General features: G+C 40.6%; 85 protein-coding genes, 1 tRNA gene and 4 pseudogenes. 52 read left to right on the top strand and 38 right to left on the bottom strand.

What is annotated here, in order from left to right; all coding sequences use genetic code 11:
- Positions 1–94: 94 nt before the first annotated feature.
- A pseudogene (locus tag F8S12_RS42380) lies at positions 95–283 on the bottom strand (IS4/Tn5 family transposase DNA-binding protein).
- An 82-nt stretch (positions 284–365) separates the two neighbouring features.
- Positions 366–548 carry a hypothetical protein gene (locus F8S12_RS18485; RefSeq protein ID WP_196517587.1) on the bottom strand — a complete coding sequence of 61 codons (183 nt, stop codon included), beginning with the start codon at positions 546–548 and terminating at the stop codon, positions 366–368.
- A gap of 291 nt (positions 549–839) precedes the next feature.
- Between F8S12_RS18485 and F8S12_RS18480 the strand changes: the two genes are divergently transcribed.
- A complete protein-coding gene (locus F8S12_RS18480; protein ID WP_196517586.1) occupies positions 840–2,048 on the top strand; it encodes a NupC/NupG family nucleoside CNT transporter in 1,209 nt (402 codons plus the stop codon).
- A 179-nt stretch (positions 2,049–2,227) separates the two neighbouring features.
- Here the strand turns inward: F8S12_RS18480 and ruvC are convergent, their stop codons facing one another.
- Positions 2,228–2,719, bottom strand: a complete 492-nt coding sequence (gene ruvC, locus F8S12_RS18475; RefSeq protein WP_196517585.1) for a crossover junction endodeoxyribonuclease RuvC — start codon at positions 2,717–2,719, stop codon at positions 2,228–2,230.
- 174 nt (positions 2,720–2,893) lie between these two features.
- Between ruvC and F8S12_RS18470 the strand changes: the two genes are divergently transcribed.
- Both F8S12_RS18470 and tsaE read left to right on the top strand, forming a co-directional pair.
- The gene (locus F8S12_RS18470) at positions 2,894–4,264 is read left to right on the top strand and encodes a gluconeogenesis factor YvcK family protein (protein WP_196517584.1); all 1,371 of its coding nucleotides are present in this window, start codon (positions 2,894–2,896) and stop codon (positions 4,262–4,264) included.
- Positions 4,265–4,315: 51 nt separating this feature from the next.
- Positions 4,316–4,759: a tRNA (adenosine(37)-N6)-threonylcarbamoyltransferase complex ATPase subunit type 1 TsaE gene (gene tsaE / locus F8S12_RS18465; protein ID WP_196517583.1), complete on the top strand. Its 444-nt coding sequence runs from the start codon at positions 4,316–4,318 to the stop codon at positions 4,757–4,759.
- 1,071 nt (positions 4,760–5,830) lie between these two features.
- Here tsaE and F8S12_RS18460 read toward each other — a convergent pair.
- Positions 5,831–7,150 (bottom strand): dihydroorotase, encoded by a 1,320-nt coding sequence (locus tag F8S12_RS18460; protein ID WP_196517582.1) that lies wholly within the window; start codon positions 7,148–7,150, stop codon positions 5,831–5,833.
- A gap of 243 nt (positions 7,151–7,393) precedes the next feature.
- Here F8S12_RS18460 and lepB point away from each other — a divergent pair, with 243 nt between their 5' ends.
- The 8 genes from lepB to F8S12_RS18420 all read left to right on the top strand — a co-directional run bounded on the left by lepB (position 7,394) and on the right by F8S12_RS18420 (position 19,515).
- Positions 7,394–8,050, top strand: coding sequence for a signal peptidase I (gene lepB / locus F8S12_RS18455; RefSeq protein WP_196517581.1), 657 nt, complete (start codon positions 7,394–7,396; stop codon positions 8,048–8,050).
- 221 nt (positions 8,051–8,271) lie between these two features.
- Positions 8,272–9,057, top strand: coding sequence for an MOSC domain-containing protein (locus F8S12_RS18450; protein WP_196517592.1), 786 nt, complete (start codon positions 8,272–8,274; stop codon positions 9,055–9,057).
- A gap of 555 nt (positions 9,058–9,612) precedes the next feature.
- Entirely contained in the window at positions 9,613–10,638 is a 1,026-nt protein-coding gene (locus tag F8S12_RS18445) for a hypothetical protein (RefSeq protein ID WP_196517580.1), read from the top strand.
- Between the two features lie 39 nt (positions 10,639–10,677).
- On the top strand, positions 10,678–11,796 hold the full coding sequence (locus F8S12_RS18440; protein WP_196517579.1) for a tetratricopeptide repeat protein: 1,119 nt from the start codon (positions 10,678–10,680) through the stop codon (positions 11,794–11,796).
- A gap of 511 nt (positions 11,797–12,307) precedes the next feature.
- Positions 12,308–13,459: a circadian clock protein LdpA gene (ldpA, locus tag F8S12_RS18435; protein ID WP_196517578.1), complete on the top strand. Its 1,152-nt coding sequence runs from the start codon at positions 12,308–12,310 to the stop codon at positions 13,457–13,459.
- A gap of 95 nt (positions 13,460–13,554) precedes the next feature.
- Positions 13,555–15,288 carry a R3H domain-containing nucleic acid-binding protein gene (locus F8S12_RS18430; RefSeq protein WP_196517591.1) on the top strand — a complete coding sequence of 578 codons (1,734 nt, stop codon included), beginning with the start codon at positions 13,555–13,557 and terminating at the stop codon, positions 15,286–15,288.
- Positions 15,289–15,533: 245 nt separating this feature from the next.
- On the top strand, positions 15,534–16,493 hold the full coding sequence (locus F8S12_RS18425) for a ribonuclease Z (protein ID WP_196517577.1): 960 nt from the start codon (positions 15,534–15,536) through the stop codon (positions 16,491–16,493).
- A gap of 811 nt (positions 16,494–17,304) precedes the next feature.
- Positions 17,305–19,515 carry a GumC family protein gene (locus tag F8S12_RS18420; RefSeq protein ID WP_196517576.1) on the top strand — a complete coding sequence of 737 codons (2,211 nt, stop codon included), beginning with the start codon at positions 17,305–17,307 and terminating at the stop codon, positions 19,513–19,515.
- Positions 19,516–19,610: 95 nt separating this feature from the next.
- Here the strand turns inward: F8S12_RS18420 and F8S12_RS18415 are convergent, their stop codons facing one another.
- From F8S12_RS18415 to psbZ, 6 genes are all read right to left on the bottom strand, one after another.
- A complete protein-coding gene (locus F8S12_RS18415; RefSeq protein ID WP_196517575.1) occupies positions 19,611–20,462 on the bottom strand; it encodes a universal stress protein in 852 nt (283 codons plus the stop codon).
- Positions 20,463–20,960: 498 nt separating this feature from the next.
- Positions 20,961–22,226 (bottom strand): glutamate-5-semialdehyde dehydrogenase, encoded by a 1,266-nt coding sequence (locus F8S12_RS18410; protein WP_196517574.1) that lies wholly within the window; start codon positions 22,224–22,226, stop codon positions 20,961–20,963.
- A gap of 4 nt (positions 22,227–22,230) precedes the next feature.
- Positions 22,231–22,638 carry a hypothetical protein gene (locus F8S12_RS18405; RefSeq protein WP_196517573.1) on the bottom strand — a complete coding sequence of 136 codons (408 nt, stop codon included), beginning with the start codon at positions 22,636–22,638 and terminating at the stop codon, positions 22,231–22,233.
- Positions 22,639–23,304: 666 nt separating this feature from the next.
- Positions 23,305–23,376 (bottom strand) — tRNA-Gly (locus tag F8S12_RS18400).
- Between the two features lie 98 nt (positions 23,377–23,474).
- Entirely contained in the window at positions 23,475–24,053 is a 579-nt protein-coding gene (ribH, locus tag F8S12_RS18395) for a 6,7-dimethyl-8-ribityllumazine synthase (protein ID WP_196517572.1), read from the bottom strand.
- A gap of 187 nt (positions 24,054–24,240) precedes the next feature.
- Positions 24,241–24,429 carry a photosystem II reaction center protein PsbZ gene (gene psbZ / locus F8S12_RS18390; protein ID WP_196517571.1) on the bottom strand — a complete coding sequence of 63 codons (189 nt, stop codon included), beginning with the start codon at positions 24,427–24,429 and terminating at the stop codon, positions 24,241–24,243.
- A gap of 192 nt (positions 24,430–24,621) precedes the next feature.
- On the opposite strand from psbZ, the gene F8S12_RS18385 reads away from it, so the two are divergent.
- Complete coding sequence (locus F8S12_RS18385; protein WP_196517570.1) at positions 24,622–27,354, top strand: CBS domain-containing protein; 2,733 nt, start codon at positions 24,622–24,624, stop codon at positions 27,352–27,354.
- Positions 27,355–27,409: 55 nt separating this feature from the next.
- Here F8S12_RS18385 and F8S12_RS18380 read toward each other — a convergent pair whose 3' ends face one another.
- Positions 27,410–27,634 (bottom strand): type II toxin-antitoxin system HicA family toxin, encoded by a 225-nt coding sequence (locus F8S12_RS18380; RefSeq protein ID WP_196517569.1) that lies wholly within the window; start codon positions 27,632–27,634, stop codon positions 27,410–27,412.
- Positions 27,627–27,851, bottom strand: coding sequence for a type II toxin-antitoxin system HicB family antitoxin (locus F8S12_RS18375; protein WP_196517568.1), 225 nt, complete (start codon positions 27,849–27,851; stop codon positions 27,627–27,629). The genes F8S12_RS18380 and F8S12_RS18375 overlap by 8 nt, the downstream gene beginning before the upstream one ends.
- A gap of 137 nt (positions 27,852–27,988) precedes the next feature.
- Here F8S12_RS18375 and F8S12_RS18370 point away from each other — a divergent pair.
- Positions 27,989–29,318: pseudogene (locus F8S12_RS18370) on the top strand (IS701 family transposase).
- A gap of 326 nt (positions 29,319–29,644) precedes the next feature.
- A complete protein-coding gene (locus tag F8S12_RS18365) occupies positions 29,645–30,517 on the top strand; it encodes an Rpn family recombination-promoting nuclease/putative transposase (protein ID WP_196517567.1) in 873 nt (290 codons plus the stop codon).
- 108 nt (positions 30,518–30,625) lie between these two features.
- On the opposite strand, the gene F8S12_RS18360 is transcribed toward F8S12_RS18365, so the two are convergent.
- The 3 genes from F8S12_RS18360 to ndhC are packed head-to-tail and all read right to left on the bottom strand — an operon-like array spanning position 30,626 to position 32,239.
- Positions 30,626–31,156, bottom strand: coding sequence for an NAD(P)H-quinone oxidoreductase subunit J (locus F8S12_RS18360; RefSeq protein ID WP_196517566.1), 531 nt, complete (start codon positions 31,154–31,156; stop codon positions 30,626–30,628).
- Positions 31,149–31,886: a photosynthetic/respiratory NAD(P)H-quinone oxidoreductase subunit K gene (gene ndhK / locus F8S12_RS18355; protein WP_196517565.1), complete on the bottom strand. Its 738-nt coding sequence runs from the start codon at positions 31,884–31,886 to the stop codon at positions 31,149–31,151. The genes F8S12_RS18360 and ndhK overlap by 8 nt, the downstream gene beginning before the upstream one ends.
- Positions 31,877–32,239, bottom strand: coding sequence for a photosynthetic/respiratory NAD(P)H-quinone oxidoreductase subunit C (gene ndhC / locus F8S12_RS18350; RefSeq protein WP_196517564.1), 363 nt, complete (start codon positions 32,237–32,239; stop codon positions 31,877–31,879). The genes ndhK and ndhC overlap by 10 nt, the downstream gene beginning before the upstream one ends.
- 311 nt (positions 32,240–32,550) lie before the next feature.
- On the opposite strand from ndhC, the gene F8S12_RS18345 reads away from it, so the two are divergent.
- From F8S12_RS18345 to F8S12_RS18320, 6 genes are all read left to right on the top strand, one after another.
- Entirely contained in the window at positions 32,551–32,886 is a 336-nt protein-coding gene (locus F8S12_RS18345) for a rubredoxin (RefSeq protein ID WP_196517563.1), read from the top strand.
- 176 nt (positions 32,887–33,062) lie between these two features.
- Positions 33,063–34,085 carry a photosynthesis system II assembly factor Ycf48 gene (locus F8S12_RS18340; RefSeq protein WP_196517562.1) on the top strand — a complete coding sequence of 341 codons (1,023 nt, stop codon included), beginning with the start codon at positions 33,063–33,065 and terminating at the stop codon, positions 34,083–34,085.
- Positions 34,086–34,312: 227 nt separating this feature from the next.
- A complete protein-coding gene (psbE, locus tag F8S12_RS18335) occupies positions 34,313–34,561 on the top strand; it encodes a cytochrome b559 subunit alpha (protein ID WP_196517561.1) in 249 nt (82 codons plus the stop codon).
- 9 nt (positions 34,562–34,570) lie between these two features.
- Positions 34,571–34,708: a cytochrome b559 subunit beta gene (gene psbF, locus F8S12_RS18330; RefSeq protein ID WP_196517560.1), complete on the top strand. Its 138-nt coding sequence runs from the start codon at positions 34,571–34,573 to the stop codon at positions 34,706–34,708.
- Between the two features lie 8 nt (positions 34,709–34,716).
- The gene (locus F8S12_RS18325) at positions 34,717–34,839 is read left to right on the top strand and encodes a photosystem II reaction center protein L (RefSeq protein WP_012411802.1); all 123 of its coding nucleotides are present in this window, start codon (positions 34,717–34,719) and stop codon (positions 34,837–34,839) included.
- A 69-nt stretch (positions 34,840–34,908) separates the two neighbouring features.
- Positions 34,909–35,028 carry a photosystem II reaction center protein J gene (locus tag F8S12_RS18320; RefSeq protein ID WP_196517559.1) on the top strand — a complete coding sequence of 40 codons (120 nt, stop codon included), beginning with the start codon at positions 34,909–34,911 and terminating at the stop codon, positions 35,026–35,028.
- A 183-nt stretch (positions 35,029–35,211) separates the two neighbouring features.
- Here F8S12_RS18320 and F8S12_RS18315 read toward each other — a convergent pair whose 3' ends face one another.
- Positions 35,212–35,322, bottom strand: a complete 111-nt coding sequence (locus F8S12_RS18315; protein WP_196517558.1) for a photosystem I reaction center subunit VIII — start codon at positions 35,320–35,322, stop codon at positions 35,212–35,214.
- A gap of 201 nt (positions 35,323–35,523) precedes the next feature.
- Complete coding sequence (locus F8S12_RS18310) at positions 35,524–38,112, bottom strand: hypothetical protein (RefSeq protein WP_196517557.1); 2,589 nt, start codon at positions 38,110–38,112, stop codon at positions 35,524–35,526.
- Positions 38,113–38,556: 444 nt separating this feature from the next.
- Between F8S12_RS18310 and F8S12_RS18305 the strand changes: the two genes are divergently transcribed.
- The gene (locus tag F8S12_RS18305) at positions 38,557–38,754 is read left to right on the top strand and encodes a hypothetical protein (protein ID WP_196517556.1); all 198 of its coding nucleotides are present in this window, start codon (positions 38,557–38,559) and stop codon (positions 38,752–38,754) included.
- An 81-nt stretch (positions 38,755–38,835) separates the two neighbouring features.
- Positions 38,836–39,312 (top strand): Tic20 family protein, encoded by a 477-nt coding sequence (locus F8S12_RS18300; RefSeq protein WP_196517555.1) that lies wholly within the window; start codon positions 38,836–38,838, stop codon positions 39,310–39,312.
- Between the two features lie 3 nt (positions 39,313–39,315).
- Here F8S12_RS18300 and F8S12_RS18295 read toward each other — a convergent pair whose 3' ends face one another.
- Both F8S12_RS18295 and F8S12_RS18290 read right to left on the bottom strand, forming a co-directional pair.
- Positions 39,316–40,089 (bottom strand): fumarylacetoacetate hydrolase family protein, encoded by a 774-nt coding sequence (locus F8S12_RS18295; RefSeq protein WP_196517554.1) that lies wholly within the window; start codon positions 40,087–40,089, stop codon positions 39,316–39,318.
- 69 nt (positions 40,090–40,158) lie between these two features.
- Positions 40,159–40,326, bottom strand: a complete 168-nt coding sequence (locus F8S12_RS18290) for a hypothetical protein (protein ID WP_196517553.1) — start codon at positions 40,324–40,326, stop codon at positions 40,159–40,161.
- A 174-nt stretch (positions 40,327–40,500) separates the two neighbouring features.
- Between F8S12_RS18290 and rpsF the strand changes: the two genes are divergently transcribed.
- Together rpsF and F8S12_RS18280 are read left to right on the top strand one after the other, a co-directional pair.
- Positions 40,501–40,854: a 30S ribosomal protein S6 gene (gene rpsF / locus F8S12_RS18285; protein WP_196517552.1), complete on the top strand. Its 354-nt coding sequence runs from the start codon at positions 40,501–40,503 to the stop codon at positions 40,852–40,854.
- 147 nt (positions 40,855–41,001) lie between these two features.
- Positions 41,002–41,562, top strand: a complete 561-nt coding sequence (locus F8S12_RS18280) for an Npun_F5560 family protein (RefSeq protein ID WP_196517551.1) — start codon at positions 41,002–41,004, stop codon at positions 41,560–41,562.
- A 274-nt stretch (positions 41,563–41,836) separates the two neighbouring features.
- Here the strand turns inward: F8S12_RS18280 and F8S12_RS18275 are convergent, their stop codons facing one another.
- Positions 41,837–42,193 carry an STAS domain-containing protein gene (locus F8S12_RS18275; RefSeq protein WP_196517550.1) on the bottom strand — a complete coding sequence of 119 codons (357 nt, stop codon included), beginning with the start codon at positions 42,191–42,193 and terminating at the stop codon, positions 41,837–41,839.
- A 491-nt stretch (positions 42,194–42,684) separates the two neighbouring features.
- Here F8S12_RS18275 and F8S12_RS18270 point away from each other — a divergent pair, with 491 nt between their 5' ends.
- On the top strand, positions 42,685–43,317 hold the full coding sequence (locus F8S12_RS18270) for a DedA family protein (protein ID WP_196517549.1): 633 nt from the start codon (positions 42,685–42,687) through the stop codon (positions 43,315–43,317).
- 43 nt (positions 43,318–43,360) lie between these two features.
- On the opposite strand, the gene F8S12_RS18265 is transcribed toward F8S12_RS18270, so the two are convergent.
- From F8S12_RS18265 to F8S12_RS18245, 5 genes are all read right to left on the bottom strand, one after another.
- Positions 43,361–44,563 (bottom strand): argininosuccinate synthase, encoded by a 1,203-nt coding sequence (locus tag F8S12_RS18265; protein ID WP_196517548.1) that lies wholly within the window; start codon positions 44,561–44,563, stop codon positions 43,361–43,363.
- Between the two features lie 284 nt (positions 44,564–44,847).
- Entirely contained in the window at positions 44,848–45,363 is a 516-nt protein-coding gene (locus F8S12_RS18260) for a PEP-CTERM sorting domain-containing protein (RefSeq protein ID WP_196517547.1), read from the bottom strand.
- Between the two features lie 126 nt (positions 45,364–45,489).
- On the bottom strand, positions 45,490–47,451 hold the full coding sequence (locus tag F8S12_RS18255; RefSeq protein ID WP_196517546.1) for an alkaline phosphatase: 1,962 nt from the start codon (positions 47,449–47,451) through the stop codon (positions 45,490–45,492).
- 39 nt (positions 47,452–47,490) lie between these two features.
- Positions 47,491–47,703, bottom strand: coding sequence for a hypothetical protein (locus tag F8S12_RS18250; protein ID WP_196517545.1), 213 nt, complete (start codon positions 47,701–47,703; stop codon positions 47,491–47,493).
- A 200-nt stretch (positions 47,704–47,903) separates the two neighbouring features.
- Positions 47,904–48,878, bottom strand: coding sequence for a cation diffusion facilitator family transporter (locus F8S12_RS18245; RefSeq protein WP_196517544.1), 975 nt, complete (start codon positions 48,876–48,878; stop codon positions 47,904–47,906).
- An 814-nt stretch (positions 48,879–49,692) separates the two neighbouring features.
- Between F8S12_RS18245 and F8S12_RS18240 the strand changes: the two genes are divergently transcribed.
- Positions 49,693–50,238 (top strand): PEP-CTERM sorting domain-containing protein, encoded by a 546-nt coding sequence (locus F8S12_RS18240; protein ID WP_196517543.1) that lies wholly within the window; start codon positions 49,693–49,695, stop codon positions 50,236–50,238.
- Between the two features lie 215 nt (positions 50,239–50,453).
- Here F8S12_RS18240 and F8S12_RS18235 read toward each other — a convergent pair whose 3' ends face one another.
- Both F8S12_RS18235 and F8S12_RS18230 read right to left on the bottom strand, forming a co-directional pair.
- Positions 50,454–52,802: a PhoX family protein gene (locus F8S12_RS18235; protein WP_196517542.1), complete on the bottom strand. Its 2,349-nt coding sequence runs from the start codon at positions 52,800–52,802 to the stop codon at positions 50,454–50,456.
- A gap of 575 nt (positions 52,803–53,377) precedes the next feature.
- Positions 53,378–55,714, bottom strand: a complete 2,337-nt coding sequence (locus tag F8S12_RS18230; protein ID WP_196517541.1) for a PhoX family protein — start codon at positions 55,712–55,714, stop codon at positions 53,378–53,380.
- Positions 55,715–56,144: 430 nt separating this feature from the next.
- On the opposite strand from F8S12_RS18230, the gene F8S12_RS18225 reads away from it, so the two are divergent.
- The gene (locus F8S12_RS18225; RefSeq protein ID WP_196517540.1) at positions 56,145–57,110 is read left to right on the top strand and encodes a glycosyltransferase family 2 protein; all 966 of its coding nucleotides are present in this window, start codon (positions 56,145–56,147) and stop codon (positions 57,108–57,110) included.
- A gap of 670 nt (positions 57,111–57,780) precedes the next feature.
- Complete coding sequence (locus F8S12_RS18220) at positions 57,781–58,254, top strand: shikimate kinase (RefSeq protein ID WP_196517539.1); 474 nt, start codon at positions 57,781–57,783, stop codon at positions 58,252–58,254.
- 146 nt (positions 58,255–58,400) lie between these two features.
- Here the strand turns inward: F8S12_RS18220 and F8S12_RS18215 are convergent, their stop codons facing one another.
- From F8S12_RS18215 to F8S12_RS18205, 3 genes are all read right to left on the bottom strand, one after another.
- A complete protein-coding gene (locus F8S12_RS18215) occupies positions 58,401–60,170 on the bottom strand; it encodes a WD40 repeat domain-containing protein (RefSeq protein ID WP_196517538.1) in 1,770 nt (589 codons plus the stop codon).
- Positions 60,171–60,579: 409 nt separating this feature from the next.
- On the bottom strand, positions 60,580–60,975 hold the full coding sequence (locus tag F8S12_RS18210; RefSeq protein ID WP_196517537.1) for a hypothetical protein: 396 nt from the start codon (positions 60,973–60,975) through the stop codon (positions 60,580–60,582).
- Between the two features lie 185 nt (positions 60,976–61,160).
- Positions 61,161–61,862, bottom strand: coding sequence for a M23 family metallopeptidase (locus tag F8S12_RS18205; protein WP_196517536.1), 702 nt, complete (start codon positions 61,860–61,862; stop codon positions 61,161–61,163).
- Positions 61,863–62,430: 568 nt separating this feature from the next.
- Here F8S12_RS18205 and F8S12_RS18200 point away from each other — a divergent pair.
- Positions 62,431–62,817, top strand: a complete 387-nt coding sequence (locus tag F8S12_RS18200) for a hypothetical protein (RefSeq protein ID WP_196517535.1) — start codon at positions 62,431–62,433, stop codon at positions 62,815–62,817.
- A 29-nt stretch (positions 62,818–62,846) separates the two neighbouring features.
- On the opposite strand, the gene F8S12_RS18195 is transcribed toward F8S12_RS18200, so the two are convergent.
- Genes F8S12_RS18195 through F8S12_RS18185 form a run of 3 tightly spaced genes read right to left on the bottom strand, consistent with a single transcriptional unit; the run spans position 62,847 to position 65,115 of the window.
- Positions 62,847–63,428, bottom strand: coding sequence for a hypothetical protein (locus F8S12_RS18195; RefSeq protein WP_196517534.1), 582 nt, complete (start codon positions 63,426–63,428; stop codon positions 62,847–62,849).
- A gap of 2 nt (positions 63,429–63,430) precedes the next feature.
- Positions 63,431–63,805, bottom strand: a complete 375-nt coding sequence (locus F8S12_RS18190) for a hypothetical protein (RefSeq protein ID WP_230968088.1) — start codon at positions 63,803–63,805, stop codon at positions 63,431–63,433.
- Positions 63,806–63,831: 26 nt separating this feature from the next.
- The gene (locus F8S12_RS18185) at positions 63,832–65,115 is read right to left on the bottom strand and encodes a lipid-A-disaccharide synthase (protein ID WP_196517533.1); all 1,284 of its coding nucleotides are present in this window, start codon (positions 65,113–65,115) and stop codon (positions 63,832–63,834) included.
- A gap of 10 nt (positions 65,116–65,125) precedes the next feature.
- Between F8S12_RS18185 and F8S12_RS18180 the strand changes: the two are divergent.
- Positions 65,126–65,844, top strand: a pseudogene (locus F8S12_RS18180) (Rpn family recombination-promoting nuclease/putative transposase); the annotation flags it as partial.
- 83 nt (positions 65,845–65,927) lie between these two features.
- Here F8S12_RS18180 and F8S12_RS18175 read toward each other — a convergent pair.
- From F8S12_RS18175 to F8S12_RS18165, 3 genes are all read right to left on the bottom strand, one after another.
- Entirely contained in the window at positions 65,928–66,125 is a 198-nt protein-coding gene (locus F8S12_RS18175; RefSeq protein WP_196517532.1) for a DUF2283 domain-containing protein, read from the bottom strand.
- A 73-nt stretch (positions 66,126–66,198) separates the two neighbouring features.
- Positions 66,199–66,369 (bottom strand): DUF4258 domain-containing protein, encoded by a 171-nt coding sequence (locus F8S12_RS18170; protein ID WP_196517531.1) that lies wholly within the window; start codon positions 66,367–66,369, stop codon positions 66,199–66,201.
- A gap of 52 nt (positions 66,370–66,421) precedes the next feature.
- On the bottom strand, positions 66,422–66,910 hold the full coding sequence (locus F8S12_RS18165; protein ID WP_196517530.1) for a helix-turn-helix transcriptional regulator: 489 nt from the start codon (positions 66,908–66,910) through the stop codon (positions 66,422–66,424).
- Between the two features lie 200 nt (positions 66,911–67,110).
- Between F8S12_RS18165 and F8S12_RS18160 the strand changes: the two genes are divergently transcribed.
- The 8 genes from F8S12_RS18160 to F8S12_RS18125 all read left to right on the top strand — a co-directional run bounded on the left by F8S12_RS18160 (position 67,111) and on the right by F8S12_RS18125 (position 75,984).
- Positions 67,111–67,488, top strand: a complete 378-nt coding sequence (locus F8S12_RS18160; RefSeq protein WP_196517529.1) for a hypothetical protein — start codon at positions 67,111–67,113, stop codon at positions 67,486–67,488.
- A gap of 6 nt (positions 67,489–67,494) precedes the next feature.
- Positions 67,495–67,809 carry a hypothetical protein gene (locus F8S12_RS18155; protein WP_196517528.1) on the top strand — a complete coding sequence of 105 codons (315 nt, stop codon included), beginning with the start codon at positions 67,495–67,497 and terminating at the stop codon, positions 67,807–67,809.
- Positions 67,800–68,948 (top strand): ATP-binding protein, encoded by a 1,149-nt coding sequence (locus F8S12_RS18150; protein ID WP_196517527.1) that lies wholly within the window; start codon positions 67,800–67,802, stop codon positions 68,946–68,948. The genes F8S12_RS18155 and F8S12_RS18150 overlap by 10 nt, the downstream gene beginning before the upstream one ends.
- Before the next feature lie 533 nt (positions 68,949–69,481).
- The gene (locus tag F8S12_RS18145; RefSeq protein ID WP_196517526.1) at positions 69,482–73,468 is read left to right on the top strand and encodes a magnesium chelatase subunit H; all 3,987 of its coding nucleotides are present in this window, start codon (positions 69,482–69,484) and stop codon (positions 73,466–73,468) included.
- Positions 73,469–73,531: 63 nt separating this feature from the next.
- Positions 73,532–73,810, top strand: a complete 279-nt coding sequence (locus F8S12_RS18140) for a type II toxin-antitoxin system RelE/ParE family toxin (protein ID WP_196517525.1) — start codon at positions 73,532–73,534, stop codon at positions 73,808–73,810.
- A 79-nt stretch (positions 73,811–73,889) separates the two neighbouring features.
- Positions 73,890–74,201 carry a HigA family addiction module antitoxin gene (locus F8S12_RS18135; protein WP_196517524.1) on the top strand — a complete coding sequence of 104 codons (312 nt, stop codon included), beginning with the start codon at positions 73,890–73,892 and terminating at the stop codon, positions 74,199–74,201.
- A 245-nt stretch (positions 74,202–74,446) separates the two neighbouring features.
- A complete protein-coding gene (locus F8S12_RS18130; RefSeq protein ID WP_196517523.1) occupies positions 74,447–75,292 on the top strand; it encodes a viperin family antiviral radical SAM protein in 846 nt (281 codons plus the stop codon).
- A 110-nt stretch (positions 75,293–75,402) separates the two neighbouring features.
- Complete coding sequence (locus tag F8S12_RS18125; RefSeq protein WP_196517522.1) at positions 75,403–75,984, top strand: deoxynucleoside kinase; 582 nt, start codon at positions 75,403–75,405, stop codon at positions 75,982–75,984.
- A gap of 112 nt (positions 75,985–76,096) precedes the next feature.
- On the opposite strand, the gene F8S12_RS18120 is transcribed toward F8S12_RS18125, so the two are convergent.
- Complete coding sequence (locus tag F8S12_RS18120) at positions 76,097–76,288, bottom strand: hypothetical protein (RefSeq protein WP_196517521.1); 192 nt, start codon at positions 76,286–76,288, stop codon at positions 76,097–76,099.
- Positions 76,289–76,588: 300 nt separating this feature from the next.
- Here F8S12_RS18120 and F8S12_RS42375 point away from each other — a divergent pair.
- From F8S12_RS42375 to F8S12_RS18065, 11 genes and pseudogenes are all read left to right on the top strand, one after another.
- Positions 76,589–76,801, top strand: a pseudogene (locus F8S12_RS42375) (cobaltochelatase subunit CobN); the annotation flags it as partial.
- Between the two features lie 114 nt (positions 76,802–76,915).
- Positions 76,916–77,335 (top strand): XisH family protein, encoded by a 420-nt coding sequence (locus tag F8S12_RS18110; RefSeq protein WP_196517520.1) that lies wholly within the window; start codon positions 76,916–76,918, stop codon positions 77,333–77,335.
- Positions 77,323–77,658, top strand: a complete 336-nt coding sequence (locus F8S12_RS18105) for a XisI protein (protein ID WP_196517519.1) — start codon at positions 77,323–77,325, stop codon at positions 77,656–77,658. Before F8S12_RS18110 ends, F8S12_RS18105 begins: the two co-directional genes overlap by 13 nt.
- Before the next feature lie 129 nt (positions 77,659–77,787).
- The gene (locus F8S12_RS18100) at positions 77,788–78,099 is read left to right on the top strand and encodes a HigA family addiction module antitoxin (protein WP_196517518.1); all 312 of its coding nucleotides are present in this window, start codon (positions 77,788–77,790) and stop codon (positions 78,097–78,099) included.
- A gap of 319 nt (positions 78,100–78,418) precedes the next feature.
- A complete protein-coding gene (locus F8S12_RS18095) occupies positions 78,419–78,847 on the top strand; it encodes a hypothetical protein (RefSeq protein WP_196517517.1) in 429 nt (142 codons plus the stop codon).
- Positions 78,835–80,055 carry a hypothetical protein gene (locus tag F8S12_RS18090; RefSeq protein ID WP_196517516.1) on the top strand — a complete coding sequence of 407 codons (1,221 nt, stop codon included), beginning with the start codon at positions 78,835–78,837 and terminating at the stop codon, positions 80,053–80,055. The genes F8S12_RS18095 and F8S12_RS18090 overlap by 13 nt, the downstream gene beginning before the upstream one ends.
- Positions 80,056–80,097: 42 nt before the next feature.
- Positions 80,098–80,268: a hypothetical protein gene (locus F8S12_RS18085; RefSeq protein WP_196517515.1), complete on the top strand. Its 171-nt coding sequence runs from the start codon at positions 80,098–80,100 to the stop codon at positions 80,266–80,268.
- Positions 80,255–80,473: a hypothetical protein gene (locus F8S12_RS18080; RefSeq protein WP_230968087.1), complete on the top strand. Its 219-nt coding sequence runs from the start codon at positions 80,255–80,257 to the stop codon at positions 80,471–80,473. The genes F8S12_RS18085 and F8S12_RS18080 overlap by 14 nt, the downstream gene beginning before the upstream one ends.
- Positions 80,457–80,789, top strand: a complete 333-nt coding sequence (locus F8S12_RS18075; RefSeq protein ID WP_196517514.1) for a type II toxin-antitoxin system PemK/MazF family toxin — start codon at positions 80,457–80,459, stop codon at positions 80,787–80,789. Before F8S12_RS18080 ends, F8S12_RS18075 begins: the two co-directional genes overlap by 17 nt.
- Positions 80,790–80,849: 60 nt before the next feature.
- Positions 80,850–81,191, top strand: coding sequence for a XisI protein (locus F8S12_RS18070; RefSeq protein ID WP_196517513.1), 342 nt, complete (start codon positions 80,850–80,852; stop codon positions 81,189–81,191).
- A 146-nt stretch (positions 81,192–81,337) separates the two neighbouring features.
- A complete protein-coding gene (locus F8S12_RS18065; protein WP_196517512.1) occupies positions 81,338–81,913 on the top strand; it encodes a Uma2 family endonuclease in 576 nt (191 codons plus the stop codon).
- Positions 81,914–82,076: 163 nt separating this feature from the next.
- On the opposite strand, the gene F8S12_RS18060 is transcribed toward F8S12_RS18065, so the two are convergent.
- Positions 82,077–83,261, bottom strand: a complete 1,185-nt coding sequence (locus tag F8S12_RS18060; RefSeq protein WP_196517511.1) for an NAD(P)H-quinone oxidoreductase subunit H — start codon at positions 83,259–83,261, stop codon at positions 82,077–82,079.
- Between the two features lie 234 nt (positions 83,262–83,495).
- On the opposite strand from F8S12_RS18060, the gene rsmH reads away from it, so the two are divergent.
- The 3 genes from rsmH (at position 83,496) to F8S12_RS18045 (ending at position 86,956) form a co-directional block, all read left to right on the top strand.
- Entirely contained in the window at positions 83,496–84,374 is an 879-nt protein-coding gene (rsmH, locus tag F8S12_RS18055) for a 16S rRNA (cytosine(1402)-N(4))-methyltransferase RsmH (RefSeq protein ID WP_196517510.1), read from the top strand.
- 215 nt (positions 84,375–84,589) lie between these two features.
- Complete coding sequence (locus F8S12_RS18050; protein WP_196517509.1) at positions 84,590–85,585, top strand: endonuclease/exonuclease/phosphatase family protein; 996 nt, start codon at positions 84,590–84,592, stop codon at positions 85,583–85,585.
- A gap of 141 nt (positions 85,586–85,726) precedes the next feature.
- The gene (locus tag F8S12_RS18045; RefSeq protein WP_196517508.1) at positions 85,727–86,956 is read left to right on the top strand and encodes a tetratricopeptide repeat protein; all 1,230 of its coding nucleotides are present in this window, start codon (positions 85,727–85,729) and stop codon (positions 86,954–86,956) included.
- The last annotated feature ends 59 nt before the right edge of the window (positions 86,957–87,015 follow it).

Below are 87,015 nucleotides of genomic sequence, written 5' to 3'. Positions count from 1 at the left end.
CCATAATCAAGAAAAGTGGTGTCTCCAACACACAGCACTACATCGTATTCTGCAACAGTTTCCGCCGTCATTTGACAGTGCGGTTCGATTAGTCTTAAAAATTCCACTTTGGGGTTTGCAAAAACTCATAAGCCCTTTTGAGTACAGTTCCTCCGTTGAAGATTTCTGACAGCCCTTTGCCAAATCCTTGACTTCAAGCAAAACCAATTGACATTGCACGTTCATTCAATCGGCGATCGCCTAACTCACAAGTCGCAAAATTTTTCTCCCACCAGTCCAACATGATTTGTCGCCTCTGATACCACGCTTGGCTTATTTTACTGCAAACCTTCTAATTTGCCCTAAATCCTTTGTGAGCAAGCTTTTCAAGACTTAACGGGAAAAGTCAGATTGCGGAACCGCATGAGTTCGTAAAATGTGGGATACTCACGCCGCAACACTTTGATTACTACTGGCATTTTGTCTAATTCTCTAATGGCACGATGCACTAGGGTTTTAGAGTCGGAATAAATTAGCTCATTTATTTGATAACCAGTTAGTAGCACCATAGTTTTTTCCGCACAAGGTTAATTTTTATTACTTACACTAATTGTTCCCATTAATATAAGTGTGTGAACATTTTGGAGGAAAATTTTACAACATATGTACATGCAAAGCTCCAACAACTGAAACGTCCCGCCATTTCTATGTCGTTGGTCTAGTTTCTGGTGGCGATCGCTTGTGACAGTTGCGTAAGTCCTGTGCTGTATTAGTAATTGACTAAAAAATCATAAAAAAAGACGTATTTTTGTGTATGCTTTGTGACCAAGTGCCTTAGCAATACCTTTTTGGGAGCAAATATGGAACGCGCCATTTCTGCATTGGGAATCTTAGTTTTTCTGAGCATATCCTACGCCTTCTCTGTAAATCGTCGTGCAGTGCGTTGGCGAATAGTGGCGTGGGGTTTGGGATTAGAATTTGCATTTGCACTAATGATTCTTAAAACTCCTTGGGGTTTAAATGTGTTTAAATCTCTGGGAGATATTGTCAGCCAATTTTTAGGATTTTCTGATGTAGGTGCCAAATTTGTCTTTGGAGAAAATTTTAAGGATCATTTCTTTGCGTTCCAAGTGCTGCCCACAATTATCTTTTTCTCTGCCTTTATCAACATCTTATATTACTACGGCATTTTACAGCGAGTGGTAAATGTAATCGCGTGGGTAATGATGAAGACGATGAAAACATCGGGTTCTGAATCTTTATCCTGTGCAGGTAACATCTTTTTGGGACCAACAGAGTCGGCGTTGATGGTTAAACCTTATATAGCGAATATGACGCAATCGGAACTTCATGCCGTGATGACGGGTGGTTTTGCCACAATTGCGGGTGGAGTACTAGGAGCATATCTTTCCTTTGGCATACCAGCAGAACACCTAATTGCTGCTTTCTTTATGACTGCCCCCACATCGTTGGTAGTATCAAAATTGCTGTACCCAGAAACAGAAGTATCAGAGACGGCTGGTAAGGCAAAAACGGATGTAGAAACCAATTATGTAAATGTAATTGATGCCGCTACTACCGGAGCAATTGACGGCGTGAAGCTAGCAGTTAACGTTGGGGTGATGATTATCGCCTTTTTGGGATTATTAGCTGCTCTAAATGCGCTGCTGGGATGGTTGGGGGCATTTGTGGGCTTACAGCAACTATCATTACAATGGATTTTGTCTTTTTTCATGGCTCCCGTAGCGTGGCTAATGGGTGTACCTTGGGCTGATTGTCGGCAAGTGGGTGCTTTATTGGGTACAAAGACAATTTTCAATGAGTTTATTGCTTTTTTAGATTTAAAGGCGCTAATTGAAAGTGGTAAAATTTCCCAACGCGCAGTAATTATCGCGACTTACGCATTATGTAATTTTGCAAATATAGGTTCAATTGGCATTACCATTGGCGGCATTACTGGGATGGCATCTAATCGCCAGCATGATTTAGCTCGCATGGGTGTCAGGGCAATGATTGGCGGATCGTTAGCGGGATTTATTACCGCTTGTATTGCTGGGATGTTGATTTGAAGGAGACAAGAGGAAGATCATATTCTGATTCTTCCTTGTCGAGATAATTAGCGATCGCTGAAGTTCGCTGAGGTCTTTATCGGATAGGGGACATAAATTTTATCATAGATTTGTCGAGTCTTTACAAAGACGGGATATTTGATTTACCTGAAAATAGCTGTAATTGTTTGCATAGACACCTACACCTGAAACCAAGCAGTCAAAGCCACCGCCAAAGCATCCGCAGCATCATCCGGCTTGGGAATCTCATCCAAATCTAACTCCCGTGCCACCGCGTCTTGCACTTCAGACTTATCCGCATTGCCATACCCTGTTAAAGCTTGTTTAATTTGAGCAGGTGTAAACTCTACATAAGGAAGACGACGCTGCCCCAACACTAAAATTAGTACACCCCGCGCCTGTGCAACGAGGATAGTACTTGACATACGATAAAAGAATAGTTTTTCGATCGCTACTAAATCTGGCTGAAATTCCTCCATCAGAGTGTGTAAATCATCAAACAAGGTACATAGGCGCTGTCCCATTTCTACATCTGCTGACGTTTTAATCACTCCAAAATCCAGCATATTTACTGTAGTCTCTTGCACCTTATTGGGAATTTGTGTGCAGTTAATTAACCCGAATCCTAAAATTGCTAGTCCTGGATCTAACCCTAAAATTCGTTTTTCCATTAAATTCACTTTTACCAAGCCAGGGTATTGTTTAAGTAGGAATACTGGCAATCTTGACGACTTGCTCTTAGTCTAATGGAATTGACAAATATAATAGTTTCACGCCTGGTGTTTTAAACCAAGTGGTGTAAATTTTCTGTTAATTATTGTTTGTAGCACTGCTCCGAATTAGGTATGTCAAATGGTTTTCTAAGACAAGCCCTCAAAGCCTTGCAAAAACAGTCGCGCTCTCGTACTTCCTATCGGGTTAACCAGTGGTTCAAATGGTTATCCCCTGGACTATCGGTAAAACGTTGGTTGTTGATTAGTATTGGCGGTGTACTGCTGGCGAGTTTAGGGTTAGCTATTTGGATTAAGCTGACCCCAATTTTTTGGATGATTGAGTTGGTTAGGGGTTTCCTGGGAGTAATCACCAACATCTTACCCAACTATATCAGTGGCCCTTTGGTACTGCTTGGCGGCTTGCTGTTAGTGCTTTGGGGGCAAACTCGCACCGTAGGCTCAATTACTAAGGTACTAAGAGCAGACGGTGGAGAGGAACTTATTGACGTCTTAATGGCGCATCGTCGATTGTACCGAGGGCCGAAAATAGTGGTGATTGGTGGTGGTACGGGACTTTCTACGTTATTGAGAGGGCTAAAAACTTACAGCGCTAATATTACTGCTATTGTCACCGTAGCCGATGATGGTGGCTCTTCTGGGCGGTTGCGCCAAGAATTTGGAGTGCTACCACCAGGGGATATTCGTAATTGTTTGGCAGCACTAGCAGATGAAGAAAAGTTATTAACAGAATTGTTTCAATATCGCTTTCGGGCTGGAGATGGATTGACAGGTCATAGTTTTGGCAATTTGTTTTTAACGGCAATGAGTGATATTACTGGAGATTTAGAACAAGCAGTTGCAGCCAGTTCTAAAGTCTTAGCAGTGCGGGGACAAGTACTACCATCAACTCTCAGTGATGTTCGCCTTTGGGCAGAATTAACCGATGGTCGCCGCATTCATGGAGAGTCTAGTATTCCCAAAGCTGGCGGAAAAATTGTCAAAATTGGCTGCATTCCAGCTAATCCCCCGGCGGTGCCAGCAGCAATTAAAGCGCTTAAAGAAGCTGACTACATTATTATTGGACCAGGTAGCCTTTATACGAGTCTGATTCCGAATTTATTAGTACCAGAAATAACCGATGCGATCGCTCAGTCAAATGCCCCCCGGATCTATATCTGCAATATAATGACTCAACCAGGAGAAACAGAAGGATATAGTGTTGCCGATCACATCAGAGCAATTGATGCTGCTTGTGGGCAAAGACGGCTATTTGATGCTGTGCTGATACACAAAAAATCTCCCTCGGAGCAATCACTCATCCGCTACGCTCAACAAAATTCCCATCCCGTTTTCTTGGATAGAGAAGCCGTAACTCAGCTAGGACGACGGATTGTTCCAGCTAATGTTTTGTATGAAGATGAAACGGGTTTTGTGCGTCACAATCCCCAGAAACTAGCACGAGTGTTATTGCGGTGGTACGGTAAAGGTCATCATGATAAATAAGCATCCTTTGTCATTTGTTTAGACTAATAACTAATGACCAAGGACTAAATTATGAAAATTTTTCTTGCAGATACAGAGGCGACCCTACGCTTAGGTATTACTCTCGGTGAATCCCTGACCCCCAGCAGTGTAATTTTACTAAAAGGTGATTTAGGCGCTGGTAAAACTACTCTAGTTCAAGGCATTGGCAAAGGTTTAGGAATTACTGAACCCATTGTCAGTCCCACTTTCACTTTGATTAATGAGTACACGGAAGGACGGCTCCCCCTTTACCACCTGGATTTATATCGCTTAGAACCACAAGAAGTTGCAGCCCTGAATTTAGAAAGTTACTGGGAAGGTGTTGAAGTCATACCAGGAATTGTGGCTGTTGAATGGGCAGAACGATTGCCCTACAAGCCAGATAGTTATTTAAGCCTGAATTTGACTTATGAGCATGGGGGCACTCGTCAAGTCGAACTTATACCATTCAATTGTGTCATTGCCCCTATTTAAGCTGATCTTCAAAGTAAAATACAAGGAATTTAACTTCTTTGATCACAACACTAGAAAATTTCTGCAAATAGTCGAGGAAGGACTCTACACTCGTTCTATCTGCCACTACCACGCTCACCACTGTCAGTTAGTAACATTGTTATCTCAATCAAAAATAAACGAAAGAATTATTCAACAGCAGATATATTGAAATAAGATTCAGTTAAAGCCAAAAGGTGAGGGGATCTTATCCGAATAGTATTGAACCTACAATGATTCTTAACTGAACGGTATTTATATATTCAAGATTGTCATCTACTAATGTTATTGCTGTAATAATTCAGCTAAAAAACTGATTTGAATGGCGGTTAATCAAGCAAATGTAACCTGTTATTGGGTTAAATGAGAGTTTTTACAGAAGTTAATCAGCTCAGTTAAAGCAGATTAGTTCTTTACTGTCATTCAAAGAAGTAATCTGGATTATTTAGCAGCGAAAGTTAGTAGAGAAAAGTTAAACAACAATCAAGTTCTGTATAAGTCATTTAGCTTTCCTTACACTTAGTATTCCCAAGTTAGGTTCACAATGTCTACATAAAATAAATTAATTTATGTATGCTTTTTGAAATTAATTTAAAAAACTTTAGCTAGCAAGAAATTATTATATTGACATCTGTAATTAGCTCTATTATCAATAGAAATTTAAATAACTATTTTCGTATTTCTACATAAAAATGTCGTAGAAATACGAAATATCACAAAATATATAATTATGATGTCCGCCAAATCACCCATAATAAACAGTTTGTAGTGGGGACTTCAGTCCCTAAAGCCGGGACTTTAGTCCCGACCCAATACGTTTCGGTTAAGGCAAGAGACGCGATAAATCGCCGTCAGGACGAAAGATTGATTATTGTAGAGACGACGATTTATCGCGTCTTACCGACCTAGAATTTTCATCAAAAAACCTTAACCGAACCCTATTGAGTCCCGACCCTTCTGTGGACGGAGACGCAACGCGAAGGGAGAAGATCGCGCTAACTCACTACGAACGAACGTTTTTTATTCGGCTTGCGTAACTTAAAGAAATATTTACTATAAAAAAGTTAAAGCTTGTCCCCGCACTTGCGTATTTACTTGGCCTTTGTCATAAACAATCTCACCACCGACAATGGTGGTTACAGCCCAGCCTGTGAGGTTCCAGCCTTCAAAGGGACTCCAACCGCACTTGGTTAAAAGTTCCTCGCGTCGGACTGGACGGTATGTGTTTAAATCTACAAGCACTAAATCGGCATCGTAGCCAGGTGCGATCGCTCCCTTATTGGGAATACCATAAGCCACAGCTACAGCTTTGGACATCCAATTAACAACTTGGGCTACAGTACAGTGTCCTTGCATCGCCGCAGTTAACATCAAAGCTAGGGAAGTTTCCACCCCAGGCATTCCCGAAGGACTATCGGGGTATTCTTGAGCTTTTTCTTCTAAGGTATGCGGCGCGTGATCTGTAGCGATGAAATCAATCACGCCATCGCGCAAAGCTTGCCAGAGAACTTCGTTATCGTGGGGCGATCGCAAAGGTGGATTCATCTGTGCTAAAGTGCCAATCTGCTCATAAGCACTGGTATTTAACAACAAATGCTGTGGTGTCACCTCTGCTGTTACCCAACTGGGTTTATCCTGACGCAGCAAATCTGCTTCCAGCGCTGTTGACAAATGCAGAATATGCAGACGACGTTGATATTTTTTAGAAAGTTTTAATGCCAGTTGAGTTGCAAGCAAGGCTGCTTGATCATCTTGAATTTGAGAGTGAACGGCTAGCTCATGAATGTTAGCAAATTCTTGGCGGCGTTCGTTGATTCTAGCTTGGTCTTCGGCATGGACGGCAATCAAGCGATCGCCTTTAGCAAATATCGCAGAGAGTGCGGTTTCGCCATCAACCAACAATTGACCATGCATCGACCCCATAAAAATCTTAATTCCTGGTGTTGGCTTTGCCAAAAGCAAATCTGGTAGATTCTCTGCTGTTGCCCCAATAAAAAAGCCATAATTAACCAAGGACTTGTGTGAAGCTCGTTCTAGCTTGTCGTCTAAAGCCTGCTGTGTCGTTGTCAGGGGGCGCGTATTGGGCATTTCCAAAAAGGAAGTGACTCCCCCTTTAGCACAGGCACAACTGGCGGTAAATAAATCTTCCTTGTGTTCTAGTCCTGGTTCCCGGAAATGTACCTGTGGATCAATGACTCCTGGCAACAAAGTTAACCCTTGTGCGTCAACTTCAGTGGCTAGTGTTGTCTGGGAGATTTCTGGCGCAACTTCGACTATTTGGCGATCGCGCGTCAACACATCCCCAATCATCAGTTCACCATTAGGTAGGATAATGCGAGCGTGGCGAATCAGTAAAATTTGTGGAGATGACATAGGGCTAACAAAGTTCAGACAAAAAGCTACGTGTTACAGAAAACTATGCTTTTAGGTTAAACTGAGTCACTCTCTGAGTAACCAATTTTTGTTGCGCGTTAAAAAAAGTTTATTTTAATTTATGAAGAACCCCGCCAAGATAAGAACATGACTAGGAAATTAAGGTTTTCCCGTTAAGATTAACAGATAAAGTCTCACTAGGTGAGTTAATTACCTACATCTTTTTTTCAGTTAAGTAATTTCATGCAAAATCAAGTGCCTGATAACAACTCTAGTCAACAACCCGATAATTCCTGGATTGCAGAACTAGGAAGAACAATTGTATTAAGCATTGTTCTAGCCCTGGGAATTCGCACCTTTGTTGCTGAAGCACGCTGGATTCCTTCTGGTTCGATGGAACCGACTCTGCATGGTACGCCAAATCAGTGGGAAGCAGATAAAATCATTGTCGATAAATTGAAGTATAAATTTGCTAATCCGCAACGAGGAGATATTGTAGTATTTTCACCTACAGAAGAACTACAAAAAGAACAATACCAGGATGCTTTTATTAAACGTGTAATTGGCTTACCTGGAGAAAAAATCCAACTTAGGGATGGCAAAGTCTATATCGACAACAAACCCCTCCCAGAAACTAATTATCTTGGCTCTCGGCAGAGCACAGTAATTGATGTTTGCCAATCAGGGCCACAGCCACCTTTTTTGGCGAAACTCCAGACTATACCAGCTGATTCATACTTGGTGTTAGGTGATAACCGTAACAGTAGTTACGATGGCCGCTGCTGGGGTGTTGTCCCCCGCGAGAATATTATTGGACGTGCTGTAGTTCGCTTTTGGCCTCCAAATCATATTGGTGTCCTTGATAAGAAGTCGCCACTATATCCACAAACAACTCCATAAAGATGGGTAAACATTCCCACCTTCTCAGTTACAAATCTATAAATTATACTTGAGTGCTGGTAAAGTCTCTTTTTAAGGACAAAAATCAGGGGTCTGATGGATAATTAGGCTGATGCTCTTGCTGAAGAATGATTTAAGATATATTCTTCGCTTGAGCAATCAGCTAACTTTCAGAAAAAACGAAAGAGAGTGTGGTATGCCCAATATCATCAGTAAGTATGATGTCTTACCTAAGCAAGATTTTACTCTATCCGGTTAAATCACTAGATGGTGTTGAAGTTGAGAACGCTAGAGTTCTTGCCACTGGAGCACTACAGCATGACCGCGAATTTGCTATTTTTGACGAACAGGGTAGATTTGTCAACGGCAAGCGTCATGCTAAAATCCATTTACTGCGATCGCAATTTCCACTTTTAAATAGAACTATCTCGTTGCAAATGCCAGGCAGCGACTCACAACAAATTTTTCATCTGGATGAAGAACGGCAAGGGTTAGAAGCAACTTTAAGTGATTTTTTTGGGTTTGCTGTCACATTTAGGCAAAACTCTTTGATGGGCTTTCCTGACGATACAAACTCACTTGGGCCAACGGTAATTAGTACGGCAACATTGGCAGAAGTAGCTTCTTGGTTTCCCGGTTTAAGTGTAGATGAAGTGCGCCGTCGGATGCGTGCCAACATTGAGATTGGTGGTGTACCAGCATTTTGGGAAGATCAGCTATTTAGTGAACAAGGTAATTTAGTCTCCTTTCGAGTGGGAGATGTACACTTTTTTGGAGTTAATCCATGTCAGCGTTGTATAGTCCCAACACGCGATTCTTACTTAGGGGAAGCTTACCCAAACTTTCAAAAAATCTTTGCAGCCCAGAGACAAGCAACTTTGCCAAATTGGGTTGCTTCATCACCTTTTAATCACTTTTACAGATTGAGTGTTAATACTCAATTACAGCCATCGTCAGCTGGAAAAACTTTACAAATCGGCGATCAGGTTGACATACTTACACAATAAAATTAACATTTATTTAGACATAAAAAGCCTAAAGTAAATTTACTTTAGGTTTTTTGTTTTTAGTGTGTATTTGCGTGAGAATTTTAAAATTGTTGTAGTTAAATATAATGTGAGTTCTACTGAATCATATATAGGACTCCGAGTTGATTTTTGAAAACATACTGAGACTGAAAAGCCTGTTTTATCAGGGTTTCATTTGAAATCTTGTTCAGAAATCAGACAGGAGTCCTATAGTATCCGCCTAATAAGCTCAATTAAAAAACCACTAAAAGATTTTACTACGCAAAATCGTCCGTCTTCAACTCGAAGAGAGACGACAGACTTGAACTTTAGTTCAAGGCAGGGAGAGGTTCGTCAAACTCACATCAAATATAAGTTTTTGTACAAGTCCAGAGGTTTTTAGACTGGAAAATAAAGAAATCAGCAATTAAAAATTATTAACAACTAACACATCGGTAAATCCAGCTAATAACCGTGAAAACACTTAGAATAAATTGTAGCTTCTTCAGAAGAGGACGATAATGATTAAAAATAAGCACTATTTGAATAAATGAAATGCTAAGAAAAATAAATTTGGTATCCATTGTCATTGCAATCGCTGTATTCAGTAATTTCACACTCTACGGTTGTCAAAGGATATTCAAAAGGGAGATACCTAAACAAGGTGCAAAAGAAATTATTGAGGAAACAGTCGAAATAGGAATTAAAAAAACTGCCAAAGAAGGAGTTGAGGAAACAATAGAATCAGGGGCAAAAGTTCGTACATTAACTCCTTATAGGTCGCTAAATAAAACAATTGCAAAAAAAAAGGTTGTCAAAAAATATAAAATTAATTTTTCAGTGCAATCTCAACCAGTATTTTTAGAACAAGAAGAATTCATAGAGTTTGTAGCTAGAGAGAAGAAATTTCAGGATGTAACTGGTAAATCTTATATCAAATATAAGCAAGAACTTACAGAGAAGATAATTACACAAAGTGAAGTAATACCTGATGAATCTAAAGCTGCGTATAAATATTTAACCGAAAAAATTTATAGAGATTTACCTCAAAAGATAAAATTTGAAGATGATATAAAACTAAATAAAAAACTATATGATGAATTTGAAAAATATTATTTTTCTAAATTATCCACCAAGATTTATCAAGAACTTAACGATACACTATCTAAAAGAATTGGCAATGAAGTACCTAAAACTCTAATGAATGCTTCTTTAAAGTTAGCAGCCGATGAAGTTGCACATGAATTCTTAATTGCTAGTTTTATTTCAAATAGCTTAGATATAAGAATTAGAAAATTAATCAATGAAAACGATAGTTTACCAAGTCAAGATATTTTTTTCTTAAAGGATGAAAGGAAAGCGGTAAATAAATCTTTTTCTTCATTTATTAATAAAGAAATTACTGGAGACTTAGCTAAATATCTTAACAAGGAACTAATTAAAAAAGGAGATTTGTGGTCAAGTAGAGGATATAAAGTTAGGCGAGTGATTTTAATCGGAGCGGGTACAGCAGTGTCCATTAAAGTTATAGACTATCTTATTCATGATTCTAGAAAAGATGATTCAAGCCTTAATGAATAATTAGTTTGACTTTGATGATAAAAATTCATTGTATATATTATGAACAAAGCAGAAAATGTAATTGAAGAATATCGTACCCAAGTTGAGCAATTAGTATATAAATATTATGAAATTTTAGATGGTAATCTAACCGATAATGCTCGTCATCAACTAACAGAATATCAAAAACTGCTTGGTATATCTTTAGAACAAGCAACGCTGATTGAGTTTCAAATTCTTAAACATTGTCAAAATTATGATCAAAAGATACAGAGCTACAAGCAGTTACTAAATAAAAACATTCAAGTACATGGCCATATTAGTTTTAAAGGTCATAACTTTTTGAACAAGTTCCAGCAGAGATTAGAACTTGATAATGATGGGGTTGCGGTAGCCTATGCTAGTTTGGGAAATGATTTAAAAAATGAAGGTGAATTTGAAGCTGCTCTCATACTTTTTCAAGAAGCAATTAATTTAGACTACAATTGTGCAGTAGCTTATACAGGACAAGGATATATTTTTTATGAACAAGGTAAACACAATAAAGCAATAAAAAGTTTTCTAAAAGCTAGGGAATTATTTGACAGCCAAGATATGCTTCAAGAAGTTGAACAAATCCAAATAATTTTATCCTATCTTCAGAATAATCATGGTTTATGGAATAATATTTTATTAATTATAAAAAATTTATGTTTACCCAAACGGAAAAAGCGTATTTCAGCATCAACTACCCAAGATATCTCAAATAATGATGTCTATAAAGGACAAAAGTTTTTTATTCAAAGTTTAACTATAGAGGACAAATCTGTGTCGGAAACATTTAATAATGACATGAGTAAAGCTAAAATTGCTAATTTTGCTAACAAGATTCAGGATAATGGTCGTCAGCAAGCTAATCAATATATATACGAGTTAGAACAAAAGCAAATTCTTGCTGAAGCAGCAGCAGATATTCAGAAACTCCTGAAGCAACTGGAAGCAACTAACCCCAATATAAGTGAGGTGGAAAAACTGACAGTTGTAGCTAAAGCATCTGAGGAAATTAAAAATAATCCAACACTGAAAGCACGGGTTATTAATGCGCTTAAAGCAGGAGGAACCGAGGCATTTAAAGAAGCAGTTGACCATCTACTGATTAACATTTTGGTGGCAACTATTGAGGGTTGGCAGGAAGTATAGAGATGTGAATTGAGGGTATTTTTATTAGTTTCAATAGTAAAGGAGCTTGCTTTTTACCACAAAAACTGTGGGCAAAGGTAGCGGATTGATTAGTCTTTTTGTGATGTAGGTGATTTGGACAGCCATTGTAATCTGCACCGGATCACAATCACAATACCTTTGCCAAAAAGAGAAGTAGGTCTATATTTTGCGGAAATAGCCTAAAACAAGTGTGCGATTGACTTTTAGACAAAATTAGAACCACTGCACAATGGCACTCGAATTCTGGAAATTTCCCGCATTTTTCCAAGGTCGTGAGGTCAATAATCACTTATCTGTTTTTTATAGGTTTATTCAGTAGAGGTGTAAAATATGAGGCATCCTTGTCCCCCTCATCCCCTACTTTTTCCCAGTACCCAGTACCTAATCCCTAACCCCCCAGTCCGATCGCTCAAAACCCTGAATGATGAAATCCGGACTTTTTCTTGATTACAGGCTACTATTTTTAGTCGCATAAACGCATAATAGAAATGTGACTGATTTGTTCGCCCCTTTACAATCTCTCAAACAAGGTCACTGGTTTAAGCTGATCTGCGGAGCCAGTTTCCAGCATTTGCCGGCAGTCAGAAGTTTAACGTTAGCCTATACTTTGGCGGGCGCTGACTGCATAGATGTTGCAGCTGATCCAGCAGTGATTGCAGCAGCCCAAGCAGCGCTACTTGTAGCCAAAACTCTGGCTAGAGATGCCCAAAAGCGAGGCTTTGGTTACAAAGGCAACTCACCGTTTTTAATGGTCAGCCTGAACGATGGAGAAGACCCCCATTTTCGGAAAGCGGAATTTAATCCTACTGAGTGTCCTACAGACTGCCCTAGACCCTGTGAACAAATTTGTCCGGCACAAGCAATTGTGTTTAACGGTATAAAAGATGACTTTTCAGGAGTAGTATCTCAAAAATGCTATGGCTGCGGACGTTGTATACCAATTTGTCCATCTGGTATAATTTATACAGCGTCGTATATGTCAACGCCGGGAGCGATCGCGCCATTGGTAATGTCAACGGGAGTAGATGCCGTAGAAATCCATACAAAAGTTGGGCGGTTGGCAGAATTTAAGCAATTATGGCAAGCAATTTCACCGTGGGTTGATCAACTAAAGCTAGTAGCCATTAGCTGTACCGATGGCGAGGGGATTACTGACTATCTGAAAGCACTATATGAGATTATTGCCCCATTCAAGGGTGCCTTAATCTGGCAAACTGATGGTCGCCCCATGAGTGGTGATATTGGCGATGGCACTACAATAGCCGCAGTCAAATTAGGGCAAAAAGTTTTGGCAGCTAAGTTACCGGGATATGTGCAGTTAGCAGGCGGCACAAATAGTTATACCGTTGCTAAGTTAAAGGCAATGGGACTCCTCAACGATTTTGGATTGCCGATTTTAGATTTTGGATTAGAAGACCCCAATCCAAAATCCAAAATCCAAAATCCAAAATCCAAAATTGCCGGGGTAGCTTACGGTAGCTATGCCCGTGTACTGCTGTCACCGATTCTCGATCAGTTAGAGAATAAGGAGGTAAGTAACACTAATGTTAAGGCGACTGTTCGCCTAGAAGAAGATGATGTATTACTTTGGCGAGCTGTAGAGCTTGCCCATTCTCTCGTTTCCCAGATCAAGTCACAGTAGAAGCGTTAATTACTCGTTCAGGACAATTACCCGAAGCGCGGGTTCTCCTGCACGCAAATGTCCTCGCTATCTCTAAAAACGTCACCATAGAAAGCATGACGATTACAGACGATCTCCAAAAGTTACTAGACATTTTGCCCCAAGACCTGCGACAAGTACTAGAGAGTCATCCTAAACGAGATAGTTTAGTAGAAGTGGTCTTGGATTTGGGTCGTCGCCCAGAGGCTCGTTTTCCTAATCAAGCTGAGTACCTGAGCGAAGTACCCGTTACTCAAGAACAGATAGATGATTGCGTTCAACGAGTTGGAATCTTTGGCGGAGATAATCGGGCAGGAATTGAGCAAACTTTGCATCGGATCAGCGCCATCCGCAACCGCACTGGCAAGATTATTGGCTTGACCTGTCGCGTCGGTCGGGCGGTATTCGGAACCATTGGCATGATCCGCGATTTGGTAGAAACTGGTAAATCGATTCTCATGCTGGGGCGTCCAGGCGTGGGCAAAACTACTGCCTTACGAGAAATTGCCCGTGTTTTAGCGGATGATCTGCATAAACGAGTGGTGATTATTGACACTTCAAACGAAATCGCTGGAGATGGTGATGTTGCTCACCCTGCCATTGGTCGCGCTAGGCGGATGCAAGTGGCTCATCCAGACCAACAGCATCAAGTGATGATTGAAGCAGTGGAAAACCACATGCCAGAAGTGATCATCATTGATGAAATTGGCACAGAATTGGAAGCTTTAGCGGCTCGTACCATTGCGGAACGGGGTGTACAGTTGGTAGGTACTGCCCACGGTAATCAGATCGAAAATCTCATTAAAAACCCCACTCTGGCTGATTTAGTTGGAGGTATCCAAGCTGTGACACTGGGAGATGACGAAGCTAGACGCAGAGGTTCTCAAAAGACTGTTTTGGAGCGTAAAGCCCCTCCTACATTTGAAATTGCGGTGGAAATGCTGGAACGCCAGCGTTGGACAGTACACGAAAGCGTTGCTGATACAGTAGATAATCTGTTGCGAGGTCGTCAGGCTAGCCCACAAACGAGAACCGTTGATGAGCAAGGCAAAATTGCAGTTACAAGGCAGTTAGCTGTTGTCAACGGTCGTGGTGGACATTTAGCCACAGCAGACGAATCTTTCGCACCGGCGCGACCCTCTAATGGTTGGCGTTCATCTGGACAAATGGTAGCACTGCCGCAATTGCCTGTAGAGCGGGTGACTGGGCGGAGTGAGTTCGATCGCTTGCTGGATGAATCCTTCAATTATTCTGAGAGCATCGATTTGGGTGCTGCTACCAGACAGCCAGGGCCTAATGGTGAAGATTTGCCACTGCACGTTTATCCCTATGGCGTTAGCCGCCACCAACTAGAACAGGTAATCAGCGTGCTAACTTTACCCGTGGTATTGACAAAAGATATAGATAGTGCTGATGCAATTTTAGCCCTGCGATCGCACGTCAAAAACCACGCCAAATTACGCCAAATGGCAAAAGCTCGTCATGTACCCATCCATGTGATTAAGTCCAGCACCATTCCGCAAATTACCCGTGGCTTGCGGCGGTTACTGAATATCGATGACCCAGAATTAGCTGATGACAAAGAACTGGAACTGTTTTTGCACAATGGTAGTGATGATGAGATGGACGCCCTTGAAGAAGCCAGACTTGCCGTTGAGCAAATTGTGATTCCCAAAGGACAGCCAGTGGAGTTATTGCCGCGTTCTTCCCAAGTCCGTAAAATGCAACATGAGTTGGTAGAACACTATCGCCTCAAATCGCACAGTTTTGGTGAAGAACCAAATCGGCGTTTGCGGATTTATCCAGCATAACCTCACACCCCACCCCTCTCCGCCGCGGAGAGGGGAGTAAAAAAAGAGAAATCAATCCTTTGCCAGTAATTGAATATGTTGCTGTTCTTTCAACCGAAGGCCAAGACTTTCGACTAGAACTGCAACCAAGTTGAGTGTTGGCACAGCATAAAAGGCGACATATTCTCAAAAGCATTTTGCTCATCAACCGTGCCACTATAGAAAATAGAGCTGCAAATTGAGCAATAGGAAGGCTAAAGAACGCTGTGCAGATAACATTCTTAGGGACGAGTTCCGGTGTACCCACGCGATCGCGCAATGTTTCCAGCGTCGCCCTGAGATTACCCCAGAGGGCAGAACTGTGGTTATTCGACTGTGGCGAAGGTACTCAGCATCAAATTTTGCGGAGTGAACTGAAAATCAGCCAACTCTCCCGAATTTTTATCACCCATATGCACGGCGACCACATTTTTGGCTTGATGGGACTTCTTGCCACTTGCGGCTTGGCTGGCAATGTACAACGAGTTGATATATACGGCCCACCCGGATTAAATGATTACATCCAAGCGGCCTCACGTTACTCTTACACACATTTTTCCTACCCCATCAAAGTTCACGCCATCCGTCCAGGGGTAATTTATGAAGACGAGGACTTCACCGTTAGCTGCGGTAATTTACATCATCGGATTACAGCTTTCGGCTACCGCGTAGCCGAAAAAGACCGATCAGGACGCTTTGATATCGAAAAAGCTAAGGCATTGCAAATTCCTTCTGGCCGGATTTACGGTCAACTCAAACGCGGTGAAACTGTTACCCTTGACGATGGACGGGTGATTGATGGCACGCAATTGTGCGGCCCTACAGAAATTGGTCGAAAATTTGCTTATTGTACAGACACGATTTATTGTGATGGTGCAGTGGAATTAGCTCATGATGCAGATGTATTAATTCACGAAGCGACCTTTGCCCATCAAGATGCAGATATGGCTTTTCAGCGCTTGCATTCCACAAGCACAATGGCAGCACAAACAGCTTTAGCTGCTGGGGCACATCGACTGATTATGAGTCATTTTAGCCCTCGCTATGCTCCCGGAAATACCTTGGAGTTGAAGGATCTCCTTCAGGAAGCCCGTGCTATTTTTCCCCGTACTGACATGGCTTATGATTTTATGATTCATGAAATACCCAGGCGGCGGGAAGTAGAGTTAACCAAGATAAGCGTTTAAATTTTAGGCGTTGCATAATTGCGGGATGATTTTTCTCACGCAGAGGAGCCAGTGCGTTGGGGAGGCAGCGCGGTGGACGGGTTCCCCGGCATAAAGCGACTGCCGTCGGCTTCGCCGACTTGTACCCCTGCGGGGAAGCAAGCTACGCGCAGCGTCTCCGGTAAGGAGAAGCACCTGGCGTCGTGCAGAGGCGCAGAGAGGATAAGGAGTTTTACATTTCAATACATAAAATTTTATCCCTTGATTCAGCAACGCCAAATTTTAGATTTTAGATTGAACCCCTTTAATCTAAAATTTAAAGTTAACTAGACTCTATCTTTAGGTTTATTAGTACAACTCATACCGTCCAGCAAATAGCAGCAGTTTAGTTTTAAAAGTAAGTTAACTAATTAACTGATAATTTACGGTTAACTAAGTGTATCAAGAATCTAGAAATAGTATGGTTTAAAGATTTTTTTCAATGTGTTTTTTATATTACAAGTTACAAAAACCAACCTTAATATATAGTTATGTCGTTAATCATAATAGTTTCTACCTAAATACTTGAGGAAAATAATTAATTTTTAGCCAAGATTTTTCTTCTTAAAAGAAAATATTTATTGAAAATTTATTCTTCCAATACTGATTGAAAATTTATATGCATGAATTGATGAACATGAAAGCACTAGTTGACATAATATTGTGCCAAGTAAGCTGATCATTGTTGGCAGAATAATTAAGTATGCTGTTGTGGCTATTAGGTATAAACAGTTCATCTCACATTTTTCCTAATCTTCCAAATATAGTGTTTCGATATTAGAGGAGTTTGATAGTGGTTAAAACTAGTCTGAATCAAGAGCAACAAATTACTACTTCAGCACAAGGCGCGGTTGACATCAGACAACTATCTACTATTCTGCTTCGCCGACGCTTTCTGGTCTTGGGAGTTTCCTGTGTAGTCATGTCAGTTGCTAGCCTTCTGGCTGTTATTGCCAAACCTACTTACCAGAGCGACATGCAGATATTGGTGAGTTCCAATTCATCTCAAGGGGCACAGTCAAATAATATCCCAGCAGGGGTAGACACCGAGGTTACTGACCCCAATTCTCAAGTTGTTGATTACACTACTCAGATGAAACTCATGCTGAGTTCAAAGCTGCTTCAGAAAGCCGTAGATTTACTTCATTCTGATTATCCTAATATTACCTTAGAGGATATCAATGGTCAACCAGAAAAAAGTAAAAAAGCACCTCTGAAAGTGACTCAAGAGGAAGGGATAAAAGCTAATAAGGTTTTTAATAAAGTATTTGAAGTTTCTTACAGTAATGACGATCCAGTTAAAGCACAAAGAGTACTGCAAGCTCTACAAAAAGTCTACCAAAACTACAACACAGAGCAGCAAAAAGAGCGTCTGAATCAAGGGCTGGCTTTTGTAAACGCCCGCCTACCAGAAATAAAAAAAGAGGTGAGTAAAGCTGATAAAAATTTGGAACAGTTTCGCAAGAAACATAATTTACTCGACCCCGAGGCACAAAGTAAAATCCTGCTAGAATCTCTAGCCGATATTCAAAAACAGCTACAAACCACTCGTGCCCACCTTCAAGATGTAAACGCTCGCTACGAAAACCTAGAACAAAAAATAGCGTCTTCGTCCCAGCAAAATGCTTTAATTTCCTCTCGCTTAAATCAGTCAAGCCGTTACCAAACACTATTGGTTGAAATTCAAAAGACTGAACTAGCACTGGCTAAAGAGCGGCTGCGCTACACAGACGATTATCCATCGGTAGAAAAACTCAAACAGCAACGCCAAAGTCAACTGTCGCTGTTACGACAAGAGGTGAAAGCGATTACTACTAGCAGTAAGGGAGAACCAATCTTAAAAGGGGAAATAGTAGGGGTTCAACCAAAGCTAGTAGACGAGTTAATTTTGGTGCAGACAACTGTTTTAGGACTGATTGCTAATGAAAAGAGTTTAGCGCAGTCAGAACAGCGACTCCGCTCTGAGCTAAACAAATACCCAAGTTTAATAGCAGAGTATAACCGTCTGCTGCCAAGGGTCGAAAGTAGTCGCAAAACCCTTGAACAACTGCTCCAGGCACAACAGTCCTTAGGACTAAAAATTGCTCAGGAAGGATATAACTGGCAAGTTTTGAAAGAACCTGCTCTGGGAACCTATGTGGGAAGCAACAGATTGTTACTTTTGCTTGGGGGAGCGGTAATTGGGCTGATTTTAGGTATCTTAGCAGCGCTGATTTTGGAAAAGTTTAATGACGCTATCTATTGTGCGGGAGATTTAAAGAAACTGACGAACCTACGTGTATTGGGGTCAGTACCAAAACTACCGTCGCATGGTGTCAAAAAGCGGCGGCTGGGACTATCTTGGAATGGGCGGCGAACCTTAGATTCTTCTGTAGTAGAAGCTAACGCTAGATTGCCTGTCCATGAAACCCTGGACATGATCTACCAAAATATTCAAATATTAAAATATCCCTTCCCCCTCAAGTCGCTGATGTTGACTTCAGCATTACCAGGGGAAGGAAAGACAACTTTAGTATTAGGGCTTGTGGCTAGTGCTACCCGGATGCATCGGCGGGTATTAGTAATTGATGCTAACCTACATAATCCTAGCCTGCACAAAATCCTGGAACTATCCAATGATTGGGGACTATCTCTGTTATTAGTTGATGAGACAACTACTCATTTTCAAGATTACATCCAACCGATCCACCCCTCCATTGATATTTTGACTGCTGGGCCTATACCAGAAGATACAGTGAAGTTGCTCAGTTCTCGACGCATGAAAGAACTGATTGAGTTGTTTGAGCAAAGTTATGACTTAGTACTGATAGATGCTCCGCCAATTTTAGGCACTGTCGATGCCAGGATTGTGGCATCTTTTTGCAATGGTATTGTGATGGTAGAGCGCATGGGTAAAGTAACTCGAACTGAATTGACTCAAGCTACAGAAATTTTGAGTAAGTTGAATTTAATTGGAATTATCGCTAATGAAGTGAGCAATTCTCAAAAGGTTTTGGCATCCTAGATTCAAAAAGCAGGGGGATAAGGGGGAATCAAAAAAGACTGCTCCTCTGCCTCTTTTCCCTATACTGGTTCTTGACAAAACCTAAAATTTTAACTTTAAGCGATCGTCCGCGCCAACAATACCGGACAAGTGGCATTGACTCGAACATAGTCAGACAAAGAAGAGCCAATGAGTCGGTCTATATCAACAAAACTCTTAGCGATGGATGGACGACGATCTGGAGAACCGAGCAATAATAAGTCTATATTCAACTCTTCTGCCAATCGACAAATTTCTTCACCGGGTTTACCACTGCTAACATAAGAACGAGATTGGATACCTTGTTTTTTTGCTTCTGCAACTGCGGCTGCTAAAACTGGATTTTTGTCTGAATTAACCTCGGTTATTTCCGATATTTTACCGCCCAAATTTGTAGTAACATTTGCCAAAATTAATTGGCCGCCCTGAATATCTCGCAGTAAAAAAAGTGCCAATTTCAAGCAGTTTTTTGCTGAATCAGAGTTGTCTATTGCCACCATAATACGCTTAATTTTTTTGACATAAATATCATCTTTTACCAGCAACATGGGGCGAGAAGATAGTTGGAAAACATACTGACTGACTGAGTTCGATAAAATCGATTGCAGCCGCTTCAGTCCGCGTGAACCCATAATAATCAAATCAGCGTCGATTTCATCGGCTACTTGGCAAACTGCATCTTTGGGGTCTCCTTGGCGCAAAATTGAAGAAACCTGGCTAGGATATAGGTTCAAAGTTTGAATGGCATTAGCCAGAATTTTCCCACCATCTTCCCATTTAGCTGTCATGGTAGCAGCAGTACTTTGTGCAGGAACAACATGCAAAACTGTAACTTTTGCAGATTGGATTGAAGGGATTTCTTTGAGGGTTTTGAGCATTTCTTCCGCGTGCCCCAATCCCGATACAGCCAGCAAAATTTTGCTTATCATTTTACGTAATTGTTGTTAAGTTTACTTTAGTTTTTGCTGTTATTACTTGGCTCAGGTCGGATTTTCACCGCCTTACTCGATAACCTATTTTAGTAGGTTGGCACAAATAAACTTGGTTTTTTAGTATTTAACACTCAAACAAATAACAAAATACAAAAGAGTAAACAAATGTTTAAGTTTATTTGCACTTAGTTACTTAAATTGTTAACTAGACTTCAATGATTAACCGTACTCTTAATTTAGCCTGAGAAACTTAATATTTTATAATCAGGACTTACGCAAACAATAGCCGAAACCTTGATTTTCAGGTAGGGGCAATTCATGAATTGCCCCTACAGCGTGTAGTTTTGCGTAAGTCCTAATAATGTTATAGCGGTTCCCAGGTAGATGAAGTACATGCTAATTACGGGATACTTTTTTTATATATAAACTTATTTAAAGTTTTTGGTTAACAAACTTTTTTCTAAAAAGCTGTAGGCGATTGGATATATGATTAATTTAAAACCTACCATTTCCCTGCACAATGTGCTTGACGGTGGTTAAGGTTTCCAGGCTGATAAATCCCCGGCGATGACCTTTTTGGTTAGACATGCCGAGAAATACTGAATCTCCCCGCGAGGGGTTGCGGGAAAAACGCGGGGAAGTGTTGATGTAGGTAGAAGCACTGTTAATTCCTAAGGCAAACTGCCGACTTTCCTGGTAAGATTCAGTAACGATGCAGTCAGCATGACCACTGCTGTACTGATTAATCCAGGCGATCGCACCCTCTAAGCTATCCACCAGTTTAAAAGCTACTGTTCTAGTTAAATAAGGGTTTCTCCATTCGCCTTCCTTCACCAGCTGCAACTGGGGAAAGGCTTCTACTAGTTGTGCATCTCCTTTAATTTCAAAGCCTTTTTCCATCAAGCTGTTCCACAGAACTGCTAAAGAAGATGGTAAGGCTTGGCGGTGAATCAGTACCTTTTCAATGGCATTGACTGGATCTGGTTCGCTCTGATGGCTATCAAGAATCATCCAGCGCACCATTTCTAAGCTGGCATTTATTGACCAGTAGAGGTAACAGTTACCCATAGCTGATTTTAAAACTGGGCAAGTTGATTGTCGTACTACCTGCTGTACCAAGCTAGAACGTCCGTAGGGAATCACTAGATTCACATACTGGTCTTGGGTGACTAAATCCCGAATCGAAGCACCATGTTCTGCTGTGATCAGTTCTACACAGCCTGGTGGTAGACCAACTTCTGCGATCGCAGTTTGCAGTACCTCAGCGATCGCCGCGTTGGAATTGCTAGTTTCACTACTGCCTTTGAGAATAATACTATTACCAGTTTTAATACAAAGACCTGCTGCGATCGCTCCTAAATCCGGGAACGCCTCATAAATAAATCCAATCACTCCCAAGGGCATTAACTGGGTGTAACTCTGGGAATCTTCCAGTTGATAATCAGCGTTCCTGACGCGCCGCAGGGGATCTGATAGTTCCCCCAACCGTTGTAGAATGTCCACTGTAATTTCTAGCCTTGTGGGAGTCAGCTTCAGCCAGTCCAATATCAACTCTGGCACTGCCATTTCCCGACTAGCTTCTAAATCCAAGGTGTTAGCTTCTAGAATGTCGTCAAATGAGCGCTCAAGTGCCTGTGCCATCGCCAATACTGCACGACTTCGGTCTGCTCCCTTTGTCAGTCCCAACTTTAGGGAAGCTTGATAGGCTCGTTGGGCACTAGTAATCGGTTCGGGGTGATCATCTAAAACTTCAACAGTCATTGAGTTAACGTCTGTAGGTAAGCCAGACCATTAGTGCTGGCAAGACAGCCAATAGCACCGCTACCATTGCCCAAGCAATAATACTGGAACTATTTGCCAATCGCAGTGCTAATGGCAGCCATATAATCACTAGCACGAAAATAATGCCAAGTGCTATAGGCAGATAGCTTTCTCCCAACCGGGGATGGATAACATGCCAACTATTTCCCATCCAACGCCAAGCTCGCTTGTACGGATAGGTGCTAGAAAGCTGTTCTAGGACATGACCATTATCTTCCACTACAAAGATTTGCTGACAGCGATCGCAACCAAATGCTTCTGTCAGCGTAATCGGAATTAACTGACCCCGGCGACGACAGGGACAGGGGTATTCGGCATTGAAATCTATTTTTTCGGGTTTTTGAGATTGCACAAGCGTTCTAATAACTTGAGCGTGTTTTTGACAAACTGCGGGAATATGATCCCTTGGTAAATGCCTTGAGGGCTTTTCTATTTATATAGATAGCCAGGCGAGGCAAATCCTAAAACAAATCATTTGGGAAGGCTACGCTTATAAACAACAGATACCAGCCAACTGAAGGTTTTACTTTGGGTCACTATATATTACTACCCAATTATCAAGGCTAGAGCAGGATTACTCCCAATATCTATTCCTTGAAGTTCACAAGCGTTTCAAGAATGGGAGTTGCCAAAACTATCAGTCAGTGTCTGTGACTCTTTCCCAAAATAGATTGTGGCTAACTTCACTGCTAAAAGACGCTTTGCACCTGACAATACTACTATCTAACCAGCTACCTTTAGTTGAGCGTAATACACTCTACACAAAACGAATTGATTACACCTATCAAGATTGTAACCAACCTAATGCACATCTAGACTAGTCTAAAGCTGGGTTTTATATTTGTTAGCAAGTGGGTAAGGCGATTTGAGTGGGCGATATTCAAATTAGATTTTTTTGCTCCAACTGTCCACATTGGGAGCGGTTTATAGAAATGTGGCGCGAATCTACAAACACTTAAACGCACCTTAAAAATGCAAAACCTCTTGAAATTTTTAACTCCAAGAGGTTTTAGTTGGAAGCGGGCAACGCGATTCGAACGCGCGACATTCACCTTGGCAAGGTGACGCTCTACCACTGAGCCATGCCCGCATTTATCATCTAAATACCAATATCCCAGATTTTACCCTAATTGTCAACCCTTAATTTAGTCCTTTGTTATTCACTTATGACAAAGGACAAAGGACGTACTAGCCTAATTCTTCTGACTCCGCAGTTAAATTGCCTACACCAGCACTTTGAAATGAGGCTGGCAAAGACTGGGTGTTACGAGAGTATGGCTCCGCCAGGTTAGAACGCAGTTGCCGCATGAGGCTTGCCATTTCTAGGGCATTCATGGCGTAGTCCCAGCCATGATTACCTTTGATGCCTGCGCGTTCTAAGGCTTGCTGCATGGTGTCTACTGTCAAAATGCCAAAAATTACTGGCACCCCAGTTTGAAAGCTAGCGGCGGCAATACCTTTAGAAACTTCTGAGGATACGTAATCAAAATGAGGTGTTTGCCCTCGAATGACAGCACCTAGACAAATTACAGCATCATAACGATGGGAAAGTGCCAACTGGCGAGCTACTAAAGGCACTTCAAAACTTCCTGGTACCCAAACATAGTCTACTTGATTACCGTGGGGGTCGGGGTCTACACCGTGGCGTTTCAAGCAATCTTGACATCCCTCTAGCAGCTTTCCTGTAACAAGGTCATTGAATCGACCAATCACCACTGCAAAACGCAAAGGTTCCGTTTGAGTAAAAGTTCCTTCAAAAACTGCCATGACTGCCTCTTAATCAACTATACTTCTGGTCAATATACATTTCTTAATTTAAATGTAGAGGAGCAGGAAAGCCCGGTCAGGAAAAAGGAAACAGGAAAATAAAACATCTCTCCTTTTTTCCTTAACCTTGGCTCTTCTGCTCCTCTAGTTCTTATATTATGTGCTTGCGCCAGAGCGAAGCCGTCGCCTATACAACAAAAAAGTTTAACAAACCAACTAAAAATACCAAAGCAATCCAGACACCAGAACCAAGCCAGAGCAGCTTTTTAGACTCAACCCAATTTTGGGGAGTGGCGTAAGCGACGGGAACGCCCACAACCAGGACAAAAGATAATAGGACTAGTCCTATCAGAGCAAATTGGAATATTATGGTCATTTTTGCTTCTCCTAAGCTAATGAAATAGTAAAGACAGAATATCCTAAAGGGCGACACTGACAGTTTTTCCTTATTTTTAAGCTAGCAGAAATTGTTACATTTTAGTCATTAGTCTTTTGTCCTCTGTCCTTTGTCTAAGTACCAATGACCAATGACCAATGACCAATGACTCTTGACCAATGACTCTTGACTATGGATTTAATTCTTTGCCACACAACAGCTGATTTTGACGCACTAGGAGCGGCGGTAGGGCTAACGCGCCTACTACCGGGAAGCAAAATTGTGCTAACTGGCGGCTCTCATCCTCCTGTACGGGATTTTTTAGCATTGCATCGGGATGAGTATCCGTTGATTGAAAGGCGTTCGGTTAATTCTGAAAAGATTCGTTCTTTGACTGTGGTGGATACGCAGCAGCGCGATCGCTTGGGTAAAGCTGCTGAGTGGTTAGATTTGCCCAATCTAATAGAGATTATAGTTTATGACCATCACTTAGGACAAAAATCAGATATTCCTGCCACGCGATCGCATATTTCTTCAGTAGGAGCTACTACAACTTTAATCGTCGAGCAATTGCAACAACAGGAAATTTCCCTCACTTCTGTTGAAGCAAGTGTGATGGCTTTAGGTATCCACGTTGACACTGGCTCTTTGACTTTTGACCAGTCTACACCACGGGATGCCTTGGCTTTGGCTTGGTTGATGCAACAAGGTGCCAGTTTATCAGTAATTTCTACCTACCGTGACCCTGGCTTGTCTTTGCAATTACAGCAGCTATTAACTGAGGCGCTGGAAAATTTAGAATATCTTTGTCTACATGGATATACGGTTGCTTGGGTAACACTAAAAACAGAGTGCTTTGTACCAGGGTTATCAAGTTTAGCCTCTCAACTCGTCGAATTAACTGAAATTGATGCCATACTGTTGGCTAATGAGTATCATTTGGGTAAAGGGGATTCAGGCTTAACTATAATAGGGCGATCGCAAATTCCCAAGACAAATCTCAACTCATTATTTCAACTACTAGGTGGTGGCGGTCATTCGCAAGCTGCATCGCTGAATCTACACAAAGTAAATTCACAGGCAATATTAAAACAACTCCTTGACGGGGTAAAAGCGCAAATTCCCCATCCCCCCACTGCTAGGGATTTGATGTCTTCTCCTGTCCGCACTATTCTGCCTGAAACCACAATTGCCGAAGCACAGCGCATTTTATTACGCTATGGACATTCTGGTTTATCTGTAGTCGATGCCCAAGGGCAGATGGTAGGTATTATTTCGCGGCGGGATATTGATATCGCCTTGCGCCACGGATTTAGTCATGCGCCAGTCAAAGGCTACATGACCACGAATCTTAAAACGATTACACCAGATACAACACTGCCACAAATTGAGGCGCTGATGGTCACATACGATATCGGGCGCTTACCCGTATTGGAGAATGGGCAGTTAGTTGGTATTGTCAGCCGTACTGATGTATTGAGAGAATTACATCAAAACAGTGCTGTTAGCGGTAGCGGGGCGTTTAGCCCGTTCCCAGTACTGAGTCCTGAGTCTCAATCATCATTCAGAAATCAGCACTTGGGACTCAGCTTTGAGTTGCAAAATAAACTTGCTCCCCAACTGTGGCAATTGCTCACCAAAGCATCAGCAGAGGCAGAAAAACGGGGTTGGCATCTTTATCTAGTGGGGGGTGCAGTGCGGGACTTGCTATTAGCCCAAGCAGCAGATACCTTAATGATTAAAGATATTGACCTCGTAGTTGATGGCTTTCACAAATCAGCAGATGTTGGTGCTGGTGTGGAACTAGCAAAGGCACTCCAGCAACTTTACCCTGCGGCTCGCTTAGAAATCCACGGAGCGTTTCAAACTGCTGCCTTGTTGTGGCATAAAGACCCAGAGTTAGATTGTCTATGGGTGGATATTGCCACCGCTAGAACGGAATTTTATCCTTACCCAGCAGCGAATCCAGAAGTTGAGGCGAGTTCCATTCGTCAAGATTTGTATCGCCGAGATTTTACCATCAACGCCCTCGCCTTGCGGCTTACTTCCCCGCGTGCTGGCGAGTTACTCGATTTCTTTGGCGGTTTACTCGATTTACAAGCCGAGCAAATTCGAGTTTTACACGCCAATAGCTTTATCGAAGACCCCACGCGGATTTATCGTGGCGTGCGCTTTGCCGTGCGTTTCGGATTTCAGATTGAACCACAAACTGAAGAGTTTATCCGCTATGCCATCAACAGTGGTGTTTACGATCGCACCGCTCAAGAGAATACCAGAACTCCAGCCCTACAAACTCGACTCAAAACAGAATTAAAGCACATCCTAGAAGCGCCCTACTGGAAATCAGCTTTACAGTTACTCGATAACTTAGGGGCCTTGCAGTGCATCCATCCTACCCTCAAGCTAGATGGGTCACTTCTGCGACGATTACGTTTGCTGGAACGCTGTTTGCGGCGATTTGATGCCGAACAAACCCTGATTCACTGGCAAACGCTCTTAGAAGCGTTAATCGCCCATCTCGCACCACAATATCGGGCGAAAGTAGCACAAAATCTCCAATTACAGGAAGATAGCATCGCTAGGTTGAAGAACTTAGCCCAAAGCTTTAGTCAGGTGATGGAATACTTACCTACTTTCCAACATCCTAGTCAAGTGGTGCAGTTATTGCGACAGTACGATTTACCAATGCTGATTTTAATTGCCTTGCAAAGTCCGCGAGCGATTAGACATCAAATTTGGAAATATTTAACTGTTTGGGCTAATGTGCAGCCACTTTTAAATGGCAATGATTTAAAGAAACTTGGTTACAAACCAGGGCCACAGTATCGGCAAATCTTAGATGATGTAATTGTTGCTACCTTGGATGGAGTGATTAAAGATAGGACTGAAGCTGAGGAGTTTTTAGCACAACACTATCCTAAATGAATTAGTGAAGCGATCGCTTATATATTTGTGGAGTGTTGAGCAATAGATTATAAATTCAAGTTTCATCATCAGGCGGATCATTTTCATCAGGTTTGATAGCTTGTATAACATGTTGAACTATCTTTGGGTGTAATACTTTTCCCGAGTGAAAAGGAATGACAACCCTGATATTTTCTAGGCGATAGACTCTGTGACTGCCTTTACTTCTAATCTGGATAAAGCCAGCATCCAATAATAGTTTTTCCGCTTCCTTGGCATTTAGTCGCGGTAGTTTAGGCAACCTGAACCTCCAAAGTCATAGTCAGGATTTCCTTCTTTAAAAGTTCCTGTTTCTCTGAATCTGATAAAGTTTCTAGGTAAACTTCAACAGCTTCTTTGATATTTGAACTTACTTCTTCCAAAGAATCACCTTGACTTTGACAGCCTGGAAGTTCTGGAGAATAAGCGTAATAGCCATCTTCATCTTTTTCGATAATAATGTTTACTTTGTAAAACATAAAATAATCTAACTATTATGATGAGAAGTCAATCTTAACATTCTTCTTAAAATATAAGTTGTATCCCTCTTCTGTCACTTTCCGGGTATTCTGAATAAAAGAATAAAAAAATAAAACCCTGAAAGGTAAATAGGGCAATGGATGTAGAATTACAAATCTTGAAACATTTGGCAAGAGATGCTCACCCAACAGTTGCTACCATAGATGAATATTGTGCAGAGTATAAAGACCTGTTTAAAGAAGTAAGAAATTATGAATGCTTCAAATATTTACATTTGGGAATAATGTCACAAATTAAAAGAAAAACATTGCCAGAGATAGCGAAAGTTGTAAGTATAAACTCCGCACAATCATTACATCATTTTCTAGCCAATTCAGATTGGTCATTAAATAAATTAAAACAACGAAGATTAAATAAACTCAAAAAAGTACTAGATGGAAATGCGATTACAGTAGTAATAGATGAAACAGGAGATAGAAAAAAAGGTAAAAAGACCGATTATGTGGCAAGACAATATCTAGGAAGTGTGGGAAAAGTGGATAATGGGATAGTTTCAGTCAATGCCTATGGAGTTTACTCGAATATAACATTTCCTTTAACTGTAAAAGTATTCAAACCGAAAGGGACACTAAAAGCAGAGGATAAATATAAAACTAAAATAGAGTTGGCATCAGAAATTATTACTGAATTAATTGAATCAGGCTTTAATATTAAGTTAGTACTAGCAGATAGTTTATATGGTGAAAGTAGCCAATTTATTAGAAAAATAGCTGAATGTAAATTAGATTATGTCGTAGCAATAAGAAGTAATCACGGAGTCTGGCTTCCAGCAGGGCAGAGCGTTAGAGCAAATAAGTGGTGTAAATTTAACAGAACATTTAGCAATGAAAAATCAGAAACTAGATACATTAGAGAAATAATTTATGGTAAAAAAAGAGCCATAACTTACTGGGAAATAACTACTGACCCAGAAACCATGCCAGAGAATTCTACTTCTTTTGTGATGACAAATCTTCAAGGTAATCTCAAGAAAATTTTAGGAGATTTATATGGATTAAGAACCTGGGTAGAATATGGTTTCCGACAGTGTAAACAGGAACTAGGTTGGACAGATTATCGTTTCACCAATTTTCAACATATTGAGAGATGGTGGGAAATCATTTTTTGTGTTTACACTGCGGATTAGTTTAAATTCTCCAGCCTTGTTAGGCTTAAATAAATCTCGTCAAATTGAAACTGAGGTACAAGAAAATAGTGATGTTGATTTTTCTAATCATCAACAATGGAACCATGAATGCGGATGGAAGAATACTTTAAATAATCCGCGTCTCATTGCCCAACCACTCTTACTATTTTGGTTGATTTATCCCTGGATACATATTTTCCCCAATTCTAATTTATTGCTGGGATTCAATCAATTAATTAGTGAAATGAATCAATTTAAACCTTGTTATGCTTCTGGATAATTTCACTTAGTTACTACTTGCTAACGCCGGAGAGTGACAGAAGAGGGATAGATAAAACAGTAGAGATAGCGATTCCGATTACTAGGAAATCTCACTAAGCATCTTAGACATCTCCTTTGCGAACCTCTGCGCTTCCCTTTGCGAACCTCTGCGTTAAAAATAGGAAACCCATCGTAGACATCGCACTCAAATTATCTTAGATTAGGTACGATGTCTACGACGGGCTTTGCCTACGCTTTCCATAAGTAGTCCGATCAAAAATCTGAATATCCGTAATCCAGTCTTAAGTAGAATTATTTTATAACTTTCAGTGCCTTTACAACCCCATGATAAAACCCGCCGATGTCAGCACCAAACGCTTAATTAGCCTTGCACCTGATAACTGGGTAAAATGGGTAACGCAAATTCCTGATATTGTTGCTGGTGAAATTCTCAACTCAGAATTTCAGTGGATAAGTCGAGAAAGTGATGTTTTAATCCGTGTCGAAAGTCCCCAGCATGGAAAATTTCTCGTTCTTAACGAATTACAACTCCGCTATAAACCAGAAATGCCGCGCAGAATGCGTGCCTATGCAGCACTTGCAGAAGAAAAATATCATTTGCCAACGTATCCAGTACTAATTAATATCCTCAAGGCAAGTGATGCTGAAATACCGACAAGTTATGCATTAAATATTGCTGGTTTACGTGCTATTCAAGATTACCGTGTCATTAACCTGTGGGAAGTTGATGTAAACATTGCCTTTGCACAACCATTACCATCACTACTTCCATTTGTACCCATCCTCAAAGGAGGTGATAACGAGTCTACAATTCGAGATGCATTGCGAATCTTACGTGCAGATGAACAATTGAATCAACTAGAAACAGTATTAGGATTTTTTGCTACGTTTGTATTAGATAGTGCAATAGTTCAGCAAATTTTGAGGTGGGATATGGCACTTTTAGAGCAGTCGCCTTGGTATCAAGAAATTTTTAGCAAAGGAGAAGCACGCGGAGAACTGCGAGGAAGAAAAGAGGAATTATATTCAGGGATTGAATTAGCATTAGAAATTAAGTTTGGCAATCAAGGTTTAGAATTGATGCCGATAATCTCTCAAATTACGGATTTGCAGAACTTAAAAGCAATTCAGCAGGCAATTAAAACTGTAAATACAGTAAATGAATTACAGCAAATTTTGTCAACCAACTTTACATGAAACGTCAAAAACATAACCCCTCTCCGCCACCGGAAAGGGGTTAATCACTACTGAAACTCAGCACTATATTGTACAGACGCGATGAATCGCGTCTCTATTCAGCAATCTCTAATAAGCGTCTTGCAACTCGTAGAAATCAGGCGAGATATAATCCTTCCGCAAAGGCCAACCCACCCAATCTTCCGGCATCAAAATCCGCTTGAGATTTGGATGTCCTTCATAGACAATGCCCAACATATCGTAAGACTCGCGCTCTTGCCAATCTGCGGTCTTCCAAATCCAGTACACAGAAGGCACTACAGGATTTTCCCGTGGTAAGAACACCTTAACTCGAACTTCTTCAGGGCGATCGCTATTATCACCCACTTTAATCAAGTGATACACACTCACCAATTCTTGTCCCGGCCCAAGGTCAACACCAGCTTGAAACTGGAGATAATTAAATCCGTAAGCATACAACGCTGTAGCGGTGGGGAGCAAGAAACCTGGCTCCACCTTAATTATTTCTACCCCGTTCTTGTCTGGTGCTAAAAACTCATGGTCAAAGCCATTTTCCGTTAACCACTGGGAAACTTTACCGGCTTGTACCAATGACTCTTCTGGGGCTGCTACTACTGGTTTAGATTCTTCTTCAGCCACGGCTTTGTTCCTCCTTTTGTGCCTTTGCTGTCAGCAGTGCAGGTGGTATTGGCATACCGATTGCTTCTGTTAATTCCTTCGGTGGTGCAAAGCGTGTTTCTGACTGTAAATACTTACCAGTTAAGATTTCCTCTACTGGCTTCAAATTATGAGTCGTGCTGTAGTAGCGGTGGGTTTGCTTAATCTTGTCCCGCTCTCGCATCGATTCATTAGAGATTTTCTTCCGCAGCTTAATAATCGCGTCGATAATTGCTTCTGGACGAGGAGGACAACCAGGCAAGTACACATCCACAGGAATCAGTTTATCAACTCCGCGCACTGCCGTAGGGGAATCAACGCTGAACATCCCGCCCGTAATTGTGCAAGCACCCATCGCAATTACATACTTCGGCTCCGGCATTTGTTCATAAAGACGCACCAGTTGGGGAGCCATCTTCATCGTAATTGTCCCTGCCGTAATAATTAAATCGGCTTGGCGGGGGCTAGAACGGGGAATTAGACCAAAACGGTCAAAGTCAAATCGAGAGCCAATTAAAGCTGCAAACTCAATAAAGCAGCAAGCAGTACCAAACAGCAACGGCCACAAACTAGAAAGCCGCGCCCAGTCGTAGAGGTCATCAACCGTCGTCAAAATGACGTTTTCTGAAAGGTCTTGAGTGATTGTGGAACGCTCAATGGGGTTGATGATTCGCTCTTTATCCTGAGCTGTTAAGTTAGAATTCAAGACCATTCCAAAGCTCCTTTACGCCATGCGTAAACTAACGCGACTACAAGAATTGCAATAAAGACTAGCGCTTCAATAAATGCCAATAGCCCCAAACGGTGGAAAACTACCGCCCAAGGATACAAGAATACAGTCTCCACATCAAAGACAACGAAGACCAGAGCAAACATGTAGTACCGGATGTTGAACTGAATCCAGGCTCCCCCAATGGGTTCCATGCCAGATTCATAGGTGGTGTGCCGTTCTGGGCTGTAACCACTCGGTCGTAGGAGCTTGGACGCTGAGAGCGCTAAGGCAGGTACTAGGCTACAGACTATGAAGAAGCCTAGAAGGTACTCGTAACCGCTGAGGACAAACACAATGAGTATCTACCGCTATGGAGTATTTTAAGTGGGGAGTGGGGAGTAATAATTTTAGATTTTGGATTTTGGATTTTAGATTAAAGAATTGAAATTTAATCCAAAATCGTCAATCCGAAATCCAAAATTGAATTACCCAACCCCTTAATTACGTTACTTTCTTTTACATTATATCTGTTTGGTTTTTCTGAAATCTAAGAAACAGACGCACTTCACGTATTTGATTCGTTTTTGCTAGTGATAGAAAAGTCTAACGTTATGTCATAATTTTTAACGTATATTTAAGATTTATCCTCTGCGAGATTTTAGCCATGAACGAACCAGCTGTTGAGACTCCTATGTTAGACCGCTATGAGTGTCTGGCCTGCGGTTATGTTTACGAACCCGAAAAAGGAGACGACAAGCATGATATTTCTTCAGGGATATCCTTTGCAGAACTGCCGATAAATTGGCGCTGTCCAGTTTGTAGTGCTAAGAAAACTGCTTTTGCCAACATCGGCCCTGCGGGTACTGCATCCGGCTTCCAAGAAAATCTCGGTTATGGTTTTGGTGTCAATAACCTAACACCAACCCAAAAGAGTATCCTAATTTTTGGTGCTTTGGGTCTTGGCTTCTTGTTTTTTATCAGTCTCTACGGCTTACAATGACAGCCGTTATCTCGAAGATAGGTAACAGGGAGTAGGGAAAGAGATTTTCATGATTGTTTGTGTGACTAAAATCACATAGATATATTGTTTTGCCCGTTCCTTAGAGTGGACATAGCCCTTAAGGGAAAGCTTTTAGATAACCGTTACAAAAATTTAGAAACAAATAAGAAATAGTGATGCATTCAATTGTAAAAAGTTGGCAACGAATAGCTGCCTTGTTGATAGTAGTCGTCATGTGCATAGGTTGTAGCAAAATTCCCTCTGTGAGCTACAACCCGTGGAAAATCATTTCTGTACCAACAGACTCGAATTTACTAGATATTGCTTTTACTAATAACCCTCAGCATGGCTACTTAGTAGGTAGCAATGCCACTCTATTGGAAACCAATGACGGTGGTGATACCTGGAAACCAATAACACTAGAGCTTGAGGAGCAAAAGTATCGCTTTGACTCGATAAGTTTTGTTAATAAAGAAGGCTGGATTGCCGGGGAACCGGGATTGTTACTGCACACTACCGATGAAGGTAGTTCTTGGTCACGTATTCCCTTAAACGAAAAGCTACCTGGTAACCCGATCGCAATTAAGGCACTGGCAAATAACACAGCTGAGATGGCTACTGATGTCGGAGCCATATATAAAACCACAGATGGCGGCAAAAACTGGAAAGCACAGGTGGAATCAGCAGTGGGTGTGGTACGTAACTTAGAACGTTCTGCTGACGGTAAATATGTTGCAGTTTCCGCTAAGGGTAGTTTCTACTCAACTTGGGAACCAGGGCAAGATGCTTGGGTACCCCATAACCGCAATAGTTCGCGGCGGGTAGAAAACATGGGCTTTGCTGCCAATGGGCAATTGTGGTTGCTAGCTAGGGGAGGTCAAATTCAGTTTAGTGACCCAACAAAACCTGAAGAATGGCAAAAGGCACAATATCCAGAGTTATCCACCAGTTGGGGTTTACTGGATTTGGCATACCGCACACCCAATGAAATTTGGATCGGTGGCGGTAGCGGTAATTTGCTACGAAGTGCCGATGGTGGCAAAACTTGGGAAAAAGACCGTCTGGTGGAAGAAGTGGCTGCTAATTTATACAAGATTATTTTCTTAGAGCCAGATCGGGGATTTGTTATTGGCGATCGCGGCGCTTTGCTAAAATACATCCCAAACCCTGAAGCAACTTCTCCAGCAGAGGCAGCTTAGTGAGTAAGAGTAGGGAGTGCTGAGTCCTGAGTCCTGAGTACCGAGTTGGGAATCTCATTTCTTTACTCAGCACTCATTACTGGGAACGGGCTAAACGCCCCGCTACCGCTAACGGAACTGTTTTGCCCAATACCCAATTTCTGAGAATAACGTTGCAAGTTGTAACTGTTTCTAAACTTTGTAGGATAATAAACTCAATAACACTCTGTGTAAAGGTAGAGATTTAAATGTCAGGTACCACTGGAGAGCGTCCGTTTTCGGACATAATTACCAGCGTTCGTTACTGGGTGATTCACAGCATCACCATCCCAGCATTGTTTATTGCAGGTTGGCTATTTGTGCAAACTGGGCTGGCTTATGATGCTTTTGGCACACCTCGTCCCAATGAGTATTTCACACAAGCACGTCAAGAAGTGCCAATTGTGAAGAACCGTTTTGAAGCTAAAAAACAAGTTGACCAATTTATCGGAAAGTAATTTGAGATCATGACTAGCGGCAATAACATCAATCAACCAGTTACCTATCCAATTTTTACTGTTAGATGGCTGGCAGTTCATACTTTAGGTGTACCAACTGTATTCTTTTTAGGCGCGATCGCCGCAATGCAATTTACTCATCGTTAGGAGCAATTATGGTAGAAAGATCGCCTAATCCCAATAATCAGCCGGTTGAACTAAACCGGACTTCCCTATACCTGGGACTACTACTAGTTTTCGTTCTAGGGATTCTGTTTTCCAGTTACTTCTTTAACTAACTGGAACTACAATTGTTAATTTTTGTTTATTGAACGTATGTTCATTTGTTATTAAGGGAGGAAAAACCTGTGTCTGGAAGTGGGAGAATTCCCCTGTGGGTCGTCGCTACGATCGTAGGTTTAGGTATTATTACAGTCTTGGGCATTTTCTTTTATGGTGCCTATGCCGGAATCGGTTCTTCGATTTAACACTAACTTGAACCGAACACTATAAGTTAGAATTTTTCAGCATTTGTTGAGAAATCAACGTTAAAAAACCGCCTGTCTCTATGAGATAGGCGGTATTAATTTTGGTCAATAGTCTATGAAAGTATCCAAGGAAATTGATAACTTTCGCTTGTCCGAAAACTTGACCAATGATTAATGACTACATCAGTTGATATTGTCGCTTTCAATGTATAAAAATAGAAACGCGAAGGTCACAGCTGGTACAACCAAACCAACGATGGGAACGAGGATAGAAGGCAAAAAGGAAGCTGCCATAGTAAAAATTCCTGTTAGATAACACTACAATTCAAAATGAGCTTACTGCAAATCCTGCTTGATTTTTGAAATTCTTTCATATTTTTAACACAGCCGATATTGGGAGATGGGGACAAGGAGAATAACTATGCCCAATGCCTATTGCCTCTTGCCTCTTGCCTCTTGCCTCTTGCCTATTGCCTCTTGCCCCTAATATCTGAGTTACATACCCAGTAGTTCATCTAGCTCCAAATTTGGTAAGTCTGGAGGAATCACAGTCCGCACTATTGTGATTTTGTGACTCTCCTGTTGAGTTGTCGGCTCAAATGCGATCGCCTCCAAGCGAATTTCCAAACAGCCAAAGGGAATGTTTAATTGCGCCATCACTTCCAATCCTCCCAAGGCGTTAGGTAGCAAATTTCTCAGTAAATGGGGGCCATCTAGTAACCAGCGAGTTTGATAATCTTCAACCCATAACTTAACAACAACTTGCGGAGGTACTTCAGGTAGTACTACACGGACTAGGACAGACTTACCAGCGATTAGTTCGCCGTCTGGAACATGCAGTTGTGGAGTTGGCAAAGGCTCAATGGCTGCCGCAATTATCGGTAGGGAAGGAGATATATCTAACAGTGCTTGCTTTTCTGCTTCAAAAAGGTAACTCCTCGTTGCATCGGTTTCCAGTTCGCTATATGGATCATCGACAACGATTTCTTGGGCTAACCAAGCTGATGCCATATTTATTTTTATCGGAGGAGGGGGGGGCGGTAGCTGTGATAACGGAGGCGGTGAGAGTGTTGCTTCTGATACTTTTTCTATTTCCAAATCCGCTTTCTTTGCTGTGTCTGCGTCTGGCAGTATTTCCGTGTTGGCATCTAGGCTTAAGGGCAAGTTGACATCAACATTGGGAGTTTCTGCACTAAGAGAAAGTGGCATCTGCGGCGCTGGAACATAGCTATCGTAGTCTTGAGGTTGCAGCTCATTGAGGGATTCAGGTTCATAGTGTCCTTGGCTCTGCATCCACTTCCTGAGCAGAGGAGATGAGTAAAGGTTACTCATTGTAATTAATTGTGCATTAGGCTGGGCTACTACTTCAACAACAGATTCTTCCTGAGATTGTGCATTAGGCTGGGCTACTACTTCAGCAACAGATTCTTCCTGAGATTGTGCATCACCTATTACTAATTCAGGTGTATTTTCATGTTCAACTACAATTGTGTTCAACTGCGCGAAGTCTTCAGCCGCTTGAACTGCAAATGTATTTGAACCATTGTTTTTTACTTCTTCTTCTGTGTCATCTGGCACAGCTTGTAGCCTTCTCAAGTATGGAAAAGCAGTGTCGAGCATTGGGATTCGACGTTGCCTGATGACCAACTGCTCTAAATTAATGGCAGCTATAGTAGCATCCTTTTCTAGAAGTTCCTCTTGTGTAGGGGGTTCTGCAACAACATCTGTGGGAGTATTGACATTGGTTTGGACAGGAGGCAGTTTTGGTAATTGAGGCAAAGTAACTGAATTCTTGAGCTTAGATGTCCGCAGGGTGGCTTCTCGCAGAACTTGCAGGTTAATTTGTGGTGGTAAAAGTGTGTTTGGGGATGAATTGAGTATCTGAGACTCGTCTGTTTTGGGAATTTTGACTAGATTAAATAGTTTCAAATCGAGCTTAACAGTTGTCTCTGGCTCTGTGAAACCAAGAGACGAGTCCAATGGTGCAGTAGAGTCATTCAAAGATGTATTAGTTTTTGCTGCTGCTGTGATTGCCAGTAATTCTGTTACATCTGCTGTAATTATGAAGGACTGGCTGGCTAACTGGATGACTTCACCAACAGCAGCGAATCTACCATATAAACTGATATCTGCCAAAATTAACTTAGATTCGCAGTCAGCAGGAATATCAATTGAGGGATTGATAGTGAAAGGCAATTCCCGGTCTGGTAGGGGTTGCCGTACCTGGGTCAAGATTTTTGACTCTAGGGGCGATCGCAGTTCAATTAAGAGTGCGATCGCACTGAGGCTTTGTGAGGAAAATGTTTCAACCAGATAATTTGTCTTTTCCTTAAGTTCTATGTACCCATTAATTGTAAGAGCTTGTCCCCAACGAGCAATGTAGGTATCCTGATCTAAAGTTAGCGATAATAGGGGCAGTGGTTGTGTTGCTAAAGAATCTGTAACCTGTTCATCTTTGGACAGAAGTTCAGAGGTGGGTGCAGCTAATTCTATTAAATTTTGTAAAATCTGTTCTGCCGTCTCACCTTTGAGCCACACAGGACTGACAGGCTGATCAATAACATCTTCTTCAGCTTCATTTGCCACAACAGTAGTAGGGTTACTGTCTGTAGCAATTACCTGTTCTGCCAAGACAGCGATCGCCTGATCTAATCTTTCTACGTAGACGGACGTAGCCTGGCTTTTGGCAGGAAGCTCAAAGCCTTTTTTCTCTCCCCCTGCTCCCCCTGCCTCCCTCTGTGACAGTACTTGAATTTGGACGCTGTATTGCCAAGATTTACCGAGCATATCCGACATCAAATCACTGGAACAGCGCAATTCCCAAACTCCAGCTCCAAAGTAAGTAAAGGGAATTACCGCCATTAAGCCTTCTGAGTTAATGCGACGCGATCGCTTGAAAATTCGCGGCTTTGGTTGAGCTTGGTGGGTTGAAGAGTGAGTTACCCGTACTTCCACATCTATATTGGAAAGGTTAGAACGAGCCAAAACTCTATACTGTGCTTCCAAAATCTCTAAATTTGGCGATTCTAGGATATGCCACGAGCGATCGCCTTGTTTCTGTATCAGAAATTGCCAATGTTCCATTGTGAGTGATGCCCAGACCGACGAGCCGCCCAGTAATATTGTGTATTATCTTGCTTGCAAGTTTACCTCAGTAATTTGTAATTGCATTACCTAAATCGCCATCAAATTAACTCATTTTTACTTACTTAACTTCTCGCACTTTACAAACTCAGCACTCGGAACTCAGCACTCTTCATTAGAATGTCCAATTTGCAATAGACACAACATACAATAAATTAAGATTCACTTGACAACTTTGATTGAATTGCGATCGCCCCCATTTTTGCTACAAAGAGGTAGATGTGGCTCTTAAGTGTCCTGTGCGATCGCCTATGGCGGGCGCAAAGCGCCATCACAAATCACAACACTTAATCCCGCAGCACGCGCCCAACCTACCTAAAGCGGCTCTTAGAACCCCTAAACGCGTGTCTTCGCCTGAGTGAAATGATTTACAGGAGGGATTCGATGTTAGTCATTTTAATGGACGAGCAAATCCTTGCCCCTGAGCAAGTTTGCCAGTCTTGTTTACTCGCTGACCGAAGCGGTCAACCTCGTTGGCATCGGGGTAAACTGCGCTGTGGTCAAGCCATTCGGAAACTTACTCAACAGCAGCCAGACCAGTATGAGTGTATGATGGGCTTTCGCATCGCCCATATAGAATAGTTGAATTTGCCAGCAAGACCAAGCAACTGCGTTATCCTAAGCTCAAGTGACTATTGAAATTTCACCATAGGAGAACGCATAATGTCTTTGCGCGGGTCTACAACAGTTTCAGATCGGATTTTTGCTTGTTTGCCTTATTTGCTACCGATGGTCGAGGTAGTAACTTTCGGCTTTTTTTTGTTAGACCAGTTTCCTCCCCTGGCACTCGTTTTCGCACCGATTCTGATTTTATGGTCATTTTACAGACGTGTGCGCTTTGCAGGACTGATTGTTTTCTTTGCCTTATTCCTATTGGTGGTAAGAAACGAAAAAATCAGTCACTTCATTCGTTTCAACACCATGCAGGCGATCCTTCTGGACATTGTTATCTTTTTGTTTAGTATTCTGATGGATATTGTTGGACTGGTTCCCACTGGTGGTTTTGCAATCCAAACCTTATCCACAACCATTTTTCTAGGCATAGTGGGAGCAGTTGCATATTCAGTTATCCAGTCTGTGAGCGGACGTTATGCGGAAATTCCGGCGATTTCCGAGGCAGTGTACATGCAAGTGCGCTAGTAGTTAACGGGCTGCCACGGTGTTTTCCAAGCGCCCAATACCTTCAATTTCCACACGGACGCGATCGCCTCGGTGCAATGGGCCTACACCCTCTGGCGTACCTGTAAGCACCACATCACCGGGTAGTAGCGTCATAATCTGACTAATATAGGATACTAGTACATCAGGGGGAAAGACCATCTGATCGATACAGGTAGATTGTACTGGCTTGGCGTAGTCATTCACAAAAGTCTGCAATCTCGCTCCTGGATTCAATTCCCGCACAATCCAAGGCCCCAAGGGACAGAAAGTATCAAAACCTTTGGCTCGCGTCCATTGACCATCCCGTTTTTGGAAATCTCGTGCTGTTATGTCATTGGCGATAGTGTAGCCCCAAATTTTAGTTTGGGCTACCTCTGGTGTACAGTCAAAGGCGCGATCGCCAATCACTAGTGCTAACTCTCCTTCGTAATCAACTCGTTGTGACTGGGGAGGATACTTAATTTCCGTTTCAGACGGAATGATCGACGTGGGAGGCTTGAGAAAAATTAGTGGCTCAGAAGGCACTGAAGTTCCCATTTCTGCCGCATGTTCTGCATAATTCTTGCCCACCGCCACAATTTTTGAGGGAGCGCAGGGAGCCAAAATTTGGTAATTTTCTGGTGTCAAAGTTAAATCAGTGGCTTGCCCTTGTAACCAGGGTGGAGCATCTAGCACCTGGACATTGAAGGATGGTTGTAGTAAACCGTAGTAAATTTGTCCTTCTTGATTTTGAATTCGCACATAGCGCTGCGCCATAACCTTAATGAATATCCTTTTATCTGCTTTTTTGTTACTGTGAGCGGGTAGCAATCCTCAGTTAGCTATTTAGCGAACCAATTCAGCCTTGAGTCTGAAAGCGATCGCTATAGATACCCTTAAGAAAACATACCCGATGACTAGGCTGATAGCTTGATCAATTTGCTGGCGAGCGCCAAAAGCCGGATTCTTACTTGCTAAATAAATCTGGGGGTTATCTCCCGACCTAATTCTCATTAGAGATGCAAAAAAATCCAAACTTCGGCAGATTGGGCTAATGATTCAAATTTAAAACTGGTAAGATTATAGTTCCTTGTTGCTTCAGATGTTGATTAATACTAGTATTTTGAATAAAAATCTAGTATAAATTGATATAAGCAGCCATTTTTGCCCATAAGGAAACTGAAAAATATGACTACAAATTACGAGACAATGTACATCCTACGTCCTGACCTGGGAGAAGAACAGGTAGAGCAAGCAGTTACTAAATATCAGAATTTGCTTCGTGAACAAGGCGCTGAGGATATCCAAATTCAAAATCGTGGTAAGCGTCGTCTCGCTTATGAAATAAAAAAGCACCGGGACGGCATCTACATCCAGTTAAACTACGCTGCACCTGCAACTGCGATCGCTCCCTATGAACGCGCCATGCGTTTGAGTGAAGAAGTGATTCGCTATCTGACAATTAAGCAGGAACTCGAAGAGGAAAAACCCCCTAAAGTGACTGCAGCTGTAACAATCAAAGGGGCTGCGGAAGAAAGTTAATGCTCAACGCCCTTCAATAAAATTTTGTCTTTTTCTTTCTTAGTGACTTGTTTGGGAATGCTAAATTAACAAATACTTGCCAAAGGTAGTACTCCCGCAGTTATACCTAAGAGTGGACAAGATTCTGAATGGGAGCTTTAAGCTACTGTGAGCCAATCTGATACACCTAATATTCAAGTTCTATCTACGGAAGTATCGCAGCTACGCCAAGAGTTGCAACTTCGCGACCAGTTAGTGCAACAGCTATCTCAAGAACTATTCCGGCTGGTAAAGGGTAATACTAACTTTATGCCTCAGCAGCCGGAACTTGAGCGCGACCTGACTCAATTACAGGCTTTGCACGAACAACTCCAGGCTGTGGAACAACAGGTGACGTTCTACCAAGAGCAAATTACAACTCGTGACTCCGAAATGTACCAATTGCGCCAGTCAGTCCAAGAACTAACTGATCGCAATCGGATGTTAGAGCAAGTAGTACAAGAGTTGCCTCAAATTTACCGTCGTAAATTTGAGGAGAGGATAACTCCAGTCAGAGAAAAGGTAGCAATGCTACAACGGGAAAATCGCCAACTACAGGCAGAACTGCAAAGCGTGAGTTATCGATTAGCACTCAAAACCCGCAATGCCACTCATAGCGGCATTGATTTGCCAAATTTTCCCCGCCCAGCATCCGAACAAAGTAACATTTCGACTCCTCAGAATGCCTAAACTTGCCATTATGGTGGAATCGAAGAGGTAAGAAATTGCAGCTAAGTATCTTGGAGAAATCCAACTAGTACATCAAGCTCAAAATAACTATGCAGTTAGAAATAACGCATAGGCTGATGTTCTATCCTTTCTTACCTCCTACTTCTTTGTACTAGTTGCGTGGGACACAAAGCAATTAGCTTAGAGTAATTTGAAAAGCCCGCCTTTAAAAGGCTGGAAAGTGTGAAAAATGCAAATATTGTTTGACTCCACCTTCCTTGTACACGCAGAGCTATTAGTCAGCCTGTAACACCAGATTGTTATCTTTGACGGGGGTAAAAATGTCTTCGTAAGTGTGAAAAATTTCAAACACTGAATCTAGTTGGGTGAGTTCCAAAATTAACCGTACAGGAACTTGCACGTTGCATAAAACCAAGCGGCAACCACTCTGACGTGCGGCTTTCAATCCTTTTACTAAAGGGACTAGCCCAGAACTGTCCATGAAATTCACTTCTGCAAGGTCGATAATCCAGAGTTGATCTGCTTGGGGAACGACTCCAGCCATCTGTTTGCTCAAAGCCATACCGCCTTCCAAATCTATGCTTGCTTGGGGTTTGAACAAAATTACTTGAAGTTCTTGTGTGAGAGTCATGAATTTAAGAGGGTAGTTTGAACACTTGACAAAAATCGCAAAATGACATCAATACCTATTCTTTTTCAACGACAAAATAACTGTTTTACCTATATATTATATTTGGGCAATTGCAGCCGTGCAGTTGAGAGACTTTGTTTCAGTATTGATGCCGTATAATTTATCATAACTTTCACTAATATATGCATAAGCGCCTAATAATTTCGGTATTAATCGTATCTTTTACAAGATTTTCATAATTTAACTGGAGTTTATAAATTTTATAAACTTTTTCTTATTTATTTTCAATAAATAAGATTTTGTGATAAAAAATTCTAAAAATTGTGTAGTTAATAGTCAAAATACAATAGTTACCATAGACTAGAGGCTATGGAATATTCAGAATTAAAGTAATGACTTAATGACTCCACGTAAGCGGTTTGATTGACACCCCGCCCAAAAACAAGCAAAGATATAGTAAAAGTAAAAATTTGTAAAGATGGCGGTGCGGGATGTCTTTAGAGCTGATTTCACTAGAAAACATCCAGGAAGTCGCCCACAGGTATGGCTATTGGGCAGTTTTTTTGGGAATTTTATTAGAAAATTTAGGTCTTCCGATTCCTGGTGAAACCGTGACCTTAGTGGGTGGGTTTCTATCTGGTAGCAATGAACTGAATTTCTGGCTGGTTCTCAGTGATGCAATTATGGGTGCTGTAATTGGCGGCACTTGTGGCTATTGGATTGGTAGGGTTAGCGGTTGGCCTTTTCTGGTAAAAGTTGGTAGTATATTTCGGATTTCTGAAATCCGACTGCTGAACATTAAAGAAAAATTTAGTCAAAATGCTGCTAAAACGGTATTTTTTGGGCGTTTTCTGGCATTGTTCCGAGTTTTTGCCGCACCGCTAGCTGGTATAGTCGAAATGCCCTTCGGAAAATTCTTTTTATACAACTTGTTGGGAGCAATTGCTTGGGCTAGTTTGATGGTGACATTAGCTTTCTTTGCTGGCAAAATTATCTCTCTAGAACAATTGGTTGCTTGGGTGGGTAAATTTGCGATCGCAGCGTTGCTGATCATGACTGGCTTAATTGTTGTACCCCTGTGGTTGGAGTCTCGCCAAATCAAGGAAACGAGTGGTGAGGAGTAGAGACGCGATTAATCGCGTCTGTTTGTATTTTGCTTTCTAACTCCTAACCTTTGGTTAACTGCGACCAAATGCGAGTTGGTAATCCCCAAACGTAGATAAAGCCTTCAGCAGCTTTGTGGTCAAATTTGTCTTCGGCTCCGTAGGTTGCCAAATCGGGAGTGTAGAGGGAATTATCGCTCCAACGCCCAACTGTCGTAGAGTTGCCCTTGAACAACTTGACTCGCACAGTTCCAGAGACTCGCTCTTGCGTCTTTTGAATAAAGGCATCAAGTGCAACTTTGAGTGGGCTGTACCACAAACCGTTGTAAACGATTTGGCTGTAAGTTTCTTCAATGCCACGTTTGTAATGGGTGACATCTGCCGTTAAAGTCAAGCTTTCTAAATCCCTATGTGCCTGAATTAGAACTAGCATCGCGGGTGATTCGTATATCTCCCGCGATTTGATACCCACCAGACGATTTTCGATCATGTCGATCCGTCCAATGCCGTGATTTCCTACCACTTGATTGAGTTGTTCAATTAGCTCAACTGGCTTTTTGGCGATACCGTTGAGAGTTGTGGGAACACCACCGTAGAAACCAATTTCGATGTACTCTGGCTCGTTGGGAGTGTCAGCGATCGCTTTGATCATCTCATAAATTTCTTCTGGTGGCTCGAATGACGGATCTTCGAGTAAACCAGCTTCAATGCTACGACCAAGCAAATTCTTGTCAATGCTGTAGGGAGAGGATTTTTTTACTGGTGAGGGGATACCAAAGTCTTCCCCATAGGCGATGGTTTCCTCTCGGCTCATCCCCCATTCTCTGGCTGGTGCGAGGATCTTCAGGTTGGGGTTTAGGGCGGTAACAGAGACATCAAAGCGAACCTGATCGTTACCCTTACCAGTGCAACCGTGAGCGATCGCATCAGCACCATATTTTTCAGCTGTTTCTACTAATACCTTGGCAATAAGTGGACGAGCAAGGGCAGTTCCGAGAGGATAACGATTTTCATAGAGGGCGTTGGCTTGAATCGCTCCAAAGGCGTAATCTTTAACGAAACTGTCTTTGACATCTGCCACAAGGGATTCACTTGCACCCGATTTTAAAGCTTTTTCTCGAATTGGCTCTAATTCATCTCCCTGACCTAAATCTGCTGCTAAAGTAATCACCTCTTCTACACCCCACTCCTGCTTGAGGTAGGGGATGCAAACTGAGGTATCTACTCCGCCAGAATATGCCAGGACAACCTTTTTGGCGCGACCCATTAATTTCTCCAGTTAGGAAAACAAAGAATGAGTCATTATTATATCTAAACTAATCCATGTATATTTTATTCATACAACAACCTATAGGTTAATTAACTGCAAACCCAGACATTACAGTTAAGTCTCGTCTCAATACAGTTCGGTTAACGTGTTTATTCCTCGAAGATCCCCCCAACCCCCCTTAAAAAGCCTTGCTCATATCTCTTTTACCCCCTTTCTAAGGGGGTCGCCACAGGCGGGGGGATCAAGTCTTATCCGAACCCTGTTATTCTTGATAAGTTGGCTTAAGCTTTTGTGCTTGATAGTCTAGAAGATGCTATCTTTTTACTCAAGAACAAACTCAACCCGACCACAGACAATCCAAGCATCAAACTTGGCTCTGGAACACTTCTGTAAGTGTAAGTGACGGTCTGAACACCAGCATCAGTGGAATCATTCAGATCGATAAAATTTTCTCCGTAGACATTAAAACTACCGGGTGTAAAAGATAAACCCAATCCCGCTTCGTTCAAAATAGTTCCCGAAAAGTCGGTAAAAACTGACGCTAAAGAATCATCTGCTTCAGTGTAGGATTGGCCACCGTAGGTAGCAAAAATCTTTAAACCTTCGGCGATCGTTACTTGTTGATCGTCTGCTGCTGCTGCTTGGTCGAACGAAAAAGTGCCTGTGAGAGTTTTATTTTCGTTGGAGAAATCATAAATCAGGTTTGCAGCTTGGGCAGGAATAGTTTCCCCTAACGAAAAAATCAGAGCAGTTCCTACCGTTACAGCTGCTAACTTCTTGAAGATGGAGTCAGTCATTTTTTTCCTCTAATTAATAACAGGTGCAAAAATACCGCAATAGGTTTATGAGACAGAGACGCGATCGCACACGTCTCTGCAACACAAAGCTTTTCAGTCGGTGTTCAGTGAAGCGGTGGATTCAATTTACGGAGTTGCGATCGCAGTTTTCATAGCTTGGAAGATATGACTTTGGTCAACCACACCCCGAACACCAGGCACACTGTAAGTACCAGAGCTATCTTTAATCTGATAGCCTTGTCCGAAAGATCGGGTCAGAGTTGATGCGTAAGCACCCTGGTAGTAAACAGGTACAACCCGGCGGCTATGGCTACCCCAGAGGTACTTGTAATTTGGATCAGACCCCCAGAAGTGACCAGCATCCGTAGGATTGTGTTTTACGAAAGTGATGTCCTTGGCGTTATATTTCAAGCCTCTAGCTTGATTAGGGTCAGGATTGGGAGTTAACTTTGAGGCAAAGCCATTATTCAAGGTTAGGTAGTGGTCATGGTCAGCAGTAACAAGCACTAGGTTCTTGCTCCAACCACCATGATTGTTGACCCAAGTAGTAACCTCTTGAACTGCCTTATCAAAATCATTCATGGCTCCGATCAGGTTATCCATGTTGTTATCATGAGCAGCCCAGTCGATGTCACCTCCCTCAACCATCAGCCAGAAACCATCTTTGTCTTTACCTAGAACGGTTAGAGCTGCTTTGGTCAAATCTGCTAAAGTTGGATTTTCGTTAATTTCTTTAGCGATAAAGCTGGCATCGGTTTCACCAGGAGCCAAAGGACGGACAGTATCAGGTGCAGGAACATTAGGAGCGATGGGATTACCTGCTGCATCAATGACAGGAACACAATCCCCAATGCTACCAGGAATTATCTTACCTGATGGACAGGTAGCCGGAGTTCCAGCCTTGACAACGGAGCTATAGAGGGAGAAGTTGCTTAAACCTGTCAGACTATAGTCTCCTTTAGAAGAGCTGGTAGGAATGTTGCCATCTTGTCCACGGGCACCATACAGACCAAATAATCTGCCTCCCTTGTTGGGGTCGATTTTAGCAGCCGTGTTTAGCAACGCCTGAGTTGCATTAGGGCCACGTTCTATAAAGGTATAACCGTAACGATTGGATGTCGGGTTATTCTTCAAATGCTTGTAAGTGTCTTCTGTAATATAGGTATATTTGAAGACGCCATCGGCTGTACTTGTACTTTCCCGATTTTCAAAATCTTTGGGATGACCGCCACCCAACAAAACATTAGGCTTAAAGTTCAGCAATGTCTGTTGCAAAATGCTGTCTTGGTTGCTCTTGCTGGGGTCGTAAATACTGTCGTACTTGCTACGACGATTTACGAAAGAAGCAGCAGCTCCAGGTGTTGCGTGACTAACAGGTACGGATGTTACCAAGCCTGTAGACTTATTATTTTCCTTGGCAATTTCCAGGATGGTTTTCAACTTCTTCTCGTAGATGTCTACCCCCATCGCGTTGTTAAAGCTCTTTACTCCTGTATAAAGAGTTGTAGCGGTGTTAGCAGAATCGGGATAACTGTACTTAATGTAATCTTTGTCATAAGTACCAGCATTAGCGGGGGTCAAAGGAATCCAGGGAACAGGGCCACCCTTACTGATGTCATAACCTGCCAGATTACCGTCTGCCAGACTATTACCATCAAATCTGTTGCCGGGATTAAAAGGAGTAGGCTGGAATGAAAAGTTGGGACGAACAGGACTTGCACCTGTGAGTGGATTAGAATTATCTAGAGCAGAGTTACCTGTTAAATGGGGCTGGTTTGTTGGGTTGGCTGGTGTATTTCCCTGAATAGTTGTGCCGTAAGTGGTCACTAATCCATATCCAGTTAGCTTTTGGAAGCTTAGACCTGAGCCTTTACCACTTGTATAAAAAGGAGCGCCTTTGGCAACGGCTGCGGCTCGCGCCATCTCCCAACCCATACCATCGCCAATCATGATAATTACGTTAATCCCATTACCAGCAGCCAGGCTCGGCTTAATAACAGAATTACCAAATACCAGCAGAACGGTACAGATAAAGCCAGCCATAATTAAGGCTAGCGATCGCTTGTACTTCCCCAAAAATGAAATCATTGCAGTGTGCCTTAAAGTTAATTGAGCAAGTTTTAGTGGTTAATTTTGGTAAAAATTTGGTTCTAGATGAGTAGCACCAAAGTCTGAGTATGTAGTAGTCACATTTAGCTGAGTAGAAGCTGGGACATAACTTTGGCTAGAGGCGGTTGCTGGCTGTTGATTTGATGTTCCCAAGAACAACAAAACTGACAGAAGCAGACCAGATATAAACCAAGCCAACGAGCTTTTGTACTGTTTTAGTAATGAAATCATTTTGGATTTTGGGATAAAAGTCATGATCAGAAAAACTCCTAGTAAATAACCGATTACAATCGGTTATAAATATGCTTTGACAATTTATAAATGCCAATAAGCATCATTTGTAAATCTTAATTTAAGTCAACAAAGGAAGTACAATATAATAAAAAATAATTTTTTTCAGTAACATTCTGTATTTAATTATTACTCTGGTTTCAATTCGTTTTATTTGTAGACAACATTAAAGTTAAGTTTTGGTTAAATAATGGATGAATTGGCGGCACTGAAGGTTTTTTACAGTTAGTTAGCTGCAAAGTTATCTCAGCAACATTAAAAGTTTTTTGGATGTGAGTTTGCAATTTATTGAGTAAGCGATCGCGTTCCTGAATAGTTGGACATTCGACAGTCAAATTGGCGCAAAGCATTACTTTATTTGAGCTAATTGTCCAGATATGAAGTTTTTCTACTTGAACAACACCAGGAAAAGATTTGAGAGATATTTCCACTTCAGCAGGATCAATTGATTCTGGTGCATACTCCAAAAAAATCTTTAGGCTTTCTTGGACTAGGGGTAAAGCGCTTAAACCAGTAAAAATTGCAACTACTAAACTAATGGCAACGTCTGCCCACCACCAATCCCAAAGATGGACTGCTAAGGCAGCTATAATTACGCCAACAGAACTAGCAGTATCGGCGATAACATGAAGCAAAGCCCCCCGTAGGTTTAAGTCGTTGTGAGTGTGGGGATGAAGCAAAGTAATGTTGAACAGATTGACGATTAAACCTAACACCGCAACTCCTAACATTGGTAAGCCCAAAATTGTTGCTGGATGTTGCCAACGTTGAATAGCTTCCCATATGATAAAAGTAGCGATCGCTAGCAAAGCTAATCCATTGAACAAAGCTGCTAAAACTTCAATACGCTGATGTCCAAATGTTGCCTTTCTCTTAGCTGGTTGCTGTGCTAAAAAACTGGCAAGTAGCGATATCGCTAGCGCTGTAATATCAGAAAAAATGTGTCCAGCATCCGCCTGCAAAGATAAACTTTGGCTCCATAAACCTACACTCCACTCAGCAATAAAAAAAATAGCAAGTAAACCTACTATCATCCACAAAATTCTTGCTTTTTGCTGATTACTAACTATTTTTACTGAATTATCTGCACATCCACACCATTGAAATGAAAGCATTACTCAAAAAACCTTTTTACAGTATTATAATATTATCTGAAAAAAAATCTCACCAACTCTATTTTTGGCGAGTATGTTGTTAACTGAAAATGTTGTTTATTAAAAACTATTTTTCAACAGCCTATAATTAGAGGCTTTGTTTACCAATGTATTTTTCTAAAATTGCTCACTAATCTCGTTCTTAAGATAGATACGTTATAAATTCAGAAATATTTAAGCAATAGAAAATTAATCTATCTACATAAAAATTATCTTATCCAGGTTAAGAAATGGCAATGTTTTTGTTAAAAATTGTAATCAAGCCAGATTAACACTTGCAATTTACAGCAATCATCCTATTATTAATTTTTGACTAATTGCACAATGATTTGATTTGTAATCAAAACTTGCGTAGGCGTAGCCCGTCGTACCCTTCGGGAAGCAAGCTACGCGTAGCGTCTCGTAGAGAAGACATCGCTCTCTCATTTAACCTGGTAGTATGATAACCATTATCTTTAATATCTACTACTCATACAGGTAATAAACACATTTTTGATGCACAGACATATATCTATGAATAGAGATTCAGAATCTTTTTGACTGATTTATATAACGTGCGAATATTATTTTAAAGTCTGTAAGCTTCTGATTTGCATATTCACTTACTACTAATAGTCTGGGATGAATTCATAAGAAATTTATATATGCCTGACAAGCTTAAAGATTATATGAAAATCGTCTTTGATGTGATATTTCTTAACCTACATAAGGTGGTTAAAAGGGTATTTAAATTAAATTACAGAACTATAGCTTTTTAGCTTTGGAGTATTTTCTAATGAAATTAGCTTCATATTTTGGCATTGCTACTTTTGCTGTTGCCATCTCCATCACTGCTGTTGGTGCTAAACCGACACAAGCCGCTGTGGTTAATTACGATTTCACCGTGAATGCGATATCTGGTGACAATCCTGGTCAGTATTTCGGTTCTTTTCAATATGAAGACTCAACCCTAACTGGCATAGGTGATGAAAATCTAGGGGTTAGCAATGGATTATCCATTTTGTTTAACTATTTAGGTACTCAGTATACAGAGTCCAGTGATTTTGATTACCCATTATCTCCTGTAGTCAGCTTTACAAATGGCAACTTGTTAGGACTAAGCTACTTGGTTGAAGATCAGTTTTTCATTGGGGATAATCCAGGTAATCCAAATATAGGAGGAGCAAAATTTTCTAGCATTCTTAGTGCTGACTTATTATCTGCAATAGAGGTGGGTACAGTAAGTTACTCTACGGGACAGCCTGTACCAGAACCTATGACTCTTGGTGGTACAGTTCTAGCTGGTGTTATGGGGTTATACCTCAAACGCAAGAAGAAATAAAATCTTTTACTAACTCAGGCTCAACCTCGTGGGCTTTCTACGAGCAAGTTGTAACCAGTTTTCAACTAAATGGTTTAACTTGGTGATTATACAAATAATGCACACAGATAAGTTATCTGTGTGCATTTGTAATTCCAAATTATAAAGCAGCGATTTTTGCTAGAACTTCAATGTAAAGATGCTGAATGGCAACATCTTTACACCCGTAGAGGATGCTAAATAAAATTGCCACTGCCACTTGAATTCTTCCGTTGGATACCAATTACAGATGGAAGGGGATTACCTTTAGGTTGACCATTGATGTTACTAGGCCAACTACTACCACGAGGTACAGTGCGAGCCTGATTGAAGGTCGTACCATTTAAATCTAGTAACTCAATGCTGCGACTCAGTATTGTGCCATCGTTAATCGGGCAATCTTCACCAGGATGCTGTATTGCAAGAATCAGCGTATCTCCCACAAAAGTTGGCCCAGTCATTTCACTACGCACCGGGCCTTGGGCAAAGGGTATTACTTTTCCAGCATCAGAACCCTTGGTGGGGATATAAAACAGCCAGTTGTTACCAAAAACTCCTGTGAAACTGGAAACATCACCAGTCGCTGTGTGGTCGATGGGGTTTGGAGTGCCAGCAGCACCAACATTAAAACCATTGTGAGTGCTGGTAGACATATCTGTTACACCCCAAACATTTGCCTGATTGTCGAATACTAAGTTATCTACATTCGCAAAACCAGCACCAGACACCGAACCGTCTTCTCCACCCTGAGCGAATCTCTGCCAACGGAAGGTTAGACCTGTACCATCAGCACTATCTTCAATAATCTTGTATAATCCTCCTGATTGCTGCGTCGCGTTAACATTTGGACTTAACTTAGCAACCTGGAAAATCCGCGAATCTGGATAGCCATCGCCTCCTGGCGCACCATCAGTATAAGCAATGAACACTTCTTTGGTGGTTGGATGGACTTCTATATCTTCTGGGCGAGCTGTAGGAGTTCCTCCAGCTAAGTTTGCTGCTAGGAAGGCATCAGACAGAATTGCGCCTTGGGTAGGATAGAAGTTAGATAGTTTCTTACCTTGATAACCAGGCAAAGCAGCCACTTCGTTGGTGGTGTCGCAGTTGAATAAACCACCGTCTATGGTTTGACCTGCAATGCCGTTGCGTCTTGGTAGGGATAAACGACCATTTCTTTGAGCAGAACCCAAAGCGGCAAACTCTACAGAAGAAATTACCGATGGCGCAAGGGGATTGGTATCAGTAGATAAACGTAACGGTATCCATCGACCTGTGCCGTTTGTATTGTAACGGGCGACATACAATGTACCACTTTCCCACAAACTGCTGTTGGCTTTGCTAGTTGGCGAGGAAATAGTACCTGTACTAACAAATTTCCAAGTGTGTCCCCCACGTCTGTCATCACCCAGGTAAGCAACCAGTTTTCTACCTGCTTCGACACGCATGGCAACGTTTTCATGGCGGAAACGACCTAACCAAGTGTGTTTGCGAGGGCGGAAATTCGGATTAACGGGGTCAATTTCGACCATCCAACCGTATTTTTCCCCAACTAAACCGAAGGTAGTACCAGTAGTGTCAGCGGTGTAACCTGTCTGAGTCCCATTGGGGTTGACTGATTCTGTAACACCAACAAAAAATCCTCCGCCTGCTTGAAAGTTTTCTTCAGCAGTTAAAATAGTTCCCCAAGGAGTTGTACCACCAGAGCAGTTGTAAGCGGTGCCAATAATTTTGTTACCCAATCCATCGGAGGAGAGGTTAAATACTTCAGTTGCAGCTGGGCCAGTTCCGATTAAATAGTTTTGGTCGCCTTTTTGGTGGCTACGACTTCCCCAAGAAGTGATATTTTTATATCCATCACTTCTTTGGCTATTGATTCCCAAGCCAGAAAGACCATGAATACGGCGATTTCTCACATCACCTTTAACAACAGCAAAACGCTTGTCAGCATTACGACGAGAGATGCGGACGATTGATCCGCCTAAGTTATATAAAGCTTCTCCGTCAAATTCAAGACCTCTGACAGCAGGTAAAGCCCATCCAATTACTGATTCAAAGGTGGTGCGCCCTATAGGGATATCACCAGGAGTTCCTGGTGCAATATCAGAAAAAGGATAACTTACGTATTCGTGATTAACCCACAAATATCCTACATCTGTGGTTCTACCAAGGGGAACAAAACCTGTGTAGTCACAGTTGTAGCCAAAATAATCACTGCTGTTAGGAAATACGCGATCGCCCCAACTTACAATTACATAACGTTCGTACTCTGGTGGCACTACCACATCATCAATGACGTTGTAGGCACTTAACTTAACATTATTAGATGCATTTTTGACTTGTCCCTGACCGATTCCTGTTGGCAAGAAATTCTTTTGGTATTTATAAATTTCTAGGGGGTGAGGTAAGCGCAATGGTGTAAAGCTTAGTCGCTTAAATGTTGCTTCGGCAATGTTGGTGATACTATCCAGGATTGTGTCTCCCAACACAGCAGCACCAGCACTGCCTCCAAAAAATATTAAAAGTTGTCTGCGACTTAATTTAGACATTAAACTCTCCTCTCTTGTGACATCAAAAATTCCGTCAAGGCAAATCTTGATTACTGACAGAAAAACCGTCAATTGTTTATGTGAAATGCCATAGATTTTGCATAGCAAGTAACCTGTTATTAAACAAAAGGTTGTTTACTATTTAGGTGACTTAACTAGACAAAATTCTTTTAGTTTTTCATATAATTTAATCACCAAAAATTAACGCCAGGTTATATTTTGATTAATGGAGATTTATTCTTTAACTGACTAAGAGGTTGTTTGAAAAGTGGTTGGTTGTAATTTTAGGCACTTATTGATCCCCCCGAACAAGCCTTAAAAAGCTACTGTGTACACACAAGTCCTAAAAACTAACTTGATAAGGCTTTCCTCGTTCCTGGGCTGCCGCTTGGGAATGCATTCATTGAGTCTCTGGCTCAATTGTCTAACTGGAGGCAGAGCCTCTCGGAATACATTCCCAGTCTGAGACTGGGAACGAGAGAAAATAAGCCCAGAGATAAATCCTCTGGGCAAAAAATTTCACTGAAGGCGATCGCACTATTTTTCAAAGCTTTGCTGAAAAGAAAATATAGTTATTAAATAAACTTGCTGCGAGAATTTTTAGGGCGGATACCAATTACAGATGGTCGAGGAACACCTGTAGATTGCTCTTTACCACCATCAGTTTTTGAGATATTACTCGGCCAACTACTACCACGAGGTAAACTCCGAGTTTGATTAAATGTAGTGCCGTTTAAATCTAGTAGTTCAATGCTGCGGCTTAACATTGTGCCATCGTTAATTGGACAATCTTCACCGGGATGCTGTACTGAAAGAATCAGTGTATCTCCTACGAAACTTGGCCCTGTCATTTCGCAACGCACTGGCCCATAGGCAAAGGGTATTACTCGTCCAGCATTAGCGCCACTGGTCGGAATAAAAAACAGCCAGTTATTACCAAATACTCCTGTAAAATCAGAAACATTACCGCTAACTGTGTGATCGATTTTGGTTTGCTTACCTTCAGCGCCAACATCAAAACCATTGTGAGTGCCGGTAGACATATCTGTGACACCCCAAACATTTGCTTCATCGTCAAACAGTAGATTATCTACATTGGCAAAACCAGCACCAGATAACGATCCAGCTTCGCCACCTTGGGCAAATTTCTGCCACTTGAAGGTTAAACCTGTAGCATCGGCACTATCTTCAATAATCTTGTACAGTCCTCCTGATTGCTGAGTGCCGTTAGCATCTTTACTTAACTTGGCAACTTGGAAAATCCGCGAATCAGGATAACCATCGCTACCTGGGGCACCATCAGTATAGGCAATGAAAACTTCTTTGGTGGTTGGATGTACCTCTATATCTTCTGGACGGGCGGTGGGAGTTCCCCCGACTAAGTTTGCAGCTAAAAAGGCATCACTAAGAACTGCACCTTGGGTAGAGTAGAAGTCAGATAGTTTCTTATTTTGATAATCAGGTAGTGCTTTTGCTTCGTTAGTGCGATCGCATTTAAACATACCACCATCTTCGGTTTGACCTGCAATGCCATTACGTCTTGGCAGTGATAAAAGACCTTCTTTTTGGACTTTCTGCAACGCCGCAAATTCTACAGAAGATAAAATTGTGGGCGTAATTGGATTGGTAGCAGTAGTTAAGAGTAACGGTATCCATTTACCTGTACCGTCTGGATTATAACTGGCAACATACAAAGTCCCTTTTTCCCACAAGTTACTGTTAGTTTTACTGGTTGGGGAAGAGATAGTGCTTGCACTGACAAATTTCCAAGTGTGTCCCCCACGTCTGTCATCACCCAAATAAGCAACTAATTTCTTGCCTTGTTCAACACGCAGGGCAACATTTTCATGGTGATAACGACCTAACCAAGTGTGTTTGCGAGGGCGAAATTCTGGATTGTTCGGGTCAATTTCGACAATCCAGCCGTATTTTTCTCCTACTAAACCAAAAGTCTTGCCGATACTTTTATCTTTGTATTCTGTCTGAGTCCCATTAGCTTTGACTCCTTCGGTGACGCTATTTTGGAAGTTCTCTTCCGCAGATAAGATTGTGCCCCAAGGAGTTTTGCCGCCAGAACAGTTAAAGGCGGTACCAATAATTTTATTACCTAGTTGATCAGAACTGAGATTAAAAACTTCCGTTGCTGCTGGGCCAGTTGCGATTAAATAATTTTGATCACCTTTCTGGTGGTTGCGACTTCCCCAAGCAGTGAGGTTTTTGTAGTTATCATTTCGTTGGCTATTGATTCCCAACCCAGAAAGACCATGAATGCGGCGATTTTTGGCATCTTTGACCACAGCAAAACGTTTACTGGTATTACTGCGAGAGATGCGGATAATTGATCCGCCTTGATTATATAAAGATTCCCCTTCAACTTCAATATTTCGGCTAGTGGGTAAAGCCCAGCCGATGACGTTTTCAAATGCATCGGGCAGTCCTTTAAGATCAGAGGAATCTTCTAGTAATAAGGTAGAAAATGGAAAACTAACGTATTCATGATTGACCCATAAATACCCGACATCATTAGTTTGATCAAGGGGAATAAAAGCAGTGAAATCGTTATTATAACCGAAATAATCATCTTTGTTAGGAAAGACGCGATCGCCCCAACTGGCAATTACATAACGTTCATACTCTGGTGGTACTACCACATCATCAATAATGTTGTAGCTACTTAACTTTACATCCGCAGATACATTAACTACTTCTCCCTCACCAATTTTTGTTGGCAAGAAATTTGTCTGCTGTTGATAAATTGGTAGGGGATGTGGTAAACGTACAGGTGTAAAGCCCAATGACGCAGTTTTGACTTCTTGAGTGCTGACACAACCTTTCAAAAGTGTGCTTCCCAAAGCAGCACCAGCACCGCCAGCAAAAAATATTAAAATTTGTCTGCGACTCAATTTAGACATTAAACTTTCCTCTGGTGTGACAGCAAAAACTTACTAGAAAAGAATTCTACTTAATTAACATCAGAAACTCTTAAGTTTATGAAATTCGGCACGTTTTAAATAACTAATAATCTATTCTTATTAAGAAATTAAAGATTAATTGCCTGGTTTATAGCGATTCTCATTTAAATGAAGCATGGGCTAGTGTAGCACATCTATAATCTAGGCAGTTGCAAACCGTTATATAGCAATCCTATTTGATTTGTAACACCGAGAGGCGTCAGATCCCCGACTTCTTAAAGAAGTCGGGATCTTTTTTTTATTAAAAATAGTTTACAAAAGTTAAGTTGAGGTTATATGTTAATTAACTAAGAATTATTAAACCTTGAGTTCTACGTAAGCAGAATCAGGTAAGGAACAGCGTCAGCGCCCCATCTGTCCTATCCTGGAGATGGGTAGTGTTGTGGGTGAAACTGTGTTTTTCAGCGTTGTAATACCGACTTATAATCGCCAACCGATTTTGGAAAAGTGCCTCCGTGCCTTGGAAATGCAGGAGTTGAGTCAGCCAAGTTCAGTTATTGGTTACGAGATTGTCTTGGTGGATGATGGTTCTACTGATGGCACATTGGATTGGTTAGCAGAACACAAAGAAGAGTTTCCCCATGTCCGATGGTTTCAGCAAAACCATGCTGGCGCGGCTGCGGCTCGAAATTTGGGGGTAGAACAGGCGCTAGGAGACACAATTATCTTTATTGATAGTGATTTAGTGGTGCTGGAAAAGTTCTTGCAAGCTCATGGTAACGCATTAGTGCAAGGAAAAGAGAAATTGGGAAGCGATCGCTTTTTTACTTACGGTGCAGTTATCAATACTTGCAATTTTGATCACCCAACTGCTGAACCCTACAAAGTAACAGATTTTTCCGCAGCTTTTTTTGCTACGGGAAATGTCGCAATTCCCAAACATTGGTTAGAAAAAGCTGGACTTTTTGATACTAAGTTTCAACTCTATGGCTGGGAAGATTTAGAGCTAGGTGTACGGCTAAAAAAACTAGATTTGAAACTAATTAAATGTCCAGAAGCCGTCGGGTATCACTGGCATCCAGCATTTAAATTAGAGCAAATCCCTCGATTGATTGACCAAGAAATTCAACGTGGACGTATGGGAGTTTTATTTTATCAAAAGCATCCCACATGGGAAGTGCGAATGATGATTCAAATGACTTGGCTACATCGGTTACTTTGGGGCATTTTGTCACTCAATGGCGCACTGAATGAACGGACAATGGCACCTTTTTTGCAATGGTTAATTAACTTAGGCAAACCTCAATTGGCTTTAGAAATTGCTCGGATTTTCCTCAACTGGTACAACGTGAAGGGCGTTTATGAAGCCTATGCTAAAATGCAGGAAATATTGTGATTCAAAAATAAACTTAACGTTAAATCGGCGGTTATAAACTGCACGCCAGTCGCCTTTCTCTTTATGAAAACTACGGTGTACACACAAGTCGAAAAAAGCTCGATTTTCCCATTGTTCTCTCGTTCCTATGCAGAGCATGGGAATGGCTGATTAGGGGCTGCTGCTTTTAGTCAGACATTGAGTCAGAGTCTCAATGAATGCATTCCCATGCAGAGCATGGGAACGAGGAAACGAGGAAAATGGGGATAGTTGTCACTAGTGTGTGAATTACTTTAATGAGTATGTGATTTACTGAAATGAGTAAGTCAAATAAGCTTTCGAGTAAGTCAAATAAGCTTTTGCTTGCGGAAAACACCGAAATGAGTAAGCAAACTAGGGTTTGAGTAAGTCAAATAAGCTTTCGAGTAAGTCAAATAAGCTTTTGCTTGCAGAAAACACCAAAATGAGTAAGCAAACTAGGGTTTGAGTAAGTCAAATAAGCTTTTGCTTGCGGAAAACACCAAAATGAGTAAGCAAACTGGAGTTTGAGTAAGTCAAATAAGCTTTTACTTATTAAATTTGACTTTATCTAAGTAAGTTGGCGCTAATATTTCAAGTTATGTTAAGGAATTTAAATGTAGTGTGTGTTATCCCGTAGACTAACGCACCGTACTTAATTACATTCACCACAATGCATCGAATTTTAATATTTGGCAATTCCGGTTCGGGAAAAAGTACTCTTGCAAATAGACTTGGTAAAGACTTGAGGATTCCAATTCTTGATCTCGATACTATAGTCTGGGAACCAAATCAAGTTGCTATACGGCGTCCTCAAAAAGATTCAGCAAAGGATCTACGAGACTTCATAGAAAATAATATTTCTTGGGTAATTGAAGGCTGCTACAGTACACTAATCAAAGCTGCTATCGAATTCTCGACTGAAATCTATTTCCTAAATCCCGGCATTAATAAGTGTCTTGAAAATAACCGCAATCGTCCTTGGGAACCGCACAAATTTAAATCAACCGAGGAGCAAGCACAAACATTTGAGTTTCTACAGAATTGGATTCAACAATATGAAGAACGAGATGATGAATTTGGTTATTCATCCCATCGCTCAATATTTAATCAATATAATGGCAGAAAACATGAAATTATTACATAAGCCAATCACGCCACAAATAATCCTGGTTTGAAAAAGTCTTGATTGCAGGTTTGGATACCCAGAATTATTTAATAGTTAGGAATATAAATCTCAAAGACTCATTATCATTAAATGGAGTTGAAAGACTCATCAATTACGAATTAGTTTTAATTTCGTTGCCAAATTTTAATTGTTTTATCTAAACTGCCGCTAACCAACATTTCACCGGAGACTGTAAAAGCTAATGCTGTAACTGTGTTAGTATGACCAGTAAAAGTACCCAGCAATTCTCCTGTTTGTAGATGCCACAATTTGATTGTTTTATCGGCACTACCACTGGCAATAATTTGTCCATTGGGACTTAAAGCGATCGCATATACTCTATCCTTATGTCCTTTAAGAGTATGAAGTAATTCCCCAGTCTCCAAATGCCAAATTTTAATCGTTTGATCCCAACTGCCACTTACCAGCAGTTTAGCATCTGCACTGATTGCTAAGGAACGAACGATATGAGAATGACCCATGAGGGTATGCAGTGGTTGCGCGTCCTTTAAACTTTTTATCCCAGTCTTGGGTAAGGTGCGCCAGACTTTGATTTTGCGATAGCTGCCTGTAACCACAGTTTGCCCATCTCGGCTTAAAACCAGCGAATGAGCAGCTGTATCATCTAAAGAGAGTGCGATCGCAACCTGACGTTGCATCAAATCCCAAAACAGAATTTTTCTGTCATCTCCGCCAGTGGCTAACATTCTACCATCGGGGGTGAAAGCAGCGCACCGCACTACTCCATTATGTTTGTGTAAAATATCTATCAAGTCTAAAGCGCCTACGTGCCAAATTTTAATTGTGGAATCTGCACCGCAACTCACTAAAGTTTGTCCATCTGAACTAAAGGCTAGGGAATTCACTTCATCCACCAGCCCAGACATCACCCAAGGATACTCTGACAATGTATCTATTAATTCACCCCTAGTTAGATCCCATAGCTTTGTTTCTCCACGACTACCACTTGCCAATATGGGTAAAGTTTTGCCATTCTTACATCCTGAACTAAAAGCTAGGCAATTAATTCCTCTGGTGTGTCCTTTCAAAGTTTGCCAGCATTCCCAATCACCTACTATACCCTTAAGGCAATGTTCTGATGGTAGAGTTTGTATTGTCTCTGCGATCGTTCTCTCATTAATTACTGGTGACGCGTCTTTTTTCCCAAGAAGTGATTCTAAATACCAACTCAACCCCCCCGCATACAACAAGTTACTCGGACTAATGTAGAGTTTTGGTTCAGTAAATTCAATTTGATTTGTAGGTAAAAAACCTGTAATTATGCTTTGTTTTTCGTATCCTAAACTACCTGTATATGGATAAAACAAACACAGAAAAATTAATACTTGGTGATTTTTTAAATCTTCTTGAGTAACCGACCACCTAATTTTGTCTTTTTTAATCCCATTAAAACTTTCTCCATCAGCAACATAAACTTGAACACTTAGCTGAGGATTATCTTTTAGTACATAAGAAAATTTGCTTTCGCCACACAAATTTCCTTCATCATCTAAAATCATGTTTTGCAACGTATCTTGTGACACCTTTTTTACCAACTTGCCCAAGCGTTCAGTAATCACGCAATCAACGATTTGCTCCCGCAAAAGATAATCTTGGGCTTGTTGCTGGAAATATTTGGGAAAAGGCATCGTCCAGTCAAGAGGCTCAGGATATTCAGGCGGAGTAGGCGGCGGATTTTTGGCGAGAACTTCTGCTTGTTGGCGAGAAAGCTCTTGGAGTTTTGCCAAAGGCTCGCCCCAAAAGGCCATAATTTCAGTGTGACAACCTTTAACTTGACTTTCCAGCAAAGATAAGTCATAAGTTTTGGGTTTTTTCACACGTTGAAGGAAGTCAGCTTGTTGAGCTTTGAGTAAGCTAATCCAATCCATCTGCATTCCTGCGGCACACTATTTTATACTTACCGTAAGCTATACCAATGTAATTACTCAAGTTTATAACCTTTAGTTCATTAAAAATTCACTAATGTTAGGAGTCTAATAAAACACAGCTATTAACATATATTTGCGGGTAAAGATAGAGATGTGTAGCATTTAGACATTTGATTAGCTAATGCAGCTGAGGTATAGAGAATTTAGATGATGTTAGTCGATTTTAACGGAGATGAAGAACGAGATACTGTTTCCCTAAAAACATTTCTAGCTGCAAAGGAAGGTTTACTGTTAGAGGGATTTCAAAGGTTGTGGCAACCTTAAGCCAACAAATACCTACACAAAAGTAGTCTCCTGTGGCTGATTTTAGGAGAGATCATCTGAAATTAGCATAAATGGTGAAGATTAGCTAATTTTAACCTTTGCGTTTTGGTTGTCTGGGTGTAGTACTTACATCAGAGGAGTCGCCAAAAGTATCTCTTGCCTCAATCTGTTTAATTTTCATTTGCAAGCTCAAGTCATCACTGCTAACAATTGTTTCTAAATTCGCTAATCTCTGCTCTAATAATTCTATTTGCTGCTGTTGCAAATAGTTAGTTTTTGATTTCCGCTCATCAGAACGCCAAACAGCAACTGTACCAACAGCTGCGCCACCAATTGCAACTAAAGGAAGAATAGCACCGCTTCTAGTAACCTCTGCAAGCGGGACGCAAACTCCGAGAATGGCTACTGTAATTCCCCAAATTCTTGTCGTGGCAGCTAATCTGACATCTTGATATTGTTCTAGATTTGTTTGAGATTTTTTAGGCATAAGTAAATCTAAAGAAAAGTTATTTACTAAATTGATACAATTGCTTACCAAAATACTTCCTACAATGGAATTAAGTATAATTGAGGAGATGAGTATAATATAGCTTAATTTATTCTTGCCAATTACTTACTAAGTGGAGCCGCAAACGCTCCACTTTTGAATAGTGAATTCTTCTTCAACCCTGACTAATAACCAGAATTACGAATAAATTTTGACTTTTGAATTATGACTTGTGACTGTTGAGGAGGTACTTTTGAAGCCTTTCCTCTGGCAACTTTTTGCTGGGAAAACATTTCTCGCAAAACAAGTGCAGGGTCTACATAGTTATTACTATATTTTAATCCCCAATGGAGGTGTGGCCCAGTAGTACGTCCAGTCATCCCTACCCTACCAATTCTGGCTCCAGTTGGTATTTGCTGACCTTCCCAGATTTGAATTCCACCTGCGCGGTCAATCAAATAACGACGACCAGATGCAGTTTCCACGTTTCCTTCCATGTGGCAATAAGTATGTTCCCATTCTCCTGATTTAATTACTATATGGGAGCCGCAAGCGTTGCCATCGCCAACCTTAATTACAGTACCTACCCACCAATTACGAATGTAACTACCTTGTGGAGCCGCTATGTCTAAGCCTCCATGAAATTCCCAATTAGAACCACCAGTAGCGGCAAGGCGATAACCAAATGGTGATGTGTAGGCTTGAAAGTTTTCTATTGGGAAAGAAGCTGCTAGCCAACTCGTAGCTCTGGGTGCTTTCTTTGGCTTAACTTGTCTAGCTGTGACTATTTCTGGCTTAGGCAATAGAGTAATTGAACTTATAATACCCAATGCTAATATCAATAATGTGGCTCCAGAAAGTACAACTTTTTGTTGCCTCTTACGCATTTTTCAATTCCTCAATTTAATATAAAGTATTCGGATATTTTTTTCTAGTTTTCATAAAATGCAAATTTAAATCCTGATCAAGGATGAAAATTTTGCCCTACGAAAGCTAGCGGATTATTTATATTTTTTGTAGTACTTTTCTTTTAGGATATAGAAGTTTAAGTAATTCAACTAAATAATATCAGATTTTGGACTGTTAAATTTGTAATCTCATCTGTTTAAATTAGAAAGTAAAAAATCAGACTACAGGAGAAATGATTAATACATTTAAATACGTAGGTATAATTTTTATCGACACGTTTATTTGGTAGTGATTACCAGAATTAAATAGTTATGGTTGTTTTATGGCTTTGCATAGTAACGTAAATAAATGCATTGGTAGCTGCCAAAAAATTTTACCCAATAAAACTCTGCACTCAGCTAGCAAGTTAGATAGAGTCGGCTTAGGAGCGAAAGAGTTGCCAAACAGTTGAAATCTTGTTGACGTTTATGCTTAAAATTGCTGAAGAGGTTTATTTAGCATCTACTAAAAGCTAAAATTCACCCTTTGCAGGATTCCCCCCAAGCCATGCTGACTGAAATTTTGCCTTTCCGCTTTGAGTTAGATACGATCGCGATCGCTGGAGCGAGTTTGTGGTCATTAGCATTATATCTAGGTTTTTCCAGAGTAGGTGAATGGGTAATCGAGCAACTCAATCGCTGGTTTAACTTCGCCGAGCGATCGCTTTACACCAGCAAAACAGAATTTGAAAAGACTCGTAAAGCCAGAGAATCCCAAAACGCTTTCTACGCCTCATTATTTAGCATCGCGCCTTTTTTGGTAGTTGGTGCTTTATGTAACTGGGGTCTAGAAATCAGTTTAGGTGAGAGTTGGGGAATTAGTACAGGTATATTAGCTTGTGTAGGCACCGGCATTTATGAACTAGGGCGCAGGGATGGAGAATCTTCAGATTAAACTCATCTAATTGCCAATCAATCTGCAATTTACCAAGATTGTTCGAGAACCTTTCTCAAAGGAGACTTGGTATCATCAGATTGTGCCTTGTCTCTAACCATTACTTCAATGACTGCATAAGCTATATCTCGAAAAAAAGCTCTCGAAGAGCCTATTTCACCAAAAGCACCCGATCTAAAAGAAATGTCGCCAGAGCCGAATATATTGCTAATACCAGTTTCTTGAAGTTTCAATTTTGCCCCATCAGCAACACTAGAAGCGTACTCTTCATTTATGCCAACTCTCACTAAATCTAACGATGATGCAAGAGAAGTGTTAAGTTGGCGCTCCAATTCAGTAGAGATACTAACCTTCAATATCAACTTACCAGAATTGTTTGGCTCAAAAATAGCACCTAAGCAGCCATACAAAAATCTAGCTCCTAAAGGTGCTAATATCTCCATCATGACTTCTCTTAGAAAAAGTGAACCAGGTTTTGTGTTATCAAGTATTGTTTCTATTTTTTCATCCACTATAGGATAAAGAACAGGTCGATAGTCACCAGGAAAACACAATGGTTCATCCTGCCAAATACGAGCTTTTCCTGTTAAGCCTAAATCAAGTGCTTTCATAGTTACTCAATTCCCCAAGCTTTTCTCCAATTTTTATTGAAATCTTCTGGATAAGCCTTAATTACTTCAGGATGATACAAGCTATACGGTGACACACCATAATTTGCGATCGCCATAGGATGGGCTGTATACCAATCATATCCTTGTTCCATGAGTGCCGCTTCTTTGAGTTCATGAAAGTAGAAACTAGCATCAGCCCCAGAAATTTTTTGTCCCAAATCTAAAGCTTGGTGAAGTCTCTCAATCATTTTTTGGGTAGGTAAAAATTGATCAAATTGATTAATATGCTTTTTAATAATATCCAGCTTTTCAAGCTCAACATCACACTCTTGATTAATTAAGGTTCCAAAAAAATTTGGATAGGAATTTACAGACAAAAGATTGACTCACTACTATGCAAAATTCAAAAACTTTCTATTTCTTCTTTAACTAAAGTAGCTATCTTCTCTGCTGCACCGCTTTGTCCTCTCGCACTTCGCAACTTGGCTCTAATATTTTCTAATTTTTCTGGATGAGCCAAAAAGTCTAAAACCATTTCTCCAATTTCTTGCGGTTGAAGTTCACCCATAAGTTCTGGCACGATCTCTTCTTGTGCCCAAATATTTGGCCATGCTAATAAACCTTTGCGTCTCACAAATTTCAGGAATAACCAATTAATCACGTTGGTAAAAGGCGTACCTACTACTGGCAGATTTGCCAATAATCCAGGTAAACCATCCCAAGAACGCATGGCATCAAGTTGCTGCGTTGGCAGCAAAACAATCATTGGCACTCCTAAAGCACCGAGTTCGGCAGTGTTTGCCCCCACCGTAGTTAAGCAGATACAGCACTGAGATAATAAGTGATAGGCAGGGTTTTCTTGCCACAGTTCCACAGTTAAGCCCGATGCTGTTTTGAGGAATGCTTTACCTCTAGCCTCCTCAGAGACAATTAAGGAAGCACCACCAAAGCCAAAAATTTCAGCAATAGAATTCTTTTGAGGATCAGCAAAAGTACTTAAAGTTTGTAAATCTAAAGTTGGGGCTACAGGAATCACAAATCTGGTTTGGGGCCTTTTTGCGTGAACGTATTCAGCAATGCCTAAAGTTAATGGTACTCCTTGGGCTAATTTTGCCGCTTTTGATCCAGGCAGTAAACCAATTAATTCAGTTTTGAGTAATGGAGTGATAGAGAGAGGGAAATTTGAATCTAGATTCTCCCCTGCTGCTTCTGCCATCAAATCGCCCACGACGGTAAATTTATGGGCATATTTTTGGGAGACACGAGCAGCAACTTCGGGTTTCATGATTCCAAAACGGTCAATCCAGTTATGCCACCTGGCTCCCCATTCGGCGTAAACAACTGTGCGATATCCTAGTTTTCTGCCGATGATCACGGGGAAAATTTGATCTCCACCGAGGAAGACAACTACACCGTGACTTCTCCAGTCCCAATTCTCAAATGTTTTGCCCCAAAGCAAAAATTGCCAAAAATGCTCTGCTCCCTGAACTCTGTCTACTTCTGGGTAAGAAAGAGCGATCGCTGCTTCTTTACCACTGGCATTTGGGCAAGGCGATAATACCACAGAAATCCTCGCCTCAGAATGGTCATCCCCTAATTCTTGCCGCAACGCCTTCACCACTGGACGCACCCAGGTTGTTACCTCTCCAGGGCCATTTGATAGGATGAGAATATCTACTTTAGTCATTAGTTAATGGTCACTCACCGAACTGAGTCCTTCTGAATTATCCCTCGAACCCATCCGCGCCGATGCACTAATTTTGTTGCAGTCGGATGAACTTGTCCTCCATCTTGAATTTCAAACCACACCTAAAGCCGATATTCCCTTTCGGATGAATGATTATCGCTTACGGGCATATCGAAAATTTCCCCATAAGCGAATGCGTCAGGTGGTAATTTATCTAAAACCAACTGATTCTGAGTTAGTTTACCAAACAGAATTTGTTCTAGAAAACAGCCTGCACAGATTTGAAGTCATCCGACTTTGGGAACAGCCAACCGAAGTATTTTTCAATTCTCCGGGTTTGCTACCGTTTGCAGCTTTAAGTCAAACCAACGATCAAACGCGAACTTTAGAAGAAGTCGCCCAAGTTATTGAGGCAATCAACGATACCCGAATCCGCAGTAATGTTGCTGCATCAACAGCAGTAAAAGCTTAGGGTTAGTATTAAATAAAGACGTAATTAAAAGAATTTTGCGGAGTGATATGATGCGCGAATCTGTAATTTATCAAGATATTCTGCAAGAAGGGCTGGAACAAGGTTTAGAACAAGGTTTAGAACAAAAAGCTCAGGAAATTGCAACAAATATGCTCAATGAAGGAGTTGCGATCGCATTAATTGTCCGCGTTACTGGTTTAACTGTCGGGCAAGTTCAACAATTAGAGGCTCAAACGAACCATAATCAAGCTGAGTGACATAAAGTGCGGGGAACCCCACCCCTACAAATGCATCTGTCGCATTCTTTTTTGAAATTTGTATAATCCATCTCCAGCGTCTATTATGTAGAAATCGAATACTCTAGGGAACGTGGATTATCGATTCTTTTGGAAGCGTCTAATATTTCTAGCCCGATAATATTTCCATCTTCATCGTAATCTAAAATTACCCCTGGCTTTTCTTCATCACTATCTTCTATGGGTACATCACTCAATATAATTCTTAATATATCTACTTCTGCGTCATAGGTAATTTTCATATTTCTCTCCAGTATTTTTCAATCTTACTAGTTTTATATACGGTTATTACAACTGCTGGGTCAATATCATCTACTACGATAACGCGCAGTCAGAATGTTTTCCCACGACCAAAGTCAATTTTTGACTGGTAGACTTTTCTAAGACTAATTGCCCAGGAGCATTAAGAACAGATTCAACTAAAGATTGAGATATATTTCTTCGCTCCATCTCTGTCTGTGCATGACGAGAAATTTTATACTTCATTTTTATTCTGTTTGCTCATCAAGTATGGTCTGATTTAGGCAGAAGATAAATACTAATTATTTTTATAATTATCTAAATTATTTAATTCATCTTCCAAAGAATCTGGATTTTCCGAAGTAGGAATGCAAACTTTAATACCAATAACTAATTGATTCTTATCAATATTTATATTAGTTACATTAACAATTGTTTTATCGGGCGATAAATCTAAACCTGGAACCTTTATCGACTGATTTTTATACCCTGCATCATCAAGCCATTCAGAAATATTTCGCCAATTTTCTAACTTTTCATCAGACTTATCCAGCAGACTTTTTACATACCTATATATAGTTGCACAGAGGTCAGTTTCTACACCCTTCCCATTTTTACCCAGTTTCTCAGCGATTTCAGCCGGACTGAAGCCACAAAGCAAACCCCGCAAGTGTCGCTTTTCCACTGGTGTCAAACGCTTACCTTTCACTGATGACAAATCGGAGTAAAGGGTTTCCAAGTCCCAGCTATTCGCTGCTTGCATAAAGGGTTCATTGCTGGATGCCATAATCAAATTTTGAATATTGCCTTACATTTCCTGATGTAATCTTACCATTATCCCTGATGGTAGCTAGTGGATAATTAGCTTTTAGTTAAAACATACTGATATATGAGCAATAAAACATACACATCGCTCAGTAATTAATTAATCAAGTTAAACCTGACGGATCATTAAATTTTGCATGAGAACATGAGAGGAATTAACTGATGTTACCGGATTGGTTATCTAAAGAGTTACCTAAACAGAAAAGCGTTGATGATTTTGTTCCATCCATAATCTTTAATCTCAATAAATGGTTACAAGACTTGTGTAAGGTGCGGGAAGTCGTGTCTGTCATGACCTATGAAAATGCAGTCAAGTATTTTGTGACAGAGCGACCATCCGACCCAGAAGTTAAAAAGGGAGCAATTCTAAAGCAACATCACCAACAAGGTTATTATTTAGCTCAAGTTTTTCTTGATAGTTATAATAATGTTCTTTGTCAAACTAATGGAAAACCCTATGGTCGTCAATTAGTTGCTAGAGAACTTGATGAAGAATTGCGAGATATTTTTGGTAATAAAGATTTAATTATTGTGGAGTAAAAAAGTATGTTTGACCCAATTTCACTTTTGATTGGTGGTGTAATATGTGCAATGGCGGTTTGTGAAATTGTGTATTGTGCTTACCTTACCTGGGGAATAGTTGTTGATTGGTTTCAAGACTATGAAGATATTGCTACTCAACCTAATAATGTAGCTGCAACTATCAAAACGAAACTAGATAGTGGAGAAAATGCTGTTATTCAGGGTATTTTTAATAGGAAAACTGGTGATGCTGTAGAAACACGTACTGTTAAGTATGATAAACTCGATTCAGATATTAGGGATGCTCACCGAGGAAGTGAAGTTGTTATTTGGCAATAGAATCAGACACAAGTTTTAAAAAAATTGGTATTTGTCAAATGAAAGTATCTCAAAATGTCGTAATCCAGGGTATCCCCAATAATGTCCCTGAAGATATTGCTGCTCTTTTTCGTTCTCGAATTTTGAATGCTGTAAATAAATTAGTTGATGAAACAAGTTTAGAGAAAATCAATATCATTCTTACGACGGCTTCGGAAGCAAGAAATATAGGTGAAGAAAATTCTACGAAAAAAACCGAAGCTAATAATCAAAAGTCAAATAATAATGATTTGTCAGTTGAAGAACGTGCTGGTAAATATAAAGCGGTACAACCACTATTTGATTTTGAACAGTTAGTCATCACCGAAGAAGTGAAAGATGACCTTTTGCTAGCAGTTGACTTAATTGAGTTAGAGGCTAAGGTTTTTGATGATTGGGGTTTGAGACAAATAGAACCTTTTCCCCGGACTGCATTAAATTTTTACGGTTCACCAGGTACGGGAAAAACTTTATCTGCACATGCAATAGCTTCTAAAATCAAACGACCAATTTTAGCTGCTAGCTATGCTCAAATTGAGAGTATGTATCACGGTGAAAGACCGAAGAATCTGGAGGCAATTTTTCTCGCAGCAGAACGAGATAATGCTTTGCTATTTATTGATGAAGCTGATTCTTTACTTTCCAAGCGACTTACAAATGTAACGCAAGGTTCAGAACAAGCTATCAATTCAATGCGTAGTCAATTATTAATTTGTCTGGAACGATTTAGTGGAGTTGTAATTTTTTGTACGAATCTAGTTGAAAACTATGATAAAGCGTTTGAAACACGGGTGCGTCATGTACATTTTTTAATGCCAGATTTCGCGTGTAGAATAGAAATTTGGAAAAGGCATTTTCCCGCAAAAATGCCACTAGCAGCAGATGTTTCTCCTGAAAGACTGGCTAAAGTTGAAGATGTTTGCGGAAGAGACATCAAAAATGCCATTATCGATGCTGCAATGAGAGTAGCAAGAAAAGACAAGCTTTCTGTTGAGCTAAGTGATTTACTTAACTCAATTAATAGAATTAAATCAGCGAGAATTAATATTTTGCAATCAGATGATTTATCTCCACAGACAAGAGAAAAAATTAGCCAGCAGTTAAAAGAAGCTCTATCTTAAAAAAAGTTAGAAAGTAAGTAATCTGTTAGCTCATTCTCCTCAAAAAAATCGGGGTTTTACTTTATAGTGTTGAGATTCTCTAAATTTAATCTGAAATAAATCCGGTTTCTCTAGCCAATGCTTTGTGCTATGCGTAGCTTGCTTCCTCGGAGGATACGCCAAAGTTCCCTTACCCTAGAAGATTAAGGCTAGACTCACAAAAGCTGCGATCGCACTGTAAAAAATACTTAATCAACCCGCTTGTGCGGGTTTTGTTTTGTAAATAGTATCTTTAAATAACTATTTAACTATTAAAAATAATATTACAAAAAATTTACATTAGTGTGAGTAATTACTTTTATACACAGTAAATAATTACAAAGAAATATTTCGTTTTTTATATCGATTTGTGTCAGATAGACGATAAAATGCCCAGTGGGTAAGTGTTTTCTGATAGAAAACACATATTGCCTAAAGATTTAGAAGTAACCTTTGGCGGCTGATGCCGCCAATAACTTCCAGTAGAGAACACGCATCAAAGGAGCCGAAGAAGCATGTTCACACACGTCAAGTCCACCATTAGACACATTGCGCCTGATGACTTACGCGGACGTAATTTAATCAAGGTGGTCTATGTCGTGCTAGAGTCTCAGTACCAGAGTGCATTGTCGCAAGCTGTTCGCACGATTAACGCGAACAATCCTAACTTGGCGATTGAAATTAGTGGGTACTTGATTGAGGAACTCCGCGACCCAGAGAACTATGAGGAGTTCAAACGAGAAATTGAGAGTGCGAATATCTTCATCGCTTCCCTCATTTTCATCGAAGACTTAGCACAGAAAGTAGTAGCAGCAGTAGAACCACACCGCGAGCATCTAGACGTTTCCGTTGTCTTTCCCTCCATGCCAGAAGTCATGCGCCTAAGTAAAATGGGCAGCTTTTCTCTAGCACAGTTGGGTCAGTCAAAAAGTGCGATCGCGCAATTCATGCGGAAACGTAAAGAAAAATCAGGTGCGGGATTCCAAGATGGGATGCTAAAGCTTTTGCGAACACTACCGCAAGTGCTGAAGTTCCTACCAATGGAAAAAGCACAGGATGCCCGAAATTTCATGCTCAGTTTTCAGTATTGGCTAGGTGGTTCTCCAGAAAACCTGGAAAACTTCTTGTTGATGCTAGCTGATAAATACGTATTTAAAGGTTTAGAGAAACAAAATTTTGCACCTTCTACATATCAACAGCCGGTGGTTTATCCCGATTTAGGGATTTGGCATCCTTTGGCTCCCAATATGTTTGAGGATGTTAGAGAGTACCTCAATTGGTATACATCTCGCAAGGATATTTCTAATGATCTCAAAGATCCCTTAGCTCCTTGTGTTGGATTAGTATTGCAACGCACTCACCTAGTGACAGGGGATGATGCCCATTATGTAGCAATGGTGCAAGAGTTGGAAGCACTAGGCGCACGGGTATTACCTGTTTTTGCCGGTGGTTTGGATTTCTCCAAACCTGTGGATGCCTACTTCTACGAACCAAATACCAACACACAGTTAGTAGATGCAGTGATCTCGCTGACTGGTTTTGCTTTAGTAGGTGGCCCAGCCAGACAAGATCATCCCAAAGCAATTGAGGCGCTCAAACGGTTAAACCGTCCTTACATGGTGGCATTACCCTTAGTTTTCCAAACCACAGAAGAGTGGATGGATAGCGATTTAGGGTTACATCCAATTCAAGTAGCTTTGCAAATTGCAATTCCCGAATTGGATGGGGCAATTGAGCCGATTGTATTATCAGGTAGGGATGGGATAACAGGGAAAGCGATCGCACTGCGCGATCGGGTTGAAACTGTGGCCGAACGCGCCTTAAAATGGGCTAACCTCCGCCGCAAGCCGAAGCTGGATAAAAAAGTTGCCATCACCGTTTTCAGCTTCCCGCCAGATAAAGGCAACGTCGGAACCGCCGCTTACTTGGATGTATTCGGCTCCATCTACGAGGTGATGAGAGCAATGAAAAATAACGGTTACGACTTGCCAGAATTGCCAGAATCTGCCGAAGCGCTGCTGCAAGAAGTCATCCACGACGCCCAAGCGCAGTACAACAGCCCTGAACTCAACGTTGCTTATAAAATGTCGGTTCCTGAGTATGAGGCACTGACCCCTTACTCTCAACGTTTAGAAGAAAACTGGGGCCCACCTCCCGGACATCTCAACAGCGACGGGCAAAACCTGCTGATTTATGGTAAGCAATTTGGTAACGTCTTCATCGGTGTACAGCCCACATTTGGTTATGAAGGCGATCCGATGCGGCTGTTATTCTCCCGTTCAGCGAGTCCTCACCACGGTTTTGCTGCCTACTACACTTACCTAGAGCAAGTTTGGAAAGCTGATGCAGTGCTGCACTTTGGTACACATGGTTCCTTGGAATTCATGCCAGGTAAACAGATGGGGATGTCTGGTGATTGTTATCCAGATAACTTAATTGGCTCAATTCCCAACTTGTATTACTACGCAGCGAATAATCCGAGTGAGGCGACAATTGCCAAACGTCGGAGTTATGCCGAAACAATTTCTTACTTGACACCGCCGGCAGAAAATGCAGGTTTGTATAAAGGTTTGAAGGAACTCAGCGAGTTGATTGCTTCCTACCAAACCTTAAAAGATAGTGGACGCGGTGTTTCCATTGTCAACAGCATCATGGATAAATGCCGGATCGTGAATCTGGATAAGGATATTAACCTGCCAGAAACCGATGCCAGAGACATGAGTGCCGACGATCGCGATAATATTGTTGGCAACGTCTACCGCAAGTTGATGGAAATTGAGTCGCGGTTATTGCCTTGTGGGTTGCACGTCATTGGTAAACCGCCAAGTGCAGAAGAAGCGATCGCAACTCTGGTGAACATTGCTAGTCTAGATCGTCAGGAAGAAGGACTTCAAGGCTTGCCGGGAATTATCGCTAACAGCATTGGGCGTAACATTGACGATATTTACCAAACTAGCGATCGAGGCATTTTAGAAGATGTCCAGTTATTGCAAGATATCACCTTGGCAACCCGTGCAGCAGTTAGCGCCCTTGTCCAAGAGCAAATCGACGCAGAAGGGCGAGTTTCTCTAGTTTCCCGGTTGAATTTCTTCAACATGGGGAAAAAAGAGCCTTGGGTAGAATCATTGCATAAAGCAGGTTATCCCAAAGTTGACACAGCCACACTCAAACCCCTATTTGAGTATTTGGAATTCTGCCTCCAGCAAGTTTGTGCCGACAACGAACTAGGAGCATTACTCAAAGGCTTAGAAGGCCAGTACATCCTACCTGGCCCTGGTGGTGATCCCATCCGCAACCCTGATGTATTGCCCACGGGTAAGAATATCCATGCTTTAGATCCGCAATCCATCCCAACAACAGCAGCAATCCAATCAGCCAAAATCGTCGTAGACAGGCTTTTAATCCGCAATAAGTCAGAAAACGAAGGTAAATGGCCAGAAACCATCGCCTGTGTCCTCTGGGGAACCGATAACATCAAAACTTACGGCGAATCCCTAGCACAAATTATGTGGATGGTGGGCGTGCGTCCGGTTCCCGATGCCTTGGGACGGGTGAACAAATTGGAATTGATCTCTCTAGAAGAGTTGGGACGACCCAGAATTGATGTAGTAATCAACTGTTCCGGTGTCTTCCGCGACTTGTTCATCAATCAAATGAACCTGCTAGACCAAGGGGTGAAAATGGCAGCTGAGGCGGATGAACCCTTAGATATGAACTTTGTTCGCAAACACGCTTTGCAACAAGCTGAAGAAATGGGGATTAATCTGCGTCAAGCAGCGACACGCGTCTTTTCCAATGCTTCTGGTTCCTACTCGTCAAATATCAACTTGGCGGTAGAAAACAGCACTTGGGATAGCGAAGCCGAGTTGCAGGAAATGTATCTCAACCGAAAATCCTTCTCTTTCAATTCCGATAACCCCGGAATCATGGACGAATCCCGGCAGATTTTTGAAAGTACATTGAAAACTGCTGATGCAACTTTCCAAAATCTCGATTCTTCCGAGATTAGCTTAACGGACGTTTCCCACTATTTTGATTCAGATCCTACTAAGCTTGTGGCAAGTCTACGCGGTGATGGTAAAAAACCAGCATCTTATATTGCAGATACAACCACAGCTAACGCCCAAGTGCGGACATTATCAGAAACCGTGCGTTTGGATGCGCGTACTAAGTTGTTAAATCCCAAATGGTACGAGGGGATGCTATCTCACGGTTACGAAGGTGTGCGCGAACTCTCCAAGCGGTTGGTGAATACAACAGGTTGGAGTGCGACTGCTGGCGCTGTGGATAACTGGATTTATGAGGATACTAACGAAACCTTCATCAAAGATGAAGAAATGCAGAAGCGGTTGCTGAATCTCAACCCCCATTCTTTCCGCAAGATTGTATCAACTTTGTTGGAAATGAATGGACGCGGTTATTGGGAGACTAGCGAGGATAATTTAGATCGTCTGCGCGAGTTGTACCAAGAGGTTGAAGACCGGATTGAAGGGATAGAATAGGAATACATAGGCAGGCATAAAGCCTGCCTTAACAACGAGATAAGGTTAAAAAATGAAATATAAATGATTCAAACATTTCAAAAGAAAGCATTAGAAAATTTATTTAGAGAAAATTTTAATAAAGGAGTTCCTGTAAACTTAGAAAAGAAAATTAGAATCAGACTTGAAGTTATAGACTCAGCGTTAATTGTAGAAGATATTAAATTACCGGGTTATGATTTACATGAATTAAAAGGAGACAGGAAAGGAACTTGGTCAATTAAGGTATCAGCAAACTGGCGTATAACTTTTAGGTTTGAAGATGGTAATGCTTATGATGTCAATCTTGAAGATTATCATTAAGTCCTGTGTTGATATGATCTTAATTGGCTAGACAATGCTAAATAAGGTTGACCAAATTATTAAGTAAGAAGTATTAATTATGGATAATTGGCAAGATATTACTGATGATAGATTAGTAAGACCAATACATCCTGGCGAAGTAATTGCAGATATTTTAGATGATTTAGATATTAATACCGCAAATTTTGCAGAAATTTTAGGAGTATCTAATCAAACAATTCAGGAAGTTATTAGTGGTCAAAGCTCAATTACAGTAGATATAGCAATACGTCTTGGTAAAGCTTTAGGAAATGGCCCAAGACTTTGGCTTAATCTTCAGCAAAAAGTTGATCTTTGGGATGCTTTGCAAAGCCATAAAGAAGAATATAAGCAAGTCACGACATTGGTTTAGAAGGAATTGTGAAGAATTATTTTTTGAATAATGTTTATACATAACCAATAACGTATGAGGCACATTAGACTAGCGGCGATAATTTGGATTGCCTACGCAAGTTGTAAGTAGGTAGACACAATTAAACCGAACTGTGTAAACTTATGTAAAGGTTTAATTAGATCGCTAATTCAGATTCATTTGTGGGAATACTTAAAGTGTAAAGCTTAAAAAGAACTTAAGCGCTAAGTTAGGGGTTCCTAAAAATGGATATGAGAAATTTGGTTATAAATTATCATTTAACAGAACGTTGCAATTACTCTTGTGAGTTTTGTTTTGCCAAATATGGGCTTGAAGAAAAATTTAACACTGAATTACATCGAAATGTTGATTCGGTGAAGTTAATGTTGGAGGATGTATTCAGGTATTTTAGAAAATCATTCAAATCTATTAGATTAAATTTTGCTGGAGGGGAACCTCTTCTCGTTGCAAACTTAATTGACATAGTTGATATTGCTTTATATATTGGCTATGAAGTATCCATTATCACAAATGGTAGTCTTCTAAAAGCGAGTTTAATAAGTAATTTATTTCAAAAAATATCAATGGTAGGGATAAGCATCGATTCTTTTAATTCAGAAACTAATCACAAAATAGGGCGATATACAAAAAATAAACCCAATTATAACATAAGACAGTTTATAGAAGAATTGAATAAACTACCCTGCAAATTAAAAATCAATACTGTAGTCAATAGACATAATTGGCAAGAGGACATGAGCATATCAATCAATGAACTTAATCCTGATAGGTGGAAAATATTTAAAGTTTTACCTATCCAACCCAACACAATTGGAATTACCGACGAGCAGTATCAGTACTTTATAGAAACTCATTATAAAAAAGTAGGCACACTTGTTTTTGCTGAGAATAATGATGATATGAGAGAGTCCTACATTATGATTGATCCTTTGGGAAGATTTTATCAAAACTCGGAAAATGATAAAGGTTATATCTATAGTGAGAGGATTTTGGAGCAAGGGACTGAAAAAGCTTTTGAGCAAATTGTATTTGATAAAATTAAATTCAATCAAAGATATATATCATTATAGCGGTTATCGATTCAATGAGAACACCAAAGTCCCTACTGTAAAATCATTTCAGCCAAGTTTTTGTTTTTGTATCTCACTCAACTGCACGCCGCTATATAAGCTTTATAAACATGAAACTAATAGTTTTTGAGGGAATTGATGGTTCGGGAAAGACAACTCTTTGGCAAAATCTGAAAGAGGACTTAAAAAATGAAAGCAATATTGAATTTATTAAATCCCCAGTCAGTCCATTTACAAGCATGATAAAAGATTTTTGGGATGCTGATATTTTTGAAAGATTTATATTCTTTATTTGTTCAAATAGTTACTTTGTAAAAACGGCTGACGAAAATAAAATTTATGTGATTGATAGATTCATATATTCTACTTTTATCACTCATGTAGATTTGGCTAATCCTCAAAATAATGATTTAATGCTCAATATTATCAAAAAAATGAATATTGTCTGCCCAACAATGACATTTTTAATTAGCGCTTCTAAGAAAGAGGTGAAAAGAAGACTTGAAGAAAGGGATAGTAATATTGATAACTCTCTTGATATAGATAAACTTTATAGTTGTTATTATGAGTTATCCTTAAATGACGGTTATGATAATTTATTCGGTAAAATGAAAAAAATTTCTAATGAATTAGAGCAAGATTTACAAATGAATATTAAAATAATCAGAGATGCAATTCTTGCTGAAACTTAGGGACTTGCTGTGAATATCACTATAACAGGGGATCGCTCACTCCTTCACAACATTTGTTTTTGAGGTTTTCTGCAAGGCGATCGCATTAACTCTTCCACAACAGGCGATCGCTTTATTTTAGAGGTTTTCTGTAAGGCGATCGCACATCTTCCATAAAGGCGATCGCTTTGTTTTTGAGTTTTTCTGCAAGGCGATCGCGCTCACTCTTCCATACAAGCGATCGCTTAGTTTTTGAGGTTTTCTGAAAGGCGATCGCACACTTTTCCATAACAAGCGATCGCTTTATTTTTGACGTTTTCTGCAAAGCGATCGCACTACTCTTTCACAACAAGCGATCGCTTTTATTTTTGAGCTTTTCTGAAAGGCGATACCTACGGTGAGCTACGCTAACGCACCACTCTTCCACAACAGGCGATGTCTAACGACAAGCCGCTACGCGTCTACGCCTTATTTTTAAGGTTTTCTGCAAGGCGATCGCTCACTCTTCCATTGGCGCTATAGATATAGCAACGGACAGGAAGCTTAGGACAAAAATCAATTCACAATGTACGCTTGTTGAAGGTGTCTACCGCCGACTTGTCCTAACGGCTTTGTCCACTGCTATAACTGGATTTATGAGGATACTAACGAAACCTTCATCAAAGATGAAGAAATGCAGAAACGGTTGCTGAACCTCAATCCCCATTCTTTCCGCAAGATTGTATCAACTTTGTTGGAAGTGAATGGACGCTGTTATTGAAAGACTAGCGACGAGAATTTAGATCGTCTGCGCGAGTTGTACCAAGAAGTTGAAGACCGGATTGAAGGGATTGAATAATCCCTAATCATAAATGTAGGGACCTTTTATAAAACGTCCCTACATAAAAAACGGTTTTGACAAATTGTATGGAATGCGGCTAAATGAAAATCAAATATATAATTATAGATATGTATGTCTGCTAAACATGTCTTTCATGAAGTTGTCAAAACAGCTTTACACAAAGATGGTTGGCAAATTACTCACGATCCACTCACAATGAGCTTGGGAGGAGTTAACCTTTCGATTGATTTAGCCGCCCAAAAGCTGATTGCAGCAGAACGTGAAGGACAAAAAATTGCAGTCGAAGTCAAAAGTTTTTTAGAGAGGTCGTCTGCTATTTCAGAATTTCATACAGCATTAGGACAGTTTATTAATTATAGAGGTGCATTACGACGGCGGCAACCGGAGCGTGTTTTGTATTTAGCAGTACCTTTAACAACTTATAAAACATTTTTTCAACTTGATTTCCCCAAAGAGATGATAGCAGAAAATCAAGTTAAAATGCTGATCTATGATGTAGAGCAAGAGGTGATTTTCCAATGGATAAATTAACTCGATATCGCCAGCTTGTACAACAGATATTACATGATTATAGTGAGCAAAAACCAGCTAACGGCAACATAGAAGTTGAAACAATTTTTGATCCAGAACGTGACCATTATCAAATAGTTCATGTAGGGTGGGAAGGTCAAGACTGGGTACATAGTTGTATTATTCATATTGATATTAAAAATGGGAAAATTTGGCTTCAGTGGAATGGTACAGAAGATGATATTGCAGCTAATTTGGTAGCTGCGGGAGTTCCCAAGGAAGACATTGTGTTAGGTTTTCAGTCTCCTTTTATGAGACAGTTTACAGAATATGCAGTGAGTTAGGAGATATTTTGAAAATCTCCAAGTACTACTTAATGAATGTTAACCCCCAACTACTGCGTTAATATGATATTGATGGGCTAGACAATGCTAAATAAGGTTAACCAAATTATTAAGTAAGAAGTATTAATTATGGATAATTGGCAAGATATTACTGATGATAGATTAGTAAAACCAATACATCCTGGCGAAGTAATTGCAGATATTTTAGATGATTTAGATATTAATACCGCAAATTTTGCAGATATTTTAGGAGTATCTAATCAAACAATTCAGGAAGTTATTAATGGTCAAAGCTCAATTACAGTAGATATAGCAATACGTCTTGGTAAAGCTTTAGGAAATGGCCCAAGACTTTGGCTTAATCTTCAGCAAAAAGTTGATCTTTGGGATGCTTTGCAAAGCCATAAAGAAGAATATGAGCAAGTTATGACATTGGTTTAGAAGAAATTGTGAAGAATTATTTTTTGAATAATTGAAATTTACAGAAATTTTCATGTAAATGAACCAAATTTTTAAATCTCACGCATTCGTCATTAGGCGTTCCCGTAGGGTAGGCACAAAGGAAGAAAGAGATTCATTAATGGTGTATCTAAATAAAACACAATATAACTGTACAACCCAGGATAGTCATTTATTTTTCTATTTATGACAGAGCATTAGTTTGCTCTATTTTTGTTAATTTATAATAAATTATACGTTATTAAAAGCAATTACATAGTAATTTTACGCATACCATTTAATTAATAGAGTGTAATTCTCAATGACTTTTAATGGTAATGCTTCTTTGAAAACAGATAATAAGGAAATATCCTATAAAATCAACCCTTCTCATAGAAGAAGTGGAAATCCTAACAAATCTATATGGACTATTACACAAGATGAAGAAATTACTTGTTTTCAATTAGCTCTTTCAAAAGGTTGGTTGGAGGAAAAAACAGGTTGGGGAATTAAGCAGAATCAAATAGGTAAATTAGAACAAATTGGTTTATCGCTATTACAAGAACCTTTAAAAATAGCCAAATTTAGAGATGATAGTCAAACTAAAGAGTGGCATGGCCATCCTGCTGACTACCAGAACAATCAACAAGATAGACCTTCTACAAAAATTTTGCAAATTTGGAGAAACGACGGAATAATCGCCAAGCATCATATCACAAAAATACGGAGTGGGAAACAATGCAACCTTTAAAACTCATAATTGAAGGTGACTTTTGGGATTGTCAAATATATAGAAATCGGCTTTATTTGTGGTATATGGATGGTTCTGTAGGTGTGTATCGTTGGGATGACATCATCAGTTCAATTTTTAAGGATCAAATAGATGATATTCTTGTAAAAAGTGCTTTTATAGAAGGTGATTATTTATATAAGCTAAATAACCAGCCGATATTAAATGATTCAGAAATTAAAAATCTACTTTTAAAAAAAATTAAAAAGTTATCAGCTAAAAATTTGTTAATATCAAATAAAAAACTAAGAAAATTTGAATATTCCAGACAGGATAATATTGCTAATGATTTACCTACTGATACAGAAATTTATAATAACACCTTGTTTGTGATTACCGATTCGGGCTTAATTGCTAGTGCTATTCACCGTCAGCATACAAAATATGGTGTTAGTACACGTTCTCAAAAACTGTGGGATTGTCCGCTTTTATCAATTAGTGCATCAAAAAATACCATAGGTATGGCAGCAGGAGATGAAGGTGCTTTTGAACTACATCTTAATAACTATAGCTATGGAATTGAATCACTTGGTCTTGAAGAAGTTGATAACAAAGTTTACAGAGTTAGTGATAGGCATTCTTCGTTAGTAAATTGGGCTTTTGCAAGCTTATATATTTCCTCTTATGTTTCCTCAGGCTTTCTTGCAGCTTTTGGCTGGGATAACAATAAAAGCAGTAATATCGAAAGCAGAAATAGGGGTTTTAAAAGAATCATTCCTGATACAGAAGTATTTCAAAAATCAGGTTTTAGCTGGGGTTGCCAAGAGAAAATCTATATGGCTAATACTAATAGTATTGATGTTGTTCACTACACCCAGTCAAAAGTCTCTAATGATAATCAAGATGCTTTTTCATTGTTGGAAAATTTTTCAAATGATTCAATTACAGGTAAAGTAATTAGTGCTGGCACTGCTTATTTTGGCGTGATTGTAGAATATGATGAATCATTAACTGTTTTATGTAGCGATCAAAAAATTATAAATTTTTATGAGCCTGTAGTTCGTTGGAGAGTTTACCCTCGTTCAATTAGGTATGAAAATCATCTTCACGTTATCTATGAAGATAGATTGGAAATTTACTCTTTTAATCATGATTATTTCATTAAACAAGAAGACAAAGTTATGGGTATTCAGTATAAAGAGAAAAGAACTAATAAGAATAATAGATAAACATAAAAATTATATAATTTACTTATTTCAAAAAGTGGATATATGCAAAATCTCGTTGTAAATGCAAGGAGGCGCAATTTTGGAAGTCTCAGAGGCGATCGCATTATTTTTGAGGTTTTCTGTAAAGCGATCGCATTATTTTTGAGGTTTTCTGTAAGGCGATCGCTCCTCATCAACTATCGAAGCATAAAATTAAAGCATGACTATTCATAAAACAGATATGCTAAAAACGCTTTGGGCTACTGTTAGGGAAGGAAAAATTGAATTGCTGGAGTCAGAGGAATTACCGGAAGGGACAAGAGTGTTAGTGACGCTGCTTCCTGATGATGAAACTGAATTTTGGTTTCAAACCAGTCAAACATCACTCTCATCAGTTTGGGATAACGCTGAGGATGATGTCTATGCCGAACTACTCTAAAAATGACATCATTTTGGTTCAGTATCCTTTTTCAGATTTGTCCAGTTCAAAAGTTAGACCTGCTGTTGTTGTAAGTGTGCCACACGTTTCTCAAGACATTTTAATCACGCCCTTGACGAGCAAAACTGGAGCATTGCTAGAAGGTGAGTTTGTCTTGTCTGAATGGGCAGCAGCAGGGCTAAACGTGGCTACAGCAGTCAAGAGAGGTTTATACACAGTGCATAAAAGCTTAGTTGTCAAAGTGATTGGTAAGTTAGCTGATGATGATGCTGAACTTTTAGAGCAATCTTTGCGGTGTTGGTTGGGCTTTTCATAGTATTGACAACTTCGCAAACTTGAGTATTGTTTTTAACAATGAAAGGGAGGAAATTACTTTATGGATAAATTAATAGGATATCGAGAGTTAATTAAACAGGTGCTAACTCAATATGATAATTTATCTCGTCAATCACCTGATAAAATTGCTGAAAATTGTTTAGTGTTTGATGAGAATTACGATCATTATCTCTGGTTAACTGTAGATTGGCAAGGTAGCAAAAGACTTAAATATACCCATGTTCATATTCGTATTAAGAATGAAAAAATTTTCATAGAAGAAGACTGGACAGAAGAAGGAATAGCGACTGAATTAATGAAGTTAGGTGTAAGTAGCAGCGATATTGTGTTAGCTTTTCAGCCTCCAGATGTGAGAAAATTTACAGAATTTGCAACAGCTTAGTAAATTATTGTTCTACCCAGGCGATCGCTTTGTTTTTGAGATTTTCTGCAAAGTGATCGTACTCACTCTTCCACAACAAGCGATCGCTTTCTATAATGCCATCATAAAATAAGTGTAACCTCTATGCTTCATTGCCTATCCTGCTTATGAATGCCCTAACAGTCAACCTTAAACCTGTGCTGGAATTGACAGATGAGCAGTTTTTCCAGCTTTGTCAAGCAAACCGCGATTTGAGATTTGAACGCACTGCAACTGGAGAACTAATTATCATGCCACCAACGGGGGGAGAAACCGGAAATCGTAATGCTGGGCTAACTGCTCAACTTTGGATTTGGAATGAGCAAAATAAACTGGGTATCGCCTTTGATTCCTCTACAGGTTTTAAACTTCCCAATGGTGCAGACCGTTCACCTGATGCTTCTTGGTTGAGACTGGAACGCTGGAATGCACTTACTCAAGAACAACAAACAAAATTTATACCACTTTGTCCTGATTTTGTTGTTGAGTTACTTTCGCCAAGTGATAATTTGAAAGTTGCTCAGGAAAAGATGAGGGAATACATAGATAATAGTGTGCGTTTGGGTTGGTTAATTAATCGGAAATCGCGGCAAGTGGAGATTTATCGGCAAGACCAAGAAGTTGAGGTGTTGGAATCGCCTGTTACTTTGTCAGGAGAAGATGTTTTACAGGGGTTTATTTTAAACCTTGAGGCGATTTGGTAACTGAATAACAAAACAAGAGTCATGACAAATTTAGAAGCACTAACAGTTTGAAGATTATAATTCTATATTATTAGACCTACTCTTATTCTATTTATCCCTCTCCTAAGAAAATAGAGCAGTTGCACCATACAACTGCTCTAGAAAGTACTTGAATAGAAATTTTCTACCTATCCACAGAACCCATAATTACGTCAACACTGCCGAGAATCACCACGATATCTGCAACCTTCATTCCGCGCAGTAAATGTGGGACAATCTGGAGGTTGTTGAAGTCCGCAGCGCGAATCTTCCACCGTAAGGGAAAGACGTTATCATCGCCAACCAAATAAATTCCCAATTCACCTTTGCCACTTTCTACACGAGAGTAGATTTCACCCTTGGGCATCTTGAAGGTGGGAGAAACTTTTTTGCCGATGTATTGATAATCAAATGCGTCCCACTCTGATTTTTTACCTGCGGCAAGGCGTTTGGCTTCCAGATTTTCGTAAGGGCCGCCAGGAAGTCCTTTAATTGCTTGGCGAATAATCTTTACAGATTCGCGCATTTCCCGCATCCGCACCACATAACGCGCAAAGCAATCACCGACGGTTTCCCACTGCACGTCCCAGTCGAAATCGTCGTAGCATTCGTAATGGTCAACTTTCCGCAGATCCCATTTTACGCCAGATGCGCGTAACATTGGGCCAGAAAGTCCCCAGTTAATTGCTTGTTCACGGGTGATAGTACCAATACCTTCAACACGTCGCCGGAAAATGGGGTTATCAGTTACTAAGCGTTCGTACTCATCAACTTTGGGTATTAAGTGGTCGCAGAATTCCAGACACTTATCTACCCAACCGTAAGGCAAATCGGCTGCTACCCCACCAACACGGAAGTAGTTGTGATTCACCATTCGGTAGCCTGTAGCGGCTTCCCACAAATCATAAATCATCTCCCGTTCCCGAAATTGGTAGAAAAAGGGAGTTTGAGCGCCTACGTCAGCCAGGAAGGGGCCAAACCACAGCAAGTGGTTAGCAATGCGGTTCAACTCCAGCATGATGACGCGGATGTAGCTAGCGCGTTTGGGGACTGTGATACCTGCAAGCTTTTCTGGGGCGTTAACAGTGACGGCTTCGTTGAACATTCCCGCAGCATAGTCCCACCGACTGACGTAGGGGACGTACATAATAGTAGTGCGGTTCTCGGCAATTTTTTCCATTCCCCGGTGCAAGTAGCCGATGACTGGTTCACAGTCAACGACATCCTCGCCATCCAAAGTCATGATTAGCCGCAGAACCCCGTGCATTGAGGGGTGGTGTGGCCCCATGTTTAGCACCATAGGTTCAGTGCGGGTTTCTAGTCTGGTCATAGATTTTGTGTTCTCCGTTCGTGAAAATATTGAATTCAACCGCGCAGGTGCTAACTACACCCAATTTACCTTGTCTGCCACGCTAGTAATAAAGAGTTTGTAGTAAGGACTTACAAACTTGCATCTAGATGTATTGCCCAGACAGGGGTATGTTGGAGAGGGGGTGACAGAGGAGAGATTTTACTTGATGTTTCATTTTGTTGCACTTCTTCAACTATTATATGGAAGCTTGATATGCAGGGACTTGAGGCGCAGGAATTTTTTCATGTGCCAGTATTGGGGCGAGAGGTAATTGAAGGTTTGGCGGTGCGTCCAGGTGGGCATTATTTAGATGCGACGGTAGGCGGTGGTGGTCACAGTCGTCTGATTTTAGAAGCGGCTGCGGATGTGCGGCTAACGGCAATTGACCAAGATGAAGATGCTTTGGCGGCAGCGCAGAAGAATTTAGCTGAATATAGCGATCGCATACAATTTATTCATAGCAACTTTGCTGACTACGAGTTTACCCCTAATACTTTCGATGGTATTTTAGCCGATTTGGGGGTGAGTTCTTACCATTTAGATCAGCCAGAACGGGGTTTCAGCTTTCGCCAAGCTGCGAATTTGGATATGCGAATGGATCGAGGGCGATCGCTAACTGCTGCTGATGTGATCAATAATTGGGATGAAGCAGAATTAGCAGACATTTTCTTTAAGTACGGTGAAGAGAGATTATCGCGGCGCATTGCTCGTCGCATTGTAGAACGTCGTCCGTTGCACACGACTGTTGAGTTGGCTGAAGCGATCGCTTCTTCAGTTCCCCCTAAATACCGTTATGGTAGAATTCACCCGGCTACCCGTGTTTTTCAAGCTTTGCGAATTGTCGTTAATGACGAATTAAAATCTCTGGAAACCTTTTTGGATAAAGCGCCAAATGCCCTTGTCCCTGGTGGCAGAATTGCGATTATCAGTTTTCACAGTTTAGAAGATCGCCCGGTAAAGCATGGGTTAAGAAATTTACCTTTGTTAAAGGTCTTGACAAAAAAGCCGATTATTGCATTAGAAGATGAGATTGGGAATAATCCGCGATCGCGATCGGCCAAACTCAGAATAGCAGAGAGAAGGCAGGAGTAAGGATTATTAGTGTTAATAAAAATTAATGACAAAAAAGGTTTGTGATTTTTATTTAAGCAGAGTAATAAAAAACCCTTAATTATTTTTAAACAAACAGCTTGATTAACTTTTGAAACTTAGTAAAGATTAATGCTAAAAAATAAACCTTGCTGTTAAGATAACTTTGTACAGATAAGCTCAGTACAAAAAGTCGTTTATCATAATTTGGGGCAAGTATGGCTACATTTAAGGTCATGACTTGGAACTTAGAGAATCTCTTCTCTTTGGGTAACAACTTTGATCCCAAAACGCAACAAGAATACACACAAAAGCTGAAAAGCTTAACTAATGTAATCCTGGATCTTGATCCTGATGTGCTAGCCGTCCAAGAAGTTGGTGATCTGGAAGCATTTGAAGAACTAGTAGCACAGTTACAGGGACGCTACCCACATAGTAATGTATCTACATCCCCAGATATTCGGGGAATCCGCGTTGGCTTTCTTTCAAAATTAGTCATTGAAGAGCATGAGGAATTAGTAGATTTTCCTCAAGGTGGCTTTTCCAAATTGCTCAGTCAAGATACTGAAGGGAATTCGACTGAAATTACCCGCATGGGTCGAGGCGCTCTCCGAATTCTTGTTAAACCAAAACCAGATATTTCTATTCATCTCATTAATGCACACTTAAAATCTAAGCTGTTAACTTTTCCCTCAACAACAAATCGTCCCCGATTTGCTCCCAAAGACGAAAATGAACGTGCCAGAGTTGCTGGATTAGCACTTTTAAGGCGAACAGCAGAAGCAGTTGCATTGCGTATTAAAGCAAATGAGCTATTAGAAAACAATGCCAACCAAGGTCTGATCATTCTAGGAGATTTGAATGATGTGTCATCTGCTGCCACAACTCAAATTCTTCAAGGCCCAGGTGGCAGCGAGATTGGCACAACTGGGTTTAAGCGGTCAGATAAAGGAGATGATACAAGGCTATTTAACTTAGCTCCTTTGATTGCTGAACCGAGACGATATTCGCGTATTTATCAGAGCAACAAGGAGTTAATAGACCATATTTTTGTTAGTCAAGAACTCCTGCCTGGTGAGCCGCGTAAATTGCCAGAAGTGGACAGCCATATCGATGCTATGGATGCACTACCCTCTGTCAATGATGACCCAAACTTAAGACGAGGAAAACCAGGTTCAGACCACGCTCCAATCATCGCAATTTTTGATTTGTAACTAATTTTAGATTATTGAATTTTTTAAGTAACAGATTATATCTTTCTGCATTATTTTGTTGCAGAATAAATAAAGTTATCTAAAAACACAAGGCTAAACTAGAGTAAGGTCACTGGAAACCTTGCAATTAAAGTAATAAAAATGCTGAGAAACAAGAATCTACTGGCAGCAGCTATTCTCTGTTTGTGTTTGAGCAATGCCAATACTGCCTTTGGTAGAGATGTAGGCATTGTTTTATCAAAAAGTCAAGACTCTGCTCAGGTAGCAGTTCCTCAGAATAAAAAGGCAGTTGCTAATTTTGAGCAAGGAATGAATCTCCAAACGCAAGGAGATTTAAAAGGAGCAGAGGCAGCTTTTCGGAAAGCAATTGAACTAGAACCCAAATTTGTCCAAGCTTATATTGCCTTGGGAAATACTCTCGATGATCAAGGCAAACCACAAGAAGCGATCGCACATTACAAAAAAGCCATTAACCTCGATCCAAATGATTCCGAAGCATACTTGAATTTGGGTTTGACTTTCGCAAGACTCAATCAGTTAGAAGCCGCGATCGCACAATACAATAAAGTCATCAGCCTTGATCCAAAATATGCCAAGGCTCATTATAACTTAGGAAATGCTCTGTACGCTCAAGGTAAGCTAGCAGAAGCAACGGCCGAATATACAGCAGCGATTGTCCTTGAACCTAATTATGCGCCAACTTACACGCGTTTGGGAAATGTTCTATACGATCAAGGTAAACTAGCAGCAGCAGTTGCCCAGTACAAAAAATCCATTAGCTTTGATCTCAATTATGCAGATGCTCACTATTATTTAGGGAATGCCTTATATGCTCAGGGAAAACCAGCAGAAGCAGTTGCAGAATATACAGTAGCTATTAAACTTGCACCGAAAAACTCAGCAGGTTATAATGCTTTGGGAAATGCTCTGTATGCTCAAGGCAAATTAAAAGAAGCGATCGCAGAGTATAAGCAAGCCATTAGCTTCAATCCCAAATATGCAGACGCTCACTATAATTTAGCAAGTGCTTTCTACGCCCAAGGTAAGCTAGCAGAAGCAGTCACCAACTATACTGAAGCGATTCGCCTTGATCCAAAACATGCACAAGCTTACACAGGTTTGGGAAATGCTATGGACGATCAGGGTAAGCCACAAGAAGCGATCGCACATTACAAAAAAGCCATTAGCCTCATACCCAACGATGCATTCACTTACTATAATTTGGGAATCACTCTCGGAAGAGAAGAACAGCTAGAAGAAGCGATTTTCAATCTTAAAAAAGCCAGAGAGTTATTCCAAACTGAGGAAAACAAGGAAATGGTTGAGCGAATTGATCAGCTAATCCAAAAAATTAACACTCGAACGAATTGAATAAAGGGAGTGGGGAGTGGGGAGTGGGGAGTGGGGAAAAGAAGGAGAATAACAAATAA

The organism is Nostoc sp. WHI (genome assembly GCF_015714725.1).
Lineage (GTDB): Bacteria > Cyanobacteriota > Cyanobacteriia > Cyanobacteriales > Nostocaceae > Nostoc.
Note: the sequence above shows the minus strand (reverse complement) of the source record. Positions and strands in the feature narration are given on the sequence as shown.

What these genes read in the sequence shown, in the direction of transcription:
- F8S12_RS18485 (WP_196517587.1), bottom strand. Translation starts at nt 548, where the DNA reads ATGGTGCTACTAACTGGTTATCAAATAAATGAGCTAATTTATTCCGAC.
- F8S12_RS18480 (WP_196517586.1), top strand. Translation starts at nt 840, where the DNA reads ATGGAACGCGCCATTTCTGCATTGGGAATCTTAGTTTTTCTGAGCATA.
- ruvC (WP_196517585.1), bottom strand. Translation starts at nt 2,719, where the DNA reads ATGGAAAAACGAATTTTAGGGTTAGATCCAGGACTAGCAATTTTAGGA.
- F8S12_RS18470 (WP_196517584.1), top strand. Translation starts at nt 2,894, where the DNA reads ATGTCAAATGGTTTTCTAAGACAAGCCCTCAAAGCCTTGCAAAAACAG.
- tsaE (WP_196517583.1), top strand. Translation starts at nt 4,316, where the DNA reads ATGAAAATTTTTCTTGCAGATACAGAGGCGACCCTACGCTTAGGTATT.
- F8S12_RS18460 (WP_196517582.1), bottom strand. Translation starts at nt 7,150, where the DNA reads ATGTCATCTCCACAAATTTTACTGATTCGCCACGCTCGCATTATCCTA.
- lepB (WP_196517581.1), top strand. Translation starts at nt 7,394, where the DNA reads ATGCAAAATCAAGTGCCTGATAACAACTCTAGTCAACAACCCGATAAT.
- F8S12_RS18450 (WP_196517592.1), top strand. Translation starts at nt 8,272, where the DNA reads ATGTCTTACCTAAGCAAGATTTTACTCTATCCGGTTAAATCACTAGAT.
- F8S12_RS18445 (WP_196517580.1), top strand. Translation starts at nt 9,613, where the DNA reads ATGCTAAGAAAAATAAATTTGGTATCCATTGTCATTGCAATCGCTGTA.
- F8S12_RS18440 (WP_196517579.1), top strand. Translation starts at nt 10,678, where the DNA reads ATGAACAAAGCAGAAAATGTAATTGAAGAATATCGTACCCAAGTTGAG.
- F8S12_RS18430 (WP_196517591.1), top strand. Translation starts at nt 13,555, where the DNA reads ATGACGATTACAGACGATCTCCAAAAGTTACTAGACATTTTGCCCCAA.
- F8S12_RS18415 (WP_196517575.1), bottom strand. Translation starts at nt 20,462, where the DNA reads ATGATAAGCAAAATTTTGCTGGCTGTATCGGGATTGGGGCACGCGGAA.
- F8S12_RS18410 (WP_196517574.1), bottom strand. Translation starts at nt 22,226, where the DNA reads ATGACTGTTGAAGTTTTAGATGATCACCCCGAACCGATTACTAGTGCC.
- ribH (WP_196517572.1), bottom strand. Translation starts at nt 24,053, where the DNA reads ATGGCAGTTTTTGAAGGAACTTTTACTCAAACGGAACCTTTGCGTTTT.
- psbZ (WP_196517571.1), bottom strand. Translation starts at nt 24,429, where the DNA reads ATGACCATAATATTCCAATTTGCTCTGATAGGACTAGTCCTATTATCT.
- F8S12_RS18385 (WP_196517570.1), top strand. Translation starts at nt 24,622, where the DNA reads ATGGATTTAATTCTTTGCCACACAACAGCTGATTTTGACGCACTAGGA.
- F8S12_RS18375 (WP_196517568.1), bottom strand. Translation starts at nt 27,851, where the DNA reads ATGTTTTACAAAGTAAACATTATTATCGAAAAAGATGAAGATGGCTAT.
- F8S12_RS18365 (WP_196517567.1), top strand. Translation starts at nt 29,645, where the DNA reads ATGATAAAACCCGCCGATGTCAGCACCAAACGCTTAATTAGCCTTGCA.
- ndhK (WP_196517565.1), bottom strand. Translation starts at nt 31,886, where the DNA reads ATGGTCTTGAATTCTAACTTAACAGCTCAGGATAAAGAGCGAATCATC.
- F8S12_RS18345 (WP_196517563.1), top strand. Translation starts at nt 32,551, where the DNA reads ATGAACGAACCAGCTGTTGAGACTCCTATGTTAGACCGCTATGAGTGT.
- F8S12_RS18340 (WP_196517562.1), top strand. Translation starts at nt 33,063, where the DNA reads ATGCATTCAATTGTAAAAAGTTGGCAACGAATAGCTGCCTTGTTGATA.
- psbE (WP_196517561.1), top strand. Translation starts at nt 34,313, where the DNA reads ATGTCAGGTACCACTGGAGAGCGTCCGTTTTCGGACATAATTACCAGC.
- psbF (WP_196517560.1), top strand. Translation starts at nt 34,571, where the DNA reads ATGACTAGCGGCAATAACATCAATCAACCAGTTACCTATCCAATTTTT.
- F8S12_RS18325 (WP_012411802.1), top strand. Translation starts at nt 34,717, where the DNA reads ATGGTAGAAAGATCGCCTAATCCCAATAATCAGCCGGTTGAACTAAAC.
- F8S12_RS18315 (WP_196517558.1), bottom strand. Translation starts at nt 35,322, where the DNA reads ATGGCAGCTTCCTTTTTGCCTTCTATCCTCGTTCCCATCGTTGGTTTG.
- F8S12_RS18310 (WP_196517557.1), bottom strand. Translation starts at nt 38,112, where the DNA reads ATGGAACATTGGCAATTTCTGATACAGAAACAAGGCGATCGCTCGTGG.
- F8S12_RS18305 (WP_196517556.1), top strand. Translation starts at nt 38,557, where the DNA reads ATGTTAGTCATTTTAATGGACGAGCAAATCCTTGCCCCTGAGCAAGTT.
- F8S12_RS18300 (WP_196517555.1), top strand. Translation starts at nt 38,836, where the DNA reads ATGTCTTTGCGCGGGTCTACAACAGTTTCAGATCGGATTTTTGCTTGT.
- F8S12_RS18295 (WP_196517554.1), bottom strand. Translation starts at nt 40,089, where the DNA reads ATGGCGCAGCGCTATGTGCGAATTCAAAATCAAGAAGGACAAATTTAC.
- F8S12_RS18290 (WP_196517553.1), bottom strand. Translation starts at nt 40,326, where the DNA reads ATGAGAATTAGGTCGGGAGATAACCCCCAGATTTATTTAGCAAGTAAG.
- rpsF (WP_196517552.1), top strand. Translation starts at nt 40,501, where the DNA reads ATGACTACAAATTACGAGACAATGTACATCCTACGTCCTGACCTGGGA.
- F8S12_RS18275 (WP_196517550.1), bottom strand. Translation starts at nt 42,193, where the DNA reads ATGACTCTCACACAAGAACTTCAAGTAATTTTGTTCAAACCCCAAGCA.
- F8S12_RS18270 (WP_196517549.1), top strand. Translation starts at nt 42,685, where the DNA reads ATGTCTTTAGAGCTGATTTCACTAGAAAACATCCAGGAAGTCGCCCAC.
- F8S12_RS18265 (WP_196517548.1), bottom strand. Translation starts at nt 44,563, where the DNA reads ATGGGTCGCGCCAAAAAGGTTGTCCTGGCATATTCTGGCGGAGTAGAT.
- F8S12_RS18260 (WP_196517547.1), bottom strand. Translation starts at nt 45,363, where the DNA reads ATGACTGACTCCATCTTCAAGAAGTTAGCAGCTGTAACGGTAGGAACT.
- F8S12_RS18255 (WP_196517546.1), bottom strand. Translation starts at nt 47,451, where the DNA reads ATGATTTCATTTTTGGGGAAGTACAAGCGATCGCTAGCCTTAATTATG.
- F8S12_RS18250 (WP_196517545.1), bottom strand. Translation starts at nt 47,703, where the DNA reads ATGATTTCATTACTAAAACAGTACAAAAGCTCGTTGGCTTGGTTTATA.
- F8S12_RS18245 (WP_196517544.1), bottom strand. Translation starts at nt 48,878, where the DNA reads ATGCTTTCATTTCAATGGTGTGGATGTGCAGATAATTCAGTAAAAATA.
- F8S12_RS18240 (WP_196517543.1), top strand. Translation starts at nt 49,693, where the DNA reads ATGAAATTAGCTTCATATTTTGGCATTGCTACTTTTGCTGTTGCCATC.
- F8S12_RS18235 (WP_196517542.1), bottom strand. Translation starts at nt 52,802, where the DNA reads ATGTCTAAATTAAGTCGCAGACAACTTTTAATATTTTTTGGAGGCAGT.
- F8S12_RS18230 (WP_196517541.1), bottom strand. Translation starts at nt 55,714, where the DNA reads ATGTCTAAATTGAGTCGCAGACAAATTTTAATATTTTTTGCTGGCGGT.
- F8S12_RS18225 (WP_196517540.1), top strand. Translation starts at nt 56,145, where the DNA reads ATGGGTAGTGTTGTGGGTGAAACTGTGTTTTTCAGCGTTGTAATACCG.
- F8S12_RS18220 (WP_196517539.1), top strand. Translation starts at nt 57,781, where the DNA reads ATGCATCGAATTTTAATATTTGGCAATTCCGGTTCGGGAAAAAGTACT.
- F8S12_RS18215 (WP_196517538.1), bottom strand. Translation starts at nt 60,170, where the DNA reads ATGCAGATGGATTGGATTAGCTTACTCAAAGCTCAACAAGCTGACTTC.
- F8S12_RS18210 (WP_196517537.1), bottom strand. Translation starts at nt 60,975, where the DNA reads ATGCCTAAAAAATCTCAAACAAATCTAGAACAATATCAAGATGTCAGA.
- F8S12_RS18205 (WP_196517536.1), bottom strand. Translation starts at nt 61,862, where the DNA reads ATGCGTAAGAGGCAACAAAAAGTTGTACTTTCTGGAGCCACATTATTG.
- F8S12_RS18200 (WP_196517535.1), top strand. Translation starts at nt 62,431, where the DNA reads ATGCTGACTGAAATTTTGCCTTTCCGCTTTGAGTTAGATACGATCGCG.
- F8S12_RS18195 (WP_196517534.1), bottom strand. Translation starts at nt 63,428, where the DNA reads ATGAAAGCACTTGATTTAGGCTTAACAGGAAAAGCTCGTATTTGGCAG.
- F8S12_RS18185 (WP_196517533.1), bottom strand. Translation starts at nt 65,115, where the DNA reads ATGACTAAAGTAGATATTCTCATCCTATCAAATGGCCCTGGAGAGGTA.
- F8S12_RS18175 (WP_196517532.1), bottom strand. Translation starts at nt 66,125, where the DNA reads ATGAAAATTACCTATGACGCAGAAGTAGATATATTAAGAATTATATTG.
- F8S12_RS18170 (WP_196517531.1), bottom strand. Translation starts at nt 66,369, where the DNA reads ATGAAGTATAAAATTTCTCGTCATGCACAGACAGAGATGGAGCGAAGA.
- F8S12_RS18165 (WP_196517530.1), bottom strand. Translation starts at nt 66,910, where the DNA reads ATGGCATCCAGCAATGAACCCTTTATGCAAGCAGCGAATAGCTGGGAC.
- F8S12_RS18160 (WP_196517529.1), top strand. Translation starts at nt 67,111, where the DNA reads ATGTTACCGGATTGGTTATCTAAAGAGTTACCTAAACAGAAAAGCGTT.
- F8S12_RS18155 (WP_196517528.1), top strand. Translation starts at nt 67,495, where the DNA reads ATGTTTGACCCAATTTCACTTTTGATTGGTGGTGTAATATGTGCAATG.
- F8S12_RS18145 (WP_196517526.1), top strand. Translation starts at nt 69,482, where the DNA reads ATGTTCACACACGTCAAGTCCACCATTAGACACATTGCGCCTGATGAC.
- F8S12_RS18140 (WP_196517525.1), top strand. Translation starts at nt 73,532, where the DNA reads ATGATTCAAACATTTCAAAAGAAAGCATTAGAAAATTTATTTAGAGAA.
- F8S12_RS18135 (WP_196517524.1), top strand. Translation starts at nt 73,890, where the DNA reads ATGGATAATTGGCAAGATATTACTGATGATAGATTAGTAAGACCAATA.
- F8S12_RS18130 (WP_196517523.1), top strand. Translation starts at nt 74,447, where the DNA reads ATGGATATGAGAAATTTGGTTATAAATTATCATTTAACAGAACGTTGC.
- F8S12_RS18125 (WP_196517522.1), top strand. Translation starts at nt 75,403, where the DNA reads ATGAAACTAATAGTTTTTGAGGGAATTGATGGTTCGGGAAAGACAACT.
- F8S12_RS18110 (WP_196517520.1), top strand. Translation starts at nt 76,916, where the DNA reads ATGTCTGCTAAACATGTCTTTCATGAAGTTGTCAAAACAGCTTTACAC.
- F8S12_RS18105 (WP_196517519.1), top strand. Translation starts at nt 77,323, where the DNA reads ATGGATAAATTAACTCGATATCGCCAGCTTGTACAACAGATATTACAT.
- F8S12_RS18100 (WP_196517518.1), top strand. Translation starts at nt 77,788, where the DNA reads ATGGATAATTGGCAAGATATTACTGATGATAGATTAGTAAAACCAATA.
- F8S12_RS18095 (WP_196517517.1), top strand. Translation starts at nt 78,419, where the DNA reads ATGACTTTTAATGGTAATGCTTCTTTGAAAACAGATAATAAGGAAATA.
- F8S12_RS18090 (WP_196517516.1), top strand. Translation starts at nt 78,835, where the DNA reads ATGCAACCTTTAAAACTCATAATTGAAGGTGACTTTTGGGATTGTCAA.
- F8S12_RS18085 (WP_196517515.1), top strand. Translation starts at nt 80,098, where the DNA reads ATGCAAAATCTCGTTGTAAATGCAAGGAGGCGCAATTTTGGAAGTCTC.
- F8S12_RS18080 (WP_230968087.1), top strand. Translation starts at nt 80,255, where the DNA reads ATGACTATTCATAAAACAGATATGCTAAAAACGCTTTGGGCTACTGTT.
- F8S12_RS18075 (WP_196517514.1), top strand. Translation starts at nt 80,457, where the DNA reads ATGCCGAACTACTCTAAAAATGACATCATTTTGGTTCAGTATCCTTTT.
- F8S12_RS18070 (WP_196517513.1), top strand. Translation starts at nt 80,850, where the DNA reads ATGGATAAATTAATAGGATATCGAGAGTTAATTAAACAGGTGCTAACT.
- F8S12_RS18065 (WP_196517512.1), top strand. Translation starts at nt 81,338, where the DNA reads ATGAATGCCCTAACAGTCAACCTTAAACCTGTGCTGGAATTGACAGAT.
- F8S12_RS18060 (WP_196517511.1), bottom strand. Translation starts at nt 83,261, where the DNA reads ATGACCAGACTAGAAACCCGCACTGAACCTATGGTGCTAAACATGGGG.
- rsmH (WP_196517510.1), top strand. Translation starts at nt 83,496, where the DNA reads ATGCAGGGACTTGAGGCGCAGGAATTTTTTCATGTGCCAGTATTGGGG.
- F8S12_RS18050 (WP_196517509.1), top strand. Translation starts at nt 84,590, where the DNA reads ATGGCTACATTTAAGGTCATGACTTGGAACTTAGAGAATCTCTTCTCT.
- F8S12_RS18045 (WP_196517508.1), top strand. Translation starts at nt 85,727, where the DNA reads ATGCTGAGAAACAAGAATCTACTGGCAGCAGCTATTCTCTGTTTGTGT.